At 68.1% G+C, this 112,458-nt stretch carries 98 protein-coding genes, 1 pseudogene and 1 CRISPR repeat array (1 of these 100 only partly in view); of the genes and pseudogenes, 56 read left to right on the top strand and 43 right to left on the bottom strand.

Annotation, left to right across the window (positions count from 1 at the left end):
- Positions 1-241: 241 nt before the first annotated feature.
- The 8 genes from ACK4SG_RS07650 to ACK4SG_RS07615 all read left to right on the top strand — a co-directional run bounded on the left by ACK4SG_RS07650 (position 242) and on the right by ACK4SG_RS07615 (position 11,816).
- A complete protein-coding gene (locus ACK4SG_RS07650; RefSeq protein ID WP_409601132.1) occupies positions 242-2,368 on the top strand; it encodes a secretin N-terminal domain-containing protein in 2,127 nt (708 codons plus the stop codon).
- 422 nt (positions 2,369-2,790) lie between these two features.
- Positions 2,791-4,260, top strand: coding sequence for a hypothetical protein (locus ACK4SG_RS07645; protein WP_409601131.1), 1,470 nt, complete (start codon positions 2,791-2,793; stop codon positions 4,258-4,260).
- Positions 4,261-4,500: 240 nt separating this feature from the next.
- Complete coding sequence (locus tag ACK4SG_RS07640; RefSeq protein ID WP_409601130.1) at positions 4,501-5,583, top strand: acyltransferase family protein; 1,083 nt, start codon at positions 4,501-4,503, stop codon at positions 5,581-5,583.
- Positions 5,584-5,698: 115 nt separating this feature from the next.
- Positions 5,699-6,523: an ABC transporter permease gene (locus tag ACK4SG_RS07635; protein ID WP_409601129.1), complete on the top strand. Its 825-nt coding sequence runs from the start codon at positions 5,699-5,701 to the stop codon at positions 6,521-6,523.
- Positions 6,513-7,874: an ABC transporter ATP-binding protein gene (locus tag ACK4SG_RS07630; protein WP_409601128.1), complete on the top strand. Its 1,362-nt coding sequence runs from the start codon at positions 6,513-6,515 to the stop codon at positions 7,872-7,874. Before ACK4SG_RS07635 ends, ACK4SG_RS07630 begins: the two co-directional genes overlap by 11 nt.
- A 10-nt stretch (positions 7,875-7,884) precedes the next feature.
- Positions 7,885-9,144 (top strand): sulfotransferase family protein, encoded by a 1,260-nt coding sequence (locus tag ACK4SG_RS07625; RefSeq protein ID WP_409601127.1) that lies wholly within the window; start codon positions 7,885-7,887, stop codon positions 9,142-9,144.
- On the top strand, positions 9,141-10,709 hold the full coding sequence (locus ACK4SG_RS07620) for a hypothetical protein (RefSeq protein ID WP_409601126.1): 1,569 nt from the start codon (positions 9,141-9,143) through the stop codon (positions 10,707-10,709). The genes ACK4SG_RS07625 and ACK4SG_RS07620 overlap by 4 nt, the downstream gene beginning before the upstream one ends.
- A 39-nt stretch (positions 10,710-10,748) precedes the next feature.
- The gene (locus ACK4SG_RS07615; protein WP_409601125.1) at positions 10,749-11,816 is read left to right on the top strand and encodes a hypothetical protein; all 1,068 of its coding nucleotides are present in this window, start codon (positions 10,749-10,751) and stop codon (positions 11,814-11,816) included.
- 370 nt (positions 11,817-12,186) lie between these two features.
- On the opposite strand, the gene ACK4SG_RS07610 is transcribed toward ACK4SG_RS07615, so the two are convergent.
- Positions 12,187-13,128: an electron transfer flavoprotein subunit alpha/FixB family protein gene (locus ACK4SG_RS07610; RefSeq protein WP_409601124.1), complete on the bottom strand. Its 942-nt coding sequence runs from the start codon at positions 13,126-13,128 to the stop codon at positions 12,187-12,189.
- Positions 13,128-13,874 (bottom strand): electron transfer flavoprotein subunit beta/FixA family protein, encoded by a 747-nt coding sequence (locus ACK4SG_RS07605; RefSeq protein ID WP_409601123.1) that lies wholly within the window; start codon positions 13,872-13,874, stop codon positions 13,128-13,130. Before ACK4SG_RS07605 ends, ACK4SG_RS07610 begins: the two co-directional genes overlap by 1 nt.
- 172 nt (positions 13,875-14,046) lie before the next feature.
- On the opposite strand from ACK4SG_RS07605, the gene ACK4SG_RS07600 reads away from it, so the two are divergent.
- On the top strand, positions 14,047-14,766 hold the full coding sequence (locus ACK4SG_RS07600) for a CoA transferase subunit A (protein WP_409601122.1): 720 nt from the start codon (positions 14,047-14,049) through the stop codon (positions 14,764-14,766).
- Between the two features lies 1 nt (position 14,767).
- Positions 14,768-15,394, top strand: a complete 627-nt coding sequence (locus tag ACK4SG_RS07595) for a CoA transferase subunit B (protein ID WP_409601121.1) — start codon at positions 14,768-14,770, stop codon at positions 15,392-15,394.
- Positions 15,395-15,789: 395 nt separating this feature from the next.
- Here ACK4SG_RS07595 and ACK4SG_RS07590 read toward each other — a convergent pair whose 3' ends face one another.
- The 6 genes from ACK4SG_RS07590 to ACK4SG_RS07565 all read right to left on the bottom strand — a co-directional run bounded on the left by ACK4SG_RS07590 (position 15,790) and on the right by ACK4SG_RS07565 (position 21,356).
- On the bottom strand, positions 15,790-15,999 hold the full coding sequence (locus ACK4SG_RS07590; RefSeq protein ID WP_409601120.1) for a hypothetical protein: 210 nt from the start codon (positions 15,997-15,999) through the stop codon (positions 15,790-15,792).
- A 61-nt stretch (positions 16,000-16,060) separates the two neighbouring features.
- Complete coding sequence (locus ACK4SG_RS07585; RefSeq protein ID WP_409601119.1) at positions 16,061-17,737, bottom strand: electron transfer flavoprotein-ubiquinone oxidoreductase; 1,677 nt, start codon at positions 17,735-17,737, stop codon at positions 16,061-16,063.
- Positions 17,738-17,829: 92 nt separating this feature from the next.
- Positions 17,830-18,471: an ABC-type transport auxiliary lipoprotein family protein gene (locus ACK4SG_RS07580; RefSeq protein ID WP_409601118.1), complete on the bottom strand. Its 642-nt coding sequence runs from the start codon at positions 18,469-18,471 to the stop codon at positions 17,830-17,832.
- Positions 18,468-19,394, bottom strand: a complete 927-nt coding sequence (locus tag ACK4SG_RS07575; protein ID WP_409601117.1) for an MlaD family protein — start codon at positions 19,392-19,394, stop codon at positions 18,468-18,470. Before ACK4SG_RS07575 ends, ACK4SG_RS07580 begins: the two co-directional genes overlap by 4 nt.
- A 13-nt stretch (positions 19,395-19,407) precedes the next feature.
- Entirely contained in the window at positions 19,408-20,232 is an 825-nt protein-coding gene (locus ACK4SG_RS07570) for an ABC transporter ATP-binding protein (protein WP_409601116.1), read from the bottom strand.
- A 2-nt stretch (positions 20,233-20,234) separates the two neighbouring features.
- Positions 20,235-21,356, bottom strand: a complete 1,122-nt coding sequence (locus ACK4SG_RS07565; RefSeq protein WP_409601115.1) for an MlaE family ABC transporter permease — start codon at positions 21,354-21,356, stop codon at positions 20,235-20,237.
- A gap of 57 nt (positions 21,357-21,413) precedes the next feature.
- Between ACK4SG_RS07565 and ACK4SG_RS07560 the strand changes: the two genes are divergently transcribed.
- Positions 21,414-22,670, top strand: coding sequence for a threonine/serine exporter ThrE family protein (locus ACK4SG_RS07560; RefSeq protein WP_409601114.1), 1,257 nt, complete (start codon positions 21,414-21,416; stop codon positions 22,668-22,670).
- A gap of 223 nt (positions 22,671-22,893) precedes the next feature.
- Here the strand turns inward: ACK4SG_RS07560 and ACK4SG_RS07555 are convergent, their stop codons facing one another.
- The 4 genes from ACK4SG_RS07555 to ACK4SG_RS07540 all read right to left on the bottom strand — a co-directional run bounded on the left by ACK4SG_RS07555 (position 22,894) and on the right by ACK4SG_RS07540 (position 25,977).
- A complete protein-coding gene (locus ACK4SG_RS07555) occupies positions 22,894-23,259 on the bottom strand; it encodes an H-NS family nucleoid-associated regulatory protein (RefSeq protein ID WP_409601113.1) in 366 nt (121 codons plus the stop codon).
- Positions 23,260-23,551: 292 nt separating this feature from the next.
- Complete coding sequence (locus ACK4SG_RS07550; RefSeq protein ID WP_409601112.1) at positions 23,552-25,261, bottom strand: proline--tRNA ligase; 1,710 nt, start codon at positions 25,259-25,261, stop codon at positions 23,552-23,554.
- Positions 25,262-25,324: 63 nt separating this feature from the next.
- Positions 25,325-25,594 (bottom strand): DUF4124 domain-containing protein, encoded by a 270-nt coding sequence (locus ACK4SG_RS07545; protein WP_409601111.1) that lies wholly within the window; start codon positions 25,592-25,594, stop codon positions 25,325-25,327.
- Entirely contained in the window at positions 25,591-25,977 is a 387-nt protein-coding gene (locus ACK4SG_RS07540; RefSeq protein ID WP_409601110.1) for a DUF4124 domain-containing protein, read from the bottom strand. The genes ACK4SG_RS07545 and ACK4SG_RS07540 overlap by 4 nt, the downstream gene beginning before the upstream one ends.
- 74 nt (positions 25,978-26,051) lie before the next feature.
- Between ACK4SG_RS07540 and pssA the strand changes: the two genes are divergently transcribed.
- The 4 genes from pssA to queD are packed head-to-tail and all read left to right on the top strand — an operon-like array spanning position 26,052 to position 27,984.
- Positions 26,052-26,825 (top strand): CDP-diacylglycerol--serine O-phosphatidyltransferase, encoded by a 774-nt coding sequence (gene pssA, locus ACK4SG_RS07535; protein ID WP_409601109.1) that lies wholly within the window; start codon positions 26,052-26,054, stop codon positions 26,823-26,825.
- A complete protein-coding gene (locus tag ACK4SG_RS07530) occupies positions 26,822-27,121 on the top strand; it encodes a hypothetical protein (protein WP_409601108.1) in 300 nt (99 codons plus the stop codon). Before pssA ends, ACK4SG_RS07530 begins: the two co-directional genes overlap by 4 nt.
- Positions 27,118-27,597 (top strand): ribosomal protein S18-alanine N-acetyltransferase, encoded by a 480-nt coding sequence (rimI, locus tag ACK4SG_RS07525; protein ID WP_409601107.1) that lies wholly within the window; start codon positions 27,118-27,120, stop codon positions 27,595-27,597. The genes ACK4SG_RS07530 and rimI overlap by 4 nt, the downstream gene beginning before the upstream one ends.
- A gap of 33 nt (positions 27,598-27,630) precedes the next feature.
- Positions 27,631-27,984, top strand: coding sequence for a 6-carboxytetrahydropterin synthase QueD (gene queD / locus ACK4SG_RS07520; RefSeq protein WP_409601106.1), 354 nt, complete (start codon positions 27,631-27,633; stop codon positions 27,982-27,984).
- 52 nt (positions 27,985-28,036) lie between these two features.
- Here queD and ACK4SG_RS07515 read toward each other — a convergent pair whose 3' ends face one another.
- The 3 genes and pseudogenes from ACK4SG_RS07515 to ACK4SG_RS07505 all read right to left on the bottom strand — a co-directional run bounded on the left by ACK4SG_RS07515 (position 28,037) and on the right by ACK4SG_RS07505 (position 32,721).
- Entirely contained in the window at positions 28,037-30,253 is a 2,217-nt protein-coding gene (locus ACK4SG_RS07515) for an ATP-binding protein (protein WP_409601353.1), read from the bottom strand.
- 44 nt (positions 30,254-30,297) lie between these two features.
- Positions 30,298-31,989: an EAL domain-containing protein gene (locus ACK4SG_RS07510; RefSeq protein WP_409601105.1), complete on the bottom strand. Its 1,692-nt coding sequence runs from the start codon at positions 31,987-31,989 to the stop codon at positions 30,298-30,300.
- 122 nt (positions 31,990-32,111) lie between these two features.
- Positions 32,112-32,721 (bottom strand): annotated as a pseudogene (locus ACK4SG_RS07505) (DUF4126 domain-containing protein).
- A gap of 92 nt (positions 32,722-32,813) precedes the next feature.
- Here ACK4SG_RS07505 and ACK4SG_RS07500 point away from each other — a divergent pair.
- The 4 genes from ACK4SG_RS07500 to ACK4SG_RS07485 all read left to right on the top strand — a co-directional run bounded on the left by ACK4SG_RS07500 (position 32,814) and on the right by ACK4SG_RS07485 (position 35,947).
- Positions 32,814-33,518 carry a DUF6776 family protein gene (locus tag ACK4SG_RS07500; protein WP_409601104.1) on the top strand — a complete coding sequence of 235 codons (705 nt, stop codon included), beginning with the start codon at positions 32,814-32,816 and terminating at the stop codon, positions 33,516-33,518.
- Between the two features lie 31 nt (positions 33,519-33,549).
- Positions 33,550-33,921: an iron-sulfur cluster insertion protein ErpA gene (erpA, locus tag ACK4SG_RS07495; protein WP_409601103.1), complete on the top strand. Its 372-nt coding sequence runs from the start codon at positions 33,550-33,552 to the stop codon at positions 33,919-33,921.
- A 2-nt stretch (positions 33,922-33,923) separates the two neighbouring features.
- Entirely contained in the window at positions 33,924-34,850 is a 927-nt protein-coding gene (nudC, locus tag ACK4SG_RS07490; RefSeq protein WP_409601102.1) for an NAD(+) diphosphatase, read from the top strand.
- A gap of 194 nt (positions 34,851-35,044) precedes the next feature.
- Positions 35,045-35,947 carry a hypothetical protein gene (locus ACK4SG_RS07485; protein WP_409601101.1) on the top strand — a complete coding sequence of 301 codons (903 nt, stop codon included), beginning with the start codon at positions 35,045-35,047 and terminating at the stop codon, positions 35,945-35,947.
- 5 nt (positions 35,948-35,952) lie between these two features.
- Here the strand turns inward: ACK4SG_RS07485 and ACK4SG_RS07480 are convergent, their stop codons facing one another.
- Both ACK4SG_RS07480 and ACK4SG_RS07475 read right to left on the bottom strand, forming a co-directional pair.
- A complete protein-coding gene (locus tag ACK4SG_RS07480; protein WP_409601100.1) occupies positions 35,953-37,854 on the bottom strand; it encodes an MFS transporter in 1,902 nt (633 codons plus the stop codon).
- A 43-nt stretch (positions 37,855-37,897) separates the two neighbouring features.
- Positions 37,898-39,280, bottom strand: a complete 1,383-nt coding sequence (locus ACK4SG_RS07475; RefSeq protein ID WP_409601099.1) for a M28 family metallopeptidase — start codon at positions 39,278-39,280, stop codon at positions 37,898-37,900.
- Between the two features lie 103 nt (positions 39,281-39,383).
- On the opposite strand from ACK4SG_RS07475, the gene ACK4SG_RS07470 reads away from it, so the two are divergent.
- Both ACK4SG_RS07470 and ACK4SG_RS07465 read left to right on the top strand, forming a co-directional pair.
- Complete coding sequence (locus ACK4SG_RS07470; RefSeq protein ID WP_409601098.1) at positions 39,384-42,164, top strand: DNA methyltransferase; 2,781 nt, start codon at positions 39,384-39,386, stop codon at positions 42,162-42,164.
- A gap of 18 nt (positions 42,165-42,182) precedes the next feature.
- Positions 42,183-43,076 carry a nuclease-related domain-containing protein gene (locus ACK4SG_RS07465; protein ID WP_409601097.1) on the top strand — a complete coding sequence of 298 codons (894 nt, stop codon included), beginning with the start codon at positions 42,183-42,185 and terminating at the stop codon, positions 43,074-43,076.
- Positions 43,077-43,251: 175 nt separating this feature from the next.
- Here ACK4SG_RS07465 and ACK4SG_RS07460 read toward each other — a convergent pair whose 3' ends face one another.
- A complete protein-coding gene (locus tag ACK4SG_RS07460) occupies positions 43,252-44,583 on the bottom strand; it encodes a Fic family protein (RefSeq protein ID WP_409601096.1) in 1,332 nt (443 codons plus the stop codon).
- Between the two features lie 121 nt (positions 44,584-44,704).
- Between ACK4SG_RS07460 and ACK4SG_RS07455 the strand changes: the two genes are divergently transcribed.
- Positions 44,705-45,550, top strand: a complete 846-nt coding sequence (locus ACK4SG_RS07455) for an NYN domain-containing protein (RefSeq protein WP_409601095.1) — start codon at positions 44,705-44,707, stop codon at positions 45,548-45,550.
- 136 nt (positions 45,551-45,686) lie between these two features.
- Here ACK4SG_RS07455 and ACK4SG_RS07450 read toward each other — a convergent pair whose 3' ends face one another.
- A complete protein-coding gene (locus ACK4SG_RS07450) occupies positions 45,687-46,460 on the bottom strand; it encodes a hypothetical protein (RefSeq protein WP_409601094.1) in 774 nt (257 codons plus the stop codon).
- Positions 46,461-46,652: 192 nt separating this feature from the next.
- On the opposite strand from ACK4SG_RS07450, the gene ACK4SG_RS07445 reads away from it, so the two are divergent.
- The 4 genes from ACK4SG_RS07445 to ACK4SG_RS07430 all read left to right on the top strand — a co-directional run bounded on the left by ACK4SG_RS07445 (position 46,653) and on the right by ACK4SG_RS07430 (position 50,375).
- On the top strand, positions 46,653-47,771 hold the full coding sequence (locus tag ACK4SG_RS07445) for an NADH:flavin oxidoreductase/NADH oxidase (RefSeq protein WP_409601093.1): 1,119 nt from the start codon (positions 46,653-46,655) through the stop codon (positions 47,769-47,771).
- A gap of 85 nt (positions 47,772-47,856) precedes the next feature.
- A complete protein-coding gene (gene gstA, locus ACK4SG_RS07440) occupies positions 47,857-48,462 on the top strand; it encodes a glutathione transferase GstA (protein ID WP_409601092.1) in 606 nt (201 codons plus the stop codon).
- Between the two features lie 42 nt (positions 48,463-48,504).
- Positions 48,505-49,569 (top strand): alkene reductase, encoded by a 1,065-nt coding sequence (locus ACK4SG_RS07435; protein ID WP_409601091.1) that lies wholly within the window; start codon positions 48,505-48,507, stop codon positions 49,567-49,569.
- On the top strand, positions 49,569-50,375 hold the full coding sequence (locus ACK4SG_RS07430; protein ID WP_409601090.1) for a DODA-type extradiol aromatic ring-opening family dioxygenase: 807 nt from the start codon (positions 49,569-49,571) through the stop codon (positions 50,373-50,375). Before ACK4SG_RS07435 ends, ACK4SG_RS07430 begins: the two co-directional genes overlap by 1 nt.
- A gap of 46 nt (positions 50,376-50,421) precedes the next feature.
- On the opposite strand, the gene ACK4SG_RS07425 is transcribed toward ACK4SG_RS07430, so the two are convergent.
- Both ACK4SG_RS07425 and ACK4SG_RS07420 read right to left on the bottom strand, forming a co-directional pair.
- On the bottom strand, positions 50,422-52,890 hold the full coding sequence (locus ACK4SG_RS07425; protein ID WP_409601089.1) for an ABC transporter permease: 2,469 nt from the start codon (positions 52,888-52,890) through the stop codon (positions 50,422-50,424).
- Between the two features lie 14 nt (positions 52,891-52,904).
- A complete protein-coding gene (locus tag ACK4SG_RS07420) occupies positions 52,905-53,657 on the bottom strand; it encodes an ABC transporter ATP-binding protein (protein WP_409601088.1) in 753 nt (250 codons plus the stop codon).
- On the opposite strand from ACK4SG_RS07420, the gene ACK4SG_RS07415 reads away from it, so the two are divergent.
- Positions 53,656-54,231 (top strand): arylesterase, encoded by a 576-nt coding sequence (locus tag ACK4SG_RS07415; RefSeq protein WP_409601087.1) that lies wholly within the window; start codon positions 53,656-53,658, stop codon positions 54,229-54,231. The two genes, ACK4SG_RS07420 and ACK4SG_RS07415, sit on opposite strands and share 2 nt — an antisense overlap.
- 33 nt (positions 54,232-54,264) lie before the next feature.
- On the opposite strand, the gene purD is transcribed toward ACK4SG_RS07415, so the two are convergent.
- From purD to cutA, 13 genes are all read right to left on the bottom strand, one after another.
- The gene (gene purD / locus ACK4SG_RS07410) at positions 54,265-55,551 is read right to left on the bottom strand and encodes a phosphoribosylamine--glycine ligase (RefSeq protein ID WP_409601086.1); all 1,287 of its coding nucleotides are present in this window, start codon (positions 55,549-55,551) and stop codon (positions 54,265-54,267) included.
- Positions 55,552-55,583: 32 nt separating this feature from the next.
- A complete protein-coding gene (locus tag ACK4SG_RS07405; RefSeq protein WP_409601085.1) occupies positions 55,584-56,009 on the bottom strand; it encodes a hypothetical protein in 426 nt (141 codons plus the stop codon).
- 8 nt (positions 56,010-56,017) lie between these two features.
- On the bottom strand, positions 56,018-57,619 hold the full coding sequence (purH, locus tag ACK4SG_RS07400; RefSeq protein ID WP_409601084.1) for a bifunctional phosphoribosylaminoimidazolecarboxamide formyltransferase/IMP cyclohydrolase: 1,602 nt from the start codon (positions 57,617-57,619) through the stop codon (positions 56,018-56,020).
- A 66-nt stretch (positions 57,620-57,685) separates the two neighbouring features.
- Positions 57,686-57,949 carry a DNA-binding transcriptional regulator Fis gene (gene fis, locus ACK4SG_RS07395; RefSeq protein ID WP_409601083.1) on the bottom strand — a complete coding sequence of 88 codons (264 nt, stop codon included), beginning with the start codon at positions 57,947-57,949 and terminating at the stop codon, positions 57,686-57,688.
- 136 nt (positions 57,950-58,085) lie between these two features.
- On the bottom strand, positions 58,086-58,592 hold the full coding sequence (locus tag ACK4SG_RS07390) for a DUF3426 domain-containing protein (RefSeq protein ID WP_409601082.1): 507 nt from the start codon (positions 58,590-58,592) through the stop codon (positions 58,086-58,088).
- On the bottom strand, positions 58,589-59,518 hold the full coding sequence (gene prmA, locus ACK4SG_RS07385) for a 50S ribosomal protein L11 methyltransferase (protein WP_409601352.1): 930 nt from the start codon (positions 59,516-59,518) through the stop codon (positions 58,589-58,591). Before prmA ends, ACK4SG_RS07390 begins: the two co-directional genes overlap by 4 nt.
- 63 nt (positions 59,519-59,581) lie before the next feature.
- Positions 59,582-60,898, bottom strand: coding sequence for a hypothetical protein (locus ACK4SG_RS07380; RefSeq protein ID WP_409601081.1), 1,317 nt, complete (start codon positions 60,896-60,898; stop codon positions 59,582-59,584).
- 96 nt (positions 60,899-60,994) lie between these two features.
- Positions 60,995-62,362 (bottom strand): acetyl-CoA carboxylase biotin carboxylase subunit, encoded by a 1,368-nt coding sequence (gene accC, locus ACK4SG_RS07375; RefSeq protein WP_409601080.1) that lies wholly within the window; start codon positions 62,360-62,362, stop codon positions 60,995-60,997.
- 69 nt (positions 62,363-62,431) lie between these two features.
- The gene (gene accB / locus ACK4SG_RS07370; protein WP_409601079.1) at positions 62,432-62,911 is read right to left on the bottom strand and encodes an acetyl-CoA carboxylase biotin carboxyl carrier protein; all 480 of its coding nucleotides are present in this window, start codon (positions 62,909-62,911) and stop codon (positions 62,432-62,434) included.
- Between the two features lie 24 nt (positions 62,912-62,935).
- Entirely contained in the window at positions 62,936-63,376 is a 441-nt protein-coding gene (aroQ, locus tag ACK4SG_RS07365) for a type II 3-dehydroquinate dehydratase (protein WP_409601078.1), read from the bottom strand.
- 117 nt (positions 63,377-63,493) lie between these two features.
- Positions 63,494-64,141, bottom strand: a complete 648-nt coding sequence (locus tag ACK4SG_RS07360; protein WP_409601077.1) for a TlpA family protein disulfide reductase — start codon at positions 64,139-64,141, stop codon at positions 63,494-63,496.
- Positions 64,141-66,429, bottom strand: a complete 2,289-nt coding sequence (locus tag ACK4SG_RS07355) for a protein-disulfide reductase DsbD family protein (RefSeq protein ID WP_409601076.1) — start codon at positions 66,427-66,429, stop codon at positions 64,141-64,143. Before ACK4SG_RS07355 ends, ACK4SG_RS07360 begins: the two co-directional genes overlap by 1 nt.
- A gap of 4 nt (positions 66,430-66,433) precedes the next feature.
- Positions 66,434-66,760, bottom strand: coding sequence for a divalent-cation tolerance protein CutA (gene cutA, locus ACK4SG_RS07350; RefSeq protein WP_409601075.1), 327 nt, complete (start codon positions 66,758-66,760; stop codon positions 66,434-66,436).
- Positions 66,761-67,016: 256 nt separating this feature from the next.
- Here cutA and groES point away from each other — a divergent pair, with 256 nt between their 5' ends.
- The 11 genes from groES (at position 67,017) to cas2e (ending at position 78,716) form a co-directional block, all read left to right on the top strand.
- Positions 67,017-67,307 (top strand): co-chaperone GroES, encoded by a 291-nt coding sequence (gene groES, locus ACK4SG_RS07345; protein ID WP_409601074.1) that lies wholly within the window; start codon positions 67,017-67,019, stop codon positions 67,305-67,307.
- Positions 67,308-67,356: 49 nt separating this feature from the next.
- Positions 67,357-68,994, top strand: coding sequence for a chaperonin GroEL (gene groL / locus ACK4SG_RS07340; protein ID WP_409601073.1), 1,638 nt, complete (start codon positions 67,357-67,359; stop codon positions 68,992-68,994).
- 145 nt (positions 68,995-69,139) lie between these two features.
- Positions 69,140-70,186, top strand: a complete 1,047-nt coding sequence (locus tag ACK4SG_RS07335) for an amidohydrolase family protein (protein ID WP_409601072.1) — start codon at positions 69,140-69,142, stop codon at positions 70,184-70,186.
- A gap of 389 nt (positions 70,187-70,575) precedes the next feature.
- Positions 70,576-73,047, top strand: coding sequence for a CRISPR-associated helicase Cas3' (gene cas3, locus ACK4SG_RS07330; RefSeq protein WP_409601071.1), 2,472 nt, complete (start codon positions 70,576-70,578; stop codon positions 73,045-73,047).
- Positions 73,048-73,059: 12 nt separating this feature from the next.
- Entirely contained in the window at positions 73,060-74,556 is a 1,497-nt protein-coding gene (casA, locus tag ACK4SG_RS07325) for a type I-E CRISPR-associated protein Cse1/CasA (protein WP_409601070.1), read from the top strand.
- Positions 74,557-74,559: 3 nt separating this feature from the next.
- Positions 74,560-75,126: a type I-E CRISPR-associated protein Cse2/CasB gene (gene casB / locus ACK4SG_RS07320; protein WP_409601069.1), complete on the top strand. Its 567-nt coding sequence runs from the start codon at positions 74,560-74,562 to the stop codon at positions 75,124-75,126.
- Complete coding sequence (gene cas6e / locus ACK4SG_RS07315) at positions 75,123-75,767, top strand: type I-E CRISPR-associated protein Cas6/Cse3/CasE (protein WP_409601068.1); 645 nt, start codon at positions 75,123-75,125, stop codon at positions 75,765-75,767. The genes casB and cas6e overlap by 4 nt, the downstream gene beginning before the upstream one ends.
- A gap of 25 nt (positions 75,768-75,792) precedes the next feature.
- Positions 75,793-76,821: a type I-E CRISPR-associated protein Cas7/Cse4/CasC gene (gene cas7e, locus ACK4SG_RS07310; RefSeq protein ID WP_409601067.1), complete on the top strand. Its 1,029-nt coding sequence runs from the start codon at positions 75,793-75,795 to the stop codon at positions 76,819-76,821.
- Positions 76,822-76,830: 9 nt separating this feature from the next.
- A complete protein-coding gene (gene cas5e, locus ACK4SG_RS07305; RefSeq protein ID WP_409601066.1) occupies positions 76,831-77,553 on the top strand; it encodes a type I-E CRISPR-associated protein Cas5/CasD in 723 nt (240 codons plus the stop codon).
- Positions 77,546-78,418 carry a type I-E CRISPR-associated endonuclease Cas1e gene (gene cas1e, locus ACK4SG_RS07300; protein ID WP_409601065.1) on the top strand — a complete coding sequence of 291 codons (873 nt, stop codon included), beginning with the start codon at positions 77,546-77,548 and terminating at the stop codon, positions 78,416-78,418. Before cas5e ends, cas1e begins: the two co-directional genes overlap by 8 nt.
- Positions 78,399-78,716, top strand: a complete 318-nt coding sequence (cas2e, locus tag ACK4SG_RS07295; RefSeq protein WP_409601064.1) for a type I-E CRISPR-associated endoribonuclease Cas2e — start codon at positions 78,399-78,401, stop codon at positions 78,714-78,716. The genes cas1e and cas2e overlap by 20 nt, the downstream gene beginning before the upstream one ends.
- Positions 78,717-78,734: 18 nt before the next feature.
- A CRISPR array of direct repeats spans positions 78,735-80,531; the repeat unit is 28 nt; unit sequence GTCTTCCCCACACGCGTGGGGGTGTTTC.
- A 192-nt stretch (positions 80,532-80,723) separates the two neighbouring features.
- Here the strand turns inward: cas2e and ACK4SG_RS07290 are convergent.
- From ACK4SG_RS07290 to ACK4SG_RS07270, 5 genes are all read right to left on the bottom strand, one after another.
- A complete protein-coding gene (locus tag ACK4SG_RS07290) occupies positions 80,724-83,036 on the bottom strand; it encodes a TonB-dependent receptor (protein WP_409601063.1) in 2,313 nt (770 codons plus the stop codon).
- Between the two features lie 108 nt (positions 83,037-83,144).
- Positions 83,145-83,549, bottom strand: coding sequence for a DUF2946 family protein (locus tag ACK4SG_RS07285; protein ID WP_409601062.1), 405 nt, complete (start codon positions 83,547-83,549; stop codon positions 83,145-83,147).
- Between the two features lie 313 nt (positions 83,550-83,862).
- Positions 83,863-86,688 (bottom strand): valine--tRNA ligase, encoded by a 2,826-nt coding sequence (locus ACK4SG_RS07280; RefSeq protein WP_409601061.1) that lies wholly within the window; start codon positions 86,686-86,688, stop codon positions 83,863-83,865.
- Between the two features lie 10 nt (positions 86,689-86,698).
- Entirely contained in the window at positions 86,699-87,124 is a 426-nt protein-coding gene (locus ACK4SG_RS07275) for a DNA polymerase III subunit chi (protein WP_409601060.1), read from the bottom strand.
- A gap of 79 nt (positions 87,125-87,203) precedes the next feature.
- The gene (locus ACK4SG_RS07270) at positions 87,204-88,685 is read right to left on the bottom strand and encodes a leucyl aminopeptidase (protein ID WP_409601059.1); all 1,482 of its coding nucleotides are present in this window, start codon (positions 88,683-88,685) and stop codon (positions 87,204-87,206) included.
- A gap of 169 nt (positions 88,686-88,854) precedes the next feature.
- Here ACK4SG_RS07270 and lptF point away from each other — a divergent pair, with 169 nt between their 5' ends.
- Together lptF and lptG are read left to right on the top strand one after the other, a co-directional pair.
- A complete protein-coding gene (gene lptF / locus ACK4SG_RS07265) occupies positions 88,855-89,934 on the top strand; it encodes an LPS export ABC transporter permease LptF (protein ID WP_409601058.1) in 1,080 nt (359 codons plus the stop codon).
- Positions 89,883-91,028, top strand: coding sequence for an LPS export ABC transporter permease LptG (lptG, locus tag ACK4SG_RS07260; RefSeq protein ID WP_409601057.1), 1,146 nt, complete (start codon positions 89,883-89,885; stop codon positions 91,026-91,028). The genes lptF and lptG overlap by 52 nt, the downstream gene beginning before the upstream one ends.
- A 152-nt stretch (positions 91,029-91,180) precedes the next feature.
- Here the strand turns inward: lptG and ACK4SG_RS07255 are convergent, their stop codons facing one another.
- The gene (locus tag ACK4SG_RS07255) at positions 91,181-91,951 is read right to left on the bottom strand and encodes a CPBP family intramembrane glutamic endopeptidase (RefSeq protein ID WP_409601056.1); all 771 of its coding nucleotides are present in this window, start codon (positions 91,949-91,951) and stop codon (positions 91,181-91,183) included.
- 18 nt (positions 91,952-91,969) lie between these two features.
- Positions 91,970-92,437 carry an RDD family protein gene (locus ACK4SG_RS07250; RefSeq protein WP_409601055.1) on the bottom strand — a complete coding sequence of 156 codons (468 nt, stop codon included), beginning with the start codon at positions 92,435-92,437 and terminating at the stop codon, positions 91,970-91,972.
- A 45-nt stretch (positions 92,438-92,482) separates the two neighbouring features.
- Between ACK4SG_RS07250 and xerD the strand changes: the two genes are divergently transcribed.
- From xerD to ACK4SG_RS07170, 16 genes are all read left to right on the top strand, one after another.
- Positions 92,483-93,445 (top strand): site-specific tyrosine recombinase XerD, encoded by a 963-nt coding sequence (gene xerD / locus ACK4SG_RS07245; protein WP_409601054.1) that lies wholly within the window; start codon positions 92,483-92,485, stop codon positions 93,443-93,445.
- A gap of 96 nt (positions 93,446-93,541) precedes the next feature.
- The gene (locus tag ACK4SG_RS07240; protein WP_409601053.1) at positions 93,542-94,348 is read left to right on the top strand and encodes a DsbC family protein; all 807 of its coding nucleotides are present in this window, start codon (positions 93,542-93,544) and stop codon (positions 94,346-94,348) included.
- 84 nt (positions 94,349-94,432) lie between these two features.
- Positions 94,433-98,317 carry a phosphoribosylformylglycinamidine synthase gene (gene purL, locus ACK4SG_RS07235; protein WP_409601052.1) on the top strand — a complete coding sequence of 1,295 codons (3,885 nt, stop codon included), beginning with the start codon at positions 94,433-94,435 and terminating at the stop codon, positions 98,315-98,317.
- Between the two features lie 129 nt (positions 98,318-98,446).
- On the top strand, positions 98,447-100,162 hold the full coding sequence (gene gspE, locus ACK4SG_RS07230; RefSeq protein WP_409601051.1) for a type II secretion system ATPase GspE: 1,716 nt from the start codon (positions 98,447-98,449) through the stop codon (positions 100,160-100,162).
- Between the two features lie 4 nt (positions 100,163-100,166).
- Complete coding sequence (xpsF, locus tag ACK4SG_RS07225) at positions 100,167-101,384, top strand: type II secretion system protein XpsF (RefSeq protein WP_409601050.1); 1,218 nt, start codon at positions 100,167-100,169, stop codon at positions 101,382-101,384.
- Positions 101,385-101,439: 55 nt separating this feature from the next.
- Positions 101,440-101,871: a type II secretion system major pseudopilin GspG gene (gene gspG / locus ACK4SG_RS07220; RefSeq protein WP_409601049.1), complete on the top strand. Its 432-nt coding sequence runs from the start codon at positions 101,440-101,442 to the stop codon at positions 101,869-101,871.
- A gap of 24 nt (positions 101,872-101,895) precedes the next feature.
- The gene (gene xpsH, locus ACK4SG_RS07215; protein WP_409601048.1) at positions 101,896-102,351 is read left to right on the top strand and encodes a type II secretion system protein XpsH; all 456 of its coding nucleotides are present in this window, start codon (positions 101,896-101,898) and stop codon (positions 102,349-102,351) included.
- Positions 102,348-102,791, top strand: a complete 444-nt coding sequence (gene xpsI, locus ACK4SG_RS07210; protein WP_409601047.1) for a type II secretion system protein XpsI — start codon at positions 102,348-102,350, stop codon at positions 102,789-102,791. Before xpsH ends, xpsI begins: the two co-directional genes overlap by 4 nt.
- On the top strand, positions 102,788-103,408 hold the full coding sequence (locus ACK4SG_RS07205) for a type II secretion system protein J (RefSeq protein WP_409601046.1): 621 nt from the start codon (positions 102,788-102,790) through the stop codon (positions 103,406-103,408). The genes xpsI and ACK4SG_RS07205 overlap by 4 nt, the downstream gene beginning before the upstream one ends.
- Complete coding sequence (locus ACK4SG_RS07200; protein WP_409601045.1) at positions 103,405-104,229, top strand: general secretion pathway protein GspK; 825 nt, start codon at positions 103,405-103,407, stop codon at positions 104,227-104,229. The genes ACK4SG_RS07205 and ACK4SG_RS07200 overlap by 4 nt, the downstream gene beginning before the upstream one ends.
- On the top strand, positions 104,226-105,344 hold the full coding sequence (locus ACK4SG_RS07195; RefSeq protein WP_409601044.1) for a PilN domain-containing protein: 1,119 nt from the start codon (positions 104,226-104,228) through the stop codon (positions 105,342-105,344). Before ACK4SG_RS07200 ends, ACK4SG_RS07195 begins: the two co-directional genes overlap by 4 nt.
- A complete protein-coding gene (gene gspM / locus ACK4SG_RS07190) occupies positions 105,341-105,946 on the top strand; it encodes a type II secretion system protein GspM (protein ID WP_409601043.1) in 606 nt (201 codons plus the stop codon). The genes ACK4SG_RS07195 and gspM overlap by 4 nt, the downstream gene beginning before the upstream one ends.
- Positions 105,936-106,703 (top strand): hypothetical protein, encoded by a 768-nt coding sequence (locus tag ACK4SG_RS07185; RefSeq protein ID WP_409601042.1) that lies wholly within the window; start codon positions 105,936-105,938, stop codon positions 106,701-106,703. Before gspM ends, ACK4SG_RS07185 begins: the two co-directional genes overlap by 11 nt.
- Positions 106,700-108,898 carry a type II secretion system secretin GspD gene (gene gspD / locus ACK4SG_RS07180; RefSeq protein ID WP_409601041.1) on the top strand — a complete coding sequence of 733 codons (2,199 nt, stop codon included), beginning with the start codon at positions 106,700-106,702 and terminating at the stop codon, positions 108,896-108,898. The genes ACK4SG_RS07185 and gspD overlap by 4 nt, the downstream gene beginning before the upstream one ends.
- On the top strand, positions 108,895-109,752 hold the full coding sequence (locus ACK4SG_RS07175; protein ID WP_409601040.1) for a glycosyltransferase family 2 protein: 858 nt from the start codon (positions 108,895-108,897) through the stop codon (positions 109,750-109,752). Before gspD ends, ACK4SG_RS07175 begins: the two co-directional genes overlap by 4 nt.
- Positions 109,749-110,585 carry a glycosyltransferase family 2 protein gene (locus ACK4SG_RS07170; protein WP_409601039.1) on the top strand — a complete coding sequence of 279 codons (837 nt, stop codon included), beginning with the start codon at positions 109,749-109,751 and terminating at the stop codon, positions 110,583-110,585. The genes ACK4SG_RS07175 and ACK4SG_RS07170 overlap by 4 nt, the downstream gene beginning before the upstream one ends.
- A gap of 17 nt (positions 110,586-110,602) precedes the next feature.
- Here ACK4SG_RS07170 and pyrF read toward each other — a convergent pair whose 3' ends face one another.
- On the bottom strand, positions 110,603-111,418 hold the full coding sequence (gene pyrF, locus ACK4SG_RS07165) for an orotidine-5'-phosphate decarboxylase (protein WP_409601038.1): 816 nt from the start codon (positions 111,416-111,418) through the stop codon (positions 110,603-110,605).
- Between the two features lie 54 nt (positions 111,419-111,472).
- On the bottom strand, positions 111,473-112,458 hold the 3' portion of the coding sequence (gene ettA, locus ACK4SG_RS07160; RefSeq protein WP_409601037.1) for an energy-dependent translational throttle protein EttA. 679 nt of this gene lie beyond the right edge of the window; only the last 986 of its 1,665 coding nucleotides appear in the window; its start codon lies beyond the right edge, outside the window; it ends in the stop codon at positions 111,473-111,475.

The raw sequence follows: 112,458 nt of genomic DNA, 5'->3' as shown, positions 1-112,458 counted from the left end.
CTGGCAGCGTATGCGCGTCATGGCAATGGCTGGCTTGGTCAGCTTGTTCGCCGCGTGCGCCACCCGGCCGCCGGAGTTGCCGAAGCCGCTGCGTGCCCCCAAGGCTGAACTACCGTCAGGCGAAACCCTAGGGGAGGCCGGTGCCGGGCGTGGTCGGCCGCGTATCGAGCTCGGCCCGGCGCCGCCGCAGGCGAGCCAACCCGCGCCGCAGCTGGAGCGCACCCAAGCGCGCATACCCCAGATGCAGCGGACCGAACCGGTCTCGATCGCGTTGGACAGCGTGCCGATCGACAGTTTCATCAACATCGTCTATGGCATGGAGTTGGGCCTGCCGGTGCAGATCGACCAGTCACTGCGCAACCGGCAGGAATTGCTCAGCCTCAGCCTGGCCAAGCCGATGCCGCCGGAGCAGGCATTCCGCGTGGCCGAGGAGGTGCTGCGCAGCTACAACGTGCGCATCGACGAGCTTGGCGGCGTACTGCGTTTCATGCCCATCGACCAGCGCACCAGCGATCTCAGTCCGCTGTTGCAGACGCGTTCGATGGCTGATGTGCCGGCCGGACAACGTACCGTGTTCGTAACGATGCCGCTGCAGTATCGGCGTCCGGCCTCGGTGATCCCGCAGGCCAAGGATCTGTTCGGTGGCAAATCGGTCAATTTCTCGCCGCTCATCGAGTCCAACGCAGTCCTGATCAGCGGGCCGGGTACCGACGTGCGTGCTGCGATGCAGGCTGTCGATGCTCTCGACCAGGCGGTGCTGCGCGACAAATACTCGCTGCGCATCAACCCGCTTTACCTGCCTGCCGATCTGCTGGCCAAGGAGCTACGTGACGTGCTGGCGGGCCAGGGCGTGGCGGTGCAGAGCGGGCCGGGCGAGCCGGCGCCATTGACCTTTGTGCCGGTCAATTCCGCCAATGCGCTCATCGTGTTTGGCAACAGCCAGCAGGCGTTGGATACCGTTTCCCAGTGGGTGGAGCGTCTGGACCAGCCCAGCGATGCGGCCGGCAGCGGCGGCATGTACGTGTATGCCGCGCGCCACACCACCGTGGATACGATGCTGCCGGTGCTGCAGGCGCTGGCGGGCGGCGCCAGTGCCAACAACGGCGGGAACGCCCAGGCCAACGCGGCCAATGCCGGCAGCAACAGCAATGTCGGAATGCAGGCAGGTGCCGCCAACGCCGCGCGTAACAACGCCGGGCGGCGCAGCGGTGCGGTGACGTCGGTGTCGGGCTTCGGTGGCCAACTCGCCGCCGACACCGTGCGCAACATGATCGTCTTCCAAGGTGATGCGCAAAGCTGGCGCGCGCTCCAGGGCGTGCTGACCCGCCTCGACCAGCCCGCGCGGCAAGTCCTCATCGAAGTCACCGTGGCCGAGGTCACTCTGACCGACGAGTTGACCCACGGCGTGGAGTGGGCGCTGCGTAACATCGGTGTCGATGGCATGTCCGGTCCGTTGACCGCGCTGGCCGATAACGCCACCGCAGGCGGCCTGCGCTGGGCCGCCCTGTCGTCGTCCGGCCAGGTGCGCGCCACATTGAATCTGTTCGCCAAGGACAGCCGCGTCACCATTCTCTCCACGCCGCGCATTCTGGTGAAGAGCGGCGAATCGGCCAGTATCGACGTCGGCACCGAGGTGCCCATCATCACCAGCCAAGCCACCGCTGCCGACCTGCCCAGCAGCGGGGGCAACGGCTCCATCCTGCAGTCCGTCCAGTACCGCAAGACCGGTACCCTGCTGGACATCGAGGCCGTGGTGCACTCGGGCCAGCGGGTGGACCTGAAGGTCTCGCAGGAAGTCAGCGAGGCCACCAAGACCGACACCAGCGAGATCTCCTCGCCAAGCATTCTCAGCCGCAGCTTGCGCACGGTGCTCAGCTTGGCGGACGGCCAGAGCACCCTGCTGGGTGGCCTGATTTCCACCAGCCGCACCGACGGCAAGACCAAGGTGCCGCTGCTGGGCGACATTCCGCTGTTGGGCCGCGCATTCCAGAACCGCACCAAGTCCAGCGTCCGCACCGAGCTGCTGCTGCTGATCACGCCGTATGTGCTGGAAGACGCGACCCAAGTCGAGGAGGTCACGCGCGCGGTGCGCGAGCGCTTTGGGCGCACGGAGCGCAGCTGGCCGGGTAGTCCCGACGGCATGGGCGAGCCCTCCTTGCCTGCCCCGCTGCGGGGCGAGTCCCCTTCGCCCGTCCCTGGCAAGGCCAATCAAGGGGCGGAGGAGGTGCCGGCGGCTGGCCTGAAGGACCCACAGGCCCCGACTGCGCCCGCGCCGTCCGATACCCCCGCCCCGGGCGGCGCTCTGCCAAGCCGGCCCGGCGCGGACAGGCCACAATCCACTGGCATGACGCGTCCCGGCATGGGTTGATCCCAGCGGGCGGCTGATCGCCTTCGCGGCTGTCATACCGGGGGCGTCACTCCAGGTCAGCACACCCGGCGGGGGGGCCTGCATGTATCGGCGTCCGGCCCCGTTTCTGGATAGGGGAGGTGCTGTTACAAGCGTTATCTGGCAAGGCTTGGCGGCCGGTTTGCCAACGCGTCGACATTTGGGGTCTTGAGCGGTTGACACTTTCTTAATCCTCGCCGTATGCTGCCGGCACATCTGGGACGCTGCGCTGGTTTTGGCTATTTGTATGCGCAGATGAACCGGGTCTGGGGATGGGGTTGCAGGGTTCGGGCCTTCTTCTTTCTTCTCCGGTTCTGTATCGGCGCCGATACGCGCATGCGAGCGGCGAGTAGTGCCCACGGTGTAATGAAGTTTCACAACCCTAAGCTTAGGAGCTAACAAGAATGAAGTTCTTCAACAAGCAGACCCTGGCGTTCGCCATCGTCGGTGCGCTGGCCGCGGGCAATGCGTCGGCAGGTGCGGTCATCAACACCGCCAACACGGTGTACGCGAAGGAAATCGCGATGCCGGCCACGCTGACCGTCAACCTGAACTGGAACCTCGGCTACAACTTCAACGACACCGAGTTGCGCTACGCGTGCGTGAAGCTGACCGGTGCCACCCCGGTCGCCGGCACCGTCACCCCGAGCGTCGATGAGTACGACAGCAACAATGTGGCGGGTAGCTCGCCGGCTACCGACATGACCGTGGGCGCCGTGAACGTGAACGGCAACGTGGCATTCTTCACCCTGACCTCGGGTACCCTGAGCGGCAAGCCGGACCCGTCCACCAGCAACTACAAGGTCAACCTGAACGCCCTGCAGTTCAACGTTCCGAACCAGAACACCACCGTCACCGCCACCGTCGGCCTGTACGACAACCCGGCTGCGGCCGGCACCTGCGACCCGGCCAGCGCCCAGCTGATCCCGGGCTCGGGCGACACCAAGCAGCTGATCTCGTTCAAGCCGAGCTACAAGTTCAGCATCGACCCGAACAAGGCCACTGCCTCGGTTGACAACGCCCCGACCTCGTTCGCTGGCTTCAAGTACCCGGTCGCCGGCGTCAGCACCAACGCCGACGAGGCCCGCCTGGCCTATGCCGAGCTGGTGCAGATCAACGTGGGCAACCTGAAGGCCAACGGCACCCCGATCGCCCTGACCGACATCTTCCCGGCCACGGCCACCCTGAAGGTGGACGGCGACTTCGGCGCGTGGCTGGACTACACCCAGTTCGACGGCGTGAACGGTACTGTGTCGGGCGCCGGCACCTCGGCCAGCTGGACCGTGGATCCGACCGCCCTGGGCGCCGATTTCTACGTCTACGCCGACAGCACCTCGACCGAGGAGATCCCGGCCGGCATCTACTCCGCCAGCCTGAAAGTCACCCCGAATTCGGGTTACGACTTGGGCAACGGTAACAACACGCAAGTTGTGCTGGTGCCGTCGGTTGACGAGTCTCTGAATGCGACCGACAACCAGGTTGATGACAACAGTGCCATCGCCGGCCAGATCGTCCAGGATGGCGTGCGCCTGCAGGCCCCGCTGGTGCAGGTCCCGACGGGCTGGATCAGCCGCATGGTCATCACCAACACCGGCAACAAGGACCGCACGTTCTTCCTGACCGTGCAGGGCGAGGATGGCAACACCCTCACCACCGGCAACCTGACCGGCTACACCGTGAAGGCCAAGAGCACCTACGTGATCAACGACCTGAACACCGTGCTGCAGGGCTTCACCGGTGCGCCGCGCGCCACCATCGTGGCCACCGTGGCCGGCCCGGAGAAGGAAATCAAGGGTCTGTACCAGATCGTCAACACCACCAGCATGTCGCTCAGCAACTACGTGATGGTGAACCAGGACACCGGCGGCCACTAATCGGCTGGCGCTCCTGTGCTGTAACCGGAAAGGCCCGCTTCGGCGGGCCTTTCTCTTTGCGGGCATGCTGCGCGCGCGGCCCATCTGGCGCCTGCCCCCGTGCGTGCCTGCGAAAAAGAACGCATGGGGACGGTGCTGTCGCGAGGGCTGCACCCATCATGGGATGTGAGGTGGTTGTCGCCCGCAGTGACGGAGGTGGAGGGCGGTATACTGCGCGCCCGTTCGGAGGGAGCGTGCACGGTGGGGTGGATTCGCACGGATATCTTGCGGCCGCCGCAGGCCCGCGGCGGCCACGTGCAGGCACTGGACGGCCTGCGCGGGCTGGCCGTGCTCATCGTCATCGCCTCGCATCTTTCCAACGCCGGTTGGTTGCCCCAGCCTGGATTGGTCGGTATCGGCAAAAGCGGCGTCTACCTCTTCTTTGTCCTCAGCGCCTACCTGCTGTCGCACGCCATCTTGGCCCGTTCCCCGCTGGATCTGCGCCGCGCGGGTTACTGGATGAACTATGCCTTGCGCCGCGTGTTGCGAATCTGGCCCTTGTACCTGCTGGTGCTGCTGGTCAGCTGGGTATTGACACGGTTGGGTGTGACGGCATGGCACTATCAGCTGGATACGGCAGCGCTGTGGCGCCACTTAGCATTGCGCGAAGGTCAGAGCGTGCTGTGGTCGATCCCCGTGGAGTTCACTTTCTACCTATGGCTGCCGGGCATCTGCCTGGCACTGGCATGGCTGCGCGGGCGGCCTGGCGGGCGCTGGTGGGGGCTGGGCTTGCTGCTGGCATTGGGTTTTTGGGCCAGCTGGCGCTGGCCTGCCTCTGCGGCGCCCACCAATAGCATCCAGCTGGGCTATTACCTCGTCGTGTTCTTGTCTGGCGTGGGGGCGGCCTGGTTGGCGCAGCAGTGGCCCGGGCTGCGCAGGCATGCCCGCGCCTGGCGCGTATTGGGCTGGGCCTTGCTGGTGGCGCTGGCATTGGCGACGCCGGGGCTTTGGGTGGCGCTGGGCGCTAAATTCAACCCGGAAATGAACCATCGTTGGTTCGCGGCGTTCGGCGCGGGTTGGGCGTTGCTGCTGTTGTCGGTGCTCTGGGGAGGTGGCCTGGTGTCGCGTTTGTTCTCCAGCACCCCGCTGCGGCTGATGGGCATGGTCAGTTTCAGCGCCTATCTGTGGCACATGCCCGTGCTGCAAGGGCTGGATGCGCTGGGAATACGCGATTGGGGTGCTTGGTGCTTACCGCTGCTGCTGGGGGCCATGCTGACTGCAGCGGTTGTCTCGTTCCTGCTGTTCGAGCGGCCATGGCGCGATGTCAGGATCTGGCAGGGATAAGGCCTGCGGGTCCGGGGCTTCCTGTATCATGCCGTGTACGCGCTCAAGCGCCTGTTCACATGGACGTATCGGGTTGCGGGGCGGTGCTTGCAGCCCCTCCGGATGGGCAAAAGGAATGCATATTTTGAAAGCCCCCGCGGCGCTGCTTGCGCCTTTCCGGCTACTGGCCGTCCACAGCGCACTGGTGGCCGAGTTGACGCGTCGCGAGGTAAACGGTCGCTATCGCGGTGCCAATCTGGGCTTGTTCTGGTCGCTGGTCAGTCCCTTCCTGTTCCTGGGCATCTACGCCATCGCATTTGGTACGGTGATGGGCGGACGCTGGCCGGAGGCGCAGGCCAGCGGGACTCCGTTTTCGATTGTGCTGTTCGCGGGGATGATCCCGTACTTCGTGTTGTCCGAGTGCATGACGCGCTCTCCGGAGTTGGTGGTCGGCAACCCTGCTTATGTGAAGCGGGTGGTGTTCCCGCTGGAGCTCCTGCCCTGGCCGATGCTGTTTTCCATCCTGTTTCATAGTGCGATGAATGTGCTGGTGTTCCTTGCGATGCGTCTGGCGATGGAGGGCCAGATGGCCTGGACCGTCGTGTACCTGCCGTTTGTGATCATCCCCATTGCGATTCTGGGGCTGGGCGTGTCGTGGTTCCTTGCGTCGATCTCGGTGTACTTCCGCGATGTCCGGCAGGTGGTGGGGCTGGCGAGCATGTCGCTGCTGTTCCTGTCGTCGGTGATGGTTCCGATGGCGGCCGTACCCGAGCGCTATCGCATGATCTTCATGCTGAACCCGGTATCGTTCATCGCCGAACAGGCTCGCGCAATCCTGATTTGGGGGCAGGCGCCGGACTGGATGGGCTTGCTTGGTTACACCATGGTTGCGTTGGCATTCATGTATGCGGGATACGCCTGGTTCATGGCCACCAAGCGTGGGTTCGCCGATGTGCTCTGATGTCGTGATTCGGGCCGAGGGGATCGAGAAGATTTTCCCCATCTATACCAAGCCGCACCATCGCTTGCTGGAGATGCTGTCGCCGGTCGGTAGGCGTTATCGCAAGGATTTCCACGCACTCAAGGGCATCGACCTGGAAATCCGCAAAGGCCACGCTGTAGGCATCGTCGGGCGTAACGGGTCCGGCAAGTCGACTTTGCTGCAGATCATTTGTGGAACGCTGGCGCCGACCGCCGGACGGGTTGATGTGACTGGAAGGCTGGCTGCGCTGCTGGAATTGGGCGCGGGATTCAATCTTGAATTCACCGGGCTGGAAAACGTCTTTCTCAACGCGACAATCCTGGGATTGGAGCGACGCGAGATCGAGGCCAGGCTTGATGACATCTTGGCGTTCGCGGATATCGGCGACTTCATACATCAGCCTGTCAAGAACTACTCCAGTGGCATGTTCGTGCGCCTGGCCTTTGCGGTGGCGATCAATGTGACACCCGAGATCTTGGTGGTTGATGAGGCCCTGTCAGTCGGCGACGAGGCATTTCAGCGCAAGTGTTTTGCTCGCATCGAGGCGCTGCGCCAGCGAGGGACGACGCTGCTGTTCGTCTCCCACTCCGCGGGGACCGTGATCGATCTGTGCGATCGGGCCCTGTGGCTTGATGAGGGCGAACTGATGGCCGATGGCAGCGCGAGGGAGGTGGTAGCGCAGTACCAGCGGTTTGCTCATGCATCGGATGATCGCAAGGCCGAGCTGCGACGTCAGCTGCGTGAACGCCGTTCCACCGGGATCAGTGCCGCAGGCCTGTTGCCTGAGCCGGCGGTCTCCACCTCAGGCGTCCCCGCATCGATCCCCGCGCCGCAGGGCCCGGAGGATGGCTTCGACCCCGGTCTCGTTTCGTCTGCCACCACTGCCTACGAAAATCGCGGTGCTGAAATTCTCGAACCCAGAGTCGAGACGCTCGACGGCCGCAAGGTGAATCTGCTCGTCACCGGGCGGCGATACCGCTATCGCTACGACGTCGCGTTCGAGCGGTCCGCGGCTGGTGTGCGGTTTGGCATGATGGTGAGGACGCTTACCGGAAGTGAGGTGGGCGGTGCCGCCTCCCCCCCGCCTTCGGAGGCCCTTCCCCTGATCGATCGCGGGAACCGTATCGAGGTTTGTTTCGAGTTCGAGTGCCGGATGTTGCCTGGAGTCTATTTCTTCAATGCGGGTGTGTTGGGCCGCGAAGGGGAAGAAGAGATCTACCTCGATCGCCGTCTCGACCTCCTGATGGTGCGTGTGCAGCCGTTCCCGCGCATGCAGGCAACCGGCGTGGTCGATCTTGGCATCGTCTGTACCCTCCAGCAGGCCCCCTGAGATGCGGCGGATGACACTCGTCCTTGGGATGCACCGGAGTGGCACTTCGGTGCTGACGGCTGCCATCCATCGGCTGGGAGCGGCATTGGGCGGGGCGCTGGTACCGCCCGCTGACGACAATCCGGGGGGGTATTTCGAGAATGCCCGAGCGGTAGAGATCAATGAAGGGTTTCTGCTCGACATCGGTCGAGGCTGGGATGATCCGCGGCCGTTCCCTGCCGGATGGTCTGACGGTGAGGCGGCCTGCTCGGCCCGTCTAGCCATCCGTGACCTCCTCAAGGAGGAGTTTTCCGAGGCGTCCTGGTCGGTGCTGAAAGATCCCCGGCTCTGTCGATTGCTGCCGCTGTGGTTGCCCGAGCTGCGCGCCGCGGGATTCCACCTCGACGTGGTGCTGGCCACCCGTGCTCCGGAGGCCATCGTTGCTTCAATCATCCGACGCGATCACATGGAGCCTGAGGGGGCGATGGCGCTGACGCTGCGCCATTGGCTGGCTGCGGAGCATGACAGCCGATCCTTGCCGCGGGCCTGTCTTGATTACGATGACTGGCTCTCGGCCCCCGGTCAGCGTTTGCATCGGCTGGCCATGCAGCTCGACTGGTCGGTGAATCCGGATGCGATCTCTGGCGCTGCAACGCTCGTTGATGTCGGCCAGCGACACCATCGGCCGGTTGCCACTGCGGAGGGAGAGGGTCTGGTGGCATTGCTGAGTCATGTGTTTGGTCTGCTCCGGGATCCCATCAATGCGCAGGCGTTCGACGAAGTGGCGGAGTCGGCGGAAAACGCCCTGCTTGCGCCCACTGCGGCATCGCAGGGGGTACGGATGGCGCTCTGGTTTGAGCGGCGGGCCAGGTGGCAGTTGGGCCGGGAGGTAGCTGCGCTGCGCCATGGTCTGGCGGCGGCAGAGGCGCTGTCGCATGAGCGCCTGGCGGCCTTGGAGCGGACGGACGCGGTGCTGTCGGAGACGCAGGCGGCGCTGGCGGCGGCAGAGATGCTGTCGCATGAGCGCCTGGCGGCCTTGGAGCGGACGGACGCGGTGCTGTCGGAGACGCAGGCGGCGCTGGCGGCGGCGGAGCGGCTTGCCTATCAGCGACTCGACGAACTGGCGGCTCATGCCGCCGCGCTCGCTGCCTGTCAGCATCGGAATATGCTGTTAGAGGGCGAGCTTCGCGCCCTTGGCATGGCACATGCCAAAGTGCTGGCGTCGAGATCCTGGCGCTGGACGGCCCCATTGCGGCGACTGGAGAAGTACTGGTCAAAGAAGACCCGATGAGCCTGCACTATTCACTCGATTCGCTAACCGTTCGTGGCTGCCGTGTGTTCGGTTGGGGGTTTTGTCTCGACACGGCAACGGTTCTGGAAGAGGGCAGGCTCTGCGTCCCCCTGGCGGACGGCCGCTGGTATGAGATCCACTTGCTGCCCGGTGGTTATCGCGAGGATCTCGTGCGCTGGCAGCCCGACGTTCCCCATGCCGGCGGAGCAGGGTTCATGGTGCAGGCGATCCTGCCAGCCCCACCAGTCAGCGGAGAGGCTCGATTGCGCTTCCGTCGCGCAGGCGAGTGGGTGGAACTGCCTTTGACCGGATTCCCAGAGGCGTTTGCACCGCCGCAGACCATCCCGATGGCATCGGTTCACCGGCGCTTCTGGCAAGTGTGGCGCCAGCGCGGAGCACTGGCGGCGCTCATCGCGGGCCTGCGCGGCGGCGTTCGGCGCCTTGCCCGACTGCGGTCCCACAAGCGCCGGCGCTGGCCCGCCCATGCTGTGCTCATCCTCGATCATGGCATGGGGGGAGGGGCTGCCCGGTATGGTGAGTCGCGGCTTGCATTCTGGCGAGGGGCAGGGCGTGCTGTGATCATGGTGGCGCCGCAAGGAAGCACGCTCGATTTCTGCATTGCAGTCCATGATGAGCGCGGACGGTATGAGCACCAGTTGCCCACCCAGGAGGCCCTGCTGGCCTTGCTGGAGACGCTGGAAGCCGATGTCCTGGAGATCAACAGCCTGGTGGGATTCGATGATGTGCCTGCGGTGCTGGCCTGGGCTCTCGCCTGGCGGCGGGCGCGGCCAGGGCGACACCTGCGATTCAATCTGCATGATTTTCACGGCATCTGTCCGGCGTTCACGCTGATCGATTTCGAGGGCCGCTTTTGCGGCATTCCGGCGCTGACCCGCTGCCGCGAGTGCCTGCCGAGGAATGCCATCTCCACTCTGGGCCTCGATACCCACCGCGACATTTCACAGTGGCGGGCGTCCTGGCAGGCCTTTTTGACAGGCTGCGACCGTATTGCCGCATTCTCGATGTCGTCGGTGGATCTGCTGCGGTGTGCCTATCCCGGGATCGATGGTCAGGGCCTGGTTGAGATTGAAGGCCATCAGGATGCAGGCAAGGGTTTGCGGCGTGTCAAAACCGTCAAGACGCAGCCTGCCATGGTGGCCGTTCTCGGTCATATCAGTCGGGCCAAGGGCGCCGACCTGCTCCGTGCGCTTGCCGGCGCCTCCGAGGACGCGGGTCGGCCGCTCGAGTTCGTCGTGTTCGGAACCTTGGAGGGCGGCACAGGAGGCCATCCGAGCCTGCGCGTGTTGGGTCGCTACACCCGCGACACACTCTGTGATCACTTGGAGGCGGAGGGTGTCAGTCTGGCGCTGCTGCCTTCGGTGTGCCCGGAGACCTACTCCTATGTAGCCGATGAAATCATGGCCATGGGCCTGCCTCTGGCCGTTCTCGACCGTGGCGCACCCGCAGAGCGGGTGCGCCGCTATCCGCAGGGCCGGGTGCTGGCTGGGGAGGATCCAACCTCTCTGTTCAGGCAGCTGCTCGCCTTTGTTGGCGAACTGATGTGAGAACATACGGTCACTGTTTGTTTGAAGCGAAACGTCTTGATGAAAACCATTGCCTTCACCTCCGCCGCTGTGAACTATCTGCCCAAGGTGAGGCAGTTGTGTCGCTCGATCCGCCGCTTCCATTCCGAGTTCGAGATCGTGCTGGCGCTGGCCGATGAGCCGAATCCTGCACTCAGTCTGGCTGACGAGCCGATCGACCGGATCATTCCCGTCGCTGCGCTCGATATTCCTGACCGCCAACGCTGGGTTTTTTTCCATTCCATCGTCGAACTGGCCACGGCCATCAAGCCCTTCGTCCTGAAGCAGCTGCTCGCCGAGCCCAACGTCGAGAGGGTGCTGTATTTCGACCCGGACATGGTGTTGTTCTCGCGTCTGGACGATCTGCTCGAGGCCATGGAGGGCGGCAGTATCGCCCTGACGCCGCATCAGACGACGCCTGAAACCGAACTGGAGGCGATCCGCGACAACGAAATCGCCAGCCTCAAGCATGGCATCTACAACCTCGGCTTCCTTGGGGTGAATGCCAATGACGAAGGACGCCGCTTTGCTGCATGGTGGGCCGAGCGCATTTACCATTTCTGCGTCGCCGACATCCCCAACGGCCTGTTCACCGACCAGCGTTGGGTAGATTTCGCGCCGGCTTTCTTCGAGGGGGTGCGGATCCTGAAGTCGCCGCGGTTCAATGTCGCTACCTGGAACCTGACCACCCGCCACCTGGAAGGCGATGCCGAGCGTGGATTCCGGGTGGAGGGGGCGCCGCTGGGGTTCTATCACTTCACCGGCTTCGATAGCGGTGCCCATCGCGTCATGGCAGACAAGAATGCCCCGGGCAACCTGGCCGTACAGGCCCTGGTGGCGTGGTACGCCCAGCAGACCCGCTTCGATCATGAGGATCCGCTGTCGCGGGTGCAGTGGGCCTTTGGCCGCTACAGCGACGGCAGCCCCGTAGAGCTCAGCCATCGTCGGCTCTACAGGCAACGCCCCGATCTTCAGCAGGCCTATCCCGATCCCTTCGATGCCACGTCGCTGGCGTCGTTGGCATCCTGGATGCGTCTTCAAGCCCCGATCGAGTATCCGGAGCTGTTCGCAAAAAAAGCTCATGGCTGAGACGTTGGCAGCGGATCGCGGTGCGATTCCGGCAGTGGCTTTCCGCACTGCGCCTCAGCCTCCGGGATGCGAACTATCGGCGCAGTCAGATCACCCGATTGAAGCGGGCAATCCGGCGTGATGGGTTGGCAGGGGTTCTTTCACGCGTCTTACGGGTTTGGCCATGAATAGTGGTGCTGACAGCGCGACGTAAGGGGCGGCTTGGGTTGACCCTGCCTGGCTATACGGCACGGTACGGACTGGCTGACTGACGGCACTCGCGGTGACGGCGACCATTTTTGCTGCGACAACGCGCGCGGAAGCAGTCGTCCGATGGGACCGAAAGACAAGGGCGCCGATCGGCGCCCTTGTCTGTGTGCGGCGTGCTGGCTCAGCCCAGCGCCGCTTCCAGCTCCGGCAGGATCTGGAACAGGTCGCCGACCAGGCCGATATCGGCCACTTCAAAGATTGGCGCATCAGCATCCTTGTTGATGGCGACGATGGTGCCAGCGTCCTTGATGCCGGTGAGGTGCTGGATGGCGCCGCTGATGCCCACGGCGACGTACAGTTCCGGCGCGATGATCTTGCCGGTCTGGCCCACCTGCAGTTCGTTCGGCACGTAGCCGGCGTCCACCGCGGCGCGTGAGGCGCCGACCGCGGCGCCCAGCTTGTCGGCCAGGCTGTAGATCACCCGGAAGTTCTCCGCCGACCCCACGCCGCGGCCGCCGGAGACCACGCGCTTGGCGCTTTGCAGGTCGGGGCGGTCGGACTTGCCGGCCGCTAGGCCAACGAAGCGGGTGTGGCTGGGCAGGGGCACGTCCACCTGCGCGGCTTCCACCGGGGCGTTGCCGCCGCGCGCGGCTTCCGGCCACGACGCGGTGCGCACGGTGGCGACCACGGTCTGGTCGGCCGGTGCCTGCACGGTGATGATGGCATTGCCGGCGTAGATCGGCCGCTTGAAGGTGTAGGCATCCTCCACCGCCATCAGGTCGGACACCTGGTTCACGCCCAGCCGGGCGGCCACGCAGGGCATCAGGTCCTTGCCGAAGGTGGTGGACGGGCCGAACACGTGGGTGTAGCCGGCGGCCAGTGCGGCCACCTGCGGTGCCAGCACCTGGGCGATCGGGTGGGTGTTGGCCGGGTTGGCAACGGTCAGCACCTTGGCCACGCCGGCGATCTGCGCAGCCTGGGCGGCAACGCCGGCGGGGTCGGCGGCCAGCACCATGATGTCGATGCGTTCCGGCGACAGGGCCTGCGCGGCGCTGACGCACTTGGCGGTGGCAGGGTTGAGAGTGCCGTCGAGATGTTCGGCAACGATGAGAACCTTGGCCATTACAGGAGCCCCTTCTGCTTGAGCGCGGCCACCAGCTCGGCCGCATCCTTCACCATCACGCCACGGCTGCGCTGGGCAGGCGGGGCGTAGTGGAGGGTCTTGAGCGAATCATTGGCGTCCACGCCGAGGTCGGCGAACGCGATGGTTTCCAGCGGCTTGCTCTTGGCCTTCATGATGTCCGGCAGCTTGATGAAGCGCGGCTCGTTCAGGCGCAGATCGGTGGTGACCACCGCCGGCAGCTCGACCTCCAGCGTTTCCAGGCCGGCATCGACTTCGCGCACCACGGTGGCCTTACCGCCTTCGATGTCGAGCTTGGACGCGAAGGTCGCCTGCGGGCGGCCCCACAGCGTGGCCAGCATCTGGCCGGTCTGGCTGGCGTCGTCGTCGATCGCCTGCTTGCCCAGCAGCACCAGGTCCGGCTGTTCCTTCTCGATGAGCTTGAGCAGGGCGCGGGCGGCGGTGAGCGGCTGGATGGCAGCGTCGGCCACCACGTGGATGGCGCGGTTGGCGCCCATGGCCAGGCCATTGCGCAGGTGCGCCTGGGCGTCGGCCGGCGCGATGGTGGCCACCACCACCTCGGTGGCGATGCCCTTGTCGCGCAGGCGCAGTGCTTCTTCCAGCGCGATGTCGTCGAACGGATTGGGCGACAGCTTGACGCCGTCGGTGACCACGCCGGAGCCATCCGGCTTGACCTGGATGCGGACGTTGTAGTCCACCACGCGCTTGTAGCCGACGAGAATCTTCATCGTGCGGATGTCCTTGGGGGAGCGGAAAGGGGGCCGTCGCCGGCCTGACCCGTCATTTTAACGGAGCCCCGCCGGCGCTGCCCGCGGGACGGGCGATTGCCCGAAGGTACGCTGGGTCTTGTCGCACGAACCGCTAGAATGACGGCTCTAACCGGCAGTCGGAGATCCGCCCGTGGCGTCCGCCAAGAGCAAGCTGTACGACAGTGCCGCCGCCGCCCTGACCGGGCTGGTAGCGGATGGCCAAACCCTGGCCGTGGGGGGCTTCGGCCTGTGCGGCATCCCCGAGGCGCTGATCGCGGCGCTGCGGGATTCTGGGGTGAAGGGCCTCACCGTGATTTCCAACAACGCGGGCGTGGACGGCTTCGGCCTGGGCCAGCTGCTGGCCACCCGCCAGATCCGCAAGATGATTTCGTCCTACGTGGGCGAGAACAAGGAGTTCGAGCGCCAGTACCTGGGCGGCGAGCTGGAGCTGGAGTTCAACCCGCAGGGCACGCTGGCCGAGCGCCTGCGCGCCGGCGGTGCCGGCATCCCGGCGTTCTACACCGCCACCGGCTACGGCACCATCGTGGCCGAGGGCAAGGAAACCCGTGCATTCGATGGCCGCATGTACGTGCTGGAAACCGCGCTGAAGGCGGATGTGTCGCTGGTCAAGGCATGGAAGGCCGACACCGCCGGCAACCTGGTCTTCCGCAAGACCGCGCGCAACTTCAACCCGGTCTGCGCCATGGCCGGCAAGGTCTGCGTGGCCGAGGTCGAGCAGCTGGTGGAGATTGGCGAGATCGACCCCGACCAGGTGCACCTGCCCGGGATCTATGTCGATCGCCTGGTGCTCAATCCGCATCCGGAGAAACGCATCGAGCAGCGCACCGTTCGCCAGCCGGAGGGCAACTGAGATGGCCTGGACCCGTGAACAGATGGCCCGTCGCGCCGCCCAGGAGCTGGCCGACGGCATGTACGTCAACCTCGGCATCGGCCTGCCGACGCTGGTGGCCAACTACATCCCCGAGGGCATCAATGTCTGGCTGCAGAGCGAGAACGGCCTGCTCGGCATCGGCCCGTTCCCGACCGAGGACGAGGTCGATCCCGACCTCATCAATGCCGGCAAGCAGACCGTGACGGCGGTGCCGGGTGCCAGTTTCTTCGGCAGCCATGAATCGTTTGCCATGATCCGCGGCGGCCATATCGACCTGGCCATCCTGGGTGCCATGGAAGTCACCGACAAGGGCGACCTGGCCAACTGGATGGTGCCCGGCAAGATGGTCAAGGGCATGGGCGGGGCGATGGATCTGGTGGCCGGCGTGCAGCGCGTGGTGGTGCTGATGGAGCACACCACCAAGGCCGGCACGCCCAAGATCCTGCCGCAGTGCACCCTGCCGCTGACCGGCGTGGGTGTGGTCGATCGCATCATCACCGAGCTGGGTGTGTTCGACGTGACGCCGGAGGGTCTCAAGCTGGTCGAGCTGGCCGAGGGCGTGAGCCGCGAGGAAGCGGTGGAGAAGACCGGCGTTCCGCTGCGCTGAGGTATCGCGGAGCCGCCGGCAGGCGAACCCCTGTAGCGAAATCAAGGAGGAGGCAGCGGCATTGCCGCTGCCGGAGGGCATTCGCGGAAGGGGTTCGCCTGCCGATGCCCCTGCGCGTTTGCCTGCCTGCGTGGGCGCCGCCAATTAAAGAACAGCCTAGACCCCAGCAAGCCGCCACTGGCTGCGAACGGCTACCGCGACATCAACTCGGTGTGGATGATCGACGGTGAGCCCGTCGAGCTGCAGATCAACCTGCCGGAGATGCTGGCCGCCAAGGAGAAGGCGCACCCGCTCTACGTGAAATACTTGGAGATCGAGCGAAACTCTCATGGTCGGCAACTAACGCAAGACGAACTTGCGGAGCTTGACCGCCTACAAGCCGCGCAGGCCGGGATTTACGGCCCCGTCTGGGACTCGGCGATGCGCCGCATGAACTCGTCCTTGGGGATCAAGTCGGCTTCCTCGCGGAACAGCATGCCGGGCAAGACCTTGCCGGAAGGGAACGACCTTGCAACGTGGTCATCTTCCCAGGCGAGCGATCCGTCCGGCATGACGCCGAACATGGCCTTGGGGGAGAACTCGGCGGGCAGTACGGTGGATTCCATCGGTAGTGCCTCCACGCCGATCGTACCAAAAGCCGCCCCGAGGGCGGCTTTTTCATGGGCCTCACATGTTCTGGTAGTTCGGCCCGCCGCCGCCCTGCGGGGCCACCCAGACGATGTTCTGGGTGGGGTCCTTGATGTCGCAGGTCTTGCAGTGCACGCAGTTGGCGGCGTTGATCTGCAGGCGCTCGGCGCCGGGTTCGCCAACATACTCGTACACGCCGGCCGGGCAGTAGCGGGCCTCGGGGCCGGCGTACTGCTTCAGGTTCACCGCGACCGGGATCGCCGGGTCCTTCAGCGTCAGGTGCGAGGGCTGGTTCTCGTCGTGGTGGGTGCTGGAGAGAAACACGGAGCTAAGGCGGTCGAAGGTCAGCACGCCGTCCGGCTTCGGGTATTCGATCTTTGGCTGCGTCGCCGCCGGTTCGAGACAGGCGTGGTCGGGCTTCTGGCGATGGATCGTCCACGGCGGATTGCGGATGCCCAGCTTGGGCAGCAGCCACTGCTCGATGCCGGTCATCAGCGTGGCGAACGTGCGGCCCTTCTTGAACCACTGCTTGAAGTTCTTGGCCTGCAGCAGTTCGGCATGCAGCCAGCTTCGCTCGAATGCGGCCGGGTAGGCGGTCAATTCATCGCGGCTGCGGCCTTCGCCCAACGCGGCAAAGGCGGCTTCGGCGGCCAGCATGCCGGTCTTGATCGCGGCATGGCTGCCCTTGATGCGGCTGGCGTTGAGGTAACCGGCTTCGCAACCGACCAGCGCGCCGCCCGGGAACACCGTCTTCGGCAGGCTGAGCAGGCCGCCGGCGGTGATGGCGCGGGCGCCGTAGCCGATCCGCTTGCCGCCTTCCAGGTGCTTGCGGATTGCCGGGTGGGTCTTGAAGCGCTGGAATTCGCCGAACGGGCTCAGCCACGGGTTCTTGTAGTCCAGCCCGACCACGAAGCCAATCGCGATCTTGCCGTCCTCGGCGTGGTACAGGAACGAGCCGCCGTAGGTGTCGGCATCCAGCGGCCAGCCGGCGGTGTGTACCACCAGGCCCGGCCGGTGCTTGGCCGGATCGGCCTGCCACAGCTCCTTGATGCCGATGCCGTAGCTCTGCGGGTCCTTGCCCTCGTCGAGCTTGTACCTGGCGATGAGCTGGCGGCCGAGCTGGCCGCGCGCGCCTTCGGCGAAGATCGTGTACTTGGCGTGCAGTTCCATGCCCGGCTGGTACTGGTCGGTCGGCTGGCCGTCCTTGCCGATTCCCATGTCGCCGGTGGCCACGCCCTTGACCGCGCCGGCGTCGTCGTAGAGCACTTCCGCCGCGGCAAAGCCGGGGAAGATCTCCACGCCCAGGGCTTCGGCCTGCTGGGCCAGCCAGCGCGTCACCGCGCCCAGGCTGACGATGTAGTTGCCCTCGTTCTTGAAGCAGTCCGGCAGCAACCAATGCGGCGTGGCCCTGGCGGTGGTTTCGTCGAGGAACAGGAACTCGTCTTCGGTCACGGCCTGCTTGAGCGGCGCGCCGCGCTCGGCCCAGTCCGGGAACAGTTCCGTCAAGGCGCGCGGGTCCATGATCGCGCCGGACAGGATGTGCGCACCGGGCTCGGAGCCTTTTTCCAGCACGCACACCGAGACCTCGCGTCCGGCCTCGGCGGCCAGCTGTTTCAGGCGGATCGCGGTGGCCAGCCCGCCCGGGCCGGCCCCGACCACGACGACGTCGTAGTCCATCGATTCGCGTTCGACGGTGGCCTGGCGGGTTGCATTCATGGGGGTCTCCTGGATCGAACCTGCGATTGTCCGGGCTTTGGCGGGAGCCGGCAATCCAAACGCTCGATGGAGGCGTGGTGCCCCGTCTGAGGCTATGGGCCGTGCGCCTGCCGCTGGTGGGCCTGGCCGGTTTGCAGCGTCCAGCCGGCAATGTCGTGGCTGACGCTGCCAAGGGCCGCGCCGAAGGCGTCCGCCACCCGCGCCACCTCGGTGCCCGCAGCCGGAACCGATTGGCGGAAGGTGCGGCTGCCAGCGACGGTCTGGTCGCGGACGCGCAGCAGCGTGGCGTTGACCTCCACCATCGCGGCTGGCGTTGTTGCGCCGGCGTAATCGGCCTTGAAGGTGCGGATTTCCAGCAGCAGCCGGTAGTCGCCGGCGATGCCGCTGCCGGCGTGTGCCGCCACCCGCAGTTTGCCGCTGTCCTCCAGCGTGCGCAGCACGGCATCCTCCACCATCGCCGACGGGCTGCGCGCCCACAGCGCGCCGCGGTAAACCTGCAGTTCGCCGGGCACCGGGCTGACCACGATGCGCTGGCCGTCCATCATCCACCCGTCGCCACTGCCGGCGACCACCAGTGACCAGTCCACCGCAGGCCAGGCCGGGTCGGTCTGGCGGGTCGGCTCGGGGGCGAAGATCGTCGGGGTCTCGCGGGGGCCGCCGACCAGGGTGCTGCAGCCGGAGGCCAGCAGGCAGGAGGCGAGCAGGGCAGCGTGGGAGCGCAGATGCCGGTTCATTGGGGGTCGAACTCCTTCGGCGCGTCGCGGCCCAGCAGGTAGCGCGCGGGGTTGCCTTCCAGACGCTGGCTGACCGCGCGCAGGTCGCGGATCAGCGCACGCAGTTCCGCCAGGGTGGGGCCCAGCTGGCCCAGCCCGTCGTTGGTGAAGCGCTGCAGCCCGGGGCGGTTCTCGGCGATCAGCGCGTTGGCGTTGCCGGCGGTGGCATCGAGCTTGGTGACTGCGGCGTCGATGCGGTCCAGCAGCCCGGGCAGGCGCTGCACCAGATTCTGGTCCAGGCCCTTCAGGGTGCCGTCGGCGGTGGCCAACGTGGCCTTCATCGCGGCGGTGGCATCGCGCGCGTTGACGATCAGCTGGCCGATGTCTTCGCGTCGCGCTGCCAGGCTGCTGCTGGTCTTCTCCAGGTGCTCCAGGGTGGCGGAGATGCGCTGGATGTTCTGTTCGCTGAGCAGCTGGTCCATCCGCGCCACCAGCCGATTGGCGGTGTCGGCGATGTTCTGCAGCGCCGAGGGTTCGGTGCGGATGACGGGCGGGCTGCCGTCCGCAGGTTGCGGCAGGGCCGGTGCGGTGGGGCTGCCGCCGGTGAGCTGGATGAACGGCACGCCGGTGATGCCCTGCTGCGACAGCTTGGCGCGCGTGTCCGCCTTCACCGGGGTGCTCACCTTCAGCTTGAGCCGGGCGATCACCCGGCGCGGATCCTTCTCGTCCAGGCTCAGGCTCTCGACGGTGCCCACCGCCAGGCCGTTGTACTGCACGCTGCTGCCCTCGGTCAGGCCAGTCACCGGCTCGGTGAACACCACCGTGTACGCGCGCCAGTCGCGCGACGAGGAGAAGTTGCTGGCCCACAGCGCGAACAGCAGCAGGAATACCGTGGTGAGCAGGGTGAAGGCCCCGATCAGCACGTAGTTGGCACGGGTCTCCATCAGCGGGGCTCCATCAGTCGTTTCCTGCCGTCGAGGCGCGCGCGGCGCGTCCGCGCGGGCCGTTGAAGTAGGCCTGTACCCAAGGATGGTCCAGCCGTTCCAGCTCTGCCACCGGCGCGGTGGCCAGCACGCGCCGGTCGGCCAGCACGGCCACCCGGTCGCAGATAGCGTAAAGCGTGTCGAGATCGTGGGTGATCAGGAACACGGTCAGCCCCAGCGCGCGGCGCAGAGTCAGGATCAGTTCGTCGAAGGCGGCGGCGCCGATCGGGTCCAGCCCCGCGGTGGGTTCGTCGAGGAACAGCAGCGGCGGATCCAGTGCCAACGCGCGCGCCAGCGCGGCGCGTTTGCGCATGCCGCCCGACAGCTGCGATGGCAGCTTGTCCACCGCGTCGGCCGGCAGGCCCGCCAGTTTCACCTTCAGCAGGGCCAGCTCGTAGCGCAACGACTCCGGCATCCCGGGGTAGTACTCCTTCAACGGAACCTGCACGTTCTCGCCGACGGTCAGGGACGAGAACAGGGCGCCGTCCTGGAACAGCACCCCAGTGTTGCGCTCGATATGGCGGCGCACCGCAGGGTCCGCCGACTGCGCGTCCATGCCCAGCACCTCGATGCGGCCGGCGTCGGGCCGGCGCAGCCCCAGCACCGAGCGCATCAGCACCGACTTGCCGGACCCCGAGCCGCCCACCACGGCGAGGATCTCTCCGCGTCGCACGTCCAGGTCCACGCCGTCGTGCACCACCTGTTCGCCGAAGCGGTTGACCAGGCCCTGCACGCGGATCAGCGGCGCATCGCCAAGTGCGGCGCCGTCGCTGGTGCGGATGACGGTGGTATCGGCCACGATCAGTAATCCATCTGCATGAACCACAGCGCGGCGAAGGCGTCGATCACGATCACCAGCGAGATCGCCTGCACCACGCTGGAGGTGGTGCGCTCGCCCAGCGACTGCGCCGTGCCCTGCACCTGCAGGCCCTCCAGGCAGCCGATCAGGCCGATCACCAGCGCGAATACCGGTGCCTTCACCATGCCCACCACGAAATGGCGGACCTGCATCGTCTCCTGCATGCGGGCGAGATAGGCGGCGGCGGGAATGTCCAGGTTGAATGCACCCACGGCCATGCCGCCCAGCAGGCCCGCCATCATCGCGATGAAGGTCAGCAGCGGCAGCATCGCCAGCAGCGCCAGCACGCGCGGGATCACCAGCAGGTCGATCGGGTCCAGCCCCAGCACGCGGATCGCGTCGATCTCCTCGCCGTTCACCATCATGCCGATCTGCGCGGTGAACGCGCTGGCGGTGCGGCCGGCCAGCAGAATCGCGGTCAGCAGCACGCCGAACTCGCGCAGGAAGGCCACGTTGACCAGCTCCACCACGAAGATGGTGGCACCGAAATCCGCCAGCACCATGGCGCCGAGGAAGGCGATCACCGCGCCCACCATGAACGACAGCAGCGCGATCAGCGGCACGGCGTCGAGGCCGATCTGCTCCATGTGGTGCACGGTCGCGGTCAGGCGGAACCGTCCGGGAGCCTTGAGCAGGCGCAGCAGCTTGGCCTGCACCTCGCCGAAGAAGCCCACCAGCGCCACCACCTCGCGGGTGTTCGCCACCACCGCGCGGCCCAGCCGTTCCAGCGCGGCGCGCACGCCGTATTCGCGCTTGCCGGTGGGGCGGTCGTCGTGGACGTCCTCGATCGCGTCCACCAGCGGCTGCTGGTCGGGACGGAAATGCAGCGCCGTGTAGTCCAGCCCGCGGCGGTCGGCGAAGCGCAGCAGCTGCAGCACGCCCAGCGTGTCCAACCGCTCGCAGGCGCGCGCGTCCACCGCCACCACGTCATCGGGCGCCTCCGCCAGCGCGGCGGCGATGTGGGCGGCATAGCGCAGCGTCCAGCGGCCCTGCAGGCGCAAAGTGGCGGCGTCCCCATCGGCGATGCCGGCGGTGGGCGCGAAGCGGTCGGTAGCCGGGCTCATGCGGGTCCAAGCTTACGCAATGCGGCGTTGCCATGTGCATGCAGCGCCGGCCATGCCATGCTTGCACCCATGCCAACCCCCATGACCGACGCGACCTACACCGAACGCATCGCCTTCGTGGTGGACCTGGCCCGCCACCTGCATGCCTATGGCACCACCGCGCAGCGCATGGAGGGCGCGATCGAATCGGTCGCCCGCCGGCTGGCGTTGGACTGCCAGCCCTGGTCCAACCCGACCGGGGTCATCCTGGCGTTCAGCGACCCGTTGCGCCCGGCCGGCGAGTCGGACACCACCCGGGTGATCCGGCTGGGGCCGGGCGATACCCACCTGCGCAAGCTGTGCGAGGCCGACCGGATTGCCGAAGAGGTGATTTCCGGGCGCATGGGGGTGTCGGCCGGGCGCGCCGCCCTGGGCAATCTCGACCGCCCCGACTCGCGCCGGGCGCGCGCCATGCAGGCGGTCGGTTTCGCGCTGGCCTCGGCGTCGGTGGCCGGGCTGCTGCGACTGCCCTGGCTGGACATCGCCACCTCGGGCGCGATCGGGTTCCTGATCGGCCTGCTGGCGCTGGCGGCGCAGTCGCGGCCGCGCCTGAGTGAAGCCTTCGAGGCTTTGGCCGGCCTGCTGGCCGGTGCGGTGGCGATCCTGGTCAGCAGCGTGGTGGGGCCGTTGAACCTCAACACCGTCATCATCGCCTCGCTGATCGTGCTGCTGCCCGGCATGTCGCTGACCCTGGCCGCCAACGAGCTGACCAGCCGCCACCTTGTCTCCGGCACCGCCCGTTTCGCCGGGGCGCTGATGGTCATCGTGACCCTGACCATCGGCACCGCGATCGCGCTGGGTGTGGCCAACGCTGCGGGGGTCACGCCACAGGTGCGGGCCCTGCGGCCGCAGCCGGAATGGGTGGTGTGGTGCGCGCTGGCGGTGGCGGCCTACGCCTTCGCGGTGCTGTTCCGCGCGCATCGGCGCGATTATCCGCGGGTGATGGCGGCGGTGATCGGCGGTTATCTGATTTCACGCTTCTCGGGCGAATGGCTGGGCCCGCCTGCCGGGGTGTTCCTGGCGGCGCTGGCGGCGACCGCCGCGGGCAACGCCTACGCCCGGTGGTTCAACCGGCCTGGCGCGCTGCTGCGCCTGCCCGGGATCATCATCCTGGTGCCCGGCAGTATTTCCCTGCGCGGCGTGATCTCGCTGGTGCAGTCGCAGGATCTTGGCGCTGGCGGGGCTGCGGCAATGGCGGCCCTGAATACGCTGATGGCGCTGTTGGCCGGCTTGATCTTCGGCAACCTGCTGGTGAGCGCACGCCGCAACCTGTGACGCGGCCGGCGCTTGGGAAGGGCGCACACGCATCCACCGCTTGCGCGATCGCTGCGTGGCCGGCCATCCATGGCCGACGCAAATCTCCCGGATTGCCCGGAGATGCCCTTGCGCCGGCGGCGCGGTGAAAACGGCAGACGCCGGCGCAAGGCCGGCGTCCGCGGGCAGCAGCCAGGGTGCGGGACGTCTCCGCAGGATGCGGGGATGGCGCCGCGACGCTGGATTACTTGATCAGGAATTCCTCAAGCTTGCGGCCCTTCGCGATTTCCGCCGCCACCCAGCGGGGCTGGCGGCCGCGGCCGGTCCAGGTCTCTTTCTCGTTGGCCGGGTTGCGATACTTCGGCGGCACCTTGCCGGTGCTGCGGCCCTTGGCAGCCTTGCGTGCCTTCTTCGGTGCGGCCGCGCTGGCGCCGCTGGCCTTGCCGTAAAGCTCTTCGAAGGTCCAGCCGGCGCTTTTCAGCAGCTTGGCCACCGCGGCCTTGGTCTGCGCGGCGGGCTTGCGCTTGGCCAATACCTTGCGGCGGCTGTTGGCGCGCTTGATCAGGGCGGCAAGTTCCTGCGGGCTCAATTGTTCGATATTCAGGCTCATGGGTATCGTTGCTTCTTGATAGGAAAAAGGGAATCCGCTCCTTGGATTTGCGGATGATACGCGCCCGTCATTCCATAGCCAATATAGGTTCGTGAATCGGCAATACCCGCCGGGCGGCTGCCCGCATCAGGGGGAATCCCAGAAATCCCATCCTGGTGTTGTCAGCCCACGCCGGGCCCGGCACATCGCCATGCCGGGCGCCAACGAATCCATCCTTGCGTCATCGATGTGTGGTCGACGGGTGGTCGGCCATCCGCGGCCGGCAGGATTGCCCGGATTGTTCGGAGAGTCCTCAGCCGCGCAGGCGGGCGAGCAGGGTTTCCCGATCCAATTGTTCGGCCTCCTGCGCCGTGCGGGCGCGATATTCGAACGTGCCCGCTTCCAGCCCGCGCCCGGAGACCACCACCCGGTGCGGAATCCCGATCAGTTCGATGTCGGCGAACATCGCGCCCGGACGCAGGCCGCGGTCGTCCAGCACCGTATCGATTCCGGCGGCATTCAATTCCGCGTGCAGGGATTCCGCGGCGGCGGCCACCGCCGGGTCGTTTTTCGGATTGATCACGCAGATGGCCACCTGCCAGGGCGCCATTGCCGGCGGCCATAGGATACCGGCGTCGTCGTGGTTCTGTTCGATCGCCGCCGCCACGATGCGCGACACGCCGATGCCGTAACAGCCCATGGCCGGGTGTACCGCCTTGCCGCTGGCGTCCAGCACGGTGCATTGCATCGCTTCGGAATATTTGCGCCCCAGCGCGAACACATGGCCGACCTCGATGCCACGGGCCAGACGCAAAGTGCCGTGGCCATCCGGCGAGGCATCGCCTTCGACGACGTTGCGGATATCCGCGACTTCCGGTTCCGGCAGGTCGCGGCCCCAGTTCACGCCGGCGATGTGGAAGCCGGGCCTGTTCGCGCCAACCACGAAGTCGGCCATGGCCGCAACCGTGCGGTCGGCCACGACGCGAATGGGCTTCTTTGCCCGCAGCGGGCCGAGAAACCCGGATTCGCTGCCCAGGTAGTCCTGCAGTTCCGCCTCGGTTGCCAGCCGGTAGTCGGCCAGGCCGGGGAGTTTCGCCAGCTTGATCTCATTCACCGCGTGGTCACCGCGCACCAGCGCCAGCACGAACTGGGGCTGGCCGTCGGCATCGGCACCGATGACCGCGACCGACTTGACGGTGCGCTGCAGCGGGATGCCCAGCAGCGCGGCCACGTCCTCGCAGGTTTTCTGGGTAGGGGTTTCGACATCGCGCAGGGGCTCGGTCGCGGCGGGACGCGGGCCCGGCGCCACGGCTTCCGCCAGTTCGACGTTGGCGGCGTAATCGGACTGCTCGGAAAATGCCAGCGCGTCCTCTCCCGAATTCGCCAGCACGTGGAATTCATGCGAGGCGCTGCCACCGATCGCGCCGGTGTCCGCGGCCACCGCGCGGAATTCCAGCCCCAGGCGGGTGAAGATGCGCGAATACGCGTCGTACATCTTGCGGTATTCGGCATGCAGCGAATCGTCGTCGATATGGAAGGAATAGGCATCCTTCATCACAAATTCGCGCGCGCGCATCACCCCGAAGCGCGGCCGGATCTCGTCGCGGAACTTGGTGGTGATCTGGTAGAAATTCAGCGGCAGCTGTTTGTAGCTGGCCACTTCCTGGCGGAAGAAATCAGTGACCGCTTCCTCCGCGGTGGGGGTGAAGCAATATTCCTGCTCCTTGCGGTCGCGGATCTTCAGCAGCTGCGGGCCGAATTTCGCCCAGCGCCCGGTTTCCTCCCACAGCTCCTTGGGCTGGATCGAGGGCATCGCCATCTCGATGGCGCCGGCGCGGTTCATTTCCTCGCGCACCACGTTTTCCACCTTGCGCAGCACCCGCAGTCCCAGCGGCGACCAGGTGTACAGGCCCGCGGCCAGCTTGCGGATCATGCCGGCCTTGAGCATCAGCTTGTGGCTGACGATCTCGGCGTCGGCGGGCGTCTCTTTCTCGGTGCGGAGGTGGAAGTGCGACAGGCGCATGGCGTTCTTGCGTGGGGAAAACCCGCATTCTGCCACGCGCCGCTGCGTGATCCGCGGGGAAGCTCAGGATTTGCCGCCGTCCACGGCGATCCCATCCCGGGGGGTGCGGGGGATGCGCTCGTAACGGCGGCCCTTGGGCGGCTGGTCGGTGACATGGAGGTTGCCGGCATCGTCGCGCCAGCGGTACAGGGTATCGGCGCGCCTGGCCTGGATGGCGGCGGCTTCGGCGGCAGCCTTGTGTGCCTGCTCGCGGCGCGGCATTTCCACGGTCAGCCACCACCATGCCGCCGCGGCCAGAGCCACCGCCACCAGCACCATCCCCAGCTGCTTCATGCCCCGCCCTGTGTGCAGAATGCCTTGACCGCGGCCTGGTTGAGTTCCAGTTGCGCCTTGCGCTCGTCGGCGGTCAGGTTGCGATCCGGTTTGCCGTCGCCGTTGGTGTCGATGCCGATGGCGGCCCCACCCTGCAGGCGCTCGAGGTTGGCGCGGGCATTACTGCACTGCGCGTTCTCCGGCGCATTGGCCGTCTTGGGCGCCGGCTGGCCATCTTTGACCTCGATGTCGCGGGCCTGGTGCGGCTGCTTCGGGGCGACATCCGTGTAGTGGGTCACGCCGTTGGCGTCCTTCCACTGGTAAACGCGCTGCTGCTGGGCGGGCGCGGGCGATGCGGCCGCGGCCAATGCCAGCGCGAGGGCAAGAGGGTGGAGAAACGGCATGCGGGCGCTCCGGGGGGAATGAGCATCGATTGCAGCACCGCGCCGCCGCCGCCGCAAGTCCGTAAACTGGCGCAATGGAAAAGACCCCTCCCTCCGAAAACCGCCCGCGCGCGATCTACCTCCTGCCCAATCTGTTCACCACGGGGGGGTTGTTCGGCGGCTTCTTTGCCATCATCGCGGCCTCGCAGGGGCGGTTCGAGGCCGCCTGCGTGGCGATCTTCGTGGCCGCCGTGCTGGACGGCCTGGATGGCCGGGTGGCGCGGCTCACCAATACTCAGAGCGAGTTCGGCGTGCAGTACGACTCGCTGGCCGATCTGGTCAGCTTCGGCATGGCCCCGGCCATGCTGATGTACCACTGGGCGCTGCTGTCGCTGAAGTTGGACGGGCCGACCTTGGGCAAGATCGGCTGGCTGGCGGCCTTCCTGTATGCCGCCTGCGCCGCGCTGCGCCTGGCCCGCTTCAACAGCCAGGTGGGCAAGGTGGACAAGCGCTGGTTCGTGGGGCTGGCCAGCCCTGCGGCTGCCGGTCTGGTGGCCAGCTTCGTGTGGACCTGCCAGGACTTCGGCTGGTCCGGAGGGGAGCTGCGTTATGCGGCGCTGGCGCTGACCGTGGTGGCGGGCCTGCTGATGGTCAGCCGGGTGCGCTACACCAGCTTCAAGGGCAGCGGCAGCGGCCCGAAGGCGGACCGCGTGCCGTTTTTTGCCCTGGTGCTGGCGCTGGCGGTGCTGATCGCGCTGTGGATCGCGCCGGCGGTCACCCTGCTGGCGAGCAGCGTGCTGTATGCATTGTCCGGGCCGCTGCTGTGGCTGCGTCGCCGCTGGCAACCGGGGCAGGACGCTGCGGCGTGAATTGGGATCCGTTCCAGCGGGCGGCTTTGGCCGAGTTGGGCCTCGTCCTGTACCGGGGGCCGGGGGCGGCGCCGGCGTTGCCGCCTGCCGGGATCGGGGAGGCTGTCGCGCCAGCCGCGGCCGGTATCCCCAGCGATGCCATGCTGGCCCGCCTGGCGCGGGCCGCGCGCGTCGCCCCGGAGGCCCTGTGCGACCACGCCGACATCCTGGCCGCTGCCGCCGGGTTGCGGGGGAATGCCGCGGCCAAGCGGGCGCTGTGGCCGCGCCTGCGCGCCCTGCGCCGGGGCCAGCCATGAGTCTTGCGCAGGGTTACCGGGCCGATACCGCCATCACCCTGCGGCCCATGCGCGAGGCCGACCTGGACGCGGTGATGGAGATCGAGCTGCGCGCCTATCCGTTTCCCTGGTCACGCGGCATCTTCCGCGACTGCCTGCATTCCGGCTACGCCATGTGGGTGCAGGAGCAACAGGGCGTCATCGTCGGCTACGGCGTGCTGAGCATCGCCGCCGACGAAGCCCACGTCCTCAATCTTTGCACCGCCCCTGGCCACGAGGGACAGGGCCTGGGCCAGCGCATGCTGCAAGCACTGCTGAAGATCGCGCGCGGCCACCGCGCCCAGCGGGTGTTCCTGGAAGTGCGGCCTTCCAATCCAAGGGCGATTGCCCTGTACGAGCGCACCGGCTTCAACGAGATCGGCCGCCGCCCCCGCTACTATCCCGCCCACGACGGCCGCGAGGATGCCATCGTCATGGCGATGGAGCTGCTGGACTGAGCGCGGCGTCCACGGCGGCTTAGAATGCGCGCCATGGACATCTTCAAGAGCTTCACCCTCGAGGCCGCGCACCGCCTGCCCAACGTGCCGGAAGGGCACAAGTGCGCGCGCCTGCACGGGCATTCGTTCCGGATCGAGCTGCACGTCGAGGGCCAACCCGATCCGCACACCGGCTGGGTGATGGACTTCGCCGACCTCAAGGCGGCGTTCATGCCGCTGTACGAGCGGCTGGACCATCACTACCTCAACGACATCGAGGGGCTCGAGAACCCGACCAGCGAACGCCTGGCCCAATGGATCTGGGCGCAGATGAAGCCGCGCGTGCCGCTGCTGTCGGAGGTGGTGGTGCACGAGACGTGTACTTCGGGCTGCCGCTATCGCGGTTGACCCGGTTCCCGTGGCGGCCGGCGATCACTGACGCCGCCGCGTGTGCGTTGTGTCAGTGCGACAGGGTGGCCTGCAGGGCTGCGCGGACCTGGGCGAATTCCCCGACGATGCGTGCCACCGCGGTGACGGGGTTGGCCAGGGTGCCGTCGCGTGCACCGTGCTCCAAGTCGCGCGCGGCATCGGCCAGGGTCGTGGCGCCAACGTTCGCGCTGGACGATTTCAGCGTGTGCGCGGCGACGCGCAGCGCGATGGGGTCGTTGCTCGCGGCCGCACGCTCCAGCTGCGCGATCAGACGCGGGGCGTCCTCCAGGTAGACGGTGACAATCCGGTCCACCTCCGCGCCCAGCACCTCGCGCAGTTCGCCCAGCACGCCGCCGTCCAGCACGGGCGGCGAGCGCTCCGCCAGTTGTGCCGGCGGTGGCGGGCTGTCCGGCACCGCCAGGTTGGAGCCTTTCCAGCGCGCCACGCATTGCTCCAGTTCGGCGCGGGTGACCGGCTTGGCCAGGTAGTCGTCCATGCCGGCGTCGAGGCATTTCTGGCGGTCCCCTGCCATGGCGTTGGCGGTCATCGCCACGATCGGCAGGCGTCGCTCGGCGCCGCGTTCCTGTTCGATCTCGCGCCAGCGGCGGGTGGCCGCATAGCCGTCCAGCACCGGCATCTGGCAGTCCATCAGCACCAGGTCGTAGTCGCCGCCGTCCAGCTTTTCCAGCGCCGCCTGGCCGTTGCCGGCGGCGTCGCACTCCACGCCCAGCACCTGCAGCAAGCGCTGTGCGACCATCAGGTTGACCGGGTTGTCCTCCACCAGCAGCACCCGCGTCTTGCGCTGCGGCATCGCGCGCGGCGGGCGGGGCGCCGGCTCCGGGTGCGCTTCGTGGTGCGACCACGACACCCCCGAGGCCGACAGCACGGCGCGCAGATCCGCGTCCTCGATATTGCGCGGGACGATGGTGGCCGACAGCGGCAATTCCAGCGAGGTCACGTCGTCGCCACGCAGGTAGACCAGGCGCGCGTCGCCGTACTGGGCGCGACGCTCCATGTTGCGGGCCAGCGACAGCGCGGTGCTGCGGATGCTGGACAGGTCGGCCAATACCACCGAGTACACCCAGGGCTCGCCCTGCGCGCGCGCCTGGCGCAGGCGCTCCAGTGCGTCGTGGGTGTTTTCCACGGTGGTCACGCGCAGGCCCCAGTTGGGCAGCAGCAGGGTCAGCCGCATGCGCAGGCGCTGGTCGGTGGTGATCAGCAGCACGCGCCCGCCGTGCAGGTCTTCCTGCTGGCTGGGCATGTCGCCGGCGACCTTGAGCAGCGGGATCTCGAACCAGAACGTGGACCCCATGCCAGGTTGCGACTCCACCCCGATCCGGCCGCCCATCAGTGAAACGATGCGGTGCGAGATGACGAGGCCCAGGCCGGTGCCGCCGTACAGGCGGGTGGTGGAGGCGTCGGCCTGGCTGAACGGTTGGAACAGGCGTTCGCGGGTGGCCGCATCGATGCCGATGCCGGTGTCCTGTACCTCGAAGCGCAGCTGGTGCTGGGCCGGGGTCTCGCCGATCCGCCGCACCTTCACGGTCACGCTGCCGCGTTCGGTGAACTTGATGGCGTTGCTGATCAGATTGGTCAGGATCTGCCGCAGCCGCACCGGGTCGCCGCGCACGGGCAGGCGCACCGAGGAATCGATGAACAGGGTCAGGTGCAGGTTCTTGGCCTCCGCCGGGCGCTCCATCAGCGTGATCACGCTGTGCAGCAGCTCGCGCAGGTTGAAGCCGGTGGTTTCCAGCTCCAGCCGGTCGGCCTCCAGCTTGGAGTAGTCCAGGATGTCGTCGACGATCCGCAGCAGCTGCTGTGCGGAGGCGCTGGCAGTGCGCAGGATCTCCTGCTGCTCCATCGTCAATCGTGAACTTGCCAGCAGGTCCAGCATCGGGATGATGCCGTTGAGCGGCGTGCGGATTTCATGGCTCATCGTGGCCAGGAACTCGCCCTTGGCCATCACCGCCGATTCGGCTGCCAGCTTGGCGCGGGTCAACTCCGCTTCCAGCTGGGTATGCCGGTCGATTTCCTTCTGCAGTGCGCTGATTTCCTCCGCGCTGCGACGCCCCTGTTCCTGCTGGATCTGCAGTTGGCGCTCGCGGCCATGTACGGCAAAGGCAAGGGCAACCGTGGCAAACAGCGCCAGCAGGGCCAGCACCAGCGCGATCATCTGCCAGGGCCCCTGCACGCCGAACTGCTCCACCAGCAGCGCCAGCGATGCACCTCCGGCCGCGCCCAGCGCCAGCCAGCGGGCGGTCAGCAGGTTGAAGCCGCGGGCATCGTCACCGTTCACAAAGTCGCACTCCGGAAGTCGAAGTCCAGCGCCTGGTCGGGGCCCTGGACCAGATTGCCCTGGATGAAGTCGATGCCGGCCACCCACAGCGCTGCAGCGGCTTGCGGGTCTTCCACCGCCTGGCCAATGACCTGCAGGCCCAGCCGGTGCGCACGGTCGATGATGTCGCGCATCTCGTCGTGCAGCGCCTGCGGCAGGGGCGATTGGGCGAAGTCCGCGGACAGGCGCAGATAGCCCAGCGGCAGTTCCTGCAGCAGCTGGTTGGCATCCTCGCCGCGACGGAACTGGCTGAGGCAGAACTGCACTCCGACCGGCACCAGCTGCTCGCAGAACTGCTGCAGCAGGACCACGTGCACGATGGCGTCGTCCAGGCGCAGGTCGACCACCAGCGATGGCGGGTCCACGCTGTGGCGCTCCAGTGCCTCCTGCAGCCAGCCCACGTAGCTGTCCTGCGCCAGCGTGCTGGGTGACTGCGAGACGAACAGGCGCAGGGGGCGGCTTTCGGCGCGGCGCTGCTGCAGCAGCAGCAGCGCCTGCTCCATCACCCAGCGATCCAGCTGCGGCATCAGGCCGGCGGCCTGTGCGACTGGCAGGAACTCCGCGGCCTTGCGCACGTTGCCGTCCGGGCCGTGCATGCGCACCAGCACCTGGAACTGGGCATCGTCGCCGCCTGCCACCGCCACCACCGGCTGGAAGGCCAGGTACAGCCGATCGCTGCCCGGCACCAGCGCAGCGCGCAGCTCGTCGACGATGTCACCGGCAACCACGGCACGGGTGGGGGCGTAGGCAGCGATGCCGATGGGCGAGGCCTGCGCCTCGCGCGCGGCATCCTCGCAGGCCGCCAGCACTTCACCGGCGTCGGTGAAGCCGTGCTCGAAGGTGGTGTAGCCCAGCGTGCAGCGCAGCCGCAGGGTTTCGCCTTCGACCGCGAAGTCGTGGTAGCCGATGCCATCGCGCAGGCTGCGTGCGTAACTGTCCAAGGCGGCGCGATCGCCGCTGCGCATCACCACCATGAATGCGTTGTCGCTCAGGCGCGCGGTGATGTGCTCGCCCGTCAGGGTGCCCAGGTAGCGGCCGGCGTCGTTGATCAGTGTCTCGAAGGCGGCAAGTCCGTAGTGCTTGCGCAGTGCTGCGGCGTTGCCCAGCTCGACCAGCAAAGCCCCGCCGGATTTGCCCTGCGCCAGCTGTGCGGCCAGCGCCCTCATCAGTGCGGGCCGGGTGTACAGGCCGGTGACCGGGTGGCGATCGCTTTCCACCGGGGCCTGGCGGCTGGCGGCCAGCGCGCGCGCGCGCTTGACCCGGCTCTGCACAGCGGCGACCAGGTGACGCGGCCGCACCGGCTTGACGATGTAGTCGTCGCCGCCCTGCTCCAGGACTTCGACCTGGCGATCCGGGTCCTGGTCCCCGGTCAGGAACACCACGGGCGTGTGCTCGAAGCGCGGATGCTCGCGGATCTGCGCGGTCAGTGCGGTGCCGCTGGAGCCGGGCAGGTGCAGATCCATCAGGACCAGATCGGGGTCGAAGCGCTCCATCGTGCCCATCACCCGTTCCGGCACTGCCACCACTTCGGCCTGCATGCCGGCGCCGCGCAGGATCGCCTCCGCGAAAACCGCCTGGCTGCGGTCGTCCTCCACGATCAGAACGCGGTAGGGGGTGGCGTCCGTGGCGGCATTCTGCGGGCCGGTCATGCTGTGGCTCCCGCGGCACTGGACCGGACGAGGGCCGGTACAGGGGGTATGGCGAGACTGGAGGGCATGGCAGCAGCGAAAGGCATGGTGGGGGATCTGCTAGTCATAGACGGCAAACGGTACTACGGACGGCCGGGACGGGGGGAGGGGGCGGTGCCGCGCAGGCGGGTCAGCGCGCGCAGCGCATGCCGGCCCAGCCACCAGGCCAGCAGGGCCAGGCCCAGGCTGACGGCGATGGCGGCGCCCAGCGCCAGCCACGGGTGGTGGAACGCCAGCAGCAGCGCGCCGACCACCAGCGCGTCCTCGGACAGCGAGGCCATCCAGTTGGTCACGGGCTCGGGTGACACGTTCAAGACCCCCCCGGGTGCCCGCCTTCAGTGCATGGCTGGCCAGCGCCACGCCGGCGCCGGTGGCCAGCATCCCGGTGCCCAGCGTACCGTCCGCCGACAGTGTGGCTGCTGCGAGGAATGCACCGGCCGGGATACGCAGCAAGGTCTGCAGCAGATCCCAGACCGAATCCACGCCCGGCAGCTTGTCGGCGAAGAATTCGCCCGCCGCCAGCGCGCCGGAGATGCCGAGTACCCATGGCGACTGCGTCACCTGCAGCGCCGGCGGCAGCGCCAGCCAGCCCAGCAGCCCGGCAATGCCGACGCCGAACACCGTCAGGTAGGCGCGGATACCCGCCAGCCAGGCCAGCAGCACGCCAATCGCGAACACATGGGCCGTTTCCATCCGGGATGAGGCTCCGAAACCGGCACGGGGCGGTCCAGTCTAACCGCGGAGCCGCCTTGACGCAGGCGCGGCCCCGATGCGATACCGCCGCGATGGACCTGCCATCGCCCTTGCAGCGCCTGCGCCACCGCGGCCATCCGGGTATCGCGCTGGGGTTGCTGGTGGGCGCTGCCCTGCTGCTGGGGGTGTGGGGTGCCTGGCGCAGCTTCGCGCCGGCCCCCGCCAATGCCCGCGAGCGGCTGGCCCTGCAGGCGCGCCGGATCGAAGCACTGGCGCAGGCGAACGCCACCCTGGCCCGTTCCGACCAGATCAGCCGGCAGGCCAATGCCGCGCTGCAGAACACGCTGGCCGAGCGCGACGAGGAGATCGCCGGCCTGCGTGCCGATGTCGCCTTCTACGAGCGCTTCGTGGGGCCCACCGGGCAGCGCCGCGGCCTGTCGGTGCACGCATTGAAGCTGCTCCCGCAGCGCGACCCACAGCTGTGGCATTTCGTCGCCACCCTGACCCAGAACCTCAACCGCGGCGCGATCAACAGCGGCCGCCTGCAGCTGGCGATGGAGGTGACCGACGGCGGCAGCATGCGGCGGCTGGACTGGACCGTCCTGCGCCAGCAGGCGGGGGCGGCGGACATCGCCTATGCGTTCCGGTATTTCCAGCGGGTCGAGGGCGATATCGTGCTGCCCCGCGGGGTGCGCCCTGTGCGGGTGGTGGTGCGGCTGTTGCCTGACGCCGGGGCGACCGTGGAGCGGGCCTTCACCTGGAGCGAGGCCACTGCGGCGGATGCTCCCGGTGGTTGAATCGGCGCTCGATGCGCCCCATGCTGGAGGCATGGAACTTGTCATGCTTGACCAAGCCGCGCCGTCCCCGCCCCCGGCGCCGCTGGGCTTCACTCCTGCCGCCGCCGCCAAGGTGCGGGAATTGGTGGCCGAAGAGGGCAACGCCTCGCTGAAGCTGCGCGTCTACATCCAGGGCGGCGGCTGTTCCGGCTTCCAGTACGGCTTCGAGTTCGACGAAGGCCAGAACGAGGACGACCTGGCCATCGTCACCGACGGCGCCACCCTGCTGGTGGACCCGCTCAGCCTGCAGTACCTGATGGGCGCGGAAGTGGACTACAGCGAGTCGCTGGCGGGTGCGCAGTTCGTGATCCGCAACCCCAACGCCAAGACCACCTGCGGCTGCGGCAGCAGCTTCACAGTGTGAGCATGGCGCCGGCCCCGGGCGCCTCGCCTTTCGCGTTCGTCGACGGCGCGCTGGACCGCGCCGACTATCTCCGCGACGACCCCGCCGCGCTGCAGGCCCTGTGGCCGCAGGCCGGCGTGATTGCGCTGGATCCGTCGGGCCGTGCGCCCATCGACCCCACCGGCCACCTGTTGGTGCTGGAAGGCGCCACTGTCGCGGCCGATCCGGGTGATGCGACGTTCCTCGGCCTGCGCGACGGCCGCGCCTGGTTCAGCGTGGCTGCGTCGGCCGACGACACCACGCCCCGGATCGACCTGCGCAAGGCCGCGGCCACCTGGCCGGCGTGGCAGGCCACCTTGTTCGCCCAGGCGCGCGCGCTGCAGCACTGGCATCAGCGCCACCGCTTCTGCGCGGCCTGTGGCGGCGCGCTGCGCTTCGTCCGCGCGGGCTGGCTGGGGCGCTGCGATGCCTGCGGCAGCGAGCACTACCCGCGTACCGACCAGGCCATCATCGCCGCCATCACCGACGGCGAGCGCTTGCTGCTGGGGCGCCAGGCCACCTGGCCGGCGCGGCGCTGGTCGGTGGTGGCCGGCTTCGTCGAGCCCGGCGAGACGCTGGAGCAGACCGTGGCCCGCGAGGTGCGGGAGGAAACCGGCGTGCGCGTGCGCCCCGGCACGGCGCGCTACCTCGGCTCGCAGCCGTGGCCGTTTCCCGGCTCGCTGATGCTGGGGTTCATCGCCGAGGCCGAACCCGACGCACCCCGTGCCAGCGAGGAGCTGGAGGACGCGCGCTGGTTCGATGCGGAAGAGGTCCGCGCCGGGCTGGCCCGCGACTGGACCGAGGCGGACGCGCCCGGCGAGGGCATCGTGCTGGCACCGCCGATTTCCATTGCCCGCCACGTCATCCGCGCCTGGCTGGACGCCTACGACGCCGCGCGTGCCGCCTGCTGAGGAAGGTCTGAACAACCGCATCCGGGCGTCATCAGCCCACATCGGCCCGGCATATGTCCGGGCCCGGCTCACCCGCACCCATCGCTTGCGCGATCGATGCGGGGCGGGCCATGCATGGCCTTCATGCATGGCCTTGAGGAATCTCCGCCGTTGTTCGGGGATTCCTCAAGGCGCCCACGCTCTACACTCTGCGCATGGCCGTCACCCTGCTTGCTGTCATCGTTGCGCTTGCCATCGGGCATCTGGCGCCCGCGCTTGCGGCGCGCATGCGCCAGTTCGGCTGGTTCCGCAGCTGGCTGCAATGGCTGTACGGCCAATTCCCCGAGCACGGGTTCTGGCGCGGGCCCTACGGCATCGCGCTGGCGCTGGCGGTGCCGCTGCTGCCGCTGGCGCTGCTGCAGATCGGCGCATCGCGCGCCCTGTGGGGCCTGCCGGGCCTGCTGTTGGGCGCGGCGGTGCTGGCCTGGTGTTGGGGGCCGCGCGACCTGGATATGGATGTGCGGGCCATCCTCGATGCGCCGGACGCCGCTGCCCGTCGTGATGCCGCGGCCCGCCTGTGGCCGGACGGCGAGGCGCCCCGGCTGGACGGCCCGGCGCCGGTCGAGGCGGTGTTCCGCAACGCCCTGCAGCGCTGGTTCGCGATGCTTTTCTGGTTCTGTGTGCTGGGGCCGGTCGGCGCCTTGCTGTACCGGCTCAGTGCGCTGGCAGCGCGTGACGCCAGCGCCAGCTTGCCGCCGGCCACCCGCGACGGCGCGCGCGGGTGGGTGGCCCTGCTGGAATGGCCGGCGGTGCAGCTGGTGGTGCTGCTGCTGGCGCTGCTGGGCAACTTCGACAGCGTGGCTGCGGCCTGGCGCGAGCCGGGCGCGTTGGCGCTCGACGGCCGCGTGCTGGGCACCGCCGCGCGCGCCAGCGTGCGCAGCGAGATCGCCGAGGAGGTGGCCGACTACACCGAATCCGGCATTCCGGCGGCCACCGCGCTTGCCGAGGTCTTCGGCGAACTGCCCGAGCTGCGCGACGCCATGCGCCTGGTTTGGCGGGTGCTGGTGCTGTGGCTGGCGCTGCTGGCGCTGCTCGTCGTGGCCGGCTGGGTGGGTTGACGGGCCTAGGCCGCGTCGCCACGCAGTGCGCGCACGCGCGCCTCCAGCAGGGCGGCGCTGGCGTTGGCTGCGGCGATCGGTTCATCCGCCACCACCTCGATATGCGCACGCAGCCGGCGCGGCAGGCGCATGCGGCCCAGACGTGAGTCACGCCGGCTCCACATGCTGCCCCACATGTTGCGCAGCGCCATCGGCACCACCGGCACGTCCTGCCCGCGTGCGAGCGCCCGCGCTAGGATTTTTTCCACCCCGGGTTTGAACGGCGCGATTTGCCCGTCCTTGGTCAACGCGCCTTCGGGGAAGATGCAGACCAGCTCGCCCTCGGCCAGCGCCGCGTCCACCGCGTCGAAGGCGCGCTGCATGATCTCGGGGTCCTCGCGCGCGCCGGCAATCGGGATTGCCCTGGCGGTGCGGAAGATCCAGCGCAGCACCGGGATGTTGAAGATCCGGTAATACATCACGAAGCGCACCGGGCGCGGGATGCAGGCCGCCAGGATCAGCGCGTCCATATAGCTGACGTGGTTGCACACCAGCAGCGCCGCGCCTTCGTCCGGGACGTGCTTTTCGATGCCGTGCAGCTTCAGCCGGTACAGCGTGCGCACCAGCAGCCAGCTGAGAAAACGCATGAAAAACTCGGGCACGATGCTGAAGATCCACACCGCCACCAGCGTGTTGGCGATCGCCAGCGCCAGGAACACCTGCGGGATGGTCCAGCCGAGGTAGCGCTGCAACGCCAGCCCGATGCCGGCGGCGGCAACGATGAACATCGCGTTCTGGATGTTCATGCCGGAGATCACCCGCGCCAGCTCGTGCTTTGGCGTGCGGCTCTGGATCAGCGCGAACAGCGGCACCACGAAGAAGCCGGTGAACAGGCCGATGCCGGTCAGGTCCAGCATGATCCGCCAGGTGCCGGGCGCCCGCACGAACTCCATCACCGACAGCCCCTGCGCCAGCGCCTGCCCGGGACGGGCGAAGTACAGGTCCAGCAGGAAGGCGCTGACGCCGAACGCGCCCAGCGGCACCAGGCCGATTTCCACCGTGCGCCCGGACAGCTTCTCGCAGGACATCGAGCCGATGCCCACGCCTACCGAAAACAGCGCCAGCGCGAAGATGTAGAGGTTCTGCGTGCCGCCCAGGTTGGCCTGCGCATACACCGGCAGCTGCGCGGTCAGCACGGTGCCCACGAACCAGAACCAGCTCACCCCCAGCACCGCGTTGCGCACCGCCAGCTGCCGGCGGGTCAGCTGCCAGATGCGCCACGACTCGCGCAGCAGGTTCCAGTCCACCTTCAGCGTCGGGTCGCCCGCATCCACCTTGGGGATGCGCCGCGCCACCGTGTTGCCGGCAATCGCCATCAGCACCACCGACACCGCCGCCACCTGCGGGCCGTGGTCGCCGGCCAGCTGGAAGATCAGCCCGCCGAAGATCATGCCCACCAGGATGGACAGCGAGGTGCCCATCTCCACCAGCCCGTTGCCGCCGGTGAGTTCTTCCGGCTTCAGCACCGAGGGCAGGATCGAATACTTCACCGGCCCGAACAGGGTGGACTGCAGGCCGGTGCCGAACAGCGCCACCAGCAGGATCGGCATGCTCTGCAGCAAAAAGCCCACCGCCGCCAGCGACATCACGATGATTTCCATCGTGGTGGTGATCACGATCAGCCGCTGCTTCTCCAGCTTTTCCGCAATCTGCCCGGCGGTGGCCGAGAACAGGAAGTAGGGCAGGATGAAGATCGCCGGTGCCAGGTTGGCGTACAGCCCCATCTCCGCGCTTCCCACCGCCATGTACGCCAGCAGGCCGATGATCGCCTGCCGGTACACGTTGTCGTTGAACGCCCCCAGCGCCTGCACGATGAAATAGGGCAGGAAGCGGCGCTGCCTGAGCAGGTCGAACTGCGAATGAGCCATGGCATCCCCCGAACGGTTTGCCGGAGGATAGCGGATGCCCGCGTCAGTACCCGCCGAAGCTGCCGGCCGGCCCTGGGAACACCACCGGGCTTTCGCTGCCGTCCTTGGCGACGGCGGCAACACCAAAGAACGCGTCGTCGATGATGGTGTTGTGCAGGGTGACATGATCGACGTTGCCCACCCAGCGGCTGTGGGTCCACTGCGGCGCGGTGGTGTCGCGCCAGTACACCCGATAGCCGGCCAGTTGCGGCGCCTGCGCGGCGGGTGGGCGGGTCCAGCGCAGCGTGGTGTCGGGGCTGACCGCGCCTTCGATGCGCACGTCGGCCGGCGGCGGTGGTGCCGAGGCCAGCGCCGCCAGCGTCACGACGTTGAGCGCGGTGAGCTTGGCGGCGTAAGCGAAGTCCACGCCGTCGAGCGTGTCGCCATAGTGGCGCACCCGGCCATCGGGCAGGGTTTCGGTACGCACGTCCTGATGCTGGCGATCGTAGTGCTCGTGCGCTTCCATCACCCGCACCGCCGGGAAGCCGGCTTCATTGAACGGGCGGTGATGGCCGCCGCGACCGAAGCGATCCATCCGATACACCATCCGCACCGTGAGGTTGGGCACATGCGAGGCCATGCGTGCGATGTAGCGCGCCAGGTTGCGGCTGGGCGAATCCAGCTCGCCGCCGGTAAAGCGGCGCGCGCGGGCTTCTTCGGCGGTTTCGGTGGCGCGGGTGCCTTCCGAGAACACCCGCGCGGTGCTGTTGTCAAACACGCCGTCGATGCCCTGGATATTGCCGATCATGTCGTTGTTGAGCACCGCCTCCACCCGCCAACCCTGCCGCTTGGCTTCTTCGGCCAGAAACTTGCCGCCGTACAGGCCCTGCTCCTCGCCGGCCAGCGCGGCATACACGATGGTCGCCGGGAACCGGTGGCGGCTCAGCACCCGCGCTGCTTCCAGCGTGCCGGCCAAGCCGCTGGCGTTGTCGTTGGCCCCGGGCGCATCGGAGGTGGCATCCATCACATCGCTGGCGCGCGAGTCGATGTCGCCGCTCATGATCACGTAGCGGTTCGGATCCGCCGTGCCGCGTTGGATGGCAATCACGCTGACCACCTCCACCGGCCCCGGAATGCGCGGTTCGCCCTGCACCATGCCGCTGACATAGCGCACCTCCAGGCAGCCACCACAGGCCTTGGAGATGCGGGTGAACTCGTCGAACACCCAGCGTCGCGCCGCCCCGATCCCACGCGTCGGCGAGGCCGTATCCGACAGCGTGTGGCGGGTGCCAAAGCCCACCAGCGTGCGCACGTCGCGTTCGATGTTGGCCGCCGACGGCGCGGTGCCCAGGGTATCGAGCAGCGGCAGGTCGGATGGCGGCGGCGCGTCCTGGGCGGCAACGGCCGCGGTGGCCAGGGTCAACAGCAGGGCAGGCAGCAGGCGCATGGCAGTTTCACCAGCGGGAGGGGAAGTGGGGAAGTGCAAGCCTACCCGGCCATGCCGGCCAATGCAGCCGGCGTGGCATAGTGAAAGGCACAGGAGGGAACCGATGCCACTGAGCCTCAACGAGATCCGTGAGCGTGCCCGCGCGTTTGCCAAGGAATGGGCCGGCGAGTCCAGCGAGCGCGCCGAGGCGCAGAGCTTCTGGAACGAGTTCTTCAACGTGTTCGGCGTCAACCGCCGGCGCGTGGCGGTGTTCGAGCAGAAGGCCGCCCGCTTCACCGGCAGCCGCCACGGCCGCATCGACGTGTTCTGGCCCGGCGTGATGCTGGCCGAACACAAGAGCGAAGGCCGCGACCTGGACGCCGCGTTCGAGCAGGCCACCGATTATTTCGCCGGGCTGAAGGACGCCGAGTTGCCGCGTTACGTGCTGGTCTCGGACTTCCAGCGCTTCCGCCTGCACGACCTGGAAACCGGCGAGCGCAGCGACTTCATTCTTTCCGACCTGCACAGGCAGATTGGCCGCTTCGGCTTCATCAGCGGCTACCAGACCCGCAGCTACAAGGAAGAAGATCCCGTCAACGTGCAGGCCGCCGAGCGCATGGGGCGGCTGCACGATGCGTTGAAGGCAGCAGGCTTTGATGGCCACCCGCTGGAAGTACTGCTGGTGCGGCTGCTGTTCTGCCTATTTGCCGATGACACCGGCATTTTCCTGCGCCAGAGCTTCCACGACCTCATCGCCCAGCGCACCCGCGAGGACGGCAGCGATCTGGGCATGTGGTTGGAGCGCATCTTCCAGGTGCTCAACACGCCACCGGAAAAGCGCCAGTCCACGCTGGACGAGCAGTTGGCGGAACTGCCTTACGTCAATGGCCGGCTGTTCGAAGAGCGGCTGCCGCTGGCCGACTTCAACACGCAGATGCGCGGCCTGCTGCTGGACGCCAGCACGCTGGACTGGAGCCGCATCAGCCCGGCCATCTTCGGCGCCATGTTCCAGTCGGTGATGGACGCCAAGGCCCGCCGCAACCTGGGCGCGCACTACACCAGCGAGAAGAACATCCTGAAGCTGATCGGCCCGCTGTTCCTGGACGGCCTGAAGGCGGAACTGGACAAGGCCGGCAACGACGAGAGGAAACTGGCGCAGCTGCACCGCAAGCTGGCCACGCTGACCTTCCTGGACCCGGCCTGCGGCTGCGGCAACTTTCTGGTGATTGCCTACCGCGAGCTGCGTGCGCTGGAGCTGGACATCCTCAAGCGCCAGTTTGCCACCCAGCAGTCGGTGCTGGCGCACGTGCAGGACCATGTGCTGGTGGACGTGGACCAGTTCTACGGCATCGAGATCGAGGAGTTTCCGGCCCAGATCGCGCAGGTGGCGATGTGGCTGATGGACCACCAGATGAACCTGCGCGTGTCCGAGCAGTTCGGCGAAAACGTGGTGCGCCTGCCGCTGAAGAAGTCCGCCACGATTGTCCATGGCAACGCGCTGCGGATCGACTGGAACGACGTGGTGCCGGCGGAGCGGTTGAACTTCATCCTGGGAAATCCGCCGTTCATCGGGCATCACTACCAGAGCGAAGAGCAGAAGGCCGATCAAGCGAGGGTGCTGCACGAGATCAGGGGTAGCGGGGTGCTGGATTTCGTGTCGAACTGGTACGTCACAGCCACCAACTACATTGGTGATCGATCAATTCGGGCGGCATTCGTATCAACCAATTCGATCACGCAAGGAGAGCAGGCGGGATTGTTGTGGGGCCTGCTGCTAAAGAAGGGGGTGCGGATCTTCTTTGCGCACAGGCCCTTTCAATGGAGCAACGAAGCGCGTGGAAAAGCGGCTGTGCACTGTGTGATTATTGGTTTCGCGAATTATGACATTTCACCAAAGCGATTGTTTGACTATCAGGAAATACGTGGCGAGCCGCATGAGCTTTCAGTCACAAATATCAATCCGTATCTAGTCGATGCGGCCGATGTGGTGCTAGAGAATCGAGGTCGGCCGATCTGTGACGTGCCGAAGATGTTGTGGGGTAATAAGGCTACTGACGGTGGTAATTTCGTGCTTTCGCCCGCTGAGAGGGATGTCCTCTTACAGAAGGAGCCTGCTGCTGCTAGTTACATTAGAAGGTATGTCAGTAGCGAAGATTTTCTTAATGGTGAGTTGCGCTATTGTCTTTGGTTGAAAGATATTGAGCCGGATGAACTTAGGGTTATGCCTGAGTTGGCCAGTCGTATCGAGGCCGTGAGGCAATTTCGCCTGAAAAGTAAAGCGGCCTCAACTAGGGATTACGCGAAATACCCGACTCTCTTCAGGCAAATTGCACAGCCGGAGTCATCCTACTTGGCCGTGCCGAAAACTTCGTCAGAGCGGCGTACCTACATCCCTATTGGGTTCATGTCCAAGGATGTCATTGCTGCCAGCGAGATTTTCACGGTTGCTGGCGCGGGTCTTTATCACTTTGGTGTGATGACATCTCTCATGCATATGGCGTGGGTCAAGAGCGTCTGTGGACGACTCAAGAGCGATTATCGCTATTCCAGCACTATTGTTTACAACAACTTCCCCTGGCCCGACCTGAGCGATGACGACAAACATCGCGCCGCGATCGAAGCCGCCGCCCAGGCCGTGCTCGACACCCGCGCCCAGTTCCCCGACGCCACCCTGGCCGACCTCTACGACCCGCTCACCATGCCGCCCGCGCTGGTCAAAGCACACGCCGCGCTGGACAAGGCCGTGGATGCCGCGTACCTGGCCGCCGAAAAAGCCGCCGGCCGCAAACCGCCCCGGCTGACCACCGATGCCGAGCGCGTGGCCTTCCTGTTCCAGCGCTACCAGGCCCTGACCAGCCTGCTGCCGGCGGACACGTCGAAGAAGGCAGCGCGCAAGCGCGCGTAAGGCGGCAAGGAGAAACGCATGTTCAACACCCTGCTGCCCACGGTCATCCTGCTGGCGCTGGTGTTCGTTCCGCCGGGCATCGCCATCGCCGCCGTGCTGTGGCAGCGGCGTTGGGAGCAGCGCAGCGACCGCCGCTTGCCGATCAGCCAGCGCCTGCTGCACCAGGCGGGTGCGCAGGCGCGCCAGAAGATGGACGCGCTGGGCGAGGACATGATGGAACGGCTGGCCCAGCTGATGCTGATCGGCCCGCTGGCGATGCTGGTGATCCTGCTGCCGCGGGTGCGCTGGGACAAACTCCAGTTCAACTGGCTCAATTGGCTGGTAATGGTGGGCGCCACGGCATGGGCCGCGTGGCTGGTGCACAGCCTCACCCAGTTGCGCCGAAGCCGCCGGCAATGGCGCGAAGGCATGTTGGCGGAGATCGCCGCCGCACAGCAGCTGGACCGGTTGCAGGCGCAGGGCTGCTTCGTGCTGCACGACATTCCCGCGGGCGACTTCAACATCGACCACGTGGTGGTGGCGCCGCACGCGGTGTTCGCCATCGAAACCAAGTCGCGGCGCAAGCCGGGGACAGGTAAAGCATCCGCCAATGTCAGCTACGACGGCACGTGCCTGCAGTTCCCCGGTTGGAAAGAAACCCGCCCGATCGAGCAGGCCCGCGCCATCGCGGACTGGCTGGCCAAGTACCTGCGCGAGGAAACCGGCGAGCCCGTGGTGGTGTACCCGGTGGTGTGCCTGCCGGGCTGGTTTGTGACCCTGGGCAAGGGCAGTGTTGGCGCGGCGGTGCGCGTGATCAATCCCAAGATGACGGCGCTGTTCGTGGATGCGGGCGCGGCCCCGCCGCTTGCCCCTGCGCAGCGCAACCGCATCGTGCATGCGTTGAGCAAGCGTTACCCCGACCTCCAGGACTGATGCCCTGCGCTGACAGGGCAGCACCGCAATCATGCCTGCATGGGCGGAGCGGCCTTTCTGCAGGGCCTTCCAGGCGCCTTGCGTACTCCGTTGCACAGGCTGCTCCGCATCACCTCTACCGCCACCGCTACGCAACAACGCCACGCATTACCGGATCATCCGGGGCGTGGCTGGCTCATTTCAGCACTTCGCCCAAGTCAGGCCTTGCCAGGAACACGTGTGCCTTGCCCTGCTTATGTCGACTCATGAGTTGGGCATCGACCAAGCCCAGCAGGTCGGAGCGTGCCGTGTCGTAGGCGATGTCGTGCGTCCGCCGGTGAACCGCCACCGTGAAGGCCTTGCCCGGATGCTTCAGGGCGTTTAGCAGCAACGCCCGCTGGCGATGGTTCAGGGTTCGGCCCAGCTTGCTGCCGGGCTTGAGCAAGGCTTCCGCTTCGCGCTGGGCGCGCTGCTTGCGAGCGATGTATCCGTGCACGCCATCGATGGCCTTCAGCAGCACGTCGAGCTGGTGCGAAATGAAGTAGCTGGTGTCGCTGTCGTCCGATTCCGTGTAAAGGTAGGAGCGCGTGTACTGCGCCGGCGCCTTTTTCAGGATGCTGGAGATCGAGAAGTACTCGGTCATCCAGAACCCGGAGCGCAGCATCGACCAGTAGAACAACGCGCGGGCGGTACGGCCATTCCCATCAACGAACGGGTGGTCGTAGCCGATCATGAAATGGATGATGATCGCCCTCACCACGGGGTGGATGAAGTGTTCGCCGTCATCCGATTGGTTGGCGAAATCGCACAGGGCCTGCATGCGTGCAGGCAGCTCGTGGGCGGGCGGTGGAACGTGCAGCGTTGTGCCCGTTTCGTCCTCGACCACGATGTTTTCATCGCTCCGCCTGAAGCGACCGGCGGCATCCGGGTTCTTCAGGGTGCCGTCGGTCAGCATCCTGTGGATTTCGAAGACGGTATCCCGGGTCAGCGGTGCGTCGAGCCAGCGTTTCAGCTCCTGCATCGTCTGGAAATTGTTGACGATCATCCGCTCGCCGTAATCACGGGGCGGTCTACCTGCGCGCAGCATTTCCTTCGCCACTTCCGTGGTGGTCGCGGCGCCCTCGAGTTGGGACGAGGTCATGGCCTCTTCCATGAGTGATCGCACCAGGTAGCGATCCTGCATCGCGGCGGAAGGCAGGGCGCCCGTGCCCTGTAGCGCGCCCGCCGCGTCGCGGGCCACCAGGAACAGTTTGCGCTGGATGCTGTCGCTCGGAGAGAAACAGAAATTTCGCCCCGATTTGTCGCGAAGGGGCAGGGGTTTGCGCAGCGATTGCCGGGCAAGCTTGATGCCCAGCCACCATTGTTCGACGTCCAGGCCAGGCGGGGGCGTCAAGTGCCGCAGGTGGTTCCAGTGGTCATACGTGCCGCGCACTTCCGGGCCAATGCCCAGTCCCAATATCCGCCCTATCTGCCCGGCATGGCGCCTGAGCAAAGAAGGCAGGGGTGGCGGCGAGACCGGGAGCTTCATGGGCAATTACCAATTTGCTACCGAAACATATAGTAATCGGTAGGAAATTGGTAGTTCGTTGAGGAGGACGGGGGCGCCGTGGCGGTGATACTGGGCAAGCGCCACAGACAGGAGATACCCCATGAAACCCCGCACCCACGTGGCCCACGACGACGGCCAGCGCCGGCTGGCGGTGCTGATCGATGCCGACAACGCGCAGGCGTCGGTGATCGAAGGCCTGCTGGCGGAGGTGGCCAAGTACGGGCTGGCCAGCGTCAAGCGCATCTACGGCGACTTCACCACCCAGCAGCAGGCGCAGTGGAAGAAGGTGCTGCTGAAGCATTCCATCAGCCCGGTGCAGCAGTTCGCCTATACCAGCGGCAAGAACGCCACCGACAGCGCGCTGATCATCGATGCGATGGATCTGATGTACACCGGCCGCTTCGACGGCATGTGCCTGGTCTCCAGCGACAGCGATTTCACCCGCCTGGCGCAGCGCCTGCGCGAGGAGGGGCTGACCGTGTACGGCTTTGGCGAGCACAAGACGCCGGACCCGTTCGTGCAGGCCTGCGACAAGTTCATCTATACCGAGGTGCTGCGCGCCGAGGCGCCGGAGCCGGCCGCCGCCGCGCCCGCCAAGCCCGTGCAGAAGACCGCCGAGAACAAGCCGGCCGCCGCGAAGGCGACCGCGCCGGCGCCGGAGCCCGCTGTGGCCCCCGCGTCTGCAGCGGGCAAGGCCGCGCCGCAGCCGGTGCCCCTCGACCTGCTGCGGCAGGCCATCGAGGAAGCGTCCGACGACGAGGGCTGGGCGCATCTGGGCGCGATGGGTGCGTATCTCAACAAGATCAAGCCGAATTTCGATCCGCGCCTGTACGGGCAGAAGAAACTCAGCGACCTGCTGCGCAAGCAGCCCAAGCACTTCAGCGTGGTGGAACGCGAGACCGCGCCCGGGGTGAAGGCACTGTTCGTCCGCGCTTTGCCGGCCTGATTGCCGCAAGGGGCCGGACATAGAAACATCGGGATGACGCGCCGAAAGCTTGCGTCATCCCGATGCCGGGGGTAAAGGCGCGCACCGCCGCGTGGGGCAGGGGAGTTGGGGGAGCGGCGGCGGTGCGCGAAAGGGCTTAGAAGCGCATCTGCAAACGCAGGTTCACCGGATAGGACGTGCGCTTGCCGGTGTTGTTGATGGAGGCAAGGCCAAGGCCGGCCAGGGCGCTGTCGTTGTCGGACAGGTTGCCGTGGTAGCGCACACCCACCTCAAGACCCAGCGAGGTCTTTTCGGACACCGACCACAGCATGCCCAGATCGGCACCGCCGCTGAGCTGCCAGCCGCTGTCGAAGAACGGCACGTCATTCAGCGCGATGTTCGCGTCGGGGATGGTGAAGGTGGCCTTGATGCTGTTCACATGGGTGGCACCCAGCCGGCCGGCCACGTACGGGCGCACGCCGCCGGTGCCGAAGTAGTAGCGGTAGCCGCCTTCCAGCGAAAGCGCTTTGTAGCTGCCAAAGCGGCCGTAGACGGGCAGGGTGGTGTTGAGCGCCGGTACGAACGCGCCGCCGACTTGGGTGCTGCCGGCGCCGGAGCGGGTGTACATCAGCTGGCCGAAGGCCTCGTAATTGTCGCCCATGGGCCAGCCCATCTCGACGCCGAAGTTGGTCGCCTTGCCGTAGATCTTGTCGTACGAGCGCGCGCCGATGCGCAGCTCGGCCGACACGCCGGCCAGCGCCGGGTTCAGCGGGCCGAGATCGGCGATGGGGGCGATGGCGCCTTTGTGGACATCGCCGCTGACGCTGGTGTCGGTACCGCCGATCAGCGAGAACGTCGGGCCGCTCTGGGCCATGGCGGTGACGGGCAGGCCGAGAACGGCGGCAAACAGGGCAACGGACAGGCGTTTCATGCGGGGGACTCCTGTAGGGTTGGAAGGCCAGCAGGGGTGCTGGTGGCAAGCGATACGCCGAACCCGTCGCCCTGGATGCACCCGGCGCGGCGTTTCCGACCAGCGGTGCATGCAAGGCAGTGTTCTGCTGCCGCGCTTGATGGCGGGCAGGCTGGCCGCAGATAGTGGGCGATCCGCATTCAGGAGGCCGCGATGTCCCGCCTGTTCTCGCCCATCACCCTGGGCCCGCTCACCCTGGCCAACCGCATCGTGGTGGCGCCGATGTGCCAGTACGCCAGCACCGACGGCCTGGCCAACGACTGGCATGTGCAGCACTGGGGCGTGCTGTCGCAGTCCGGCGCCGGCCTGCTGCTGACCGAGGCCACCGCGGTGATGCCGGAAGGGCGGATCAGCTGGGCCGATCTGGGCCTGTATGACGATGCCTGCGAAGCGGCGTTCGCGCAGGCGCTGGCCAGCGTGCGGCGCTGGTCGCCGATGCCCGTGGGCGTGCAGCTGGCGCACGCCGGGCGCAAGGCGTCCACCCATCGCCCGTGGGAGCACGGCGGGCAGGCGATTGCGCCGGACGCGCCGCACGGCTGGCAGGTGGTGGCGCCATCACCGCTGCCCTATGCCGAGGGCGGCCCGGTGCCGCAGGCGCTGGACACGGCCGGCATCGCACGGGTGGTGCAGGCGTTTGCCGATGCGGCACGGCGCGCGGCGCGGCTGGGGCTGGAGGCAATCGAACTTCACGCCGCGCACGGCTACCTGCTGCACCAGTTTCTGTCGCCGCTCAGCAACCACCGCAGCGATGCGTACGGCGGCCCGCTGGAGCACCGCATGCGGCTCCTGCTGGAGGTGTTCGATGCCGTGCGTGCCGCAGTGCCGGACACGATGACGGTGGGCGTGCGCATCTCCGCCACCGACTGGGTGGACGGCGGTTGGGATCTGGCGCAGAGCATCGCCCTGGCGCGGGCGCTGGATGCCCGTGGCTGCCACTATCTGCACGTTTCCAGTGGTGGCCTGCACCCGGCCCAGCGCATCCCGCTGGCACCGGGCTACCAGTTGCCGTTTGCCGAAGCGATTCGCCGCGAGGTGGCGATGCCGGTGATCGGCGTCGGTCTGATCACCACGCCCGAACAGGCCGAGGCCGCGCTGGCGCAGGGGCAGGCCGATGCCATCGCCCTGGCCCGTGCGCTGCTGTACGACCCGCGTTGGCCGTGGCATGCCGCCGCCGCGCTGGGCGCGACGGTCGCCACGTCGCCGCGTTTTTTGCGCGCGGTGCCGCACGGCCTGCCGCCGCTGCTGGTGCCCGTGACGGGGACTGCCGGCTGAGCGCAAGCGGCGATTTGCTGTCGGGGTGGACAGGCCACGCGGCCGTCACGCCCTGCCTTCCACCCACGCAAAGGAGGATCTGACCATGAAGCTTTACTACAGCCCCGGTGCCTGCTCGCTGTCGCCGCATATCGTGCTGCGTGAGGGCGGCTTTGATTTCCAGCTGGAGCGGGTCGATCTCAAAACCCGACAGACCGAGCACGGACGCGATTACCGCACGGTGCATCCGCTTGGCTGCGTACCGGCGCTGGAGCTTGACGACGGCCAGGTGCTCACCGAAGGCCCGGCCATCGTCCAGTACCTGGCCGACCGCGTGCCGGACACCCAGCTGGCACCGGCGCCGGGCACGTTGGCGCGCTACCGGCTGCTGGAATGGCTCAACTTCATCTCAACCGAGCTGCACAAGGGCTTTGGCGGGCTGTTCAACCCGGCGTTCCCGGAACAGGCCAAGACCATCTTCCGCACCCTGTTGCAGGCCCGGCTGGACGAGGCGCAGCGCCGTCTGGGCAACCAGCCTTACGTGCTGGGCGAAACCTTCACGGTGGCCGATGCCTACCTGTTCACCGTGCTGGGCTGGGGCAAGTACGTCGGTGTCGATCTGGCGGCCTGGCCGGGCCTTGCGGCCTATTGCGGCCGGGTTGCGGCGCGGCCGGCGGTGCAGGCGGCGCTGGCCGCCGAAGGCCTGCGCTGAAAAGCCTCACCACACACATTCACTTCATGACCAGGACATTCCATGGAACCGCTGTTTACACCGATCACTCTGGGCACGCTGCAGTTGCCCAACCGCATCGTCATGGCGCCGATGACCCGTTGCCGCGCGCTGGGCAATGTGGCCAATCCGCTGATGGCCCGTTACTACAGCCAGCGGGCGGACGCCGGCTTGATCATCACCGAGGGCACATCGCCTTCGCCCAATGGTCTGGGCTATGCGCGCATTCCCGGGTTGTTCTCGCCGGAGCAGATCGCGGGCTGGAAGACGGTCACGGACGCGGTGCACGCGGCGGGCGGCCGGATTTTCGTGCAGTTGATGCACACCGGACGGGTCGGCCATCCAGCCAATCTGCCGCCCGGGGCACGGTTGCTGGCGCCTTCGCCCCTGGCCGCGCCGGGCGAGATCTGGACCGACACCCGGGGCATGCAACCGTATCCGGTGCCCACGGAAATGACCGAAGACGACATCGCCGCCACCATCGAGGAATACGCCACCGCGTGCAAAAACGCGATCGCGGCCGGCTTTGACGGTGTCGAGCTGCACGGTGCCAACGGCTACCTCATCGACCAGTTCCTCAATACCGCCACCAATCAGCGGCAGGACCGCTGGGGCGGCAGCATCGACAACCGCATCCGCTTTGCCCTGGACGTGGCCAAGGCGGCCGTGGCTGCCATTGGCGGGGCACGTGTGGGGATGCGGGTTTCCCCCTACGGCGTGTTCAACGGCACGGCGGACGACCCCGACATGGATGCGCTCTACCAGCGTCTGGCCGAGGCGCTTTCCGACATTGGCCTGGTGTATCTGCACATCGTCGATCACAGCGCGATGGGCGCCCCGCCGGTCAGCCAGACGCTCAAGGATGCGCTGCGGTCGGCGTTCCGTGGCCGCTACATCCTCTCCGGTGGCTACGATGCGGCCCGTGCCAATGCCGATCTGGCCGCCGGCAAGGGCGATCTGGTGGCGTTCGGGCGCCCGTTCATCGCCAACCCCGACCTGGTGCAGAAACTCGCCAGCGGCGCGGCCTTGGCGGAGGCGGATCCCGCCACGTTCTACACCGCCGACGCCAAGGGCTACACGGAGTTCTGATGCGGCAGCCCGCGCTGTTCATTCCGCACGGCGGCGGCCCCTGTTTCTTCATGGACTGGCAGCCGCCGCAGACCTGGGTCAAGCACCGGGATTTTCTGGCGGGGCTGCCGGCCCTGCTGCCGGAGCGACCGCGGGCGTTGCTGGTGATCTCCGCGCATTGGGAATGCGCCCGGCTGACGGTGCAGTGTCAGCAAGCCCCGTCGCTGCTGTTTGACTACGTCGGCTTCCCGCCGCACACCTACCAGCTCAGTTGGCCCGCGCCCGGTGCGCCGGTGCTTGCCGAAAAAGTGGCGGCACTGCTGGATGCGGCTGGGCTGCCCTACGGGTTCGACGAGGCACGTGGATTCGACCATGGCGTGTTCGTGCCGTTGAAAGTGGCATTCCCCGAGGCGGACATTCCGTGCGTGCAGCTGTCGCTGCACGCCGGGCTTGATCCAGCCCTGCATCTGGCGGTTGGCCAGGCACTGGCGTCGTTGCGTGACGAAGGGGTGTTGATCCTGGGCTCCGGCAACACCTATCACAACCTTCCGGTGATGCTGGGCGCGGCGCATGACCCGTCTGCCCCCGTCCATGGCATGGCGTTCGATCGTTGGTTGACGGAGACGATCGAACTGGACGATCCCGATGCGCGCCATCAGCGGCTGCTGGCCTGGGCGCAGGCGCCCGGTGCCCGTGACGCGGCGCCGCGTGAGGAACATCTGCTGCCGCTGTTCGTGGCCGCCGGTGCGGGCGGCGCAGACAAGGCACGCCGTATCTTTCGCGATGTCGTCTTGGGCGCGGTGCAGAGCGCGTTCCGGTTTGGCTGAAAAACTTCTGCCGCGATCAAGGCGTAGTCAGCAGGCCGGGCGGATTTCAGTTCACCGCTGCACCCAGGGTGTCGCGTACGCTGGCATGCAGCTGCCGGCGCAGGCTCAGCCAGCCGGCCAGCATCGCCGCCAGCATGCCGCCCAGTGCGCCGATCGCCAGCGTGCTGCCGCTCCAAGTGGGCGGCAGGTCCAGAACGCGCTGGGCGAACAGGGTGCCGATGCCGGCGGCGGCCACTGCGGCGATGCCGCCCGCGATCGCGCCGATCGCGCCGAATTCCACCAGTTGCGCGGTACGCAGCTGCGCGCTGCTGGCGCCCAGCGTGCGCAGCACGCCCAGCTCGGTGATGCGCTCGCGTCGGGTTGCCGCCACCGCCGCCACGAACACCAGGCAGCCTGACAGAAAGGCGAACCAGAACACGATCTGGATCACCAGCGCGGCCTGGTCGCCGATGCGTCGGATCTCGCTGGTGATGGCGTCGATGTCGATCACATTGGCGTTCGGGATCGTCTGCGACAGGGCGACCGCCAGCCGGGTGTCGCCCACCGGGACCTTCACTGCGGTGATGTAGGTGGCGGGCAGACCGCGCGCCAGATCGGGCGAGGCCAGTACGAAGAAGTTCGGGGTGAAGCTTTCCCAGCGCACGTCGCGCAGGCTGGTGATGCGGCCCTCGATGCGCTGGCCGGCCACATCGAACACCAGCCTGTCGCCCAGCTGCCAGTGCAGGGCTTCGGCGAATTTCGTCTCCACCGAGAACTCACCGCGCGCGGTGGCCGGGTTCCAGAAGCGGCCGGCGCGCAAGGTGTTGCCGGCGGGCAGGGTGTCGGCGGTGGATAGGTTGAACTCGCGGTCCAGCAGCCGCTCGCCGCGGCCCTGTGGCGCCGGCCGGCCGCGCTGCTGGGCGCTTGCGCCGACGTAGCGTGCGCGGATGACTGGCGACAGGCCGGCCGAGGTGTAGCCCAGCCGGTTTAGCACAGCGTCGAAGGCGGGCCGCTGGTCCGGCTGCACGTTGATCACGAAGCGGTTGGGCGCGTCGCCGCGCACGGTCGCCTGCCACTGTTCCCACACGTCGGTGCGCACCAGCAACAGCAGCAGCAACGCCATCAGGCTGGTCCCCAGCGCCACCACCTGCGCGATGGTGAGGCGGCGCCGGCGCGACAGGTTCAGCAGCGCATACCGGACGATGCCACGCCCGGCCCGCCCGGCGCGCGCCACCAGTGCGGTCAGCGCCCAACCGGCCACGCCCAGCACCGTGGCGGTGGCCAGCAGCCCGCCCAGCAGGATGGCGCCGGTGGTGGCGTTGCCAGCCGCCTGCCAGAACAGCGCCAGCAACCCGGTCAGCGCCAGCCCGAACAGCAGCAGCGCGGGGGGCGAGGGCGTGCGCAGGTCGCTGCGCAGTACCGCCAGCGCGCTGACCCGGCGCAGCGCCAGCAGCGGCGGCAGCGCGAAGGTCAGCAGGATCCACAGCCCCACCAGCGCCCCCTTCAGCAGGGGCCAGGCGGTGGCCGGGGGCAAGGCGGTGTCCAGTTTTTCCGCGATCCAGATGCCCGCCAGCTGCTGCAGCAGCGCCGCGGCCAGCAGCGCCAGTGCGATGGCGGCACTCCCCAGCAGCGCCAGCTGGCCAATGTAAAGACCGACAATGGTGCGCTGGCCTGCCCCCAGTGCGCGCAGGGTGGCGGCGATGGCGCGGTGGCGCTCGGCATGTTGGCGCGCGGCCATGCCGATGGCCACGGCGGCCAGTGCCGCGGTCAACACCAGCGACACCGCCAGGAAACGCTGCGCACGGTCCAGCGCGGCGCGTAGCTGCGGGCTGAGGTCGTCGCCGGTTTCCACCCGCGCGCCCGGGCGTTTGCTTGCTTCACGCGCCTTCACCCACGCCTGGATCGCAGCCGGCGGCCCGGCCACCGCCACCCGCCAGGAGGCGCGCGCACCGGGTGCCAGCAGGCCGCCGGCTTCGATATCCGCCAGCGGCACGATGGCGCGCGGGCCCAGCTCGACGCCGCCCAGCGGTCGGTCCGGTTCTTCCACCACGATCCCCGCCAGGCGCAGTGGCCGGCCACCCACCTCGATCACTGCGCCCAAGGGCGCCTGCAGACGCTCGGCACCACTGGCGCTCAGCCACAGTGTGCCGGCCGCGGGCCGGGCCAATGCCTGCAGACCGCTGGCAGTCCGCACACGGTACGGTCCCAGCAGCGGCGCATCCCCCGCCAGGGCTTTCAGCGTGCCCAGCTGCGGCACGCCGCCATGCATGCCCACCATGCTGGTCAGCTCCACGCTGCGGTAGCTGCGCAGGCCCAGCCGGCGGGCGTCGCGCAGGGCGGCGTCCACCCCGCCGTCGTCGCTGCTGAAGGCCGCGTCGCCGCCCACCAGACGCCGGCTCTGCGCGGTCAGCGCGTCGGTGGTGCGCTGGACGACGCTGCCAACGCCAGCCAGTGCCAGCACGGCCACGAACAGCGCTGCCAGCAGCACGCCGAAGTCGCCGTTGCGCCAGGCCGACCAGGCCTGCCGTGCGGCCATCCGCGCCAGCCGCCTCACGGCAGCAACCGCCCGGCGTCCAGCCGCAGCTGGCGGTCGCAGCGCGCGGCCAGGCGCTCGTCGTGGGTCACCACCACCACCGTGGTGGCGCGGGCGTCGTCCATGCCGAACAGCAGGTCCTCGATGGCCAGCCCGGTCTTGCGGTCCAGGTTGCCGGTGGGTTCGTCCGCGAACAGGATCCGCGGCCGGGTGACGAAGGCGCGCGCGATCGCCACCCGCTGCTGTTCGCCGCCGGACAGCTGGCGCGGCAGGTGGTGCAGGCGCCGGCCCAGGCTGACCTGCTCCAGCAGTGCACGCGCGGCTGCGCCGCCGGCTTCGCCGCGCAGCTCCAGCGGCAGCGCCACGTTGTCCAGCGCGCTCATCGTCGGCATCAGCTGGAAGTTCTGGAAGACAAACCCCACCGCGCGGGCGCGCAGGGCGGCGCGGGTGTCCTCGTCGCTGGCGTGGATCGGCGTGCCGTCCAGCCACACCTCGCCGCGGCTGGGCAGGTCCAGCCCGGCCAACAGCGACAGCAGGGTGGTCTTGCCGGAACCGGATTCGCCGACGATGGCAACCCGCTCGCCGGGGGCGATGTCCAGGCGGATATCGTCGAGGATGGTCAGTTCGCCGTCGGGCAGCGGTACGGTCTTGCCGACATGGTGCGCGCGCAGGCTGCCGCGGCCGGGCGTGCTAGCGTTGCCGGGACTGGATGCGGAGGCAGACGCGATGGTGTCAGCGGTGCGGGCGTGGGTGTTGGGCGCGGTGGTCATGGCGACGATGCTAGCGGCATCGGTCGCGCATGCGCGGGAACAGGTGGTGCTGGTCATGGGGGACTCACTTTCGGCGGCCTACGGGTTGCGCCCGGAGCAGGGCTGGGTGGCGCTGGCGGACGCAAAATCCACGCGCTATACCTTCCGCAACGCCAGCGTCTCGGGAGAGACTACGGCGGGCGGGCGCAGTCGGATCGATGCTGAACTGGCGCGCACGCGGCCGGATATCGTCATCATCGAGCTGGGCGCCAATGACGGCCTGCGCGGCCTGCCGCTGCGGCAGATGGGCGCCAACCTGGGCTGGATGATCGGCCGCAGCCGCGCGGCCGGCGCCCGCGTGCTGCTGGTGGGGCTGCGCCTGCCGCCGAACTTTGGGGCCTATGCCGACCAGTTCCAGCGCAGCTATGTGCTGATCAGCCAGCGCCTGCGGACCGGCCTGATTCCCCATTTTCTTGCCCCGCTGGGCACGCAGCGCAAGTGGTTCCAGGCCGACAATCTGCATCCGGTGGCGGAGGCGCAGCCGCTATTGGCCGATGAGGTGCTGCGCGCACTGGACGCGCTGCCACCGCGTTGAAACCTGGCTCGCCTGCGCGAGCGGGCGCTGTGCTTACGCGGATGGCCGGGCGATGGCGCGCCAGCCGATGTCGCGGCGGTGGAAGGCGTGCGGCCAAGTGATCGCGGCCACGCCCGCATAGGCCGCGCGCTGCGCTGCGGCGATGCTCTCGCCCAGCGCGCACACGCACAGAACGCGGCCGCCGGCGGTGACGATGGTGCCGTCGTTGCCCAGTGCGGTGCCGGCGTGGAAGACCTTGGCGGAGGCGGGCACGGCATCGAGGCCGGAAATCGCTTCGCCGCTGATGGGCGTATCCGGATAGGGCCGGGACGCCATCACCACACCCAACGCCGGGCGCGGTTCCCATTGCGCTTCGATGCGATCAAGTTGGCCGTCGAGGGCGGCCTCGATCAGATCGACCAGATCCGAGCGCAGGCGCAGCATCACCGGCTGGGTTTCCGGGTCGCCAAAGCGCACGTTGAACTCGATCACTTTCGGTGCGCCGCTGGCGTCGATCATCAACCCGGCATACAGGAAGCCGGTGAACGGCACGCCGTCGGCGGCCATGCCGGCCACGGTGGGCTGGATGATCTCGCGCAGGATGCGTGCATGCACCTCGGGCGTGACCACCGGCGCCGGCGAATACGCACCCATGCCGCCGGTGTTGGGGCCGGTGTCGCCATCGCCCACCCGCTTGTGGTCCTGGCTGGTGGCCATCGGCAGCGCGTGCTGGCCGTCCACCATGCAGATGAAGCTGGCCTCTTCGCCTTCGAGAAACTCTTCAATCACCACCCGCGCGCCGGCATCACCGAAGGCGTTGCCAGACAGCATGTCGCGCACCGCGGCTTCGGCCTCGGCCAGCGTCGTCGCCACGATCACGCCTTTGCCTGCGGCCAGGCCGTCGGCCTTGATCACGATCGGCGCGCCGTGCGCGCGCACGTGGGCCAGCGCAGCGTCCACGTCGGTGTGCACGGCGTAATGCGCGGTCGGGATGCGATGACGGTGCAGGAAGGCCTTGGCGAACGCCTTGCTGCCTTCCAGCTGCGCAGCAGCGGCGCTGGGCCCGAAGATGCGCAGGCCGGCGGCGCGGAAGCGATCCACCACGCCAGCCACCAGCGGTTGCTCGGGGCCGACCACGGTCAGCGCCACGCCTTCGTCCTGCGCCAGTTGCAGCAGGCCGTCGATGTCGGTGGCCTTGACGGCCGCATTGCGGCACTTCGGTTCGCTTGCGGTGCCGGCATTGCCGGGGGCGACGATGACGTCGGCAACCCGCGGCGATTGCGCCAGCTTCCAGGCCAGTGCGTGCTCGCGGCCGCCGGAACCGATGACCAGGACTTTCATGGCAGGGGCCTCATGCGGTGGAGGTGGAAAACTCATGCCGGTGGCGGGCAGGCGGCGGCGGGCATCGCCACTTCGAAGAACAGCCTGCCTTTGCGGTCGATGAAGCGGCGGACCAGGTGGGCCTGGGTGGTGCGCAGCGGCTGCACCGCAGGGTCTGTGCACCAGTCGCGCAGCGCTTCGCGCTCGGCTTGTTCCAGTTCGTGGATACGCGGGTTACGACGGGTCTTGATGGCATCACCCAGCGGGCTGCGGATGGTTTGCACCAGGGCATCGCCTTCCACGCGCACCGATGCGATGGTCAGGTCTTCCACGTAGGGCGCCGGCAGGCCGGAGGCCAGCGTGGCCTGCGCCCGGGTCAGTGCCGCGCGGGTGGCGTCGTCACCGCAGGCGGCAAGCCCGGCGAGCAGCAGCGCCAGTGCGCAGGTGCGGGCGAGGGGTGGGGTGCAGTGGCTGGCCATGGTGGGTGTCAGTGCCGGAAGTGCCGCACGCCGGTGAACACCATCGCAATCCCGTGCTCGTCTGCCGCGGCGATCACCTCGGCGTCGCGCAGCGAACCGCCAGGCTGGATCACCGCCTGGATGCCGGCTTCAGCGGCGGCGTCGATGCCGTCGCGGAACGGGAAGAAGGCATCGCTGGCCATCACCGAACCCGGCACGACCAGCCCCGCATCCTGCGCCTTGATGCCGGCGATGCGTGCCGAATACACCCGGCTCATCTGTCCGGCGCCAACACCAATGGTGCGCTGGTCCTTGGCATAGACGATGGCGTTGGACTTCACGAACTTGGCGACCTTCCACGCGAACAGCAGGTCGGTGAACTGCGCTTCGGTCGGCGCGCGCTTGGTCACCACCTTCAGCTCGTCGCGGGTGACCACGCGGTCGTCGGCGGTCTGCATCAGCATCCCGGAATTGATCCGCTTGGTGTCGATGAAGCCCGGCGACGGGGGCGCCATCGGGATGCGCAACACCCGCACGTTGGCTTTCTTCTTCGCATACGCCAGCGCGTCGGCGTCGTAGTCGGGCGCGATCAGCACCTCGACGAACTGGCGGTCGAGGATGGTCTTGCAGGTGGCGCCATCGAGCGGCCTGTTGAAGGCCAGGATGCCGCCGAACGCGCTGGTGGGGTCGGTAGCATAGGCGGCCTCGTAGGCGTCGAGGCAGCCGGTGCCTACGGCCACGCCGCAGGGGTTGGCGTGCTTGACGATCACGCAGGCCGGCGCATCGAATTGGCGCACGCATTCCCAGGCGGCGTCGCTGTCGGCGATGTTGTTGTAGCTGAGCTCCTTGCCCTGCAACTGCTCCAGCGTGGCCAGGGAGCCAGGCGCCGGATACAGGTCGCGGTAGAAGGCGGCCTGCTGGTGCGGGTTCTCGCCGTAGCGCAGGTCCATGACCTTCACGAAGCTGCCGTTGGCCTGCGCCGGGAAGGTTGCCCGCACCGGCACATCGGTGGAGGCGTCGGTGATGGCCGAGAGGTAGTTGCTGATCGCGGCGTCGTACTGGGCAACCCGGTTGAAGGCCGCCACGGCCAGGTCGAAGCGGGTGCGCGCGCTGACCGCGCCGGCATTGGCCTGCAGTTCGGCCAGGAGCTGCGGGTACTGGGCCGGATCGGTCAGCACGGTGACCCGGGCGAAGTTCTTGGCGGCGCTGCGCAGCATGGTCGGGCCGCCGATGTCGATGTTTTCCACTGCCTCGGCCAGGGTGCAGTCGGCGCGTGCCGTGACCGTTTCGAACGGGTAGAGATTCAGCACCAGCAGGTCGATGGCAGGGATGCCGTGTTCGGCCATCACCGCGTCGTCGAGGCCGGCGCGGCCCAGCAGGCCGCCGTGTACCACCGGGTGCAGAGTCTTGACCCGGCCATCCATCATCTCCGGGAAACCAGTGATCTCGGCCACGTCTTTCACCGCCAGGCCCGCCTCGCGCAGCGTTCTGGCGGTGCCGCCGGTGGACAGCAGTTCCACGCCGAACGCGGCCAGCGCACGAGCCAGCTCGAGCAGGCCGGTCTTGTCGGAAACGGAGAGCAGGGCGCGGCGCAGCACGACCGGCGCGGCGGGGGTCAGGTCGGTGGACATGCAGGGGGCGGGGCAGTGGGGAAGCGCGAAATTATACGGCGGTGCGCTGATCCGGCCCCGCCGGCCTCAGCCCATCGCGTAGTCGCGCAGCTTCTTGCGCAGGGTGGCCCGGTGGATGCCCAGCATCGCCGCGGCGCGGCTCTGGTTGCCGTCGCAGTGGCGCAGGACTTCCGCGAACAGCGGGATCTCCAGTTCGCGCAGGGCGATGCTGTAGAGGTCGTCGGTATCGCAGCCATCGAGGTCACGCAGGTAGCGGCGGACTGATTCGGCGACGTGTTCACGCAGCGGCACGCGGGGGCCGGTGTCCTGGCGATGACTGGCGGAATTCAAGGCAATACCTCTTCTGTAACGGCCCGCGCGCGCAGGGCATGCGCGACGGGGGCAGCGAGTCTAGCGCGATGCGCGCAACTGCGTGAGTCCCCGCCCGCATTCATCGGTGCAGCAGGTCACGGATCCGCGCGCAGGATCACTCGAAGCGGAAATCGAACCCCACCACGCCGGGCGCGGGCTCGACGACGTCGAACGCGATCTGGCCGGCCTGGCCCGGTGCGATTTCGGCGGTATGAGGGGCGTCGCCCAGGTAGTCGGCCGGACGGAAGCGGCGCGCGCCCAGCGGCTTGCCGGTCATGTCCGACAGGGTCAGGGCCAACACGGGCCAAGGCTGCGGCCAGCGCGCATCGTTGCGGAAGCTGGCCTGCACGCGCAGCACGCCGGGACGGTCGGGCGGGGCGATCACATCGCGCGAGAGCAGCACGAAGGCCGCTGGCTCGCGCCAGGCCGGCAGGCGGCAGCCCAGCGCGCCACAGGCGCTGGCCAGCAGCGGCCGCAGGGCGGGGCTGGCGGCCAGCCGTTCGCGCTGCAGCCAGCCCAGCTGCGCCAGCAGGGCCAGGCCCAGCAGCGTGGCGGCCAGCCATTCGCCACTGCGGCGCGGCCTTGCAGATGCGCCCGCGATGAAGCTCGGGGTGCGGCTCATGGGCCGACCGGCCGGGTGTTGCGCACGCCGTCCACGCGCACCCAGTCGTCCTCACGGGCGATTTGCAGCGCATCGAACCACGGCGCGAAACGCGCCAGCAGCTCGTCCTCCTGCCCGGCCAGGATGCCGGACATCGCCAAGCGGCCGCCCGGCGCGGTGCGTGCGGCAAGCACTTCCGCCAGCGCGTCCAGCGCCGAGGCCAGGATGTTGGCCACCACCACCGGATAGGTGCCCGCGGGCGCGTCCTGCGGCGTGGCCACCTGGATAGCCACGCCGTTGCGCAGGGCGTTGTCGGCGGTGGCGGTGATGGCCTGCGGGTCGTTGTCGATGCCCACCGCAGCGGCGGCGCCCAGCTTCAGCGCAGCCAGCGCAAGGATGCCGCTGCCGCAGCCAAAGTCCAGCACCGTTTTGCCCTGCAGCTCGCCGCAGGCGGCGAGGCCATCCAGCCAGCGCAGGCATAGTGCGGTGGTGGGATGGGTGCCGGAGCCGAACGCCAGGCCCGGGTCCAGCCGCACCACCGCCGCATCCGGCGTGTCGGCGCCGTCCGGCAGGGCGTGATCCCACGGCACGATCCAGGTGCGTGCGCCGAACCGCATGGGCTGGAACAGGTCCAGCCACGCGCGCTCCCAGTCCTGGTCCTCGACCTTCTCGAAGCGGGCCTTGTGCCACGTAAGCCCCGGATCGAACGCCTCCAGCGCGGCCAGCAGCACCAGTGCGTCGGTGTCGTCGGGGAACAGCGCGGTCAGCGTCATCTCGTCCCACAGCGGCAGCTCGCCGACGCCGGGTTCGAAGATGGCCTGCTCGTCGGCCGCATCCAGGTGCGCGTCCTGCAGGGTCACGGCGAGCGCGCCCACATCCTCCAGCGCGCGCTCCACGCGCGGTTGCAGGGCTTCGGTGCAGGGAAGAGTCAGTTGCAGGTAGGGCATGGCGGGGATGGCGCGGGGCGATCGCGCCATTCTCGCAGGTTCGCCGTGGGCTGCACGGGCGGGTCAGCCACCCAGCAAGCCCTTCAGCAGGCCTTTCATGGTGGGCCGCTTCTGGGCAGGTGCCTTACCGCCGTCGCCGTTGTCCTGCTCCTGCGGCATGTCCATCCCGCCGAAGTCCAGGCCCAGCATCGCGGTGGCGCTGGACTTGGCGCGCAGCCGCACGCTCCATTCCGGGTTCCACGGCTGCTTCGGATCGGCCGGCTTGGGCGGGTAGGTGATCCAGTGCTCCGGCCCATAGGCAGTCATCATCAGTATGGCCGGTACTATTCCGGCCTCGCTGCTACCGGCACTGGCGAAGATGCCCTTGGGGATGGTGCAGCGGGTGGCGGTTGCCGGCAGCAGGATTTTCTGTTTCAGCCACTTGTCGATCTGGCCGCTGCCCAGGTAGGCGTGCAGGTCGCTGCCGGCGCCGGGGACGTCGGCGCTGCTCCAGACAGTGAGCGCGAAGGAATGTTCGTTGAGCATCTGCATGTGCATGCCGCTGATGAAGTAGGCGCGCGCGCGCTCCACCGCCGGCCAGTCCAGGCCGATGGCATCGGCAAGATCGCCCTGCGTGCGCAGCGCCAGCTTGGGCATGAAGTCCGCGCCGTCCTCCACCGCGAAACGCATCGAGTCCGGGATGCCATTGCCGACGATCCGGTGTTCGCCCGCCAGGCGCGCGCCGGTGGGCACCTGCTTGCCGTCCTCGCGGTTCGGCCAGTAGACGTAGCCGGGCTTGAGGTCGATGTCGCGGTCGGGCACATACAGGCCCTTGGACAGGCTGCCGCTGGATTCAATGCCAATGCCCTGCATCCCGGCCACCGGGTTGCGCGCGTCGATGTCGCGGTTGCCGCCCTTGACCTTGAAGGTGGCGACCTTGGGCTGACCGGGGCGGACCGTCTCACCACAGCCCCAGTATTCGGAGATCTTCACCTCGACGTCGGGCACCTTGCCGTCCAAGTTGTCGCCCTTGGTCGGGGTGCTCGGTTCGATCGGAATCAGGTTCAGCGACTTGCCCAGGCGCAGACCGTCCGGGACCAGGTCCTGCGCCCGCGCGCCGGGTTGCAGCGCGTTGTGCAGGGCCATGTCCAGGAACTGCCCGCTCATGCCGGCATTGCGCGCGGTCGGGTAGATGGGCTTCGTCGCGCCGCTGCCGCCCATGTGGCGGGCCATGAAGCCGCCCAGGCCGCCCATCATCGCGCCCATGTCCGGCATCCCGGCCATGTTGTGGGTGGCGACGTCGATATAGAGGTTGGTAGGCGGCGCTTTGCCCTGCTGACTGGCGGCGGGCAGCGTGAGCAGTGTGGTGGCGAGGGCGATCAGAGGGGCGGCGCGGCGCATGGTGAACTCCGGAAGCGGCAATGGCTTCCGGGTACAGCGTAAAAAGCCGGCGCAAGCGGACATCGGCCGCCCCCCGCGCCGGCAATGTGCCAGTGCTCAGAGCAGCGAGAGCGCCTTTTCCTTGCGCTCGGCCAGTCGCTTTTCCAGGTAATGGATGTTCTGGCCGCCCTGGCAGAAGCCGCCGTCGGCCATGATCCGCTGCTGCAGCGGGATGTTGGTCTTGATGCCATCCACCACCATCTCGGAGAGCGCCACCCGCATGCGGGCGATCGCCTGGGCGCGGTCGGCGCCGTGCACGATCAGCTTGCCGATCATCGAGTCGTAGTTGGGCGGGACCCGGTAGCCCTCGTAGATATGGCTGTCCACCCGCACGCCCGGGCCGCCCGGGGCGTGGAAATGCTGGATCAGGCCGGGGCTGGGGAAGAAGGTGTCCGGGTCCTCGGCGTTGATCCGGCATTCGATGGCGTGGCCGCGCAGCACCACGTCGCTCTGCTTGATCGACAGCTTGTGGCCGGCGGCAATCAGCAGCTGCTCGCGCACCAGGTCGATGCCGGTGACCATTTCGGTGACCGGGTGCTCCACCTGGATGCGGGTGTTCATCTCGATGAAGTAAAAGCGGCCGTTCTCGAACAGGAACTCGAAGGTGCCCGCGCCGCGGTAGCCGATGCGCAGGCAGGCCTCCACGCAGACCTTGCCGATCTGTTCGCGCAGCTCGGGGGTGATGCCCGGTGCCGGCGCCTCCTCCACCACCTTCTGGTGACGGCGCTGCATGGAACAGTCGCGTTCGCCCAAGTGGATGGCGTTGCCCTGGCCGTCGGCCAGCACCTGGATCTCCACGTGGCGCGGGTTCTCCAGGAACTTCTCCATGTACACCATATCGTTGCCGAACGCGGCCTTGGCTTCCTGCTTGGTGGTGGCGATGGCGTTCACCAGCGCCGCCTCCGAATGCACCACGCGCATGCCGCGCCCGCCGCCGCCGCCGGCCGCCTTGACGATGACCGGGTAGCCGATCTCGCGGGCGATCTTGACGTTGGTGGCCGCATCGTCGCCCAGCGGGCCGCCGCTGCCGGGCACGCAGGGCACGCCCGCGGCCTTCATGGCGCGGATGGCCTCCACCTTGTCGCCCATCAGGCGGATGGTGTCGGCCTTCGGGCCGATGAACACGAAGCCGCTCTGCTCCACCCGCTCCGCGAAATCCGCGTTCTCCGACAGGAAGCCGTAGCCGGGGTGGATGGCCTGGGCATCGGTGACCTCGGCGGCGGCGATGATCGCCGGCATGTTGAGGTAGCTCTCCGGCGAGGGCGCCGGGCCGATGCAGACGGACTCGTCCGCCATGGCGACGTGCTTCAGGTTGCGGTCCACCGTGGAGTGCACCGCGACGGTGCGGATACCCATGGCGTGGCAGGCGCGCAGGATGCGCAATGCGATTTCGCCGCGGTTGGCGATGACAACTTTTTCAAGCATGAGGGTTTCCGATTCGTTCGTCCGGCCCGCCGACGCGCGCGCCGGGGGCGATCGCAGGCGTTGGCCTGCTTACCCGATCACGAACAGCGGCTGGTCGAACTCGACCGGTTGGCCGCTTTCGCACTTGATCGCCAGCACGGTGCCGGAAACATCGGCTTCGATCGGGTTGAACATCTTCATGGCCTCGATGATGCCCAGGGTATCGCCCGCCTTGACCACCTGGCCCACGGTCACGAACGCCGGCTTGTCCGGTGCCGGGCTGGCGTAGAACGTGCCCACCATCGGCGCGCGCTGTACGTGGCCGGCTGGCAGTTCCGGATCGGCAGGCTTGGGGCTGCCGCCGGTGGCGGCCTGCACCGGCGAGTTCATCGGCATCGGCGCGGTGGCCGGGGCCGGGACGTGGTGCACCGCCGGGGCAGGGGCCGCCGCCAGCGCGCCCTTGGGCACCCGCGCCAGCCGGACGGATTCCTCGCCCTCGCGGATTTCGATTTCGGCCAGGTTCGACTCTTCCAGCAGGTCGATCAGTTTCTTGATCTTGCGCAGGTCCATGGGGACGCTCCTTTCTTGGATGCTTCAGGCCCGCAGCCGCGCCAGCGCGGCGTCAAGGGCGTAACGGTAGGAATCCGCCCCGAAGCCGCAGACCACGCCGACCGCCTTGTCGCTGAAGTAGCTGTGCTGGCGGAAGGGTTCGCGGGCGTGCGGGTTGGAGAGGTGGATTTCGATGAAGGGGATGGCCACCGCCGCCAGCGCGTCGCGCAGGGCGACCGAAGTGTGGGTGAAGGCGGCCGGATTGAGCAGGATGAAGGCGGTGCCATCCAGGCGAGCGGCCTGAACGCGGTCCACCAGCGCGTGCTCGGCGTTCGACTGGAACGCCTCCAGCGCGTGGCCGGCGGCTTGTGCGCGCGCGGCGAGGTCGGCGTCGATGTCGGCCAGCGTCATGCGGCCATAAACCTCCGGCTCGCGGGTGCCGAGCAGGTTCAGGTTGGGGCCGTGCAGGAGCAGGAGCTTCGCCATCGTGCGGGTGGGATCCCCGAAAACAGGCGCGCAGTGTCCCGCGAAAGGTGGATGCTGTCCAGTTCGGCGAACTTTTACCGGATAACGCGATTTTAAGCGGATGTTTGAGTTGCGGCTCTAATGTCCGCCCGCTGCGGGCCCCGGCGTTTGTGCCGGCGCATCTGCGTCGGCCCAGCGGGCGATCTCGGCTGCGTCGGCGAAGGGCCCGATCCGCGTCTTCTGCAGGCGCCCATCCGCGGAGACCAGCACCGAGTAGGGCAGCACGCCGGCCGGGTTGCCCAGCCGCACGCCCGCGTCCGCGGGGCCGGGGGCATCGACCAGCACCGGGTAGGTGATCCCGTGCTGGCGCAGGAAGGCTTGGACCGCCGGGGCATCGTCCAGCGCAATGCCGACCACTTGCACGCCGTTCGCCCCCTGCGTGGCGGAAAACGCCTGCAGGTCGGGCATTTCCTTCAGGCAGGGCGCGCACCAGCTGGCCCACAGGTTGACCAGCGTCGGCCGGCCGGCCCAGGCGCGGGGGACCTCGACCGCGGTACCGGCCACGTCGCGCAGGGTCATAGGGGGCACGGTGGCACCCGGCTGGGCCACCGCCACGCCGGCGGGCGGGGCCGGGGCGCGGGCCTTCAGGGTGACCCCCAGCACCCGCTGCCCCAGCGCCGTGCCGGCCAGCCGGTAGGCCACGGTGGGTTCGAAGAACAGGCTGGCGGCAGCGCCGGCCAGCGCGGCGAGCACGGCCACGCCCACCACCGCCCGGTGCGATGGCATCAGCGCGCCGCCTCGCGCAGCGCGTCTTCCACCATGCCCGCGGTGAGCAGGGGAGGCAGGATGCGGCCCTCGCCGCCGTCGCGCGGGTACACCACGTACAGCGGCACGCCGACCGCGCGATGGCGCTGCAGGTAGGCGGTGATGGCGGGATCCACGTCGGTGTAGTCCCCCAGCATGTAGACGGCGTTGGTCGCGGCCAGCGCGGCGCGGAAGCGCGGGTTGGAGAACACGGTTTTTTCGTTTGCCTTGCAGCTCACGCACCAGTCCGCGGTCATGTTGACGAACACCGGACGCCCCTGCGCGCGCAGGTCGGCCAGTGCCTGCTCCGACCAGCGGACCTGGGGCAAGCCGTCCGCGGAGGTCGCTGCCGTGACGGCCTGCGGACGCGGCAGGGCGTGCAGGCGGAGCAGCGGCCAGGCGATGGCCAGCAGCGCCAGGCCGGCCACGGCGCGCCAGCGCCGGGCGCCGTCGTGGCGGGCGCGTGCTGCGGCCCAGGCCGCCAAAGCCAGCAGGATCGCAGCCGCCAGCCACAGGCCCACGGCGTCGGCACCCCGCAGCCTGGCCAGCACCCACACCAGCCAGGCGGCGGTGGCGTACAGCGGGAACGCCAGCAGCTGCTTGAGCGTGTCCATCCATGCGCCGGGCTTCGGCAGCAGGCGGGCGAAGGCGGGGACGAAGCCGATCAGCAGGAACGGCAGCGCCAGCCCCAGCCCCAGCAACAGGAACACCAGCAGCGCACCGGCGACGGGGCCGGTGAAGGCATAGGCCAGCGCCGCGCCCATGAACGGCGCGGTGCAGGGCGTGGCCAGCACCACCGCCAGCACGCCGGTGAAGAAATCGGCACGGATGCCGTCACCCTGCAGCAGCGCGCCGGTGCGCTGGCCCAGGCCGACGTTGGCGTGCCACAGCCCCGACAGCGACAGGCCCAGCGCGAACATCACCAGCGCCAGTCCGGCCAGCACCAGCGGCTGCTGCAGCTGGAAACCCCAGCCCAGCGCCAGCCCGGCGTGGCGCAGCGCCAGCACCAGCGCGCCCAGCGCCAGCATCGACAGCAGCACCCCAGCGGTATAGGCCAGGGCATGGCGGCGCCCGCGCCCTTGTCCGCTCTGCGCCAGTGACAGCGCCTTCAGCGACAGCACCGGCAGCACGCAGGGCATCAGGTTGAGGACCAGGCCACCGCCCAGCGCCAGCAGCAGCGCCGCCAGCAGGCCGGGCGTGGCGCGGGTGGGCGGCGCCTCGCGGCTGGGTGTGGTTTGCACGACCGCCGCGGAGGGTGGGGTCGCGGGGGCGGCGACGGGGGCGGCGGACGGGGCGGTCGGCGTACTTGCCGTGGCGGGTGTTGCGGCCACCGGCGCGGAGGCCAGCGTGCCAGCCTTGCCGGCCGGCAGCGCCACCGCCAGGCGGCGCGTCATCGGCGGGTAGCAGATGCCGTCGGTCTGGCAGCCCTGCAAGCCCAGCACGAGGGTGGCGCGGGTGGCGGCGGTGGTCGTGCGGGTGACCGGCAGCGGGATTTCGACTTCGTCGAAGTAGACGGCGACCTCGCCGAAATGCTCGTCGCGGTGCGGGGTGGCCCGCGGCAGGGCGGCCGGCGGTGGCAGCGCGGTGGACAGGCCGCGGTCGGCCAGGGCCACCGACAGCTTGTCCCGGTAGAGGTAGTAGCCGCGGGCCGGGGTGAGCCGCAGCAGCAGGGTGTTGCCGTCCAGCGCGATCAGCTCGCTGGTGAAAGCCTGTTCGGCCGGCAGCGGCGCGGCGTCCACCGCGCCCGCGTCCGCCCCACCCAGCGCGAACAGTCCGCCCTTGCGGGTCGGCAGAAAGCCCGCGTCAGCACTGCCTGCGGCTGGCGGCAGCGCCACGGTCAGGGTGCGGGTCTGCGGTGGATAGCACACGCCGGCATCGGCGCAGCCCTGGTACTTCACCGTCAGCGCCACGCCGGTGGCGTCCGCGGCCGGGGTGCCGCGGACCACGCCCACCAGCTGCTGGCGGTAGGTTTCCACGTCGCCGAAGAACTCGTCGCGATGCCTGTCGCCGGTCGGCAGCGCCAACGTCGGGTTGGCGAAGGCGGCACTGGTCTTCACCGAGGTGCGGTGCCGGTACAGGTAGTAGCCGTCGGCGATCTTCCAGCGCACCTCGATGCGGTCGCGCGCGGTGGCCTGTGCCGACAGCACGAAGACCTGGTCGACCGGGGGCAGCTCGACGTCGGTGGCGGTGGCCGGCAGCGTGGCCAGCAGGCCCGCGATCAGGGCTGGCGCGGCCAGCCAGGGGCGCAGGCGAAGGGTCAATCCGGTCATCGGGTCATTCTACTGGACGGGTCGATGCGACCACCCACTGCAGGTACGCAGGCAGGCCGGCCGCGGATTCGACCGCCACCAGCGCCGGCAGTTCATACGGATGCAGCGCGCGCAGCCGCGCCTCCAGCGCTGGGTAGCGGTCGCGGCTGGTCTTGATGAGCAGCAGCACCTCGTCCGCGCGCTCCACCGCGCCCTGCCAGCGGTACACCGAGCGCAGGCCCGGCAAGAGGTTCACGCAGGCGGCCAGGCGTTCGCCGACCAGGGTCTCCGCCAGGCGTTCGGCACTGGCGGCATCGGGGCAGGTGGAAAAGCACAACAGGGCGGTGTCCATGCACGATAGCCTAGTGCCTCGCCTGGCGCCTTGCCCGTGCTGCGGCGTTCCTGCCCTGGTGCCGGCCGGCCCGGCCGCTGCCTGGCGGGGTGGAGATTTTTTCACTGCCTCCCCTTGAAACCCCTGCGCACCGCCCCATCTACGCAGGCATCCCGGTAGCGGGGTCTGCTTGTCCCCGCGATTTGGCACCTGGTCTTGCCGAGTGCTAAAATCCCCGGGTTTTCTCCACAAAATCAACCATTTGCAGAGGTTGCACATGTCCAACATCAAGCCGCTGTACGACCGCGTGGTCATCAAGCGCATGGAAGAAGAGAAGCTGTCCGCGGGTGGCATCGTCATCCCCGACAGCGCCACCGAGAAGCCGATCAAGGGCGAAGTGATTGCCGTGGGCACCGGCAAGGTGCTGGACAACGGCCAGGTGCGCGCCCCGCAGGTGAAGGTGGGCGACAAGGTGCTGTTCGGCAAGTACAGCGGCACGGAAGTGAAGCTGGACGGCGCCGAACTGCTGGTGGTCAAGGAAGACGACCTGTTCGCGATCCTCGGCTGATCGCGCCTCGCTCCCCCAATTCAACTGATTCAAGACTGAGGTAATCGCAATGGCTGCCAAGGATATCCGTTTCGGCGAAGACGCCCGCGTGCGCATGGTGCGCGGCGTCAACGTACTCGCCAATGCCGTCAAGGCCACCCTGGGCCCGAAGGGCCGCAACGTCGTGCTGCAGAAGAGCTTCGGCGCCCCCACCATCACCAAGGACGGCGTCTCCGTCGCCAAGGAGATCGAACTGGCCGACGCGTTCGAGAACATGGGCGCGCAGATGGTGAAGGAAGTCGCGTCCAGGACCTCCGACAACGCCGGTGACGGCACCACCACTGCCACCGTGCTGGCGCAGGCGTTCATCCGCGAGGGCATGAAGGCGGTCGCCGCCGGTATGAACCCGATGGACCTCAAGCGCGGCATCGACAAGGCCGTGACCGCGGCCGTGGCCGAGCTGAAGAAGATCAGCAAGCCCTCGTCCACCAGCAAGGAAATCGCCCAGGTCGGCACCATCTCCGCCAACAGCGACGCCAACATCGGCGAGCTGATCGCGCAGGCGATGGACAAGGTCGGCAAGGAAGGCGTGATCACCGTCGAGGACGGCTCGGGCCTGGAGAACGAGCTGGACGTGGTCGAGGGCATGCAGTTCGACCGCGGCTACCTGTCGCCGTACTTCATCAACAACCAGCAGTCGATGCAGGCTGAGTTGGACGACCCGTTCATCCTGCTGCACGACAAGAAGATCTCCAACGTGCGCGACCTGCTGCCGGTGCTGGAAGGCGTGGCCAAGGCCGGCAAGCCGCTGCTGATCGTGGCGGAAGAGGTTGAAGGCGAAGCGCTGGCGACGCTGGTGGTCAACACCATCCGCGGCATCGTTAAGGTCTGCGCGGTGAAGGCCCCGGGCTTCGGTGATCGTCGCAAGGCGATGCTGGAAGACATGGCCATCCTGACCGGCGGCACCGTGATCTCCGAGGAAGTCGGCCTGACCCTGGAGAAGGCCACCATCAGGGATCTGGGCCGCGCCAAGAAGGTGCAGGTCAGCAAGGAAAACACCACCATCATCGATGGTGCCGGTGACACCTCCGCCATCGAGGCGCGCATCAAGCAGATCAAGGCGCAGATCGAGGAGACCACCTCCGACTACGATCGCGAGAAGCTGCAGGAGCGCGTGGCCAAGCTGGCCGGCGGCGTGGCCGTCATCAAGGTCGGTGCCGCCACCGAAGTCGAGATGAAGGAGAAGAAGGCGCGCGTCGAAGACGCCCTGCACGCCACCCGCGCTGCGGTCGAGGAAGGCATCGTCCCGGGCGGCGGCGTGGCCCTGATCCGCGCCAAGGCCGCGATCAAGGACCTCAAGGGTGCCAACGAGGACCAGAACCACGGCATCCAGATCGCCCTGCGCGCGATGGAAGCCCCGCTGCGCGAGATCGTCACCAATGCCGGCGAAGAGCCGAGCGTGGTGCTGAACCGCGTCGCCGAGGGTACCGGTGCGTTCGGCTACAACGCCGCCAACGGCGAGTTTGGCGACATGCTCGAGTTCGGCATCCTGGACCCGACCAAGGTCACCCGCACCGCGCTGCAGAACGCGGCGTCGATCGCCGGCCTGATGATCACCACCGAAGCCATGGTGGCCGAGCTGCCGAAGAAGGAAGAGCCGGCGATGCCGGGCGGCGGCATGGGCGGCATGGGCGGCATGGATTTCTGATCGGCCTGCCATCTGCGTCCACTCGAAAGGCCCCGCCATGCGGGGCCTTTCTATTTGCCGGCTCATTCGCCGGCTGCCGTGTGTCCGGCAAACGGCGTGGTCTGCGTTAGCAAGGTCGACACTCGTCGATACCCTGGGGAAACGCATGCCGTCGCTTCGTCTCATCCTGGCAGCCTGCTGCCTGTTGGTCCTGTTCCATCCGCAGTCGGTGCAGGCGCAGGAGCCGATCATCGACATGCACATGCACGCCCTGCACGTGGACGACCAGGGTCCGCCACCGCTGGGCATGTGCACGCCGCTCGACGGGATGCCGGCCTGGGACCCGGCGACGCCCTATACGCCTGTGCTGATGGGCATGTTCATGCACCCGACCTGCGCCGATCCTTTGTGGTCGCCAACCAGGGAAGAGGATCTGGTCCGGCAGAACGCGGCGGCGATGGAAAAGCTCAACGTCATCGGCGTGGTCAGCGGCGCCGATGACCGCATCGCGGCCCTGCGCGCGCTGGTGCCCCAGCGCGTCATCCCGGGGATGGGCAACAACCTGATGCTGCCTGCCATGGAGGTCTTGCGCGCGCAACATGCGGCCGGAAACCTCGCAGTACTGGGCGAAGTCAGCGCGCAGTACCTGGGCATCGCGGCGGACGATCCCAAGCTGGAGCCCTACTGGGCCCTGGCCGAGGAGCTTGATATTCCGGTCGCCCTCCATATCGGCCCTGGGCCTCCGGGCGTGATCTACATGGGCGCCACCGGCTACCGTGCGCGCCTGCACAGCCCACTGCAGCTCGAGGAAGTGCTGGTCAAGCACCCGAAGCTGCGGGTGGACGTCATGCATGCGGGCTTTCCCATGCTGGACGACACGATGGCGCTGTTGTATGCCCACCCCCAGGTGTATCTGGACACCGGCGTCATCGTGTACACGCAGCCTCGCCCTGCCTTCTACCGCTACCTGCAGGCGTTGGTGGACGCCGGCTTCGGCAAGCGCATCCTATTCGGCTCCGACCAGATGGTCTGGCCCGGCGCGATCGAGCGCTCGGTGAACGTCATCAACGAAGCCCCGTTCCTGAGCGCCGGGCAGAAGCGGGACATCCTGTTCAACAACGCCGCGCGATTCCTGCGCCTCACGCCGGCGCAGGTGGAGGCCTACCGCAAACTGGGCAAGCAGTCGCATGCGCCAGAAGGAAAAGCCCGCTAGCTAGGGACTGCCTGGTGATCACCACCGAAGCCATGGTGGCCGAACTGTCGAACAAGGAAGAGCCGGCGATGCCGGGCGGCGGCATGGGCGGCATGGACTTCTGATCGGCCTGCCATCTGCGTCCACTCGAAAGGCCCCGCCATGCGGGGCCTTTCTTTTTGTTGGTAGATTCCAGTCGTAACGCTTCGCGCCAAGCGCTTGTCGCAGGGCGTGAGACCGTCGTCTTGCACGCTTGTGACTGGCGGCGAGTAGCGCCTTGAGTTGCCTGGGGAGGCAAAATGTTGAAGCGGCGAGCGGAAAATGCCGGGTACCCGGCTCCGGCAGTTTCATTCTCGAAATGTCCCGCCAAGACTTACACCCGCGAGGATGGCGTCGTGCAGCCGGGTCGCATGGTCTTCGATCATTGCCGGATCGTGGGCGAGGTAGCACGGGCGTTGATAGCGCGCTATCCGCCACGCCTCGGAGAAGTCCTTTTCCCTGAAGGCAGTCCGCTGGCTGCGGCAAGCCACGACACCGGCAAGGTCAGCCCCACGTTCTTCAACAAGCTGATGAAGGCGTGTCAATTACCGCAGATTCCCGGCTTTTTGCCCGAGATCGAGCGCCAATGGGGCGGTCACGCCGGTGTCAGCCAAGCCGCGCTGAAGGCCATGCATGTGCCCCGCTGGATACCCGAGATCGCTGGGCAGCATCATGGCTTCTCCCCCAATTTGGCGGCACGACACGCTGAAGCAGAGCAGTTTGGGGGTGCCGCCTGGCAGGAGCAACGGCTCGCCCTGGTGGAGGAGTTGAAAGCGTGCATGGCCATGGACTGGCCGCAGCCTGCGTCAGTGGCGCAGGCGCGGCTGATCGCCGGCCTTACTTCGGTTTCCGACTGGATCGGCTCCGGGCGACATTTCGAGAATCCGGGTGCACCGTGGCAGCCAAATATCGAGCGTGCGCTCGACGAAGCCGGCTTCGTGCCACCGGTTTACCGGAAAGGCTTGAGCTTCCAAGAGATCTTCGGCTTTCCGGCTCGGCCCGCACAGCAGCAGTTGATCGACGCGGCCATGACGCCTGGCATGTACGTTCTGGAAGCACCGATGGGCCTGGGCAAGACCGAGGCCGCGCTATACGTGGCCTATCGTCTGCTGGAACAGGGCCAAGCCTGCGGCGTGTATTTCGCGCTGCCCACCCAGCTCACCTCGAACAAGATCCACGAACGCTTCAACCAATTCCTTGACCGGGTGCTGGACGACGGCTGCCCACAGCGTGCATTGCTGCTGCACGCCAATGCCTGGCTGGTGGATACCGAGATGGGCGAGGAGGGGCGCCCCGGAGGCGCATGGTTCAACCACGCCAAGCGCGGTCTGCTGGCTCCCTTCGCAGTGGGTACCATCGATCAGGCCTTGATGGCCGCCATGCACGTCAAGCATGGCTTCGTGCGAGCCTTTGGCTTGGCTGGGAAGGTGGTCATTCTGGATGAGGTGCACACCTACGACGCTTATACCGGCGCCCTGCTCGATGCGCTTGTCAAGTTGCTGCGTGAGCTGCGCTGCACTGTCATCATCTTGAGCGCCACCCTCAACCAGCAGCGGCGCAGCCAGCTTCTGCAGGTTCCACTGACGGGGCAGGCCTATCCGCTGATTACGGCATTGCCTGCCGGAGAAGGCGTTCGCGAGCTTCCCGTGTTGGCGGACGCCGGCGTGCAGGTGGCGATCCATCTGGAGCGCGACGATACAAGGGCGGTAGATGAGGTGCTGGAGCGCGCGGCTGCGGGCCAACAGGTGCTGTGGGTTGAGAACACCGTTAAGGAGGCCCAGCAGCGCTACCTGGACATTGCCTCGCGTGCCAGCGCCTTGGGTGTCGAGCATGGCTTGCTGCATTCGCGCTATACCATGGCCGACCGCGCCCGCATCGAGGAGCGGTGGGTGAACCTGTTCGGAAAGCCGGGCCGGGACAGGCGAAGCGAACGTGGACGCATCCTGGTCGGGACGCAGGTGCTGGAGCAGTCGCTGGATATCGACGCGGACTTTCTGGTCAGCCGCTTCGCTCCCACTGACATGCTTCTGCAGCGCATGGGTCGCCTCTGGCGCCATGCCGATACGCCACGTCCGACAGGTGCCCGCTGCGAGGCGTGGCTGCTGGCGCCGACGCTTGACGTCGCCATCGATTCGCCATCCGCGGCTTTCGGCCTCAGTGCCTATGTCTATGCACCCTATGTGCTGTGCCGCAGCCTCGCGGTCTGGTGCGAGCGCAGCGCCGTCGCACTGCCGAACGACATTCGTGCTTTGATCGAAGCAACCTACGTTGAGCAGAGCGAAGATGGCGCGATGGCGCGCTGGCTGCACGAGCTGAACAACGGCACGCCGCGACGCAAGGGCCGCACCGCGCTGGCGCAATTAGCGCGGCTGGGCCTGGCCATGGACGGCAATACCTTGCCGGAAAGCAAGGCGCAGACCCGCTACAGCGAAACCGACAGCCTTGACGTGCTGCTCTTGCGTGACATGCAGCAGGACACGGAGCGCCATGTCGCTCGATTGGTTTTGCTAGATGGCAGCGTGGTGGAGCTGCCCACCCGCAAGGCCTTGCCCCAGGCACAACGTGGCGCGCTCAAGACCGTCACGGCGCAACTAATGCGCCAGATCGTGCCTGTTCGTCCCGGTGATGCCCCAACCGCCATCGTGCGCGACACGCTGGAGAAATACGGCTTGCAGCACTGTTTCTATCTGGGCAGTGCCGACTGGGCCGAGGACGAGAGCCTCCTGCGCGTGGCGCTGGTCGATGACGCCGGCACGCTGCGCGGCCTGCATGGTCAGGTCGTGCATGACAAGTACCCGCTGGAATACCGCGATGACCTCGGCTACCGGGTCATCAAGAGTTGACAAGGAGAACCCATGGACAAGCGTTTCAACCTGATCGACGAACCGTGGATCCCGGTGGCGGACAAGGGGCGTGTCAGCTTGCGGCAGATCTTCACCGATGCCAGTTGCCGTGCGTTGGGCGGCAACCCGGTGGAGAAAATCGCGCTGATGAAGCTGCTGCTGGCCATCGCCCAAGCCGCCGCCACGCCCGACGACGAAACCGCGTGGCGTGCGCTGGGCGCGCAGGGACTGGCTGAAAAGTGCCTCGCCTACCTTGACCAATGGCATGACCGGTTTGACCTCTACGGAGACAAGCCCTTCCTGCAGATGCCGGCTATCGCTGCCGCCGAAGTCAAAAGCTACGGCACTGTGTTGCCCCACGTGGCCACTGGCAACACCACGGTGCTCAATGGCGGGCAAGTGGAACGCGTGCTTTCCGATGCCGACAAGGCCGTGCTCCTGATCTGCCAGATGGGTTTTGCACTGGGCGGCAAGAAGACCGACAACAAGGTGGTGCTGACACCTGGCTATCAAGGGAAAAACAATGACAAGGGTAAGCCGGCAACCGGTAAACCTGGGCCGGCCGTGGCGCACATGGGGCTGCTGCACAACCTGCTGCAAGGTGAAAGTGTGCAGCAAAGCTTGTGGCTGAACTTGCTGACCCGCGAGCAGGTGGCGCAAAGCCAACGGTTTCCGGCGGGCATTGGCGTGGCGCCCTGGCAGCAGATGCCGTCGGGCGAGGATGACGCCGTGGCGCGAGACCTCAAGCACTCGCTGATGGGGCGTTTGTTGCCGCTGTGCCGGTTCTGCTTGCTCACCGAAAACGGGCTGCATTACTCCGAAGGCATCGCCCACGCGAACTACAAGGAAGGCATGTGGGATCCCACCGTGGCGGTGAACCAGTCAGGGAAGGAGCACAAGGCACTGTGGGTCAACCCGGAAAAGCGCCCGTGGCGTGAACTGACGGCGCTGCTTGGCTTTCTGGCGCAACAGCAGAGCGCAGGCTTCGAGTGTCTGCAACTTGCCGCCGGTGTGGCGCGTGCCTGTGCCTGCGTCGAGTCTTTTGCGATCTGGTCGGGCGGCTTGCGCGTCAGCAGCAATGCGGGTGAGCAGTACGCATCGGGTACGGATGATTTCGTGGAATCGGTCATCTGGGTGCATGGGGACGCCTTGAACCAACTCTGGTTCGACCAACTGCAGGCGGAAATGACCGCCTTGGACGAACTCGCCAAGGGCTTGTACGGGCGCGTGGTGGGCTATTTCAAGGCGCAGCTGGTCGATGGCGGTGATCTGGCAGCGCAGGCCACCCAACTGTTCTGGCAACTCTGCGAACGCGACTTCCAGCGCTTGCTTGACCATTGCGAACAAGGCGAAGCGCACGTAGAGGCGCGCCGCCAGCTGCGGCGGCGCTTTGCCGGCTATGCCCAACAGGCCTACGACCGCTACTGCCCCAAAGACACCGCACGGCAGCTTGATGCGTGGGCGCGCTGCCGGCCCGACCACGGCAAATATCTGCAACAGGAGGCGTGAGTGATGGAAATCACAGAGAAAGGCACCCCGGCAAACGCTGGCAGGGAGGCGAACTTCGTCGCCTGGCTTATCGCACGTTGTCAGGAGGACAAGGGGCTTGCGGCGCGATTGCGCCGTGCCGACAACCCATCCACGGAGTACCAGTGTTGGGAGACGTTGGCGGCTTGGGGCGTCGATCTGGAGCGAGAGGGACAACGCCTGCCATTTGCCACCGTGGCCGCCGCCATCGCCCGCGCCAAGCCACCGGCCAACGGACGTCTGTCGCTGGGCCGCGCCGTCGCGCGCTGCTTCGACGAGGGCAACCAGAGCGACCAAGCCAAGACGCGCCTGCGACGTTTGCTGGCCTGCGACGAGCTGGCGGAATTGTGCCGCGTATTGCGCCCGATGCTGACCCTGATCGAAAGCCGCGTAGCCCAGCCGCTGGACTACGCGCGTCTGCTCAAGCAGTTGGTGGATTTCGGGCGTGCCTCTGCCGGCGGCAACGACACTTGGCTGCAACGCATCAGGGCGCAGTGGGCGCAGGATTTCTACGGTCAGAAGCCCGAGGCGGAAGCCGGGGAGGCCGCATGAGCCTGATCGCCAGCGTGCTCAAGCTTGATCGTGCAGCCGTCAAGGCGCTGCGCATCACCGATCCGTATTCCTTGCATCGCGTGGTGTACGGCCTGTACCCGGACGTGCGCGATGCCGGGAGCAAGGCCGGCCACACGCCCAGCGGCATCCTGCATGCCGACCAAGGGGGGGATTTCAATGGCCGGAGCATCCTGCTGCTGGCCGACCGACCACCTGCGGATCATGCCGAAGGTGGCTTTGGCGAGGTGCGCAGCAAGGTCATCCCCATCGATTTCCTCAGTCACGCACGCTATCGCTTCAAGGTGATCGTCAATCCGACCCGTCGCGACAGCGCCAGCGGAAAGCTGCTGCCCGTCAAAGGGCGCGAGGCGGTGGCCGCGTGGTTTACCGAGCGTGGTCCGGCCAGCTGGGGCTTTGCGGTTTCACCGGAGCACCTGCAAGTGGATCGCATTGAGGTGCTGCGTTTCAAGGACAAGGCGCAGCGCCTGGTCACGCTGGCGCAAGCGCATGTGCAGGGCCAGCTCACCGTCACCGACCCCGAACAGTTCCGTCACAGCTTTGCTTCTGGTATCGGCCGCGGTCGCAGCTTTGGTTGCGGCTTGCTGCAGGTCGTGCCGCTGATCGACAACCCCCTCGCCTGATTCTCACGTCAAAAGGAATTTCGCCATGAGCAACAAGTTCACCAACACCCGCATCGAGTTTCACATCCTGCAGTCTTTCCCGGTGACCTGCCTGAACCGCGACGATGTGGGCGCGCCCAAGACCGCCGTCGTGGGTGGTGTCACCCGTGCGCGCGTCAGCTCGCAGTGCTGGAAGCGCCAGGTGCGCATGGCGCTGCCGCAATTTGGCGTGAAACTCGCCTCTCGTACCAAGCAGGCGCAAACCTTGTTTGCTGCCGCCTGCAAGGCGGCCGGTGCCATCGACGAAGTTGCGGCGGCGTGCGGCCAGAAAATGGCGGACGTGCTTGCTGATGACACCCTGCTGTTCATCAGTGGCAGTGAAGCCGATGCCTTTGCGGCCTATGCCAAGGAGCAGGGTTTCGAGGTCGACAAGTTGAAGGACAAGGAGCTCGCCAAAGTGGCCAAGAAGGCATTGAGCCCGGCCACCGACGCGCTGGATATTGCCTTGTTCGGGCGCATGGTGGCCAAAGCGGGCGAGATGAACGTCGAGGCCGCGGCGTCTTTCGCTCACGCCATTTCCACCCACCGCGTCAGCAACGAGGTGGAGTTCTTTACTGCACTGGATGACCTGGCGGACGAGCCGGGCTCGGCGCACATGGGCAGCCTGGAATTCAATTCGGCGACCTACTACCGCTACGTCAGCCTCGATCTTGGCCAACTGGCCCATTCCCTGGGCACGGAGGATCTCGGCCAGGCGGTGGAGGCGTTCACCAAGGCCTTGTTCGTGGCCGTGCCCCACGCCCGGCAGACGACGCAATCGGGCGCCAGCCCGTGGGAGTTCGCACGCGTGCTGGTGCGCAAGGGGCAGCGTCTGCAGGTGCCGTTTGAGCAGCCGGTCAAGGCGCGTGGCGACGGTTTCCTTTCGCGCAGTATCGAAGCGCTCAAGAGTTATCTGGACAAGAAGGAAAAGCTGGCTGGCAGTCTGTTCGGCAAAATCGCCGGTTACGACTGGGGTGAGCGTGACGACTACAGCGTGGATGAGCTGATCGCGGATCTGAAGCGCCATGCCGCGTGAGGGCGCCCTATGAATCCCTATCTGCTGCTCTGGCTGGAGGCCCCGCTGCAAGCCTGGGGCCACGATTCGAAGTTTGGCCGCCGCGATAGCCTGGATTTCCCGACCAAGTCCGGCGTGCTGGGGCTGATTTGCTGCGCGCGGGGCGCAGGTGGCGACGAGCGTGACTGGTTGTCCGGTTGGGCGGGTCTTGACATGCAAGTTGAGGCCTTCGTGCCACGGGATGCCAAGGGTACGCCGTTGCCAAGGCTGCCCCTGCTGCGCGACTTCCACATGGTGGGCAGCGGTTACGATGACGCCGATCCATGGCAGAACCTGCTGATCCCCAAGACCAGCGAAGGCAAGAAGGCTGTGGGCGGTGGTACGAAGATGACCTATCGCTACTACCTGCAGGACATGGCCTTTGCCGTGGTCATTGAGGCGCCCATTGGCCAGGCCGATGCCATCGTCGAGTCGCTCAAGGCACCGGTCTGGGATCTGTACCTGGGGCGGAAGAACTGCGTGCCCACAGAACTGGTATTTCAGGGTTTGCATGCCAGTGCGGAGGAAGCATTGGCAGCGGGTAGGGCGCTGGCCGACGCGAAACACCGTGCCTTGGCCTTTGTCGTAAGGCAAGGTGAGCACGATGGCGAGGTGCTGACGCTCAACGATGTGCCGGTGCAATTTGGTCCGGACAAGCGCTACCGCGACCGCCGTGTCACCGTGCTGAAGCCGGGGCCAGACGATGATGGATGATACGCAGCGGCTGTTTGTCAAAGTCACCCGCGAGTCGCTGCCGCAGGTCAAGGACAAATACCCGTTCCTGTATCTTGAGCATGGGCGGTTGGAGATCGACGACAGCAGCATCAAGTGGATTGACGCGACCAACAACGTGGTGCCGCTGCCGGTTGCCACGATCAATGCGTTGCTGCTTGGTCCCGGTACTACGGTGACCCATGATGCCGTGCGCACCGCAGCGGCGGCCAATTGCGCCATCTGCTGGGTGGGGGCGGACAGCCTGTTGTTCTATTCGGCCGGCTTCCTGCCCACTGCCGACACCCGTAACCTGAAAAAGCAGATCGAGCTTTCCGCCGATCCGAAGAAATCCATCGAGGTGGCGCGCCGCATGTTCGCCCGCCGTTTTCCGGATGTCGACCTCACCGGCAAGACCTTGCAGGAGCTGATGGGCATGGAGGGCAACCGCGTGCGGGTGCTCTACCAGGCCAAGGCCGAGCAATACCAGGTGGGGTGGAAGGGCCGCAGCTTCACTCCGGGAAAATTCGAGGTCAGCGACCTGACCAACCAGATTCTCACCGCGACCAATGCCGCGCTCTACGGCATCCTGTGTTCGGCCACGCATAGCTTGGGCTACTCGCCGCATATCGGCTTCATCCATTGCGGCAGCCCTTTGCCCTTCATCTACGACATGGCCGACCTGTACAAGGCCGAGCTGTGCATCGATCTGGCGTTCCATCTCACGCGCGAGCTGGCTGGGCGCTACGACAAGCACAAGGTGGCTGCCGCTTTCCGCAAGCGCGTGATCGAGATGGATCTTCTGGCAAAGTACGGCGAAGACATTGCAGCCATGCTGGGAGTTGCGCGTGCTGATCGTCGTCGCTAATGATCTGCCGCCCGCCGTGCGTGGTCGCATGAAGCTGTGGTTCGTGGAGCCGCGGGCAAACGTGTTCGTCTCGGGCATCAAGGACTCGGTGGCCGACACGGTCATCGCCTGGCTCTATAAGCATTGCCCGTCCGAAGCCGGCCTGCTTCTGGTTCGCTCGATCAACCGACCGCCGGGCTACGAAATGTGCTGCATCGGCCCCCCGCGCAAACCGATGATCGATGTATCCGGCCTGCAGCTGATTGTGGAAACCCTGAAACCCGCACGTTCCACTACATTTCGCGTAGACGAGGCATAGCGCTAACGATATGTTGGTGTCTTCCCCACACGCGTGGGGGTGTTTCCAGCTATCACGCCAGATACCCCAAAGAGATTGCGTCTTCCCCACACGCGTGGGGGTGTTTCTCCGCTCGTGCGCTCGCGGCATCGGCACGAACAGTCTTCCCCACACGCGTGGGGGTGTTTCTACAGGTTTCAGCTTAGGCGGTAGCCGAATGTCGTCTTCCCCACACGCGTGGGGGTGTTTCCAGGCTCCCGATGCTGCGGCGCCGGGTGAAGATGTCTTCCCCACACGCGTGGGGGTGTTTCCGCACCGGCCATTACTTCACCTTGATCCCGTCAGTCTTCCCCACACGCGTGGGGGTGTTTCCACGGCCGTCCCGACCAGTTCGTCTTCGATGTAGTCTTCCCCACACGCGTGGGGGTGTTTCCAGGTTAGTGAAAGGCGCTTGACAACGCCTATCGTCTTCCCCACACGCGTGGGGGTGTTTCTGCCTGCAATGGGCGCGCATTGGCTGCCTTGTCGTCTTCCCCACACGCGTGGGGGTGTTTCTGCCATCCGCAGCGCGTGGGTGATCGCGGCAGTGTCTTCCCCACACGCGTGGGGGTGTTTCTACCTCTGCGGGTGTCGTGTGCAGGGTCGTGACGTCTTCCCCACACGCGTGGGGGTGTTTCTGATGGGCGCACCGTAGCTGCCGGCCTCAAACTGTCTTCCCCACACGCGTGGGGGTGTTTCCAGGCTGATGTGGTCAAGCATTGGCTTGGCAAGGTCTTCCCCACACGCGTGGGGGTGTTTCCAGGTGCTTACGGCCATCCTCGCGGTCGTCGAAGTCTTCCCCACACGCGTGGGGGTGTTTCTGACGAGTTGTGGCGCTTTGCGAGGATGATATGGTCTTCCCCACACGCGTGGGGGTGTTTCTACGCCTTTTCGGGGATGCTCGCCCCGAGCGCCGTCTTCCCCACACGCGTGGGGGTGTTTCCGCAAGATGACCCGAGTCCCGCCGACCGGCCTAGTCTTCCCCACACGCGTGGGGGTGTTTCTCTTGCTGCCGGCCACGCCCGACGCGGTGCCAAGTCTTCCCCACACGCGTGGGGGTGTTTCTGACGCATATTCGTCTGCCCGCAACCAGTCGCTGTCTTCCCCACACGCGTGGGGGTGTTTCCAGCGGCCTGCTGGGTTCGCTGGCGATGATGGCGTCTTCCCCACACGCGTGGGGGTGTTTCTCCGATTGCCGGTGCGCTCATGTCGCGGGTGGGGTCTTCCCCACACGCGTGGGGGTGTTTCCGCTGTAAAGGCTCGCCACGTCATCACGGCCGGGTCTTCCCCACACGCGTGGGGGTGTTTCTCTGCTCACGGCGATCCAAGCGCAGGCGATGTTGTCTTCCCCACACGCGTGGGGGTGTTTCCTTCTCACCCACCTCGTAGTAGCTGGCGAGGAAGTCTTCCCCACACGCGTGGGGGTGTTTCTCCGAGGTACTACGCATTGGATTCCGACGTTATGTCTTCCCCACACGCGTGGGGGTGTTTCCGCTTGCCCTCGCAGTTGTGCGCGCCACGGTGCGTCTTCCCCACACGCGTGGGGGTGTTTCTACAGGTTTCAGCTTAGGCGGTAGCCGAATGTCGTCTTCCCCACACGCGTGGGGGTGTTTCCAGACAAGAGGCGACGAGCCCGCTAAGGTCTGCGTCTTCCCCACACGCGTGGGGGTGTTTCTGGACGTTGAGGTGTCATTCCCCGAGCCCGTGAGTCTTCCCCACACGCGTGGGGGTGTTTCCTGATCCATGCCCCAGCCCAGCCCCCAGCCCAGGTCTTCCCCACACGCGTGGGGGTGTTTCTACCGCGCACGCCGCCGTCTGGTCACCGGTGATCCCCCCGCTTTTAGCGGGCAGCAAAAGTGGAGTCATGCTGCCAGTGCCAGTTTTTGCATTGGCGTGATGCCGCGGCTGCCAGGGGCTCTGTCCAGTCCTGATGGGTGAAGGCCGGCGGGTGGCCGCCGGCTTCATCCATCCCCGCTGATAGCGCCGGGATCAGAACGTCAGGGTCACTGCTGCGTACAGCGAACGCCCGGGCCCCGGCACCTGCGTCCCCCACTGCGGATAGTTCGGCACCGGCGGATTGATTGACATCGTGGTGCCCTGGCCGACGTAGGCACCACCCGTCGGTAGTGCATAGAGGCGGTCGAACAGGTTTTCCACCCCGAAGTCGAGCCGCAGCGCCGACCACGCCCGCGAGAATCGCAGGTTCAGCAAGCCGTAGCCCGCGGTCTCCAGTTCGTTGCGGACCTGCGATACGTCGTGCTTGCGGGCCACGGTCACCAGCTCCAGCGCATTGTCCCAGCCGCCAAGCCGCTGGGTCAGCGACACGCGCGCGTTGGTTGGCATGCGGTTGTAGAGGCCATCGCCGGTGGTCCGGTTTTCGCCATGCATCCACGACAGCGTGCCCTGCAGCGCGAACACCCCAAGCCCGCTCTCCGCCAGGCGCGCCTTGCCCGAGAGATCCATGCCGTACAGCCGTGCGTCCTGGTTCACATACTTCAGCACGGTGAAGGCATTGCGTACCGGAATGCTGGGTGCGGCATTGGTGCTGGGATCCCACTGGATCGCGTCGATGTAGTCGGCGACCGAGGTCACGTAGGGGGTGATCTGCAATTCCCAGCGACGGTCAGCGCCGTGCAGGTCGAAGGTCACCGAGGCAGTAAGCGCGCGTTCCGGGGCCAGCGCGAGGTTGCCGACGTAGCCATTCCCATCGCCGACGAAGTTGTTCATGACGGCCGCCATGGTCCAGGTGGACCACGGGAACACTTCGTACAGGCCGGGCGAACGCGTCTTGCGGGCCACGCCATACGCGATGTCCATGCGATCCGAGACCGACTGGCGCAGGATCGCTGTAGCATCCCAGTTGCCATCCGAGCGTGAGCGGTTGGCTGCGTTGAACAGCGCAGCATCGCGCATCTGCCAGGAGCCCATCATGTTGGTCATGGGGTTGTAGCCCTGCACCGGGCCGGCATTCATCCGGACGCGCTCGTAGCGCACGCCAAGCTCGGCGGTCCAGCGCGGGGCGAGGTGGTGTTCCCACTCGGCGTAGGCCGCGCTGCGGTCGCGCTTCCCATCGCGGATGTTATAGAACTCACCCGGCCCCATCATCCCGCCTGACGGCGGCCACCAGTCGTCCAGCCGATAGGCGCGCTGCTCCAGTCCCAGCCGCAGGTGATCCTCCCCTTGCAGCGCGATGTCCGCATCCAGCATGAAGGCGGTGGTGTTGCTCGAAGTCAGCATCGGCATGCCGGCCGCGCAGGTCGACCCGATCGGCGCGCACGGGGTCGCCTGTCCACCCGGCGGGTTATTGCCGCCCGATGCCGCGCCGTACCAGAACCGCTTGTCCGGGCCGAAATCCATCGCGTGGTCCAGCAGCTCGCGATACGCCCGCGCCTCCAGCCGTCCCCAGCTGAACTGCCCGAGATAGCGCAGGTTGGCGCTGCGCTGGCGGTTGTCGGTCATATCCATGCGCTGGTTCGGATAGTCCTGGCGCGGGATCTGTTGCCAGCCAAGGCGCGCCTCCAGCAGGTGGTCGCCGTTGGTGTAGGCCAGCTGCAGGGACTGGTTGTGGGAGACGTAGCCGGTCGAGCCCACCTCGTCCCTGGCCAACACGTGGCCCGCACGGCCAGTGAAATCGTAGAGCTTGAAATCCCCGCCCGCGCGATAGTTGTCCGCCCGCGCCGTCGAGCCGGTGTAACGCATGCTGAAGTGCTCGCTGGCGACGTTCAGCGAGACATTCGCGCCGTGGGCATCGCCATTGCTGCGGTAGTAAGTCCCCAGTTCGCCTGACAGCGCAATGCCCGTGCCCGGAGCCGCGAAGCTGGGCTGGCTGCGCTCGACGACGATGCTGCCGCCGATCGAGTCGCCGCCCTGCGAAACCGGGGTGATACCCGGATACACCACGATGCGGGCGACATCCGACGGCGCCACATAGGACAACGCCGGATTCATGTGGTTGGGGCAGGAGGCAGTGATGTCGGCGCCGTCCAGGCGGATGCGCAGGCGATCGTCGGCGAGGCCGCGGATCGAGGGCAGGCCGGAGACACCGCCGGCGGGATTGAGCCACAGGCCGGGCTGGTCCTTCAGCAGCGAGGCGGTATCGCTGGTCGCGGCGGCGGCGGCAGCGAGGGCGTCGTCGTCGACCGCGCGGGCCGGTGCGATGTTGGCGCGGGTGCCTTGCACGACAACCTTCGGCAGGACGGTGTCGCCGTCGGCGGCGGGCAGGTCGGACGCGTGGGCGAGGGTGGGCAATGCAGCAAGGATCGCAGCCGCGAGCGGCGCGACCAGCAGGGGATGGGGACGCATGGGAACTCCAGGATGGGATGCGGCCGGTGCTGGGCTGCACGGCCGAGGAGCCGGGCGCATCGCGGCTGGCGAGCGCCCGGGCAGGTGTCGGTGGAACGGCAGTCGGGCTCAGCCCGCGTTCGACATCGGCGGCCCGCGCGGGGCCCATCCCATCAGGTGGCGTTGTGGCAGGCGCGGTTGCACGCGCAAGGCGGCGCGGGTCTGCGGCAGCGGTTGCGCCGGCGGCACCGACAGGCCTGCCAACGGCAGCGCCGGGGACACCAGCAACGGGCAATAGGCGCAATCATCGGCGGGCGCCCGCGGCGCGGGATCGCCGGCATCGCCCGCCCGCCAGTGCGGCAGGTCGGCAGCCGTCACCAAGCCGTCGCTGGAACAGAACAGCCCAAGCGGGCTCGCCAATGGATCCTGCGCGAACGCCTGGTACATCCGCCCAATGCTGGGCACCAGGGCCAGCAACAGGCTGCCTGCGAAGGCAAGCGAAAGCAGCAGGCGGTGGCAACGTCGCGCAGTCATCAGGCCGATATTATGGGCGACCCCGTACCGATTGTCTGCGTTGGATCAAATCCGTCAGGCATCCGGGCCTGCCGGAACAGCCGTGCAGCCCGGTCCGTGCTCGAACCGTCGTTTGTGCGCCCGCCTTTCGGACAGGCGGCCCGGCAAAGACGATGGAATTTTCCGTACCAAAGCAATTTTCCGCGGTTGACGCTGGCGAAAGCCGAACAGCGATGCAGGGTTTTCGCGAACGCGTGGGGTTCCCGACGGAAGTCAGCCGCATGCAGCGGCGTGCGGGTCTTCCCCGCACGCCTGGCAGCAGCCTTGTGCGTTTTTATCCGAGCCGTGCGCGTTGTTCGGTCAAGGCGGCCAGCTTGGTGCTCCAATCGGCCAGACGTTGGCGCTCCTGCTCGACCACGGCGGCGGGCACGCCGGGGCCGAACTTGGCCAGCTTGCTGGCGCTCTTGTCTTTCTCGGCGGCCACCTTGGCGATTTCCTTGTCGAGGCGCGCGCGTTCGGCGGCCAGATCCACCAGGCCCTCCAGCGGGACGAACAGCTGCAGCTCGCCGACCACCGCCGGCGCCGCTGCGGGGGGCTCGCCGGTGATCGCCTCGATCTGTTCCAGTTTGCACAGGAAGCGCAGCTGCGCGTCGAACCGGGCCAGGCGCGCGGCGTCCCCGGTGCTTTCGCCGCGTACCAGCAGGGCGACCTGACGGGCGGGGGAGACACCCAGCTCGCTGCGGATGCGCCGCACGGCGCTCACCATGGCTTTCAGCCACTCGATGTCGGCTTCGGCCTGCGCGAAGGCGGCGGTGTCGAGCGCGCCGGGTCGCGGATAGGGCTGGGTCATGATGCTGCCGGACTTGCCCAGCCGGGGTGCCACCGCCTGCCAGAGCTCTTCGGTGATGAACGGGATCAGCGGATGCAGCAGGCGCAGCAGGGATTCCAGCACGTAGGCCAGCGTATGACGGGTGCTCTGGGCGGCCTGGGCGTCGTCGCCGCTGAGCGCCGGCTTGGCGAGTTCCAGGAACCAGTCGCAGACCTGGTTCCAGGTGAACTCGTACAGGCACTGCGCCAGCAGGTCGAAACGGTAGCTGGCGAAATGCTCCTCCGCCTGCGCGCAGGTATTCGCAAGTTGGGCGAGGATCCACTTCTCCGCATCCGTCTTCGGCTGCGGCACGCCGTCGAAGCTGGCATCGCCCACGTGCATCAGCGCAAAGCGGGTGGCGTTCCACAGCTTGTTGCAGAAGTTCTTGTAGCCCTCGGCGCGGGCCAGGTCGAACTTGATGTCGCGGCCCGGGCCGGCCAGCGCGGCCATGGTAAAGCGCAACGCATCGGCACCATGGGGGTTGATGCCGTCGGGGAATTCCTTGCGCGTGGCCTTCTCGATCTTCTCGGCCATCTTCGGCTGCATCAGCCCGGTGGTGCGCTTGGCCACCAGCGCGTCGGCGCTGATGCCGTCGATGATGTCCAGCGGATCCAGGATGTTGCCCTTGGACTTGGACATCTTCTGGCCGTCCTTGTCGCGGACCAGGCCGGTGATGTAGACGTCGCGGAATGGCACGCGGCCGACCAGGCGGTCAGTCATCATGATCATCCGCGCCACCCAGAAGAAGATGATGTCGAAGCCGGTCACCAGCACGTTGCTGGGCAGGTGCTGGTCGAAGCCGCGTTCGGCCATCCTGCCTTCGTCCGGCCAGCCCTGCGTGCTGAACGGGAACATGGCCGAAGAGAACCAGGTTTCCAGCACGTCCGGGTCCTGGCGCAGCGGCGCATCGCCCAGGCCGTGGCGCGCGCGCACCTCGGCCTCGTTGCGGCCCACGTAGGCATTGCCGGAGTCGTCGAACCACGCCGGGATGCGGTGGCCCCACCAGAGCTGGCGGCTGATGGTCCAGTCCTGGATGTTCTCCAGCCAGTGGCGGTAGGTGTTGATCCAGTTCGCCGGCACGAACTTCACTTCGCCCGACTCGACCAGTTCCAGGCCGCGGCGGGCCAGATCGTCCATCTTCACGAACCACTGGTCGGTGAGGAACGGCTCGATCACCTGCCCACTGCGGTCGCCGCGTGGCACCTGCAGCTTGTGCGGCTTGATCTCCACCAGCAGGCCGGCGGCCTCCAGGTCGGCCACGATGGCCTTGCGCGCCTCGAACCGGTCCAGGCCGTGGTAGCGCGCCGGGATGTCGGTCGCGGCCACGATCCGGGCGTCGTCGGTGAACACGTTGCGCAGTGGCAGCCCATGGCGCTGGCCGACCGCGTAGTCGTTGAAGTCGTGCGCCGGGGTCACCTTCACCACGCCGGTACCGAAGGCGCGATCGACGTAGTCATCGGTGATGACCGGAATGCAGCGGTCGGTCAGCGGCAGCCGCACCGCCTTGCCATGCAGGCCGCGATAGCGCGGGTCTTCTGGATGCACCATCACCGCGGTGTCGCCCAGCAGGGTTTCCGGACGGGTGGTGGCCACCACCACGTAGTCGCGCACTTCGCGCAGGACTTCGTTGCCGTCGGCGTCGTGCTCGACGTATTCGAACGTGGCGCCGTCGGCCAGCGGGTAGCGGATCGACCACAGGTGGCCGTTTTCTTCCTCGCTGACCACTTCCAGATCGGAAATCGCGGTCTTCAGCACCGGGTCCCAGTTGACCAGGCGCTGGCCGCGGTAGATCAGGCCCGCATCGAACAGCCGCACGAAGGCCTCGGTGATCGCCTCGCTGGCCATCGGGTCCATGGTGAAGACGCTGCGCGACCAGTCGCCGGACGCGCCCAGACGGCGCATCTGCCGCTCGATGGTGTCGCCGGAGTGCTGCTTCCACTCCCACACTTTTTCGATGAACTTCTCGCGGCCCAGCGAATCGCGGGTCTCGCCCTTGCCTTCGATGGCCAGGTTGCGGCTCACCACCATCTCGGTGGCAATGCCGGCGTGGTCGGTCCCCATCTGCCACAGCGTGCGGTAACCGCGCATGCGGTGGTAGCGGATCAGCGCGTCCTGCAGCGTGTGCTGGAACGCATGGCCCATGTGCAGGGTGCCGGTGACGTTGGGCGGCGGCAGCAGGATGGTGTAGGCCGGGCCGTCGCCCTGGGGCGTGAACGCGCCGCTGGCCTCCCACTGCTGGTACAGGCGGGACTCGAAGGACTTGGGGTCGTAGCCGGAGGCAAGGGTGGTCATGGGGGCGGGATCACATGTCGAATTTGTTCAGGTCGAAGCCCAGCGCTTGGTAGTGCTTCCAGCGCGCGCGCAGCGGGCCGCGCGCGGCGGGGTCGGCGGGCACCACTTCCAGCACCCGCTCGAAGCTGCCGTCCGGCGCGGCATCGCGCAAGTTGATGAGCAGCGGGCGCGGGGGCACGTCGGTATCGGGTGCGGCGATGAGGATCGGCGCCTCGTCCTCGTCCTCGTCCATACCGGCGATCTGGTGCGGCAGGTATTCGTCGGGATCGAACGACCACAGCAGGTCGTCCAGCGCTTCCGCCTGGGCGGCGTCGCGCGCCAGCACCAGGGTGGGCAGCTCGGCAGCAAAGGCGCGCTTGGCCAGCTCGCAGACCAGCAGCAGCGGCTGCTCGCGGAAGCGCGGCTTGTCGATCAGGTAGAAATCGGCACGGGGCATGGGAGGTCCTGGCGTGGACGGCATCAGCCGTGGCCGGCGGGCCGTGGGGGCAACACGGGCGCCGCCGGCGGGCAGCGCATCAGGCGGCGCGGTCCAGCAGCCATTGGCTGAGCATGCCGACCGGGCGGCCGGTCGCCATGCCCAGCTTGCCCTCGTCGGAGGCGCTGCCGGCAATATCCAGGTGCACCCAGCGCTGGCCGTCGGTGAACCGCGACAGGAAGCAGCCGGCGGTGATGGCGCCGGCCCAGCGGCCGCCGATGTTGTAGACATCGGCGAACGCGGAATCGAGCATCGGCTGGTATTCGTCCCACAGCGGCAGCTGCCAGCCGCGGTCGAACACCGTCTCGCCGGCATCCAGCAGTTCGCGGGCCAGGTCGTGGCTGTCCTTGGTCATCACGCCGGTGGCGTATTTGCCCAGCGCGACCATGCAGGCGCCGGTGAGGGTGGCCACGTCCACCAGCGCAGCCGGCTGGAAGCGCTGCGCGTAGGTCAGTGCGTCGCACAGGATCAGGCGGCCCTCGGCGTCGGTGTTGCCCACTTCGATGGTCTTGCCGGACATGCTGGTGATGACGTCGGACGGGCGGTAGCTGTTGCCGTCGATGGCGTTCTCCACCGCCGCGGCGATGCACACCAGGTTGATCGGCAGCTGCATGCCCACCGCGGCGGCGAAGGTGCCCAGCACGGTGCCGGCACCGCACATGTCGTACTTCATCTCCTCGATGCCGCCCTGGGTCTTCAGGTTGACGCCGCCGGTGTCGAAGGTGATGCCCTTGCCGACCAGCACATAGGGCCTGGCGTCGCCGCCGTTGGAGTACTTCAGCACCACCAGGCGCGGGCGCTGCGCGCTGCCGCGGGCCACGGCCAGCAGGGCGCCCATGCCAAGCGCATCCATCGCCGCCTCGTCCAGCACCTCGCAGGTGACCTTGTCGCTGCGTGCGGCCAGATCCTGCGCCTGCTGCGCGATATAGGCCGGGTTGCAGATGTTGGGCGGCAGATTGCCCAGCTCGCGGGTCAGCCGCACGCCCTCGGCGATGGCCTTGCCCTGCGCCAGCGCGGTGGTGTCCGCGCCGGCAATCTGCAGGTGCGCCAGACCCTTCTCGTCGCGCTTCTTGTTCTTGGCGCCAAGGGTGGCGACGTAGCGGTAGCAGGCGTGGTCGGCAGCGATCACGGCCTGGCGGATGGCCCAGGCCGCGTCGCGGTCCTTCACCGGCACTTCGCTGAGGGTGAGCAGCGCGATGGCCACCGGGCCCGTCTTCAGCGCGCGGGCGGCATCACCCACCGCCTTCAGGTACTGCGGCACGCCGAACTTGCCTGCTTCCCCCAGGCCCACCACCAGCACGCGCGGCGCGGCCACGCCGGCAAGGTCGTGCAGCAGGGCGGTCTTGCCGGTCTTGCCGGACACGTCGCCGCGGTCCAGCAGGGCGCGCAGCCGGCCGCTGCTGGCGGCATCAAGGGCCTGTGCGGCGGGCGTGAGGCTGCCGTCGGCGAAGGCGCCAACGATGACGCAATCAACGCCTGCGGCGGCGGCGGGGGTCTGGTTCAGGCTGAATTCGAGGCTCATCGAACAAGGTATCCGGGCTAAGTGCCATCTGAGGCGGGCGGATGCCCGTCGGCGGGGGCCGGCGGCATGCGGGCTGGGGTCGCTTACAATGCGCGGCCGCGACAGGCGTCAGGCTTCGCGCGCGGCGAACCCACGATTCTAAAGCATCTTCCCGGAGCAAGCCGGCCCCATGCCGAAGCTGGACCGCTACCTCAGCAGCGAATTCGCCCGCGCCGTCCTGGCGGCACTGGTGGTGCTGGGCATGGTCAGCCTGGGCGGGCTGTTTGCCGACCTGATCGGCGAGATGGCCCGCGGCAAGATGCCGCCGGCGCTGCTGCTGTCGCAGCTGGGGCTGCGCCTGCTGGCGTATTTGCCGCTGATCCTGCCGCTGGCCTTGCTGCTGGGCCTGTTGCTGTCGGTGGGACGGCTGTACCGCGACTCCGAGATGTATGTGCTGACCGCCGTGGGGGTCAGCCCGCGCCGGCTGCTGCGGCCGCTGCTGCTGGTGGTGGTGCCGGTGCTGCTGGTGGTGGGGGCCTGTTCGCTGTGGTTGGGCCCGTGGGCCAACCGTCTGGCGCGCGGGATGGTGATCGAGGCCAACAAGAACCTGCTGGTGGCCGGCCTGGAGCCGGGCCGGTTCACCCCCATGGCCAACGGGGGGATGGCCTATGTCGGCCAGATGTCCAGTGACGGCACGCGCCTGGCCCGCGTCTTTCTTTTCCGCGAACGCGGCGAGCGCCTGGACGTGGCCACTGCCCGTACCGGCGAGCTTTACCGCGACCAGGGGGCCCGCGTGTTGGCGCTGCTGGACGGCTTCCGGGTGGAAGGCCCGGTGGCCGGACCGGCGCTGGACTACCGGCTGATGCGCTATGCCCGCAACGAAATGCTGCTGCCCGCCCCGGACGACCAGCGGCCGATGGATGACCCCGCCTTTCTGCCGCTGCCTGTTCTGCTGGCCACCCCCGGCGCGGCGGCGCGGGCCGAGCTGCACTGGCGCATCGCGCCGCCGCTGCTGGGGCTGGCGTTCGCGCTGATGGCGGTGCCGCTGGCGCGCAGCTCGCCCCGTCAGTCCCGCCACGGGGCGCTGCTGCTGGGTTTTCTTGCCTATCTGGTGGGCGTGTTCCTGATGATCCTGGGTACCGAGTGGCTGGCCTCCGGCCAACTGCCGCTGGCGCTGGGGCTGTGGTGGCTGGTGCTGCCGATGCTGGGCCTGGGGGCATGGCTGTACGCCCGCGATGGCCGCGTGGCGCGCGCATGGTGGCGCCGATGAAACGCTGGCCGCGGCTGCACGACCTTTATATCGCCCGCGCGGTGATCACCAGCATCCTGATGGTCTGGGTGGTGCTGGTGGGCCTGGACGTGGTGCTGGCCTTTGCCGGCAAAGTCGGCGATATCGGCAAGGGCGCCTATACCGTCAACCACGCCATCGCCGACACTGGCCTGTCGGTTCCCTGGCGCACGTACAACTTGTTCCCCACTGCCGCCGTGATCGGCGTGCTGCTGGGCCTGGGCCAACTGGCCGCGTCCTCCGAGCTGACCGCGCTGCGGGCGCTGGGGATTTCGCGGCGGCGTTTGGGCGCTTCGGTGATCTTCCTGGTGGCCCTGCTCACCGTGGTGATGGTGGTCAATGGCGAAACCCTGGCCCCCTGGGGGGATGAGCGATCGGATGCGCTGCGCGCAGCACGCAATCCTGATGCGGTGGTGTCCAAGTACAGCGGCCTATGGGCGCGCGAAGGCGATATCTTCATCAATGCCCGCAGCGGCGAGCAACGCCAGCGAGGCAGCGATCGCTGGCTGGAGCTGCGCGGCGTGCGCCTGTTCCAGTTCGATGCCGACGGCCGCCTGCAGTCCATCGCCAACGTCGAACAGGCGGAGCATCGTCCGGGGGGCTGGCTGCTGCGCGGGGTGGAGCGCACCCGCTTCGAGGCCAAGTCGGTGCGCCGGGAACACGTTCCGGAGGAGCGCTGGGACTCGCGGCTGGACGAATCCACGCTGGCCTCCAACGTCACCAAGCCGGATTACCTGAGCAGCCGCGAACTGGCCAGTAGCATCGATTACCGCAAGCGCAACAACCTGGAGTCTGCCGACTTCGAGACGGTGTACTGGGGGCGCTGGTTCTATCCCGTCAACGTGTTGACCCTGTGCCTGGCGGTGATCCCGTTCGCGTTTGGCTCGCTGCGCAGCGGCGGCTACGGCAAGCGGCTGTTCATCGGCATCGTGTTCGCGCTGGGGTTCTACCTGCTGCAGCGCGTGTCGGTGCAGGTGGCCGGTGTGTTCCACCTCGACTTCCGCGTGGCCTATGCGATGCCGCCGATCATCATGCTGGCGGTGTCGTTCCTGATGTTCCGGCGGCGCAGCCGCTAGGGAAGGCCTGAACAACGCCATTCAGGCGTTGCCAGCCCACGCCAAGCCCGGCAGCCGTCCGGGCTCGGCTCATACGCAGCCATCGCTTGCGCGATCGATGCGGGGGCGCCCATCCGGGGCCGACGGGAAGCTCCGGGCGCTCTGGGGATGCCCTAGCGCGCCTGAGCCACCCGGCGGGTGGCGATGAGCACACAGGCCAGCATCAGCAGATGCGCCGCCATCGACAGCAGGCGGCCGCCGTCCACGTTGGCGATGCTCGTCGGCATGGCCACCGCCAGCGCGGCGTTGCCCAGGTTCCAGCCCCAGTGCAGGCCCACAGCGGCCCACAGGCTGCCGGTGCGCCACAGTGCGCTGGCGTAGGCCAGCCCGTAGACCAGCAGCATCAGCCATTCCATCGGCCCCAACCCCAGCCGGTAGAGGTGATTCAGCACGTACAGCAGGCTGCTGGTTGCCACGAAGGCCAGCCCGCGCCGCCAGTGCACGCCGGCCGCGCGATAAGGGAAGCCGCGGGTGAGGATGTCCTCGGCGATCGAAGGCACGAAGGTGGACAGCAGCAGCATCGGCAGCGCCGCCGCCAGCGTGGCGCCCGACGCGCTGCCCGCCGGGTCGGGCTGGTAGATTCCCAGCGCCAGGCCGGCTTGCAGTGCCGCGCCTTTCAGGCCGAACGCCAGCACCAGCAGCGGAACCAGCCAGATCAGGTCGCGGCCGCGCATCGGCAGCGCAAAGGCTTCCAGGCCGCGATAGCCCAGCCAGCGCGACACCGGCCAGGCCGCCAGCACGCAGGCCAGCATCAACCCGGCCTGCGCGGAAAAGCTGTGCAGCATGCGGTCGCCGATACCTTCGGCCGACTGGTACAGCAGGAACAGCAGCGCAAAGCCGAGTGCGCTGCGGGCGGTCGAGCGGGTGGAGCGGGGCGTGTCCATGGAGAGGCTCTGGTCGCGTCAGGCGGTTTTGGGGCGTCGTTGCAGGCGGGTGCCGCTGGCGCGGTCGTGCCAGGTCAGCCCGGCGCGGTCGATCCAGGCCCACCAGAAGCCCAGCCCGCCCAGCAGCAGTGACAGCGTGCCCGTCGCGTAGCGGCGCCAAAGGGCATGTGTGCTGGGCGCCTGGCCGGCGGCATCGGTGACCACCAGCCGCCATGGACGCATGCCGAGCGTCTGCCCGCCGCGCCGCCAGCTGGCCGTTGCGTACACCCCGGTCGCCAGCCAGCAACACAGCCACAGCAGCCACTGCAACAGGCTGAACGGCGCGATGTTCTCGCGCGCAGCGTGGTGACCCAGGAAGGTGTAGCCGAGGGTGAAGGCGGCCGACAGCACCATCCACAGCGCCAGCGCCGGGAAGACGTCGTACAGCAGCGCCAGCAGGCGCCAGCCGACCAGGGCAGGGGAGCGTTCGGACGAGGAAGAAGGCATTGTGCGAAGGATACAGCCGGGCCTGGCACGGGCTACGCTTGGACCATGCCGACCGCTGCCCACCGTCGCCAGCTCGTGCGCCAGCTGCCTCCGCTGGAGGCGGCGGATGCCGCCGTGATCGAGCGCTTCCTGGACGCGGCCTGGGCCGCGCATGGCCTGTCCCGCGCCACGCTGGCGTCGTACCGCGGTGATCTGCAGGCGCTGGCGCGCTGGCTGCGTGCCAACGCCCGACCGCCGCTTCCCGGGGCGCGCAGGGAGGACCTGTTCGATTACCTGGCGATGCGCGCCGAGGCCGGCTACGCCGCGCGCAGCACGGCGCGACTGCTGTCCTGCCTGCGTGCCTTCTTCGCCCATGCGGTGGCCAGCGGCCTGCGCCGCGACGATCCCTGTGCGCTGCTGCAGCCGCCGCGGTTGCCCCGGTTGCTGCCCAAGGCGCTGTCCGAGGCGCAGGTCACCGCGCTGCTGGATGCCCCCGACGTGGCCACGCCGGAGGGGCTGCGTGACCGCGCGATGCTGGAGCTGATGTACGCGGCGGGCCTGCGCGTGAGCGAGCTGGTCGGCCTGCCCGCGACCGCCGTGAATCTGCGCCAGGGCGTGCTGCGGGTGACCGGCAAGGGCAGCCGCGAGCGGCTGGTGCCGCTGGGCGAGGAGGCGCAGCACTGGCTGGAGCGCTACCTGGGCGAGGCGCGGCCGGTGCTGCTGGCCAACCTGCGTCATCCTGCCGCGGTAGAGGCGTTGTTTGTCGCGCCGGGTGGAAGTGCGCCCAGCCGGCAGGCGTTCTGGGCACTGGTCAAGCGCTGCGCGGCGGTGGCTGGCATCGCGCCGGCGCGGATCAGCCCGCACGGGCTGCGGCACAGCTTCGCCACCCACCTGCTCAACCACGGCGCCGACCTGCGCGCACTGCAGATGCTGCTGGGCCACAGCTCGCTGACCACCACCCAGATCTACACCCTGGTGGCGCGCGAACGCCTGCGCAGCCTGCATGCGCGCCATCATCCGCGCGCCTGAGCGCGGCGTGCGGCGTGGCTGCGGCGCCGTGTGCGAAAATGCCGGAACCTTGAAGGCGCGTCCGGGTCGGACCCTGCGCCCGCGACCGGAGTCCCGATGAAGCGTCTCGTCCTTGCCGCCCTGCTCTGCGCCAGCCTGTCGGCCTGCGCCCAATCCACCGACGTCGCGCCGCCGGCGGCGCCCACCAAGCCCGCGGCGGTGTTGAAAGAGCCCACGTTTGCCGCGGGCACGCCCGAGGCCAGGGTGCGCGATGCCCTGCGCTCGCTCAATCCGGAGATCACCGTCGACTCCATCGACAAGGCGCCGGTGCCGGGCTTTCGCGAGGTTGTGGCCGGTGGCCAGGTGATCTGGGTCAGCGATGACGGCAAGTACCTGTTCCAGGGCGACCTGCTGGACATCGCCTCCCGCAAGGCCCTGGGCGACGAGGCGATGGCCAAGGTGCGCCGAAAGGTGCTGGCCACCCTGCCGGAGGCCGACCGCATCGTGTTCGCCCCGACCGGTGTGCCCAAGCACACCGTGGTGGTGCTGACCGATGTCGAGTGCGGTTACTGCCGCAAGTTCCATTCCGACATTGCCGAGTACAACCGGCGCGGCATCCGCGTGGAGTATCTGGCGTTTCCGCGTGCCGGCATCGGCAGCGCGGATTACCGCAAGATGGTGGCCGTCTGGTGTGCGCCCGACCGTCGCAAGGCGCTGACCGACGCCAAGAACGACCGCCCGGTGGCGCAGGGGGCGTGTCCCCGCTCGCCAGTGGACATGCAGTACAACGCCGGTCTGCGCATGGGCCTGACCGGCACGCCGATGATCCTCAACGCCGATGGACGGATGGTGGGGGGTTACCTGCCGCCGGACCGCCTGCTGGAGCGCCTGGACGCGCTGGCCAAGGAAAAGGCGGGCGGCTGAAGCAGAGGCGGGCGCGGCGGTAGGCCGGATCGGGGCCCGGCGGGCTCGGCTACAATAATGGGCCGTCCCCACTATCAGCCGGACATGATCGTCCTCGAGGGCGCGCCCGCCCTGTCGCCGTTCCGCCGCGACCGCCTGCAAGCCCGCCTCCAGACCCTCGTGCCCGGCCTGCGCATCGCCGGGGCCTGGCACGGTTACTGGATCGACCCCGAGCCCGGCGCGACGCCGGACCTTGCCGCGCTCTGCCGCATCCTGCAGGCGGGCGAGCGGTTTGCCGCCGCCGAGCCCGGCGCGGTCAGCCGCTACGTGGTGCCCCGGCTGGGCACGCTGTCGCCTTGGGCCAGCAAGGCCACCGAGCTGCTGCGCGGCGCTGGCTTGCCGGTGAAGCGCGTCGAGCGCGGGTTGCGCATCGACCTTGCGGGCTGGCCGGCCGATGCCGCCCAGGTGGCGGCGCTGGCCAAGCTGCTGCACGACCCGATGACCCAGTCGCTGCTGGACGAGCGCGACGCCGCGGCGGCGCTGTTTGCTTCGCAGCCGGCGGGGGGAGTCGAGGTCATCCCGCTGGCGCAGCTGGAGGCGGCGAACCTGCGCCTGGGCCTGGCGCTGGCCGACGACGAGATCGACTACCTGCGCGCCCGCTACGCCGAGCTGGGCCGCGATCCGCACGACGTCGAGCTGATGATGTTCGCGCAGGCCAATTCCGAACACTGCCGGCACAAGATCTTCAACGCCAGCTGGACCATCGACGGCCAGCCGCAGCCCACCTCGCTGTTCAAGATGATCAAGAACACGCAGGCGCGCACGCCGGAGCACGTGCTGTCGGCCTACAGCGACAACGCGGCGGTGGTGGAAGGCTACGCGGCCTCGCGCTGGCGCCCGGACCCGGCGACGCAGCAGTACCGCAGCGAGCCGGCCGTGGATTCGGCGTTCTGCATCAAGGTGGAAACCCACAACCATCCGACCGCGATCGCGCCGTTCCCCGGTGCGTCCACCGGCGCCGGCGGCGAGATCCGCGACGAGGGCGCCACCGGTCGCGGTGGCCGTCCGAAGGCCGGTTTGGCCGGCTTCTCCGTCTCCCACCTGCGCATCCCGACGCTGCCGCAGCCGTGGGAGGGCCAGCGTCCACTCAATCCGCGCATGGCCTCCGCTTTCGAAATCATGCTCGATGGCCCGCTGGGCGCCGCGGCGTTCAACAACGAGTTCGGCCGGCCCAACCTGACCGGCTACTTCCGCAGCTTCGAGCTGCACGAGGCCGATGGACTGACCCGCGCCTACGACAAGCCGATCATGCTGGCCGGCGGCCTGGGCGCGATGGACCGCGGGCAGGTGGAGAAGCTGCGGCTGTCCCCCGGCGATGCGGTGATCGTGCTCGGCGGGCCGGCGATGCTGATCGGCCTGGGCGGTGGCGCCGCCAGCTCGGTCGCGTCCGGCGATTCCGCCGAAGACCTCGACTTCGCCTCGGTGCAGCGCGACAACCCGGAAATGGAGCGCCGCGCGCAGGAGGTCATTGACCGCTGCGTGGCGCTGGGCGCCGACAACCCGATCCTGTGCATCCACGATGTCGGCGCCGGTGGCCTGTCCAATGCCATTCCCGAGCTGCTGCACGACTCCGGCGTGGGCGGCGTGATCGACCTCGGCCAGGTGCCGAAGGACGACCCGTCGCTGTCGCCGATGCAGCTGTGGTGCAACGAGTCGCAGGAGCGCTATGTGCTGGGCGTGGCGCAGTCGCGTGTGGCCGAGTTCGCGGCGCTGTGCGCGCGCGAGCGCTGCCCGTTCGCGGTGGTCGGCACCGCCACCGCCGAGGAACACCTGCGGGTGGGCTACGAAGGCCAGCCACCGGCCATTGATCTGCCGATGGACGTGCTGTTCGGCAAGCCGCCGAAGATGCACCGCGACACCGTGCATCCGGCGCCGCCGCGCTGGCCGCAAGCTGACACCGACACGCTGGACCTGCGTCAGGCCGGCCTGCGCGTGCTGGCGCATCCGTCGGTGGCTGCCAAGTCCTTCCTCATCACGATTGGCGACCGCACGGTGGGTGGCCTGACCGCGCGCGACCAGATGGTCGGTCCGTGGCAGATGCCGGTGGCCGACTGCGCAATCACGCAGTCGGGCTTCGACGGGTTCACCGGCGAGGCGATGAGCGTGGGCGAGCGCACCCCGCTGGCCCTGCTGGACGCCGCCGCCTCCGCGCGGATGGCGGTGGGCGAGGCGATCACCAATCTGCTCGCCGCACCGGTGGAATCGCTCAACCGCATCAAGCTGTCCGCCAACTGGATGGCCGCCGCCGGTCACCCCGGCGAGGATGCGCGCCTGTTCGACGCGGTCAAGGCGGTGGGCATGGAGCTGTGCCCCGAACTGGAGCTCGGCATCCCGGTCGGCAAGGACTCGCTGTCGATGCAGGCGCAGTGGTCCAGCGATGGCGCCGCGCAGAAATCGGTCTCGCCGGTCTCGCTGGTGGTCTCGGCGTTCGCGCCGGTGGTCGATGTGCGCGCCCAGCTCACCCCGCTGCTGCGTCGCGATGTCGAGTCGGAGCTCTGGCTGATCGGCCTGGGTGGCGGCCGCCAGCGCATGGGCGGCTCGGTGTTGGCGCAGTGCCATCCCGAGGCGAACAACGGGGGGGCATTGCCGGCATTTGGCGGCGAATCCCCTGATCTCGATGATCCGCAGCGCCTGCGCGCGCTGTTCGAGCTGATCCGCGATGCGCGCGAGGACGGCCTGTTGCTGGCTTACCACGACCGCTCCGATGGTGGCGTGTTCGCGGCGCTGTGCGAAATGGCCTTCGCCTCGCACCTCGGGCTCGACATCCGCCTGGACGGCTGGGGCGACGGCCGCACCGACGACCCGCTGCGGGTGCTGTTCAACGAGGAACTGGGCGCGGTGGTGCAGGTGCCCGTCGAGGAGCGCGCCACGTTCGCCGACCTGGTCGCCCGCCATGGCCTGATCGAGTGCGCGCAGCGCATCGCGGCACCTACCACTGCGCCGGTGGTGCGGATCGCTGACGGTGACGAGATCCTGGCCGAGTGGCGCTGGGAGGAATTGTTCGACGCCTGGTGGTCGGTCACCCACGCCATGCAGCGGCTGCGCGACAATCCCGATTGCGCCGACAGCGAGCGCGACGCCGCGCGGCGCTTCGACGCGCCTGGCCTGCAGCCGGTGCTTACCTTCGATGCCGCCGAGGACGTGGCCGCGCCGTTCGTGTCCACCGGTGCGCGCCCGAAGGTGGCGATCCTGCGCGAGCAGGGCGTCAACAGCCAGGTGGAGACCGCCTATGCGTTCCACCGCGCCGGCTTCGATGCCTTTGATGTGCACATGAGCGATCTCATCGCCGGCCGCTTCGACCTCAAGGACTTCCACGGCCTGGCCGCCTGCGGCGGCTTCAGTTACGGCGACGTGCTGGGCGCGGGCCGCGGCTGGGCGACCTCGATCCTGGAACGCGCCGCGCTGCGCGAGATGTTCGCGGCGTTCTTCGCCCGCGAAAACAGCTTCTCGCTGGGCATCTGCAACGGCTGCCAGATGATGGCGCAGCTGCGCGACATCATCCCCGGCGCCGAGCACTGGCCGACCTTCCAGCGCAACACCAGCGAGCAGTACGAAGCGCGCCTGGCGCTGCTGGAGGTGGGCCAGTCGCCGTCGATCTTCCTGCGCGGCATGGCCGGATCAAAGATCCCGGTGGCGGTGGCGCACGGCGAAGGCCGCGCGGTGTTCGCCAGCGTGATCGACCAGGGCGCGGTGGACGTGGCGGCCCGTTATGTCGAAGGTGGCCGCGTTGCCGACCGCTACCCGGCCAACCCGAACGGCTCGCCCGACGGCATCGCCGGCGTGGCCAGCCGCGACGGCCGCGCCACCATCCTGATGCCGCACCCCGAGCGCACCCTGCGCAGCGTCAACTTCAGCTGGGCCCCGGCCGACTGGCCGGAGGACTCGCCGTGGCTGCGCATGTTCCGCAACGCCCGGGTGTGGCTGGGGTGAGCGGGGCTTTCGAGCGGCGCTAGCCGCGAGCCCGCGAACGCCCGGCGTCCTTCGAGGGTGCGCGCACCCTCGTTCCAGCGGCGGTCCGACGCCTGCTAAAGTCGGCGTTGGATCGTGGGAGTTCCGCGCGTGAATGCACTTGCAAGCCAGCTTCAGCCACAGCAGGCCGATGCCGACGAACGCATCGTCGCCCTGCTGCTTGGGGGCGGCAAGCTCAAGGAGCCCGACCTTGTGCGGGCGCGCCGGCTGCATGCCGAGGACGGCGGCAACCTGCCACAGCTGCTCGTCCGGCTGGGGCTGGTCTCCGAGCGCGACCACGCCGAGGCCTGTGCGGTCGCCCTGGGCCTGCCGCTGCGCAGCGTGAAAGACATGCCCGAACTGCCGCCGGACGATGTCGCACTCAGCGTGAAGTTCATGCAGCAGTTCCACGTGGTACCGGTGGCAGCGGACGCGTCGGGCGTCGATCTCCTGCTGGCCGATCCGCAGGACGACTACGTGCTGGATGCGGTGCGGCTGGCGCTGGGACGCGCCCTGCGTCCGGCGGTGGCGCTGCGCGGCGAAATCGACGAGCTGATCGAGCGCTGGCACGGCCAGGGTCGCAGCGAGATGGAAGGCATCGTCGAGGGTGCGGAAGGGGAAACCGGCCCCGATGATATCGAGCACCTGCGCGATCTTGCCTCGGAAGCGCCGGTGATCCGGCTGGTCAACCTGTTGATCCAGCGTGCGGTCGAGTTGCGCGCGTCCGACATCCACGTCGAGCCGTTCGAGAACCGGCTGAAGGTGCGCTACCGCATCGACGGCGTGCTGGAGGAGGGCGAGAGCCCGCCGGCCAACCTGGTCGCCGCCATCATCAGCCGCATCAAGATCATGGCCAGGCTCAACATCGCCGAGCGCCGCCTGCCGCAGGACGGCCGCATCGTCATGCGCGTGCAGGGCAAGGAGCTGGACCTGCGCGTGAGCACGGTGCCCACTGCGCACGGCGAATCGGTGGTCATGCGCCTGCTGGACCGCGAGACGGTGGTGCTGGATTTCGAGCGCCTCGGCTTCGGCCCGGCGTTCATGCCGCGCTTCCAGAAAGTGCTGGAGCAGCCGCACGGCATCCTGCTGGTCACCGGCCCCACCGGCTCGGGCAAGACCACCACCCTGTACACCGCGCTGTCGAAGCTCAACACGCCCAAGGTCAAGATCATCACTGTCGAAGACCCGGTGGAGTACCAGATTGAGGGCATCAACCAGATCCAGGCCAAGCCGGCGATCGGGCTGGATTTCGCCAACGCCCTGCGCAGCATCGTCCGCCAGGACCCGGACATCATCATGATCGGCGAGATGCGCGACCTGGAAACCGCGCGCATCGCCATCCAGTCCGCGCTGACCGGCCACCTGGTGCTGTCCACGCTGCACACCAACAACGCGGCGGGCGGCATCACCCGCCTGCTGGACATGGGCGTGGAGGATTACCTGCTGACCTCCACCGTCAACGGCATCCTGGCCCAGCGCCTGGTGCGCCGGCTTGAACCCACCCATGCGCAGCGCTATCCGGCCTCGCCGGAGGAGATCGAGAAGTTCGGCCTGCGCCGGTTCCAGCCGGAGGGCACCCTCTACCTGTACCGGCCGGTGCCTTCGCCGCTGACCCCAACCGGCTATCTGGGCCGCACCACCATCATGGAGCTGCTGGTGATGGACGACGAGGTGCGACGTGCGGTGATGCGCCACGCCGGCATGGATGAGATCGAGCAGCTGGCGCGGCGGGCGGGCATGGCGACGATGTACGAGGTCGGCATCGCCAAGGCGCTGCGCGGCGAGACCACGATCGAGGAAGTCCTGCGCGTGACCGAGGACACCTGAGCCGATGGCGCTGTATCGCTACAAGGCGCTGGACGCCCGCGGCACGCTGGTGGACGGGCAGATGGAGGCGGCCAGCGAGGCCGACGTGGCCGCGCGCCTGCAGGCGCAGGGCCAGCTGCCGGTGGAGGCCAGGCCCGCGTCCGACGTGGGCAGCGGCCCCCTGTGGCGCGCGCTGTTCAGGCCGGCGCCGTTTGCCGGTGCGCGCCTGGTGCAGTTCACCCAGCAGCTGGCCACGCTGCTGGGTGCAGGGCAACCGCTGGATCGCGCGCTGGGCATCCTGCTGGAGCTGCCGGAGGACGAGGCGGCCAAGCGCATCGTGGGCGACATCCGCGAGGCGGTGCGCGGCGGTGCCTCGCTGTCGGCCGCGCTGGAACGCCAGCACGGCGCGTTCGGCCGGCTGTACGTGAACATGGTCCGCGCCGGCGAGGCGGGCGGCAGCCTGCACGAGACGCTGCAGCGGCTGGCCGACTACCTGGAGCGTTCGCGCGCGCTGCGCACGCGGGTGGTCAACGCGCTGGTGTACCCGGCGATCCTGCTGGTGATGGTGGGGTTGTCACTGCTGTTCCTGCTGGGCTACGTGGTACCGCAGTTCGCCGGCATGTACGAAAGCCTGGATGCGGAGCTGCCCTGGTTCTCGCAGCTGGTGCTGGGTACCGGCGTGTTCGTCCGCGACTGGTGGATCGTGATCCTCGCGGTGCCCTTGCTCGCGCTGCTCTGGCTGGAGCGCCTGCGCCGCGATCCCGCGGTGATGCGCCGCTTCGATGGATGGCTGCTGCAGCGCAAGCTGGCCGGCGCGCTGGTGGCCAAGCTCGACACCGCGCGGCTGGCGCGCACGCTGGGGACGCTGCTGCGCAACGGCGTGCCGCTGCTGGCAGCGCTGGGCATCGCCCGCAACGTGCTGGACAACCGCGTGCTGGCCGACGACGTGGCCGCCGCCGCCGAGGAGGTCAAGAACGGCATCGGCCTCTCCACCGCTCTGGCCCGCGGCAAGCGGTTCCCGCGGCTGGCGCTGCAGATGATCCAGGTTGGCGAGGAGTCGGGCGCGCTCGACGTCATGCTGCTGAAGACCGCGGACACCTTCGACCAGGAGACGCAGGCGGCGATGGACCGCCTGCTGGCCGCGCTGGTGCCGGTGGTGACGCTGGTGCTGGCGGCGGTCGTTGGCGTGGTCATCCTGTCGGTGCTGGCGCCGATCTACGACCTGACCAATGTGGTGGGATGAGCGCCGGCGCCGCGCCTTCCCGAAACCGAATTCCCATCCCAACCGGGGCAGTCCCATGCGTGAACGTCGCAATTTCCGTCCGATTCCGAAGGCCGCGCAGCGCGGTTTCTCGCTGATCGAGATCATCGTGGTGGTGGTGCTGATCGGCGGCATCGTCGCCTTCGCGGCGTCACGCATCCTGGGCGGCGGCGACCGCGCCAAGGTCAAGCTGGCGCAGGCGCAGCTGCAGACGCTGGCGGAGAAAGTGCAGCAGTACCAGATGGACACCGGCGTGCTGCCGGGCAGTCTGGAGGCGCTGGTGGCGGCACCTCCGGGTGTGACCGGCTGGCTGGGCCCGTACGCGAAGCAGGCGGATCTCAAGGACCCATGGATGCATCCGGTGCAGTACAAAGTGCCGGGCGAGGGGCGGCCATTCGAGATCGTCAGCCTGGGGGCCGATGGCCAGCCCGGCGGCGATAGCGTGAATGCCGACATCCGTTACGAATAAGCGGACACTGGCGGAGGCAGGCGCGTGCGCGGGCGGCCGGCGGGCTTCACGCTGCTGGAGATGCTGGTGGTGCTGGCACTCATCGCCGCCGCCAGCGTCCTTGCCATGGCCGCATTCGGCGATGGCCTGCGCGGTGCGCGGTTGCAGGCGGCAGCAAAGGAGGTCGCCGCGCAGCTGCGCTTCACCCGCGCGCGGGCGATCGCCAGCGGCGTTCCGCAGGAGTTCGTGATCGACCCGGGCGCGCGCACCTGGCACGCGCCGAACGGCCGCCACGGCCGCCTGCCGGACACCGGCGAGGTGGTGTTCACCGGTGCGCGCGATCTGCAGCCGACGGCGGGCGAGGGCGCGGTGCGCTTTTTCCCCGATGGCGCCGCGACCGGCGGCCGGGTGCGTCTGGCCGCCAATGGCGGTGGCTGGGACGTCGATGTGGCGTGGCTGACCGGCGAGGTGCGGGTGCGCCGCATCGGGGGCGGACGATGAGTGCCCCACGCCGTGTCCTTGCGCGTCCGCAGCGTGGGTTCACCCTGATCGAAATCATGGTCGCGTTCGGCGTGCTTGCGCTGGGCCTGACCCTGCTGCTGGGCACGCTGTCCGGCGCCAGCCGGCAGCTGCGCCAGGCCGGTGATGCCGGGCAGGCGGCGCTGCATGCGCAGTCGCTGCTGGTCGAGCGCAGCGATGCATTGCTGCGGCCGGGGCGGCTGTCGGGTACCTTCGAACAGGGACGCTACCGCTGGCAGCTGGCGGTGGTGCCCTGGCAGGATCCACAGGCCCATGCCCCCGGCGGCCCGGAGGACCCGTTGGCAGCGCGCCTGCTGCACGTGCAACTGGACGTGGCCTGGGGCGAAGGCACGCCGCAGCAACGCCTGCGGTTGACGACGTTGCGGCTGGTGCGACCGCTGCCGGCGGGCGGTGTGCCATGAGCCGGCGGGCAGCGGGCGGCTTCACCCTGATGGAGGTGCTGCTGGCCACGTCACTGCTGGCGGCGGCGCTGGTGCTGGCGTTCGGCATTCTGCGCGCGGCCGGTGCCACCGTGGCGCGCGGCGAGGCGATGGCGGAACGGAACGAGCGCATCCGGGCGGTGTCGGCTTTCCTGCGCGAGCGCATCGGCGGCGCGCAGGGCATCGCGTTTGGCCTGGATGCCGGCAGCGGACGCACATTGCGCTTTTCCGGCAACGCCAGAGCCATGTGGTTTGTCGCCGAGGTGCCGGCATATTTCGACCGCGGCGGCCCCAGACTGCACGTCCTGCAGGTGCGCAGGGACGGCGGCGGGCAGCGTCTGGACGTGGATTTCCGTCGGCTGCAGCCCGGCCAGATACCGGCCGCCATGCAACCTTCCGAGCCGCTGGCAAGGGGGCTGGTCGAGGTGGCTTTCGGCTATCGCACGCTGGCGCAGGACGGCCGGCCAGGCCCGTGGCGGGAGACATGGGACCAGCCCGACGCACTGCCGCCGCAGGTGCGCGTGCGCATCCGCGATGCCCAAGGCCCGTGGCCGGAGATGGTCGTGGCGCTGGCGCGCGCCGGTGGGGATGGCCGATGAGGGCGCAGCGCGGCACGGCGCTGCTGCTGGTGCTGTGGCTGGTGCTGCTGCTCAGCGGACTGGTGGCCGGCTATGCGCTGTCGGCGCGGGTCGAATCCCTGCAGGGCAATGGTACGGTGCGTGGCGTGGTGGCCGGCGAGGCGGCACGTGCGGGTATCGAATATGCGGTCTTCCGCCTGCTCGATCCCGACCCGGCGCGGCGCTGGGCGGTAGACGGACGCACGTACCGCTGGACGTTCGACGGCATGCCGGTGGTCATCACGGTGCGTGACGAGGCCGCGAAGCTGGATCTCAATGGCGCCCCGTTCGAGCTCCTGCAGCGCTTTTTCGTGGCGCTGGGCGAACCTGAGGATGCGGCGGCGCGGCTGGCCGGCGCGGTGGTGGACTGGCGCGATCCCGACAGTCTGGTCCAGCCGGCCGGAGGGGGCGAGGACGCCGACTATGCCGCGGCGGGCCTTGCCGGCGGAGCCAAGGACGCGCCGTTTGAAAGCGTCAGCGAGTTGGCGCAGGTGCTGGGAATGCGCACTGCGCTGTACGCCGCGGCGGCGCCGCACCTGACCGTGCATACCGGCCGCGCCTTGCCCGATGCAGCCTTCGCCGATCCCTTGCTGCGCCGTGCGATGGGCCTGCCGGACCGGCAGCCGGCAGATCCGTCCGCAGCGGCGGTGCCCGGCAGCGGCACGTATAGTATTGACAGCAGTGCCCGCTCCGCCGACGGGCGTAACGTGCGGTGGTCGGTGGTGATCCGTCTGGGGGGGAATGGTTTGCCGGGTTCGACATACAGCACGCTGGGGCAGCGGGCGGAAGGGCAGGCGCGATGAGTGCATCGTCCGCGGGCAGCGTGGTTCTGGCGCATTCCAGCGCCAGCCTGCGTGGTTTTCTGGCCTGGTGGGGCAGGAATCTGTGTGCATGGCTGCCGGCGCAGATGCGCGATGCCCTTTGCGGTGAGCGACGCTTGCTGCTGCAGGTCGAGGGTGATGCGCTGCGGCTGTGCGCCCGGCACGGTGACCACGTCCAGCCGCTGGCCGAGCTGCCGCTGCCGTTGCCAGCCGGGCCCGATCCGCTGGGTTCCCTGCTGCGCGAGGACGTGCGCGACTGGCCCCGCTGGTTGCAACTACCGGCCAGCGCAGGGCTGCGGCGGCGTCTGGTTCTGCCCGCCGCCGCCGGGGCGCGCCTGCGCGACGTGCTGGCGTTCGAGATCGAGAGGCAGACGCCGTTCGCCGCCGGGGAGGTTCTGCACGACGGCCGGGTTTTGCAGATGCTTGACGATGGCCGCCTGCTTGCGGAACTGGTGGTGTTGCCGCGGCGGCACTACCAGGCACTGCTCGCGCGGCTGGGCGGTATGACCGCGTTGGCCGGGGTGGACATGCTGGACGCAGCAGGAGCACCGCTTGGCGTCAATCTGCTGCCGCCTGCCGAACGCTTGGCGCAGCGCAATCCCTGGCGCATGTGGAATCTGGCGCTTGCCACTGTTGCGCTGTGCGCGTTGGGGTTCGGGTTGGCCCAGTTGCTGGACAACCGGCGTGCCGCCGCTGCGGAGCTGCAGGCGGCGATGGCGGGACGCGAGGCGCAGGCCCGTGCCGTGGCCCGCCAGCGCCAGCAGGTGCTGGATGCCATCGAGGGCGGGGCCTGGCTGCGCGCGCAGCGTAACGGCCGCCCGCCCGCCGTGGAGGTGATGGACGCGCTGGCGCGGCGCCTGCCGGAAGGCACGTACCTGGAGAAACTGGCCATCGATGGCAATCAGCTGACCCTGATCGGCCTGTCCAACCAGGCGGCGGCGCTGGTGGGCAAGCTGGAGGGCGCGCCGCAATGGAACGCTCCGGCATTGAGTGGCGCGCTGCAGCAGGATCCGCTTACGCGCATGGACCGGTTCACTCTGGTCGCGCAGCTGCGTCAGGGGAACGCGACCACGCCCGGTGGCGGAGGGGCACGATGAGTCGCGCGGAGCAGGAGCGCTGGTTGGCGCTGGGCCTGTTGGCCGGGCTGCTTGCCGCAGGGGTGGCCGTGGCGTGGTCCTGGTTCGCCGCGCCGTTCGCCGAGGTGGATGCACGGATCGCCGACTTGCGCGCGCGCGATGGCCGGCTGAGGGGGCTGCTGTTGCAGCAGCCGCAGATCCAGGAGCGCCTAGCGGCGCTGGAAGCCCGCGGTGCGCCCTCGGACTTCCTGGCCGAGCCCACTGCGGAACTGGCCACGGCCGCCCTGATCCAGCAGCTGGAACGCGTGGTTGCCGATGCCAGTGCGGGTGGCCGCGGCTGCGCCATCGTGAACCGGACGCCGATCGAAGAGGCAGGCCAGGGCAGCCGCTATCGCCGGGTCACGGTGCAGGTCCGCTTGCGCTGCGGCAACGCCGAGACCCTGGCGGTGCTGCATGCGCTTGAGTCGGCGCGGCCCTACCTGTTCGTGGATGCCCTGGGGATCTCGGCGCAGCGTTTCTTCGCCGTGCCGGGCAGCGCCCAGCTGCAGCAGGGCGGGCTTGACGTGACTTTCAATCTCTATGGCTATCTGCGCCCGGCGCCGGGAGGTGGCAATGGCGGCTGAGCGCAGCCTGCTGCATCGGCTGGGACAGGCCGGTGCCATGACCTGGGTGCTGGCGGCAGCTTGCGGCTGGGCGCTGCTGCTGTGGGTCGGTGCACTGCTGGGCATGGGCGGGCGGATTGCCGAGGCTGTTCCGGTCGCGCAGCCGGCGCTTCCCCGGCCGTTGGCACCGGTGCCGGACCGGGTTGGGCCCTTGGCCCAGTACGCCGAAGCGGCGGCGCACCCCCTGTTCACCGAGGACCGGCGGCCGCGCGCCTTTCTGGCAAGCGCCGGCGACGACGACGGCGCGGTCGCCGCGCAGCCCTTCGATTTTGTTCTCACCGGTGTGTTGATCAGCCCGCAGGTTCGGTTGGCGATCTTGCAGCCCACGGCCGGCGGCACGTCCCTGCGCGTGCGTGAGGGCGCCGTACCGGAAGGCGCGCCAGGCTGGCGGCTGCTGGAAGTCCAGCCGCGCCGCGCCGTGTTTGAAGGGCCGGGCGGGCAGACCACGCTGGACTTGCGCACGTTCGGGGTGGCGGGAGATCCCACTCCCGCGCGTGCGGTGGATGCCCCGCAGGCGGCTACCGCCGCAGCCTCGGCGATGCGGGCGGCAAGCGCCGCCGATGCCGCCGTGGACAACGCGCAAGCGTCCGACGATGCGCGCCGGATCGAGGATATCCGCCGCCGCATCGAGGCGCGCCGCGCGCAGTTGCAATCACAGAACCCGGATGCCAACGACGCTGGCGCGCGCGCGCGCCCGCTGTCGGGGCCCGCACGATGAGCACGATGATGCCTGCCATGAACCCCACCCTGCCCCGCGCAATGCTGCGCGCTTTCCTTCCCGCCCTGCTGCTCGGGCTGCTGGCCGCCTGTGCTGCGGTGCCGCAGCCGCGGATGCAGCGGGCCGCCGCGCCGTCCCCAGCGCCAGCGGCAGAGGGCAAGGCAAGCGCCACCGACGACCTGCGCCGCGAGGTTCTGCAGGAGATCGGCAGCGAAGGGGCCCGTCCCGTCATCCGGCGCGGCGCGGGCGTGGCGATCGACCGTGCGGCCGCCAGTGCCCCGCCGCCGTCGCTGGCCAGCAGCGGCCAGGCCAGTTTCAATTTCGAAGGGGAGTCGTTGCAGGCCGTGGTGAAGGCGATCCTCGGCGACATGCTGGGGCAGAGCTACACCATCGCGCCGGGCGTGCAGGGCACCGTCACCGTGGCCACCCAGAAGCCGGTGGGCGCGGCCGGTGCGTTGGGCCTGCTGGAGCAGGTGCTGGCGCAGAACGGCGCGCGCATGGTCTACAGCGACGGCCGCTACAACATCGTGCCGGCCGACCAGGCCCTGCAGAGCGGGGTGGTGCCGCGCACCGGCGCGCCGGCACTGGCGCGCGGCTTCGAATCGCGGGTGATCCCGCTGCGCTACATCTCGGCGCGGGAGATGGAGAAGATCCTCAAGCCGTACGCGCGGCAGGGAGCCATTGTCAGCGTTGATGACGCCCGCAACCTGGTCACTGTCGCCGGCACCCGCGCCGAACTGGAGAACTACCTGCGCACCGTTCAGGTGTTCGATGTGGACTGGATGGCCAGCATGTCGGTGGGCGTGTTCCCGCTGCAATCGGGTCGCGCCAGCGACGTGGTGCAGGACCTGGAACGGGTGTTCGGCAACCAGGCCGACACCCCGGTGGCCGGCATGTTCCGCTTCATGCCGCTGGACACCGCCAATGCGGTGATGGTGATCACCCCGCAGCCGGCCTACCTGGACCAGATCCGCGAATGGATCGACCGCATCGAGGGAGGAAGTGGCGATGGCCGGTTGTTCTCGTACGAGCTGAAATACATCCGTGCGCGCGACCTGGCCGACCGCCTGGCGGAGGCCTTCGGCAGCGGCAGCGGTGCGCGCGACGACCGCGCCGCGCCCTCGCTGATGCCTGGCCTGCAGGCCGGCGAACTGCGCGATGGCGAAGCGACCAGCCGCGATGGCCAGCCTGCGTCCGGCACCGGCCGCGGCGAAGGCGGCAACCTGCCTGCTGCGGGCGGCGGTAACGGCCGAGTGACTCTGAAAGTGGATGGCGCCGAGGTTGGCGTGTCCGCGGTGGAGGACACCAACTCGCTGCTGGTGCGCGCCAACGGCGCGCAGTGGAAGTCGATCCGCCAGGTGATCGAGCGCCTCGACGTGATGCCGATGCAGGTCCACATCGAGGCGCAGGTGCTGAGCGTCGCGCTGAAGGGCGAGCTGCAGTACGGCGTGAGCTGGTTCTTCGATAACGCGGTGGCTGACAAGGGCCTGCCGTTCCCGACCGGTCGCAACAGCTGGGGCACGCATGCCGGCAGCGTTTCGCCGCTGGCCAATGGCGGTGGCAACCTGCTCAGCTGGACCTTCCTCGGCAGCAGCGCCGCGGCCATCGTGCAGGCGCTGGACAACGTGACCGACGTGCGCACGCTGTCCTCGCCCTCGGTGATGGCGCAGAACAACCGCGAGGCCGTGCTCAACGTCGGCCAGCGCATCCCGGTGACGTCGGTGAGCTTCAACCCGCAGTCCGGGGGGGGCACCGGCACCTACAACCAGGTGCAGTACCTGGAGACCGGCATCATCCTCAAGGTGCGGCCACGCATCGCCCGCGACGGCATGGTCTTCCTCGACATCGTGCAGGAGGTCAGCAAGCCCACCGGCATCGCCGACCCGTTCGGCAATGTGCGCATCGACACCAGCAAGGTCACCACCAGCGCGGTCGCCAGCAGCGGCGAGACGGTGGTGCTGGCGGGCCTCATCAGTGACGGCAGCAATCGCAGCGCCACCGGTGTGCCGGGCCTCAGCCGGATCCCGGTGCTGGGCGGGTTGTTCGGCCAGCAGGGCAGCAGCAAGACCCGCGACGAACTGGTAGTGCTGATCACGCCGACGGTGGTGCGCAACCCGCAGGAAGCGCGCGCGCTGACCGACGAATACGGCAGCCGCTTCCGCGCGCTGGATCCGATCTACAAGCCCAAGCAGTGAGCCGGGACGCCGCAGCCGCCCTGCCGATCGTGCTGGTGCCGGTTGGCACCGACGAGGACGCGCTGGATGCCTGCCTGGCCGCGCTGGAGGCCGGTACGCCGGCGGGCACGCGGGTGTGGCTGGCCGACGATGCGCAGGCCGGCCCGCGCGGGCAGGACCTGATCCGTGGCTGGTTGGGGCGGACCCGTCTGCAGGCCGCGCATACCCGTCGCGCCGCGCCTCTGGGCGAGGCCGCGCACCTGGACGAGGCGCTGCGCGCCTGCGGCGACGCCGATGTGGCGGTGCTGGCCAGTGACGCGGTGCCGGTGCCGGGCTGGCTGGAGCGCCTGGCGGACTGCCTGGGGCGGGACCCCGCGATTGCCAGTGCCACGCCGTGGAGCAATGCCGGTGAGGCCGCCGCATGGCCGCGGATTGGCGAGATCGTGCCGGTCGACCTGCCGCCCGCACGGCTGGCCGAGGCCTGCGCCCAGCTCCCGCCCGTCCATCCCGACCTGCCTGCTGCGGTGGGCCACGCGGTGCTGCTGCGCGGCGTGGCGCGCACCCGCGCCGGCGGCCTTGATGCGGCCAGCTACCGCTCCTGGTATGCCGCCCTGATCGATCTGTCGCTGCGCATGGCCGGCCTGGGCGGACGCAACGTGCTGTGCGAGACCGCCTTCGTCCTGCGCGCCCGCGAGGATGCGCCGGGCGAGGGCGACATGGCCGCGCTGGCGGCGCGTTGGCCGGCCTGGCATGCGCGGATCGCGCAGTGCCTGATGGACGATCCATTCCGTGCGCTTCGCATGCAGCTCGACGACGCGCTGGCACGACGGGCGCGTCAGCCGCCGCAGGCGGACCTGTTCGCGGACGCGCCGTGAACGCGGGCATTGCCGCCGTTGTCGTTGCCTACGGCAGCGAGGAGACGATCGACGCCTGCCTGGCGCGCCTGCGCGCGGCGCGGGACGTGGCCGAGGTCCGGGTGGTGGACAACGCGTCGCGGGACTCCACCCTGGAGATCGTGCAGCGGCATGCGGTGGCGGATCCGCGGGTGCGCTTCATCGCCAACCCGGACAACCCCGGCTTCGCGGTGGCCTGCAACCAGGGCGCTGCGGCCAGCAGTGCACCGTGGCTGGCGTTCGTGAACCCCGACTGCCTTGTCGAGATCGACACCCTGGCGCGGCTGCGCGATACCGCCGTTGGGCTGGGCGGGGCCCTGGTGGGCGCGGTGCTGCGTGGCGAGGATGGCGTCGCGGATCCGGCCGCGCGCCGGCGTGACCCCGATTTCGCGGCGATGCTGCGTTCGCGCGCAGCCCGCGTGCTGGCGGTGCCGGGTGATCCTGCCCGGCCGGTGCAGCCGGTCGATGCGGTGTCCGGTGCGCTGATGGTGCTGCCGCGCGCACTGTTCGACCGGGTCGGCGGCTTCGATCCGGGTTACCGGCTCCACGCCGAGGACCTGGACCTGTGCCGGCGCGTGCGCCAGGCCGGTGCCGGCGTCGCCATCGACAACACGGTGGAGGTGCTGCACGTGCGCGGCGTGTCGTCGCGCGCGCGGCCGCTGTTTGTGGAGTGGCACAAGCACCGCGGACTGTGGCGCTACTTCCGCCGCTTTGAAGCAGCGCGGCGCGGTGCGTTCGTGCGCGGCGCGGTGTTTGCGATGATCTGGGGGCACTTTCCGCTCGCGCTGCTGCGCGCGGCGGTGCGGCGCCGGTAAGGCGCGCGCGGCCGCCGTCAACGGTAGCGGTTGATCTCGTCGCGCAGTGCCTTGGCTGCATCGGCGGCAGCCTCGGCATAACCTTCCCCGCGAACGGCGTACAGGATGCCGCGCGAGGAGTTGATCATCAGGCCGGTGCCGTCGGCGGTGCGGCCGTTGCGCACCACGGCTTCCACATCGCCGCCCTGCGCGCCCACCCCGGGGATCAGCAGCGGCATGTCGCCGACGATGCCGCGGATCACGGCAAGCTCCTCCGGGAAGGTGGCGCCCACCACCAGCGCGCAGTTGCCGTCGGCGTTCCACGCGCCGGCGATGGTGCGCGCGATGTGCTGGTACAGCGGCGCGCCGCCTACCTGCAGCTCCTGGAAATCGCGGGCGCCCGGGTTGGAGGTGTGGCAGAGGAAGATGCAGCCGCGGTCGTTGTACTGCAGGAACGGGTCGGCGGAATCGCGCCCCATGTAGGGGTTCAGCGTCACCGCGTCGGCGCCGTAGCGCTCGAACGCTTCGCAGGCGTATTGCTGGGCGGTGCTGCCGATGTCGCCGCGCTTGGCGTCCAGGATCACCGGGATCTCGGGGTACTCGGCATTCAGGTGGGCGATCAGCCGCTGCAGCTGCGCTTCGCCGCCATTGTGGGCAGCGAAGTAGGCGATCTGCGGCTTGAACGCGCAGGCGAATTGGGCGGTGGCGTCGGCGATGTCGCGGCAGAAATTGAACAGCGCATCGTCATCGTCCACGAAGCGATCCGGAAATTTCGCCGGATCGGGATCGAGGCCGACGCAGAGCAGGGTGTCGGCATCGCGCCAGCGGGCGCGGAGTTTGTCGATGAAGCCCATGGTGTCCTCCTGCTGCATGCAAGGACGCCCACGTTGCCGTGGGCGTCCAGACTGTCACTTCAACGCCTTGAACCGCAGCCGCTTCGGGCCCGCGTCATCGCCCATGCGGCGCTTCTTGTCTTCCTCGTACTCGCGGTAGTTGCCCTGGAAGAACTCCACGTGCGAATCGCCCTCGAAAGCGAGGATATGCGTGGCGATGCGATCCAGGAACCAGCGGTCGTGGCTGATCACGAAGGTGTTGCCGGGGAACTCCAGCAGCGCGTCTTCCAGCGCGCGCAACGTCTCGATATCGAGGTCGTTGGACGGCTCGTCGAGCAGCAGCACGTTGCCGCCCTGCAGCAGGGTCTTGGCCATGTGCAGGCGGCCGCGTTCACCACCGGACAGACTGCCAACCAGCTTCTGCTGGTCCTGGCCCTTGAAGTTGAAGCGGCCGATGTAGGCGCGCGACTGGATCTCCACGCCGTTGATGTTGAGGATGTCCAGCCCTCCGGAGACTTCCTGGAACACGGTGTTGTTGGGGTTGAGCGCGCCGCGACTCTGGTCTACGTAGGCCAGATTCACGGTGGGGCCGATCACGATTTCACCGGAATCCGGCTTTTCCTGCCCGGTGATCATCTTGAACAGGGTGGACTTGCCGGCACCGTTGGGGCCGATGATGCCGACGATGGCGCCGGGCGGCACGATCATCGACAGGTTGTCGATCAGCAGGCGGTCGCCGAACTTCTTGGAGACGTTCTTGAACTCGATCACCGAGTTGCCCAGGCGCTCGCCCGGTGGGATGAAGATCTCGTTGGTCTCGTTGCGCTTCTGGTATTCGACCGACTGCAGCTCGTCCAGGCGCGCCAGGCGTGCCTTGCCCTTGCTGCGGCCGCCCTTGGCGTTCTGGCGTGCCCATTCCAGCTCCTTCTGGATGGCCTTCTGGCGCGCCTTCTCCTGGTTCTCTTCCTGCTTCAGGCGCTCTTCCTTCTGCATCAGCCAGTCGGTGTAGTTGCCTTTCCACGGGATACCGCGGCCGCGGTCGAGTTCCAGGATCCACTCGG

It is taken from the genome of Thermomonas sp. (genome assembly GCF_046293095.1).
Lineage (GTDB): Bacteria > Pseudomonadota > Gammaproteobacteria > Xanthomonadales > Xanthomonadaceae > Thermomonas.
The sequence above is the reverse complement of the archived record's forward strand: the minus strand, read 5'-3'. Positions and strand labels throughout refer to the sequence as shown.

Coding starts and splice junctions, on each gene's coding strand:
- prmA (WP_409601352.1), bottom strand. CDS start 59,518: ATGCCCTACCTGCAACTGACTCTTCCCTGCACCGAAGCCCTGCAACCG.
- xerD (WP_409601054.1), top strand. CDS start 92,483: ATGCCGACCGCTGCCCACCGTCGCCAGCTCGTGCGCCAGCTGCCTCCG.
- ACK4SG_RS07430 (WP_409601090.1), top strand. CDS start 49,569: ATGCGGCAGCCCGCGCTGTTCATTCCGCACGGCGGCGGCCCCTGTTTC.
- ACK4SG_RS07550 (WP_409601112.1), bottom strand. CDS start 25,261: ATGCGCCTGTCGCACTTCCACCTCCGCACCGAGAAAGAGACGCCCGCC.
- ACK4SG_RS07460 (WP_409601096.1), bottom strand. CDS start 44,583: ATGAAGCTCCCGGTCTCGCCGCCACCCCTGCCTTCTTTGCTCAGGCGC.
- cas5e (WP_409601066.1), top strand. CDS start 76,831: ATGAATCCCTATCTGCTGCTCTGGCTGGAGGCCCCGCTGCAAGCCTGG.
- ACK4SG_RS07575 (WP_409601117.1), bottom strand. CDS start 19,394: ATGGAGACCCGTGCCAACTACGTGCTGATCGGGGCCTTCACCCTGCTC.
- xpsI (WP_409601047.1), top strand. CDS start 102,348: ATGAGTGCCCCACGCCGTGTCCTTGCGCGTCCGCAGCGTGGGTTCACC.
- ACK4SG_RS07425 (WP_409601089.1), bottom strand. CDS start 52,890: ATGGCCGCACGGCAGGCCTGGTCGGCCTGGCGCAACGGCGACTTCGGC.
- ACK4SG_RS07250 (WP_409601055.1), bottom strand. CDS start 92,437: ATGCCTTCTTCCTCGTCCGAACGCTCCCCTGCCCTGGTCGGCTGGCGC.
- lptG (WP_409601057.1), top strand. CDS start 89,883: ATGGCTGTACGCCCGCGATGGCCGCGTGGCGCGCGCATGGTGGCGCCG.
- nudC (WP_409601102.1), top strand. CDS start 33,924: ATGGCGCCGGCCCCGGGCGCCTCGCCTTTCGCGTTCGTCGACGGCGCG.
- erpA (WP_409601103.1), top strand. CDS start 33,550: ATGGAACTTGTCATGCTTGACCAAGCCGCGCCGTCCCCGCCCCCGGCG.
- ACK4SG_RS07280 (WP_409601061.1), bottom strand. CDS start 86,688: ATGACCACCCTTGCCTCCGGCTACGACCCCAAGTCCTTCGAGTCCCGC.
- purH (WP_409601084.1), bottom strand. CDS start 57,619: ATGTCCACCGACCTGACCCCCGCCGCGCCGGTCGTGCTGCGCCGCGCC.
- ACK4SG_RS07405 (WP_409601085.1), bottom strand. CDS start 56,009: ATGGCCAGCCACTGCACCCCACCCCTCGCCCGCACCTGCGCACTGGCG.
- ACK4SG_RS07465 (WP_409601097.1), top strand. CDS start 42,183: ATGTTCAACACCCTGCTGCCCACGGTCATCCTGCTGGCGCTGGTGTTC.
- ACK4SG_RS07650 (WP_409601132.1), top strand. CDS start 242: ATGCAGCGGACCGAACCGGTCTCGATCGCGTTGGACAGCGTGCCGATC.
- ACK4SG_RS07420 (WP_409601088.1), bottom strand. CDS start 53,657: ATGACCACCGCGCCCAACACCCACGCCCGCACCGCTGACACCATCGCG.
- ACK4SG_RS07255 (WP_409601056.1), bottom strand. CDS start 91,951: ATGGACACGCCCCGCTCCACCCGCTCGACCGCCCGCAGCGCACTCGGC.
- cas6e (WP_409601068.1), top strand. CDS start 75,123: ATGAGCCTGATCGCCAGCGTGCTCAAGCTTGATCGTGCAGCCGTCAAG.
- ACK4SG_RS07485 (WP_409601101.1), top strand. CDS start 35,045: ATGGCCGTCACCCTGCTTGCTGTCATCGTTGCGCTTGCCATCGGGCAT.
- pyrF (WP_409601038.1), bottom strand. CDS start 111,418: ATGGGCTTCATCGACAAACTCCGCGCCCGCTGGCGCGATGCCGACACC.
- rimI (WP_409601107.1), top strand. CDS start 27,118: ATGAGTCTTGCGCAGGGTTACCGGGCCGATACCGCCATCACCCTGCGG.
- ACK4SG_RS07580 (WP_409601118.1), bottom strand. CDS start 18,471: ATGAACCGGCATCTGCGCTCCCACGCTGCCCTGCTCGCCTCCTGCCTG.
- ACK4SG_RS07205 (WP_409601046.1), top strand. CDS start 102,788: ATGAGCCGGCGGGCAGCGGGCGGCTTCACCCTGATGGAGGTGCTGCTG.
- ACK4SG_RS07605 (WP_409601123.1), bottom strand. CDS start 13,874: ATGAAGATTCTCGTCGGCTACAAGCGCGTGGTGGACTACAACGTCCGC.
- ACK4SG_RS07475 (WP_409601099.1), bottom strand. CDS start 39,280: ATGCGCCTGCTGCCTGCCCTGCTGTTGACCCTGGCCACCGCGGCCGTT.
- ACK4SG_RS07590 (WP_409601120.1), bottom strand. CDS start 15,999: ATGGAATCCACCGTACTGCCCGCCGAGTTCTCCCCCAAGGCCATGTTC.
- ACK4SG_RS07450 (WP_409601094.1), bottom strand. CDS start 46,460: ATGAAACGCCTGTCCGTTGCCCTGTTTGCCGCCGTTCTCGGCCTGCCC.
- ACK4SG_RS07285 (WP_409601062.1), bottom strand. CDS start 83,549: ATGACTGCGCGACGTTGCCACCGCCTGCTGCTTTCGCTTGCCTTCGCA.
- ACK4SG_RS07335 (WP_409601072.1), top strand. CDS start 69,140: ATGCCGTCGCTTCGTCTCATCCTGGCAGCCTGCTGCCTGTTGGTCCTG.
- ACK4SG_RS07615 (WP_409601125.1), top strand. CDS start 10,749: ATGAAAACCATTGCCTTCACCTCCGCCGCTGTGAACTATCTGCCCAAG.
- ACK4SG_RS07585 (WP_409601119.1), bottom strand. CDS start 17,737: ATGAATGCAACCCGCCAGGCCACCGTCGAACGCGAATCGATGGACTAC.
- ACK4SG_RS07290 (WP_409601063.1), bottom strand. CDS start 83,036: ATGCGTCCCCATCCCCTGCTGGTCGCGCCGCTCGCGGCTGCGATCCTT.
- ACK4SG_RS07510 (WP_409601105.1), bottom strand. CDS start 31,989: ATGACCGGCCCGCAGAATGCCGCCACGGACGCCACCCCCTACCGCGTT.
- ACK4SG_RS07645 (WP_409601131.1), top strand. CDS start 2,791: ATGAAGTTCTTCAACAAGCAGACCCTGGCGTTCGCCATCGTCGGTGCG.
- gspG (WP_409601049.1), top strand. CDS start 101,440: ATGCGTGAACGTCGCAATTTCCGTCCGATTCCGAAGGCCGCGCAGCGC.
- cas3 (WP_409601071.1), top strand. CDS start 70,576: ATGGTCTTCGATCATTGCCGGATCGTGGGCGAGGTAGCACGGGCGTTG.
- ACK4SG_RS07620 (WP_409601126.1), top strand. CDS start 9,141: ATGAGCCTGCACTATTCACTCGATTCGCTAACCGTTCGTGGCTGCCGT.
- gspM (WP_409601043.1), top strand. CDS start 105,341: ATGAGTCGCGCGGAGCAGGAGCGCTGGTTGGCGCTGGGCCTGTTGGCC.
- cas1e (WP_409601065.1), top strand. CDS start 77,546: ATGGATGATACGCAGCGGCTGTTTGTCAAAGTCACCCGCGAGTCGCTG.
- xpsF (WP_409601050.1), top strand. CDS start 100,167: ATGGCGCTGTATCGCTACAAGGCGCTGGACGCCCGCGGCACGCTGGTG.
- ACK4SG_RS07455 (WP_409601095.1), top strand. CDS start 44,705: ATGAAACCCCGCACCCACGTGGCCCACGACGACGGCCAGCGCCGGCTG.
- lptF (WP_409601058.1), top strand. CDS start 88,855: ATGCCGAAGCTGGACCGCTACCTCAGCAGCGAATTCGCCCGCGCCGTC.
- ACK4SG_RS07380 (WP_409601081.1), bottom strand. CDS start 60,898: ATGCGCCGCGCCGCCCCTCTGATCGCCCTCGCCACCACACTGCTCACG.
- gspD (WP_409601041.1), top strand. CDS start 106,700: ATGAGCACGATGATGCCTGCCATGAACCCCACCCTGCCCCGCGCAATG.
- purL (WP_409601052.1), top strand. CDS start 94,433: ATGATCGTCCTCGAGGGCGCGCCCGCCCTGTCGCCGTTCCGCCGCGAC.
- accC (WP_409601080.1), bottom strand. CDS start 62,362: ATGCTTGAAAAAGTTGTCATCGCCAACCGCGGCGAAATCGCATTGCGC.
- ACK4SG_RS07635 (WP_409601129.1), top strand. CDS start 5,699: ATGCATATTTTGAAAGCCCCCGCGGCGCTGCTTGCGCCTTTCCGGCTA.
- groL (WP_409601073.1), top strand. CDS start 67,357: ATGGCTGCCAAGGATATCCGTTTCGGCGAAGACGCCCGCGTGCGCATG.
- cutA (WP_409601075.1), bottom strand. CDS start 66,760: ATGGACACCGCCCTGTTGTGCTTTTCCACCTGCCCCGATGCCGCCAGT.
- ACK4SG_RS07610 (WP_409601124.1), bottom strand. CDS start 13,128: ATGGCCAAGGTTCTCATCGTTGCCGAACATCTCGACGGCACTCTCAAC.
- ACK4SG_RS07625 (WP_409601127.1), top strand. CDS start 7,885: ATGACACTCGTCCTTGGGATGCACCGGAGTGGCACTTCGGTGCTGACG.
- ACK4SG_RS07540 (WP_409601110.1), bottom strand. CDS start 25,977: ATGCCGTTTCTCCACCCTCTTGCCCTCGCGCTGGCATTGGCCGCGGCC.
- ACK4SG_RS07560 (WP_409601114.1), top strand. CDS start 21,414: ATGCTTGCACCCATGCCAACCCCCATGACCGACGCGACCTACACCGAA.
- cas7e (WP_409601067.1), top strand. CDS start 75,793: ATGAGCAACAAGTTCACCAACACCCGCATCGAGTTTCACATCCTGCAG.
- queD (WP_409601106.1), top strand. CDS start 27,631: ATGGACATCTTCAAGAGCTTCACCCTCGAGGCCGCGCACCGCCTGCCC.
- accB (WP_409601079.1), bottom strand. CDS start 62,911: ATGGACCTGCGCAAGATCAAGAAACTGATCGACCTGCTGGAAGAGTCG.
- ACK4SG_RS07275 (WP_409601060.1), bottom strand. CDS start 87,124: ATGCCCCGTGCCGATTTCTACCTGATCGACAAGCCGCGCTTCCGCGAG.
- ACK4SG_RS07195 (WP_409601044.1), top strand. CDS start 104,226: ATGAGTGCATCGTCCGCGGGCAGCGTGGTTCTGGCGCATTCCAGCGCC.
- ACK4SG_RS07595 (WP_409601121.1), top strand. CDS start 14,768: ATGGCCTGGACCCGTGAACAGATGGCCCGTCGCGCCGCCCAGGAGCTG.
- ACK4SG_RS07355 (WP_409601076.1), bottom strand. CDS start 66,429: ATGACCGGATTGACCCTTCGCCTGCGCCCCTGGCTGGCCGCGCCAGCC.
- ACK4SG_RS07470 (WP_409601098.1), top strand. CDS start 39,384: ATGCCACTGAGCCTCAACGAGATCCGTGAGCGTGCCCGCGCGTTTGCC.
- gstA (WP_409601092.1), top strand. CDS start 47,857: ATGAAGCTTTACTACAGCCCCGGTGCCTGCTCGCTGTCGCCGCATATC.
- ACK4SG_RS07390 (WP_409601082.1), bottom strand. CDS start 58,592: ATGAGCCGCACCCCGAGCTTCATCGCGGGCGCATCTGCAAGGCCGCGC.
- ACK4SG_RS07480 (WP_409601100.1), bottom strand. CDS start 37,854: ATGGCTCATTCGCAGTTCGACCTGCTCAGGCAGCGCCGCTTCCTGCCC.
- ACK4SG_RS07500 (WP_409601104.1), top strand. CDS start 32,814: ATGGACCTGCCATCGCCCTTGCAGCGCCTGCGCCACCGCGGCCATCCG.
- casB (WP_409601069.1), top strand. CDS start 74,560: ATGGAAATCACAGAGAAAGGCACCCCGGCAAACGCTGGCAGGGAGGCG.
- pssA (WP_409601109.1), top strand. CDS start 26,052: ATGGAAAAGACCCCTCCCTCCGAAAACCGCCCGCGCGCGATCTACCTC.
- ACK4SG_RS07555 (WP_409601113.1), bottom strand. CDS start 23,259: ATGAGCCTGAATATCGAACAATTGAGCCCGCAGGAACTTGCCGCCCTG.
- ACK4SG_RS07445 (WP_409601093.1), top strand. CDS start 46,653: ATGTCCCGCCTGTTCTCGCCCATCACCCTGGGCCCGCTCACCCTGGCC.
- ACK4SG_RS07240 (WP_409601053.1), top strand. CDS start 93,542: ATGAAGCGTCTCGTCCTTGCCGCCCTGCTCTGCGCCAGCCTGTCGGCC.
- ACK4SG_RS07545 (WP_409601111.1), bottom strand. CDS start 25,594: ATGAAGCAGCTGGGGATGGTGCTGGTGGCGGTGGCTCTGGCCGCGGCG.
- ACK4SG_RS07185 (WP_409601042.1), top strand. CDS start 105,936: ATGGCGGCTGAGCGCAGCCTGCTGCATCGGCTGGGACAGGCCGGTGCC.
- purD (WP_409601086.1), bottom strand. CDS start 55,551: ATGAAAGTCCTGGTCATCGGTTCCGGCGGCCGCGAGCACGCACTGGCC.
- ACK4SG_RS07565 (WP_409601115.1), bottom strand. CDS start 21,356: ATGAGCCCGGCTACCGACCGCTTCGCGCCCACCGCCGGCATCGCCGAT.
- ACK4SG_RS07270 (WP_409601059.1), bottom strand. CDS start 88,685: ATGAGCCTCGAATTCAGCCTGAACCAGACCCCCGCCGCCGCCGCAGGC.
- ACK4SG_RS07360 (WP_409601077.1), bottom strand. CDS start 64,141: ATGCCATCGCACCGGGCGGTGGTGGGCGTGGCCGTGCTCGCCGCGCTG.
- ACK4SG_RS07200 (WP_409601045.1), top strand. CDS start 103,405: ATGAGGGCGCAGCGCGGCACGGCGCTGCTGCTGGTGCTGTGGCTGGTG.
- ACK4SG_RS07630 (WP_409601128.1), top strand. CDS start 6,513: ATGTGCTCTGATGTCGTGATTCGGGCCGAGGGGATCGAGAAGATTTTC.
- ACK4SG_RS07415 (WP_409601087.1), top strand. CDS start 53,656: ATGGCGACGATGCTAGCGGCATCGGTCGCGCATGCGCGGGAACAGGTG.
- ACK4SG_RS07435 (WP_409601091.1), top strand. CDS start 48,505: ATGGAACCGCTGTTTACACCGATCACTCTGGGCACGCTGCAGTTGCCC.
- aroQ (WP_409601078.1), bottom strand. CDS start 63,376: ATGGCGAAGCTCCTGCTCCTGCACGGCCCCAACCTGAACCTGCTCGGC.
- groES (WP_409601074.1), top strand. CDS start 67,017: ATGTCCAACATCAAGCCGCTGTACGACCGCGTGGTCATCAAGCGCATG.
- casA (WP_409601070.1), top strand. CDS start 73,060: ATGGACAAGCGTTTCAACCTGATCGACGAACCGTGGATCCCGGTGGCG.